The following is a 114,291-nucleotide window of genomic DNA, read 5'->3' as shown; positions in this document are numbered from 1 at the left end:
CGGAGGTGGACCGGCAGGACGATGTGGCGCTGCTGCTCCTGGCCGCGGAGCGGACCGACCCCGACTGATACGGGGAGAGCCGCGGCGAGGACGGATCAGGCCGCCGCGTCCGGCCCGGACGCGGCGGTGCCGCGCGCGGCACGGTCGTGGTGGATCGGTGTGCCCGAGCCGGTCAGCGGAAGGCCCGTACCACCCTGCCGGGCCGCGACGATCTCCGCCGCGATGGACAGGGCGGTCTCCTCGGGCGTACGGGCGCCGAGGTCGAGGCCGATCGGCGAGCGGAGCCGGGCCAGTTCGCGTTCGGTGACGCCGGTCTCGCGGAGTCTGCGGTTGCGATCCGCGTGCGTGCGGCGTGAGCCCATGGCCCCGATGAACGCGACCGGCAGCCGCAGGGCCGCCTCCAGCAGAGGGATGTCGAACTTGGCGTCGTGGGTGAGCACGCACAGGACCGTGCGGCCGTCGGTCGCGGTCTGCTGGAGGTAGCGGTGCGGCCAGTCGACCACGATGTCGTCGGCGTCGGGAAAGCGGGCCCGCGTGGCGAAGACGGGGCGGGCGTCGCACACGGTCACGTGGTAGCCGAGGAACTTCCCCGTACGCGCCAGCGCCGCCGTGAAGTCGATCGCACCAAAAATGATCATGCGCGGCGGCGGCACGCTCGACTCGACGAACAGCGTCAGCTCGGCGGCGCAGCGCGAGCCGTCCGCGGAGATGCCGAACGTGCCCGTGCGCCCCGCGTCCAGCATGGCGCGGGACTCGCCCACCGCCGTACGGTCCAGCTCCCGATGCCCGCCGAGGGTGCCTTCGGACGAGCCGTCGGGGTGTACGAGCAGCGCCCTGCCGAGGAGTTCGGCCGGGCCCCGGGCCACCCGGACGAGGGCGGCCGCCGCGCCGCCGGCGGCGGCCGCCAGCGCCGCGGCGAACGCCGCCCGGCCCGGTGCGTCCGCGCGCAGCGGCGTGACCAGGACCTCGATGACTCCGCCGCAGGTCAGTCCCACCGCGAAGGCGTCCTCGGTGCTGTAGCCGAAGCGTTCGTACGCCGTTGTGCCGTCCTGAAGCGCCTGGACGCACAACTCGTAGACCGCCCCTTCCACGCAGCCGCCGGAGACCGAGCCGATGGCCGTGCCCTCGCTGTCGACGGCGAGGGCGGCGCCGGGGCTGCGCGGGGCGCTGCCGCCGACGGCCACGACGGTGGCGACGGCGAAGTCCCGGCCCTGCTCGACCCATCGGTGCAGTTCATCGGCGATGTCCAGCATCTCGGTCTCCTCCTGGTTCGTGGGCCGGCGGGGTCGCGGCGGTGGGGCGGACGGGCGGGCTCAGCCGGCCCCGCCACCCGCCTGGAGGACACGGTCGGGCCGGATCGGCAGCTGCCGGTGACGCACACCGGTCGCGTGCCAGACCGCGTTGGCGATCGCCGCCGCGGCGCCCACGATCCCGATCTCGCCGATCCCCTTGATGCCGACCGGGTCGTCCTCGTCGACGTCGTCCACCCAGTCCGCCTCGATGAGCGGTACATCGGCGTTCGCGGCGACGTGATAGCCCGCGAGGTCCGCGCCGACATGGCCGCCCGAGGCCTGGTCCCGGATCGCCTCCTCGTGCAGCGCCATGGAGAGGCCCCAGATCATGCCGCCGATGAACTGGCTCCGGGCGGTGAGCGGGTTGATGATCCGGCCGGTGGCGAAGATGCCGAGCATCCGCCGCACGCGCACCTCACCGGTGGTGACGTCCACGGCGACCTCGGCGAACTGCGCCCCGTAGGAGTGCCGTTCCTTCTTCGTCAGCGTGCCGAGGGCCTGGCTGGTGTCCGAGCGAGCGGTGATGCCCTGCGGCGGAATGTCACCGCCGAGGGCCAGCTGCTCCCGCAGATCGCGCACCGCGGCCGTGACCGCCCAGCCCCAGGAGCGAGTGCCCATCGAGCCGCCGGCGATCATCGCCGGGCCGAAGTCGCTGTCGGCGATGCGCACATGGACGCGCTCCGGTGCCACCTCCAGGGCGTCCGCGGCGATCAGGGTGAGCGCGGTCCGCGCCCCCGTCCCGACGTCCGCCGCGGTGATCCGCACCGTGAACGTCCCGTCGGCCTCCGCCGTCACGGCCGCCGTGGCCGGGCCGGCCAGCACCGGGAAGGTGGCCGTGGCGGTGCCGGTGCCGAGCAGCCAGCGCCCTTCGCGGCGCAGGCCCGGACGCGGGTCCCGGTCCGCCCAGCCGAACCTGCGGGCGCCCTCTTCGAAGCAGGCCGGCAGATTGCGGCTGCTGAACGGCAGCCCGGAGACGGGCCCCACCTCCGGTTCGTTGCGGGCCCGCAGCGCGATCGGGTCCAGGCCGCACTTCTCGGCGAGTTCGTCGAGCGCGGACTCCAGGGCGAACGAGCCGGGCGCCTCCCCGGGCGCGCGGACGAAGGTCGGCGTGGGCACGTCGAGGCGGACGACGCGGTTGACGGTGTGGTGCGCGTCGGCGTCGTACAGGGGGCGCCCGAACCCGGCGCTCTGCTCCACGAACTCATGGACAGTCGACGAGAGGTTCTGCGCCTGGTGGTCGAGGGCGCGCAGCCGCCCGTCGGCGTCGGCCCCGAGCCGGACGCGCTGCGTGGTGGGGCTGCGGTAGCCGACCAGCGAGAACGTCTGACGTCGCGTCAGTACGACCCGGACGGGGCGGTGCAGGACGGTCGCCGCCATCACGGCGAGGATCTGGTGCACCCGCAGGCCCTTGGATCCGAAGGCGCCGCCGACGTGCTCGGAGCGCACCCGTACCGAGGTCGGGTCGAGGGAGAACAGCTTCGCCAGCTCGTCCGCGACCCAGGTGCTGCCCTGGTTGGAGTCGACGACTTCGAGGCGCCCGCTGTCCCAGCGCGCCATCGCCGCATGCGGTTCCATCGCGCAGTGATGCTCTTCGGGCGTGGTGTACTCGGCGTCCACGACATGTGCGGACGCGGCGAGTTCGGCCTCCAGGGCGCCCTTCTCCGTCCGCATGCCGTCGGCGTCCGGCGTGTACGTACCGGGGCGTCCGGCGGCGAACGCGACGTCGTGCGGCTCCGTGTCGTAGTGGACCACCAGCGCCTCGGCGGCCTCTCTGGCCTGCTCGGACGTCTCGGCGACGACCAGCGCCACCGGCCAGCCGACGAACGGCACCCGGTCGTGCTGGAAGACCTCGACGATCGGGTCGGGGCGCCCCAGCAGGCCCAGGTAGTCGCCGTCGACGCGCGGTGCGTTCCCGTGGTGCAGGACGGCGAGGACGCCGGGCATCTCCTGGACGGGGGCGGACTCCACGGACCGGATCCGGCCGCGGGCGATGGTGGACAACACCAGCCAGCCGTGGGCGAGTTCGGCGAAGGGGATCTCGCCGGCGTAGCGGGCCGCGCCGGTGACCTTGGCCAGGCCCTCGATCCGGGTGTGTGCCGTGCCGACGACCCCCGCTGCGGGGGTGGTTGCCGTTGTCGCCGTGGTCATCGGGCGGCCTCCTCGGTGAGCTCGGTCAGCAGGGCAACGACGAGGTTGCGCATCAGCGTCACCTTGTATCCGTTGTGGGGCAGCGCCTCGGCGGCTGCCAGTTCGGCGTCCGCGGCGGCGGCGAACGCTTCGGCGCTCGCCGGTCCACCGGTCAGCAGCCGTTCGGCTTCCCGGGCCCGCCACGGCCGGGAGGCGACCGCCCCGAAGGCGAGGCGCACCTCGCGCACGACGTCGTCCCGGACGTCGAGTGCGGCGGCGATCGAGCCGATGGCGAAGGCGTACGAGGCGCGCTCGCGCACCTTGCGGTAGCGGGAGGTGGCGGCGACCGGAGCCGGCGGCAGGGTGATGCCGGTGATCAGCGCGCCGGGCGGCAGCGCGGTCTCCAGATGCGGGGTTTCGCCCACCGGCAGATAGAACTCCGCAAGCGGCAACTCGCCCGCCCCGTCCGCCGTTTCGTACGAGACGACGGCGTCGAAGGCGGCCAGCGCCACCCCCATGTCCGAGGGGTGGATGGCCACGCAGTGCCCGGAGGCACCGAGGATCGCGTGGTTGTGGTGCTCGCCCTCGATGGCGGGGCAGCCGCTGCCGGGGACCCGCTTGTTGCACGGCTTGGCCAGGTCGGTGAAGTAGCCGCAGCGCGTGCGCTGGAGCAGATTTCCGCCGACCGTGGCCATGTTGCGCAGCTGCCCGGACGCACCGGCCAGGACGGCCTGCGCCAACGCCGGGTAGCGGCGGCGTACTTCGGGATGGGCGGCGAGATCGCTGTTGCTGACCGTGGCGCCGATGCGGAGCCCGCCGTCGCTCGTGACCTCGATCCGGTCCAGGGGAAGTTCGCGTACGTCGATGAGCAGCGCGGGCCGCTCCACCCCGGCCTTCATCAGGTCGACGAGATTGGTGCCGCCGCCGAGAAAACGCGCCTCGGGGTCGGCGCCGAGCAGGGCGACCGCACCGGGGACGTCGAACACGCGCTGATAGCCGAATTCCCTCATGCCGCCGTCTCCTCAGCCTTCTCGTCCGCGTTCTCGTCCGCCTTCTCCGCGGATTTCTTCCCGGCGTTCCCGGCCTCGGCCTCCGCCGCCCGCGCGACCGCCTGCACGATCGACACATACGCGCCGCAACGGCACAGGTTGCCGCTCATCCGTTCCCGGATCTCGTCGGCGGTCAGCGGCGGCACCTCCGCATCGGGGCGCACATCGGCGGTGGCGGCGCTCGGCCAGCCCGCCGCATGCTCCTCGATCACCGCAATGGCCGAACAGATCTGCCCCGGTGTGCAGTAGCCGCACTGGTAGCCGTCGAGGTCGAGGAAGGCCTGCTGCACCGGGTGCAGCCGCTCGCCGTCCGCCACGCCCTCGATGGTGGTGACCTCACGCCCCTCGGCGGCCACCGCGAGCTGGAGGCAGGCGACCGCCCGGCGCCCGTCGAGCAGCACCGTACAGGCGCCGCACTGGCCTTGGTCACAGCCCTTTTTGGTGCCGGTCAGGTCGAGACGCTCGCGGAGCGCGTCGAGCAGGGTGGTGCGATGGTCGACGGGCAGCGTGTGCTTCTCGCCGTTGATGTGCAAGGTGATGGCGCTGGACGTCGATAGGGCCATGATCAGCCTTCTTTCGCGTATCTGGTGCGCGGCGGGCGGCGAGGCGCACGCCTGATGCCGGTCCGGTCAACCGGGGAGTCGAGCGATGCCTGTCACGCGGGAGCGAGGGGTCGGTCGGGACGATCCCGGCAGGGGGATCGGAAGGAGGTGGCGCTGTGCATGGGGGCGTCAGCTCGGGCGCCGACGGCGGGTGCGGTGGGCGAGATGCCGGTTGCGGTGGTCACCGGAGGTCCCCACCGGCCGCATCTGCCGCTATGGTGAGCCCAAGCGGACAACTGTCCGTTAGTGTGAACCTACCGGACAGTTGTCCGGTTAGCAAGACCGGTCCGGCCAGGACCTCCGGAAGGCGGACGCGCTCCCCGGAAAACGGCCGCGATGCCCGGAAGGAGGACGAGTGCAGCAGAGGAAAGACGCGCCACTGCGCTCGGACGCGCAACGGAATCGCGAGCGCATCCTGGAAGTGGCGCTGGCGGAGCTGACCGTCTCGGCCGACGCCCCGCTGAGCGCGATCGCCAAGAAGGCGGGCGTCGGGCAGGGGACGTTCTACCGCCACTTCCCCAACCGCGAATCACTGGTTCTGGAGGTCTACTGCCACGAGGTCCGGCAGGTCTCCGACGCCGCGGCCCAGCTGCTGGAGACCCGCGCACCCGACCAGGCCCTGCGGGAGTGGATGGACCGCCTCGCCCGGTACGCCATGGCCAAGGCCGGCCTCGCCGACGCGATGCGCAAGGCCACCAGCACCCACGGCAGCCTGGCCAAATGGGGCCGCGCCCCGCTGACCTCCGCCGTCACCCTGCTCCTGACGGCGAACGAGGAGGCCGGCACCATCCGCCCGGGGGTGACCCCCGACGACTTCCTGCTCGCCATCGCCGGTCTCTGGCAGATCGACCCGCACGGGGAGTGGCAGACCCGCGCCGGGCGCCTGCTGGACCTCGTCATGGACGGCCTGCGGGCCGGCGCCCCCCGCCCCTGAGCGAGGCGCACCGCCTCAGCGCTGCCCGTTTCCACCCTTGAGCCAGCCCGGCGTGCGGAACGTGCCGCCGTACATCGGGAGCGCTATCTCCTCCCCGTAGCGGGCGAGTTGGTCCCACGGGCGGTTGATGCCCGCGGAGCCGTAGCGGCGGACGCGGGCCACGGCGTCCAGGTCCAGCACGTCGACGAGGATCTCCTCGCCGGTGCCGGCCTGCTGGCGGACGATGCCCTCGGGGTCGACGATGACGCTCACGCCGACGCCGGCCGGGTCGGCGGCGTTGACGTTGACGACGTAGAGCTGGTTGGTCCAGGCGTTGGCGCGGGCGCAGACCAGCTCCATCTCGCGGTCGCGGGTCGTGGTCAGGGTGGGCTGGATGACGATCTCGGCGCCGAGCCAGGCGAGCTGGCGCACCGTTTCCGGGAAGGAACCGTCGTAGCAGATGGCCAGCCCGACACGGCCGGTGCCGGGTATGTCGAAGACCACGAACTCATCGCCGGGGGTGGCCTTTTCGTAGGGCTGCCAGGGGAAGATCTTGCGGTAGCGCGCGACGATCTCGCCCGCCGGGGAGATGGCGAGGGCGGTGTTGTAGACATTGCCGCTCTCGGCCCGCTCGAAGAGGGTGCCCGGGACCATCCAAAGGCCGGTCTCCGTGGCGAGGGCACAGATCCGGTCGGTGAGCGGGCCGGGGATCGGGACGGCGGCCCGTTCCATCCAGTCGGCGGTCGACTGGAGCAGCGGGCTCTCGGCGGCGAGCAGCAGCTCGGGGACGAGGAGGAGCTGGACGTGGGGGAACAGCGCGTGGGTGGCCCAGACCTGGTCCGCGAAGCGCTTCCAGCTCGCATCCGGATCGTGCGCCACGGGTGCGGTCTGGAGGGCGGCGATGGCGAGAGTGTGCATAGGCGGCGTCCGTCCTCGGTAACGGTGACCGGGGCCGCGGGCCGCGGGCCCCGGTAGGCGACCGCCGCATCAGCGGCCGACAGGAGCACCGCAGCAATCGTCACAGAAGTGCACCTGGCCCGCGAGCGCATACCCGTCCGACGCCGGATCGCAAGGGCGTCATACACACTCCTGTGACATCCGCCATAGGAGGACCCGGCGACAACTATGTCGGATAGTAGCCAATACCCCCAGCAGCAAAAGGGATTTTTCCGCCTTGATGGAGAAATAGCCTGCGGGTGAGGCGTCGGCATTCGATCGCCCCGGCTCCGCTCCCCGCGCATTGACCGCATAAGGATTTCTGACGGAGCACCAGCAATGCACGGAAGATCCATCTTTCCGGCAGCACGCCCGCACACCCATGGCAAGAGCCGTTCGCATCTACTATGCAACCTAGTATTCACGCATTCTTGCCCCGCGCGGAAGCGGTCCCAAGAATGACGACCCCACGGCATCCCCGCAGCTCAGTGAGGTCACGCATGACGAAGCACCGCAGAAAGCGGCACTACCGGAAGATAACCGTCGCCACCCTCGCCATCGGCGCCGTCGCCGTGCCCTCCGCCGCCATGGCGTGCTGGAACGGGCAGGGGAACGAGGCCGGTCAGGGCCACGGCCGGTGGGAGAACGCGGCCTTCCGGCACCATCACCGGTCCGGGAAGCACACCTGGAATCCGGAGCCGGCCGCCGCGGCGAAGCACCAGTCGAAGGCCCCCGCCAAGAGTTCCTCCCCCGCTCCCGCGCCCTCTTCCTCTTCCTCGAAATCCGCCGCACCGGCCTCCAAGACCGCGGCCCGCATTCTGGAACTCGTCAACAGCGAGCGCAGCAAGGCGGGATGCTCACCGCTGACCCTGAATGCAGAACTGACCAAGGCCGCGCAGGATCACAGCAAGGACATGGCCGACCACCGGAACATGTCCCACACCGGCTCCGACGGTTCGTCGCCGGGTGACCGGATCACGCGGGCCGGCTACAAGTGGAGCTCCTACGGCGAGAATGTCGCCTACGGCTATTCCACCCCCGAGAGCGTGATGAAGGGCTGGATGGACAGCCCCGGCCACAAGCGCAACATCCTCGACTGTTCCTTCAAGGAAATCGGTGTGGGTCTCGCGCAGCCCAATGATTACTGGACGCAGGACTTCGGCACGGCGCGATAACCGGCCGGCACCGGCCGCGCGCCCGGTCCACCCCCGGGGCGGCGGCCAGGTCACCGCTCCCGGACACCGCTACGCCGGGTCGACCTCGACGACCAGATGACGCGGACCGCGCAGGACCGGGCTGCGCCGGTACGGAGGGGGATCCTCGGTCAGGCGGGGATCGCCGAGGTGCCGGAGCAGCCCGGTCAGCGCGATCTGGGTCTCCAGACGGGCGAGCGGTGCGCCGAAGCAGCTGTGGATGCCGCTGCCGAATCCCAGGTGCTGATTGTCCTCGCGGGTCGGGTCGAAGCGGTCGGGGTCGCGGAAGCGCAAGGGGTCGCGGTTGCCGGAGGCGAGCATCAGGATGAGGGGCGCGCCCTTGGGGACGGTGACGCCCAAGACCTCGATATCGGCCAGCGGGGTGCGTTGCGGCAGCAGCTGGACCGGGGGCTCGAAGCGCAGCAGCTCCTCCACCGCCATGGGCATCAGCGCGGGGTCCTTGCGCAGCCGGTCCAGCTGGTCGGGGTGGCGCAGCAGGGTGAGGACGCCGTTGGTGATGAGGTTGACGGTGGTCTCGTGCCCGGCGATCAGCAGCAGGACCGAGGTGGTCATGAGCTCCATCGGGGTGAACTGCCCGTCCGTGCCGTCGCCGCCGACGAACGCGGAGAGCATGTCGTCGGCCGGCTCGGCGCGCCGCTTCTCGGCGAGCCCGCCCAGATACAGCCCCATCGCCTTGCGTGCCTCCGCAGCCACGCGTTGCCGCTCCGCGGGGTCCTCCCCGGGGGTGGGGTCGAATCCCGCGACGATCGCGTCCGACCATGCGCGGAACTCGGGTTCGTCCTCGGTCGGTACGCCCAGCAGCCGGCAGATCACGGTGACCGGGAGCGGGTAGGCGAAGTCGTCGACGATGTCGATGCGGTCCCTGCCCCGCAGCCCGGCGAGGAGTTCCGTGACGATCCCGGCGATTTCGCCCTGGAGTGCGTCGATGCGGCCCGGGGTGTGCGGCGGTCCGAAGGAGCGCATCGCGATGCTGCGCAGCCGGTGGTGCTCGGGGTCGTCGAGCCCGATGAAGGACGGCATCAGGCCCTCCTCGCCGCCGGCCGTCGGGTCGGGGACGGTGCGGTTACGGCGGTCCGAACTGATCCGCGGGTCGTGGAGCAGCTCCTCGATCTCGTGGTACGTCCCGACCAGGTAGCTGCCGTCCTCCTGTCGTGCCACCCCTTCCTCTCTCAGCTCGGCATAGAGCGGATAGGGGTCGGCGCGGTGCGCGTAGTCGGTGATCCGATGGAACAGGGTGTCCGCAGCCATGGCCGGGGGCTCCTCTTCGCTCTGCGGTGACGGTGGTCTCAGCGGGCCGGTCGCACCAGGGTCAGGCGCCGGTCCGGCAGATGACCGGTGAGCGCAACGGTCGGACCGTGCGAGAGCACCCGCGGTTCCGGTACGTCGGAGGGGACGGGGACCGCGGACTCGGCCTGGTCGGCGGCTCCCGGCGCGGGCGGGAAGGGCGCCGCCGTCTCGATCAGCCGCTGGTAGTACTCCAGCGACTTGGCCTGATTGACGCTCACCGCCGCGGTGACCCGCCCCTTGTAGCCGTAGACGGCGACGAGCCTGGCCTCCCGGAGCGAGCCCTGAGCGATGACCACCTCGTCGGAGAAGGTGGGCACGCCCACGGATTTGATGTTGAGGCCGAACTGGCTGGACCAGAAGGACGGTACGGACAGATGCGGTCGCCGGCGCGGGCCGGGGCTGACCATGTTGTGCGCGGCCACCTCGGCCTGGGCGACGGCGTTGCCCCAGTGCTCCAGGGACAGCAGCTGGTACTCGAAGAGCGGATGCGGGAAGCGGGCCACGTCACCGGCGGCGAAGACATCGTCGGTGACGATCCCGTACATGTCGAAGGCGCGGCACCCCGCGTCGCAGGTCACCCCGCGCGGCCCCGCGGCGAGCCCCGATTCGGCCAGCCACTCGGTGTTGCGGACCGCGCCCAGGGCGATCACGGCAACGTCGGCGTCGATGCGCGTACCGTCGGAGAACCGCGCGCCGGTCAGCCGCCCGTTGCCCTCCAGGGCGGTGACCGTCACTCCGCAGCGCAGGTCGACGCCGTGCGCCCGCTGCAGCCTCGCGGCGAGCACGCCGAGCGTCCCGCCGAGGGCGCCGACGAGCGGCGCCGGGCCACGTTCCACGACGGTCACGTCGAGGCCACGCTCGATGCAGGCCGAGGCGATCTCGGAACCGGTGAAACCGGCCCCGACGATCAGCACCCGCCGCGGCCCGGCGTCGAGACACTCCGCGAGACGGCTCGCATCCCCGCTCGTGCGCAGCGTGAACACCCCGTCCAGGGCGGCCTCGTCGGGGTTCGGCCAGGGCCGGGCACGCGTACCGGTGGCGATCAGCAGCCGGTCGAAGGGCACCTGCGACCCGTCGGCGAGAAGGACCCGCTTCTCGTACGGATCGAGCCCTGTCGCCCGCACACCGAGTCGCCATTCGGCCGCCACATCGAGACGCTGCGGCAGCCCGGTGCGGTCCGCGGGCACCTTGCCGAGCAGCACCTGCTTGGACAGCGGCGGCCGGTCGTACGGGGCCTGGGTCTCCTCCCCGATCAGGGTCAGCGAGCCGGCGAAGCCCTTCGCGCGCAACGTCTCCGCGGCCCGCAGCCCGGCGAGCGACGCGCCGACGATGACGATCCGGCCGTCGCGCGGCTCACCGCTCACCGGGACCCGCCTCCTCGCCGACGACGATGGCCTGCACGGGGCATGCCGCCGCGGCCCGGCGTACCCGTTCCTGCTGCTCCTCCGGGACGACCGGGCTGTACAACAGGGCCTCCTCGCCGTGCAGCATGAACACCTTCGGGGCGAGGAACGCGCACTGCGCATAGCCCTGGCATCGATTGAGGTCGACGACAACATTCATCCCGGCCGCTCCTCCCGTCTCCCGCGCCGCGCCTCGTCGCCTCCTTCCTATTACCGATCAAGGTGCGGTGCAGGCGGTGCTGGTCCGTCGGAGTGTGCAGGCCGTCGCGGCGGCTGCACGCGAAAGGGGCGGGCCGTCGGATGACGGGCCCGCCCCTCGCTGCCGGCGGTCGGTCAGACGCGGTCGGCGGCAATCAGGACGTACTGGAAGGAGCCGTCCTTGTACGAGTTGATGAACGCCTCCTCGATGCCGGTGACCAGGGAGGACGTGGCCCTCAGCTCCCAGTAGGGCAGGGTCGCGGGAGTCAGGTCGATGACCGTCTGCGGTACGAGACGGTTGTCGGCCATGGCGCGCAGGTACTCGCGGCGTGAGTGGATGTTGCACTCGAAGTGCGCGTTGATCTGGGAGACCCACTTCGAGGGCTGGCCGTAACGCGGATTCCAGCAGCCGGTGATGGTCACATAGCGCCCGCCGACCGCGAGGACACGGGAGTGCTCGGCGAAGAGGTCGTGCAGGTCGACGTACATGCTCGACTCGTTGTTCCACGAGGCCGCGGCCTGCCCCGTGTCGAAGGGCGTGTCGAGCATGTTGCACACCCGGGCGCGGACGTGGTCGTCGATGCCGAGTTCACGGGCGCGCTGGTTGGCGAAGTCGGCCTGCTTGGCCGACAGGGTGACGCCCTGGACCTTGCAGCCGAACCGCTGGTGCGCCATGACCATCGAGCCGCCGCGGCCGCAGCCGGCGTCCATGAGGGTGTCGTCACGCCCGATGGCGCCGAGGTGGTCCAAGAGGACTTCGGCCTGTGCCGACTCCAGGCGGTGGAGCTCGGAGATCAGCCTTTTCTCGTACGCGCTGTCGCCAGGGTCCCCGAGGGCGGCGTGGTCGACGTCGCCGATGCCGTAGTGGTGGTGGTAAAGCCCGTCGACGTCACCGAGACGCAGGTTCACGGGCCGGGCTTCCTGGTCCCAGTAACGGGCGATGTCACCTTGGTAGGGCGACGCCGGGGCGGGGACGAAAGCGGAAATGCCGTTGAGGGTGGTGACTTCGGTGCTGGTCACAGATAACTCCATCCTTACCAGAAATCGGGCAGGCTGTATCGATAGGTGTTGGTCTGGTGCCAGTAGTGGTTGCCGTCGAGCCATACGGCCACCCCGCGCAGGAAGCGCAGCACGCTCGGGACGGGGCAGTCGGCGGCCAGGGCGGCGGCTTCGGCTTCGAAGCCGTGCATGAGGTCGTTGTGGACCTCGACCGCCTTGAGGTAGGCCTCCTGGTCGGAGAGGCCCTCACGTTCGGCGATCACCACGGGCAGATTCAGGTGCCGGCCGGGGCTCTTGAGTTCCTTGGTGTACGAGTACAGGTCGTTGACGATGGTGGTGGCGTTGCCCGCGAGCGCGATGACCCGCTGCATGTCGGGCCGGGCGTGCAGGTCCGCCGGCAGTTCGTAGCCGCCGACGGAGTCGGTGATGGTGGGGCAGGGACGGAAGTTGTTGAACTGGCGCATCGCCAGGTACTCCCACACCTCGGGCACATGGTCCGTCTCGGCCCAGGCGGCCTCCGAGAGATACCCCAGGTGCAGACGGGCCATGTCATGCCGGAACCGGTCCGCCTGGGAGGGGGTGGCCAGCTTCAGGAAGTACTCCATGGCGGAGCGGTAGGCACGCCGAGGGGCGTCCGACTGGAGCGACTCCACCCACCCCGGCTCGTACTCCTTCGTCGTGTGCAGCGGGTCGAGAGCCGTGTGCGCCAGCAGGAGGCGGCTGCCGAGACCGACGGGTGAGCCGCCGTGGTCCTCGCAGTAGCAGTCGTCGACCGCGTTCTCGGCGACCATCAGCCGGGCGGCGCTCATCAGGTGGTCGACGGTGGGAGCGTCCGGATGGCAGGCGACCATGTAGCGGCCGACGGAGAAGCCGTCGAACTGGTCCTCCCACTCCGGCGGGTACGCCTGGACCTCGTGCACCGCCCATTCCTTGATCCTGCGGCTGACCTCCTCCACCCGCACCGGGTCGGGCTCCGGCACCGGGTGGTGGTAGAGGCCCGGGATCGGATTGCCCTCCGCCGGCGCCTCGGGCTCCGAGGACACCGGAGGCTCCGCGCGCCGGACCAGATGCAGGCCCGCCGTGCCCAGACCGCTGGGGCCGCGCAGGATCCGTTCCAGAACGGCGTGGGACGGCGTCGCCGCGGCGGCTCCCTCCTCCCCGTGCCGGACGATCAGGTCCTCACCCGGGCCGTCGTCGGGTGCGGACGCGTCCACGGGAACGGCCCCGGTGACCGGTTTGGGGACGGAGGGCGGACCGGGCAGTACGGGCCGCGCGGCGTGGGTCCCGGAGCGGGCCGCGGCGGCAGGCAGGCTCGACGTCAGAGAGGAATTCCCAGGATCGGGCATCCGTGGCTCCTTGGTGAGGTGGGTGGGCTGTCCCGGATCCCGGGCGTCTCGCCCGGTCGGGAAGGTCCGGGCCGTCGTGGCCCTCGGCCGGGGCCTCCCGTCACGCCTGCGGGAGATCTGCACGTTCTGCGCCACGTCGAGCGCATCGGGCTCCGTGACGGCGGCGGAGGAGTAGGTGGTGACCAGGTACGACGCCCGTGGACGCGGCACTCACTCCTGATTGCCGTGATCTTCCTGGGGTGGGCGAGGAAGAGCGTGGTGCCGCAACGGCAGAGCAGCTCGTCGGGATCGTCGGGAGCGGGCGGACCGATTGCACAGCGGCACCCGCGACCGCCGGCGGGAACTGGTCTCCTGCTTCGGTGCTGCAGGCCCGGTCGTGGTGGCGAGGTTGCGGCCGGCCGCGGTGCTCAGACTGGGCTGCCGAGGCGTCTCCAGCTGCGCTTCCAGGCTGGTCTCAACGGTCATCGGGCGAGCTCTCCTTCGCGGGGTGGTGGTCGGCGTACGCGGGACCAACCGATGAAAGAGGAAGGGGCGGATCTCGGGGAATTCATGCGGATACCGGGAACAGTAACGGCGGATACGCCCAGCTCGGCCCGTAGGACCATTGGAGTTACTTCGATGCAGTGATCTAGGTCCGCGCCGGGTTTATCTGACCGGCCAACGGCATTCGGACTATCCGATCGAGAGGGTGTTTGAGACGCGGGAGAGCCACATCCACGGCCCCATCTTCGGTACGCACAGCGCGATATGACGTGACATCAGGCACCGGCACCGTGCGGCCGACGCGATCGGCCGCACGCGATCAGTCCCCCTCGCCACGCGTTCGCCTTCCGCGGAGAACGGCGCACCCGCGGGACGGCTGACCACGGCGAACGGTGGCACGACCCGGCGAAACGGCGCCCACGGCCCACCGGTACCCACCGCTCGGCCGGAGCCCGTCATGCAGCGCTCAACGAGCGGCCACCGCCACAGGAGATGACATCTCCATGCGTGTCAGCTCCTTCACCACTCGTGAGCGAACGGTCCGAATAGTGGGCGTTCACCTCATACACGTCACGAATCCCCGCAGACTCGTGCGGCTTACGAACGTCTCAAAATGAACAGGCACGACCATGAGTCCGACAACCACCAGGTCACCCCAGGGCTCCCCGGAGGCCGTGCAGAACAACGAGCCCGTGTTGTCGCACGGCCTCAAGCAGCGCCATCTTTCGATGATCGCGCTCGGCGGCGTCATCGGCGCGGGGCTCTTCGTAGGATCCGGGGTCGGCATCGCCGCGGCCGGGCCGGCCATCGTCCTCCTCTTCATGGGTACCGGCGCGCTGGTCATGCTGATCATGCGGATGCTCGGCGAGATGTCCGCGGCCCGGCCCTCCACCGGCTCGTTCTCCGTGCATGCCGAGGAGGAAATCGGCTCATGGGCGGGTAGCACCTCGGGCTGGATGTACTGGCTGATGCTCTGCGCCGGCGTGGCCGCCGAGGCCACCGCGGCGGGGACGATCATGCACACCTGGGTCCCGTTCATCCCCGCCTACGGCTGGGTGGCGATCTTCATGGTGTTCTTCTGCGCCAGCAATCTGACCGCGGTCAAGAACTTCGGCGAGTTCGAGTTCTGGTTCGCGGCGATCAAGGTCACCACGATCATCGCGTTTCTGGTGCTGGGTGTGCTCGGCATTCTCGGGGTGTTCGGCAGCGCACCTGGCGCGAGCCATCTCACCGGCCACGGCGGCTTCTTCCCGACCGGCGCCGCCGGGCTCGCCGCGGGGCTGCTGACCACCATTTCCGGGTTCGCCGGGCTGGAGACCGTCACCATCGCGGCGGCCGAGTCCGACCAGCCGAGCCGGAACGTGGCCCGTGCCGTCCGTACCGCCGTCTGGCGTATCGCGGTCTTCTACATCGGTTCCATGGCCGTGGTCGTCACGCTGGTGCCGTGGAACGACCCGAAGATCGCCACGGACGGCCCGTACGTCACCGTGCTCGACCGGCTCGGCATCCCGGCAGCCGGCACGATCATGCAGATCGTGGTGCTGGTTGCGCTGCTCTCCGCGATGAACGCCAACATCTACGGCTCGTCGCGCATGGCGTATTCCCTCGTCAGCCGGGGCCAGGGCCCGCGTTTCCTGGGCAGGGTCACCAGGGGCGTGCCGGCGGCAGCGGTGGTGGCGTCCTGTGTGTTCGGCTTCGCGGCCGTCATCGCCGGGATCGTCTGGCCGACGACCGTGTTCGCCTGGTTGCTGAACATCGCCGGCTGCTCGGTGCTGGTCGTCTGGGCCATCGTCTGCCTCACCCAGCTGAAGATGCGCCGCCGCCTGGAGCGCGAGGCACCCGAGCTGCTCTCGGTGCGGATGTGGGGCTTCCCCTACCTGACCTGGCTGGCGCTCGCCGCCATTCTCGGTGTCTTCGCCGTCATGGCCGCCAACCCGGACGGCCGTCATCAGCTCGCCGGCACCGCCGTCGTGGTGGCGGCGCTGGCAGGCGCGGGCCATTTCAAGCACCGCCGCGACCGGCGGGCCACCGGCACCGCCTGACGAACCAACGCTTCACCTGGTAGCGCCGTCGCGCAGCGAGGGCCCCGGCCGTGTCATGGCACGGCCGGGGCCCTCGCTGCGTGACGGCTACCTCAGGCAGGGCGGCCCTGCCGTGCCGGCCACCTGGTCAGCGACCCGGATCCGGAGCCTCACGCGGGACGGGCGCAGCCTGATCTCCGGTCCGAGAAACCCAGCCGGCGGTGGCGGCCAGGGTACGCAGGACGGTCCCACCGGCGAACACGACCGAGGAGACCGGCCATCCCATCCATCGCGTCAGATCGCTTCGCAGGTCGGGATCGACCTCGACGGTCACCCGGATGTATCTGCTCTGCAGTGTGGTGACCTTGGTGGACCGGGGTGCCGCATCGCCCTGCCCGCGCTGCAGTGCGGCGCGGTAGCTCTCCTTGCGCTGGCTCATGCCTCATCCTGACGCTTGATCAGTTCTTCCGCGAAGTCCATGTACGCCGACCCCTTGGCCTGGACCGGGTTCCCGAAAGACTGGGCGTACAGGTCGAGCCGCGCGATCTGGGTGCCCAGCACCTCGAAACCCCGCTCGGTGAGTGCCTCGCGGGCGTCCGCATCGGGCCCGGTGCGCGTGGCATCGGGACGGTTGGTGCGATTGAGCAGGACCGCCGTGCGGGCCGGCTCGGCACGCAGGGACTGCACGTCCGCCATCTCGCCGTGGATGGGCGCCATCCGGTCCAGTTCGATGGGGGCGGGGGTCACGGGCACGATCCACTCACCGGCGTACCTCATGATGCTGCGTGCGATACGGGGATGGTCCTCCAGCTGGGGCGCATCGAGCACGACGGCCTGCCGGTTGCCGAGGAAGTCGTTCACGCGACGGTGGACGTCCCCCACCGGCAGGGCGATCACCGGAAACGGAAAGCCATTGGCCAACTCGCTCCAGCGCAGCGCGGAAGCGGCCGGGTCACCGTCGACCAGCAGCGGCGACAGACCCGCCTCATGAAGCGCATGGGCCAGCCACACAGCACTCGTCGTCTTCCCGACGCCGGGCTTGAGGTTCACAAACGCACAGCTCAACGGCACGAGAAGAGACAATAACGGCCGCAATCGTCCATTTTCGGTCGGCACGAGGGTGTGGCTTCGTGATTCACCCGCAAGCAGTGAGAGACGTCGGACACCCGGTCCCAGGAGACGGCGCCCCGCAAGCGGGAAGGGCGATCCGCTCTAGCCCAGGAAGCTCAGCCGCACCTGGCGGTGGGGATTGTCGACGTTCGTGTCCACCAGGCAGACCGACTGCCAGGTGCCCAGTTCCATCCGTCCCGCGACGACCGGGAGCGTCGCGTGCGGCGGGACGAGGGCGGGGAGTACGTGGTCGCGGCCGTGGCCGGGGGTGCCGTGGCGGTGGCGCCAGCGGTTGTCGGGAGGGAGGAGGTCCTGGAGGGCGGACAGGAGGTCCTCATCGCTGCCGGCGCCGGTTTCCAGGATGGCGATGCCGGCCGTGGCGTGCGGGACGAAGACGTTCAGCAGGCCGTCGCGGCCGGCCGCGGCTTCCCTGAGGAAGGCGGCGCAGTCGGCGGTGAGGTCGGTGACGGTCTCCGTGGAGCCGGTGGTGAGGGTGAGGGTGCGGGTGGTGAATGCGGTGCTCATGGCTCCATCTTCGTACGGGACCGTGGGCGGGTCGGCAGGCCTGTCCGGGCCGGTCGTCATGCCCGTGCAACAAAGGTCCACCTGCCGAGATGACGTTTGACCCCTCTCCGAGCCCACCGCTACTTTCAGCGACATGCCTTTGTCAGCAACCCTGCTCACCACGCGCGGTCATATCGACCTGCTGCGGGTGGCCTCCGCCGCGTGTTGTCGCGGCCGCTGACGCTTGCGCTGACGCCGTTTCAGCTGCGGTGAGGCCCTGATCGCGCGGCCGGGCGGATGCCCTGAGGCGCTGATGCGCCGATCGCGCGGCCGGGCGGATGCGCCGATGCGCTGACATCTGTGGGGCCCGGGTTGGTCCGCAGGTGCGTTTCCTGGCCGGTTTCTGCCGGAATTCCTCGTTCTTCGCCGCTCGTGTGCGCGGTCGCCTGCCGACCGCCTGGGCGTGCCCCTCCCCCATCCGTGGAGCTCGTATGACGCTCGACCAGGCCGTGCCCGGCCACGCCCCGCCCGATATGTCGTTGAAGGTAGGGAAGGGCCGTGCCGCGCCGTCCTCGCCCGCGCTGGTGCGCGTCCGGCCCGTCGCCGGTCGTCGCCGGACGGTGCCCCGCTGGCTGCGCCGCGCGGCCGGGCCCGTGGGGCTGCTGGTGGTGTGGCAGGTGCTCAGCGCCAGCGGGGCGCTGCCGGCGGACATGCTGGCCTCGCCCGGGACCATTGCCGCCACCGCCGGCGATCTCGTCTCGGACGGGACGCTGCCCTCGGCGATGCTGGTGTCCGTTCAACGGGTCGCCTTCGGACTGCTGTTGGGCGGGGCGGCGGGCATCGTGCTGGCGCTCGTCTCGGGGCTTTCGCGGCTCGGCGAGGATCTGGTCGATGCGACCGTGCAGATGCTGCGGTCCATCCCCTGGGTGGGCGTGATTCCGCTGTTCATCATCTGGCTGGGGATCGGCGAGGCACCGAAGATCGCGCTCATCGCGCTCGGGGTGGCGTTCCATCTGTATCTGAATGTGTACGCCGGGATCCGGGGGGTGGATGCCCAGCTGGTGGAGGCGGGGACCTCGCTCGGGCTCGGCCGGTGGGGGCTGATCCGGCATGTGGTACTGCCCGGTGCGCTGCCGGGAGCCATGACCGGACTGCGCTATGCGCTGGCCACCGCGTGGCTGGCCCTGGTCTTCGGCGAGCAGGTGAACGCCGACGACGGCCTGGGCTTTCTGATGAATCAGGCCCGGGAGTTCTTCCGTACCGACGTGATCATGGTGTGCCTGGTCGTCTACGCGGCTCTCGGGCTCATCGCCGACTTCGTCGTCCGCACGCTGGAAAGGGTGTTGCTGCAATGGCGACCGACGTTCACGGGGCGGTGAGCGCGGCGCGCGCCGACGCCGCCGTCGAGGTTGACTCGCTGGTGCGGGCCTTTGACGGGAAGGCCGTGGTCGACGGCCTCCATCTCAGCATCCGGCCAGGCGAGTTCGTGGCGTTGCTCGGGCGCAGCGGCTGCGGCAAGTCGACGCTGTTGCGGGTGCTGGCGGGGCTCGACCGGGAGATCGAGGGCGAGGTCCTGGTGCCGCGCCGCAAGGCGGTGGCGTTCCAGGCGCCGCGGCTGATGCCCTGGAAGCGGGTGTGGCGCAATGTGCTGCTGGGGCTCCCCGGACGGCCCGAACGGGGCGTTGCCGTAAGGGCGTTGGAGGAGGTCGGGCTCGGCCATCGGGCGGATGCCTGGCCCAAGACGCTCTCCGGCGGGGAGGCCCAGCGCGCATCGCTCGCCCGTGCGCTGGTGCGGGAGCCCGATCTGCTGCTGCTCGACGAACCGTTCGGCGCCCTGGACGCGCTGACCCGGATCAAGGCGCAGCGGCTGGTGGCCGAGCTGTGGCAGGAGCGCGGCTGCGCGGTGCTGCTGGTCACCCATGACGTGGAGGAGGCGCTGTTGCTCGCCGACCGCGCGCTGGTCATGGAGGGCGGCCGGATCGCGTACGAGACCGAGGTGGAGCTGCCCCGGCCGCGCGATGTCACCGATCCCCGCTTCGCCGCGCTGCGCGCCCGTCTGCTCGACCGGTTGGGCGTCGAGGGGGCGACGCAGGCCGCCGGCGGTGGGGCCGGGCCCCGTACGGACGCCGCCGCTCCCCCGACTCGTACCGGCGCCGGGACCGCCCCCGCCGTTCCCTCCGCTTGACCACGAACCACCTCAGCACAGAACGGACACCCCATGAGACCACGACACCTCGCCCCCGCCCTCCTGCTCCCCCTCGCCCTGGCGCTCGCCGGGTGCGGCGGTGCGTCCCGGGCCGACGGCGCATCGGGCGGGACCGGCAGCGGGACCGACGGCAAGGGGTCGCAGACGCTCAACGTCGGCGACCAGAAGGGGGGTTCGGAGGCGATGCTGCGGGCGGCCGGTGAGCTGGACGATCTGCCGTACAAGATCAAGTGGTCGACGTTCACCTCGGGTCCGCCGCTGCTGGAGGCGGTCAACGCCGGGGCCGTCGACGTCGGAGCGGTCGGTAACACGCCGCCGGTGTTCGCCGCCGCCGCGCATTCGAAGATCAAAGTGATCGCGGGGACGCACAGCAGGTCCGACGGCGAGGCGGTCCTGGTGAAGAAGGACTCGCCGCTCAAGCGGCCGGCGGATCTGAAGGGCAGGTCCATCGCGGTGGCGCAGGGCAGCTCGGCCAACTATCAGCTGGTCGCCTCGCTCAAGCGGGCCGGGCTGTCGCCGAAGGACGTCAAGCTGAACTACCTCCAGCCGGCCGATGCCCTCGCCGCGTTCAGCCGGGGGAAGGTGGACGCCTGGGCGGTGTGGGACCCGTACACCTCGCAGGCGCTCGATCAGGCCGATGCCCGGGTGCTGACCACCGGTCAGGGAGTGGTCAACGGGCTGAGCTTCCAGGTGGCCGCGCCCGCCGCGCTGGCCGACAAGAAGAAGGCCGCGCTGCTCAAGGACTATGTGGCCCGGCTGCGGCGGGCGCAGAACTGGGTCTTCAAGCACCCCGGCGCCTGGGCGGAGTCCTGGGCGAAGGAGACCGGGCTGCCGGAGAAGGTGGCGCTGGCCGCGGTCAAGCAGACCCGGGGCACGGGGGTACCGGTCGCCGTGGACAAGGCCGCCATCGCCTCGGAGCAGCGGATCGTGGACGTCTTCGCCGGCCTCAAGCTGATCCCCCGCACCTTCGACTTCGGGTCGTTCGTCGACACCCGCTTCAACGGTGGCCTGCCGCCTTCCGGCACGGCCCCGCGCACCTACGGAAAGGCCAAGTGAGATGTCCGTACACCTGCATTGGTTTCTGCCGACCGGCGGCGACGGGCGGACCCTCGTCGACCGGCACGCCTATACGGACGGCGGGATCCGGCGCGAGCGCATCACGCCGGTGAGCGGGGTCCGGGCCCCGGACATCGAGTATCTGGCCCAGATAGCCAAGGCTGCCGAGCGGTTGGGGTTCGAGGCGGTGCTCACGCCGACGGGTACCTGGTGCGAGGACGCCTGGCTGACGACGGCGGCGCTCACCCAGGTCACGGAGCGGCTGAAGTTCCTGGTCGCGTTCCGGCCGGGGGTGATCTCGCCGGTGCTGGCCGCTCAGATGGCCGCGACGTATCAGCGGGTCTCGCGCGGGCGGCTGCTGCTGAATGTGGTGACGGGGGGTGACGCGACCGAGCAGAAGCGGTTCGGCGATCATCTCGACCACGACCGGCGGTATGCCCGTACGGATGAGTTCCTGCAGGTCGTACGGGGTGTGTGGGGCGGGAAGCCGTTCGACTTCCAAGGTGAGCACTACCAGGTCGAGGGCGGGCTGACGGCGCTGCCGCCGGACCCGTTGCCGGAGATCTTCTTCGGCGGCTCGTCGGCGGCCGCGGGGCCGGTCGCGGCGCGGAACGCGGATGTGTATCTGACGTGGGGCGAGCCGCCCGCGCAGGTGAAGGAGAAGATCGACTGGATCCGGGGGCTGGCGGAGCGGGAGGGCCGCACCGTCCGCTTCGGGATCCGCCTGCACACCATCTCGCGGGATTCGTCGAAGGAGGCCTGGGCGATCGCCGGCCGGCTGCTCGACGACCTCGACCCGGAGACCATCGCCTCCGCCCAGCAGGCCCTGGGCAAGAGCGAGTCGGTGGGCCAGCAGCGGATGCTGGCGCTGCACGGCGGTTCGCGCGACAAGCTGGAGATCTCGCCGAACCTGTGGGCCGGGGTGGGTCTCGTACGGGGCGGGGCGGGCACCGCGCTGGTCGGCAGCCATGCCGAGGTGGCCGACCGGATCGAGGAGTACCACGCCCTGGGCATCGAGCACTTCGTGCTGTCGGGCTATCCGCATCTGGAGGAGGCGTACTGGTTCGGGGAGGGCGTACGGCCGGAGCTGGCCGCGCGGGGGCTGCTGACTGCCGGGCCGGACCCGCTGGCGGGCGTACCGGCGGCGAACGGGCGGCCGGCGTCGGCACCGGGCGGGGCGCCGCTGCTGGTGGCGGGGGGACGCTGACGGCCCCCGGTCGCCGGAAAACCCTTTGATGGTGAGGTGAACTCCTGACATGCTGCTCTGCCGGCGCGCGCGCAAGGATGGCAGACGGCAGCAGGGATGGCAGTCGGTCACGGCATGGCAGGAGTTCACCATTCACCGGCAGTTGGGCGACTGATGGTCGTCGGTTTCCACAGCTTCCACTGGCAGGACTGCCGGCTGGGCGATCCGGAACTCGCCCGTGCACATGAGGAGTTGACGGACCCGCGGGATGCGTCGGCGTATCTGGACGCCTTTTGCACGCTGCTGCACAGCGGCCACCCCGCTGCCGCGGGCATCGCGCTCGACCACTTCCAGTACTCCGGTGCGCTGACCCGCTTCGGCGGGGAGCGCACGGTCGCGCAGTACAAGCAGCAAGTCCTCGTCGTGGCAAGGGAGTTGCTGCGGCAGCCGCCGACCCCCGAGGGCGACGGCGCGTTCGCGGGTGCCAACCACGCCAGTGCGCTGAACGCGCTGATGAACCTCGCCGAAGAGTCGGACGTGGGGCTGATCGCGGACGCCCTGGAGTGCGCGACGGATGTGAATGTGCGCGCGACCGGATGCACCGCGGCCCGCCGGGCGCTGGCCGAGGCCGCGGATCCGAGCCCGCGCCTGGTGGCGGTGCTCGGCGCCCTGGCGTTCGACGAGGGTCTCGACGTCGAGGAGCGGGCGGCGGCGCTGTCCGCGCTGGACGGGGCGGAGGGGCCGGAGGCCACCGCGCTGCTGGTCCGGGCCACCGACTCCGACGAGGTCGAACTGCAGGCGGCGGGGGCGGCCGGACTCCTGCGGCCGGATCGCTTCGCCGCGCACCGCGAGCGCGTCGAGCGTCTCGTGGCCGGCTGGCCCGAGGGCGTCGGCTCCCACCCACGGATGATGCTGAATGACCGGGGCTGGTTCCACAGCACCCACTGGGTCGGTGCCGAGCTGTCCGATCCCGGGCTCCGCGGCGCGCATGCGCAGCTGCGGCTTCCGGTCGGGAGGCGCGCCACGCGCCGGGCGTTCCGCACGCTGCTCCACAGCGGGCAGACCGTGGCCGTCGGGATCGCGCTCGACCATTTCGTGCGCACCAGGCGGCTGCGCGGATCCCAGGACGCGGGCACGATCGCCCGGGAGGTGCTGCGCCGGCCGCCGTCGCCGGCCGGACTCAGTCCGCGTACCGGCGCGGCCGCGAACCATCTGAGCGCGCTGGCGGCGCTCCGGCACGCCGGGGTGCGGGCGTCGGATGCGGATCTGCTTGCCGAGGTGCTGGAGCGGGCCACCGTGCGTACGGTCCGTTCGGAAGCGCTCTCGACCGCCGGGCAGGTGCTCCGGGCGACGGACGGACCGGACCCGCGCCTCATCGACGTCATCGGCCGCTTCGTGGACGCATCCGGGCCGCGCGAACTCCGCACGGCCGCGATGCACGTGCTGGGCCGGACCCTGGGCACGGAGGCGGACGCCCTGCTGCTCCGGGCCGTGCGCAGCGAGGACCTGGACGTCCAGGTGGACGCGGCCCGGGAGTTGTCGCGGCCGGAGCGCATCGACCGGCACCGCGAACTGCTCGAGGACCTGACGGAGAGCTGGCCGACGGGGATGCGGAGCGCGCGCCTGCGCTCCGGCTGGGTCGGCAAGACGGTGTTCGGCGGGATGCACAGCGTCCACTGGGCGGGCTGCCGGCTGAGCGACCCCGGGCTGCACCGCGCGCATCGGGAGCTGCGCGCGGCCGGTGGTGCCGAGTCCGTCCGCCGTGCCCTGCGGACGCTGCTGCGCAGTGGGCAGCCGGTCGCCGTGGGGATCGCGCTGGACCACTGGTGGAGCTCCGAGGGCATCGGGCGGCTGGGCAGGGCGAAGGCCCGCGCGGCGGTGGCGGCGGAGGCGCTCGCCGCCGCCCGCGAGACGCTGCGCCGGCCGCCGTCGCCGGCCGGGTCGAGCCCGCAGTACGGCGCCGACGCGGGCCACCTCAGCGCGCTGGAGGTGCTGCGGGTCGCGCGGTGCCCGGGGCCCGAGGACGCGGCCGCGCTCGCCGCCGTACTGGAGCGCCCCATGAGCGGCAAGGTGGGAAGGGCGGCCTTCGACACGGTGGCGTCGGTGCTGAGCGACACGGAGCCGGCGACTCCCGACACGGAGCCGGCGGATCCGCGCCTGGTCCGCGCGCTCGGTGCGCTCGCCCGCGACGAGAGCCGTTCGCCTCAGGACCGCGTCCACGCCCTGCACCTGCTGTGCGATGTCCCCGGTGACGCGGCGACCGAGGAGCTGGTGCGCGCCACCGCCTGCGAGGCGCGCGAGGTGCAGGTGGTGGCCGCTCAGGGCCTCACCGAGGAGCACCGGCTGCCCGGCCATCGCGAGCTGCTCGTACGGCTGGTCGCCCAATGGCCCGAGGAGGGCGCACCGGCCGGCGCCGACCTCGTCCGCGAAGCCCTGGAAGAGGAGTGGACAGCGAGATGAGCCCACGTCATCGGGGCCGGCGGTCCCGCCCCGCCCCCCTGCCCGACGCCGAGACGATCGTCATCGCCGCGTACGAGAACGTGTCGGGCGCCCCGCATCCCATGGCGGCGCTGCACGGTTGACTGCGCCGGCGCGGGATCGACTGGATGCCGCTGCGCGACGAGGACATCAAGATGGGCCTGGCCTGCGGTCCTGACGCGACCGGGCGGTGGCGCGGCTGGATCACGGTGCGGGTGCGTGCGGAGGCGCTGCGGCCGCTGGGGCTGCATCCGGACCAGCCGGCCTCGAAGATCGTCGGGCCGGAGCGGCCGCGGTGGTGGTACGCGGCGGCCGCGCGGGCCGAGCGGCAGGGCGGCCAGGGCCCATGACGGCGGACGACGATCCGGCCGGGCGGAGCGGGAAGATCCCGGCCGCTCGCCGAGTTGGCACAGGCATGAACTACAGCGGTGGGCCGGCGGACGGGCGCACGGACGGGACCGAGATCGAGGTCGTGGTGATCGGCGCCGGGCAGGCGGGCCTGGCCGCCGCCTTCCATCTGCGGCGCACGGGCTTCGTACCGGACCGGGACTTCGTCGTCCTCGATCACTCCCCGCGGCCCGGCGGCGCCTGGCAGTTCCGCTGGCCGACGCTGACGTACGACAAGGTGCACGGGATGCATGCGCTGCCGGGGATGGAGCTGACCGGCGCCGTGCCGGACCGTCCGTCGGCCGAGGTGATCGGTGCCTACTTCGACAGCTACGAGCGGACCTTCGGGCTGCGGGTGCACCGGCCGGTGAGTGTGCTGGCGGTGCGCGAAGGTCCTGACCACAGCGACGGCGACGGGCGGCTGCTGGTCGAGACCTCGCAGGGCACCTATGCACCGCGGGCGGTGATCAATGCGACGGGGACCTGGGACCGGCCGTTCTGGCCGCGGATTCCCGGGCAGGAGATATTCGGCGGCCGGCAGCTGCACAGTGCGCAGTACGACGGGCCGGAGGCGTTCCGGGATGCCCGGGTCGTGGTGGTCGGCGGCGGCACGTCGGCCGTCCAGCAGCTGCTGGAGATCGCGCCGGTGGCGGCGGACACGACCTGGGTGACCCGCCGGCCGCCCGTCTTCCGGGAGGGGCCGTTCGGCGAGGGGGAAGGCCGGGCCGCCGTCGCCCTCGTCGAGGAGCGGGTCCGACAGGGACTGCCGCCGCGCAGCGTGGTGAGCGTGACCGGGCTGCCGATGACGGAGGCGATCCGGCGGGCCCGTGAGAGCGGCGTACTGGAGCGGCTGCCGATGTTCGAGCGGATCACGCCCACCGGGGTGGTGTGGCCGGACGGCCGTTCCGGGGCGGCCGATGTGATCCTCTACGGGACCGGCTTCCGCGCCGCCATCGACCATCTCGCCCCGCTCCGCCTCCGCGAACCGGGCGGCGGCATCCGCATGGACCGCACCCGCGTCGTCCGCGACCCCCGCATCCACCTCGTCGGATACGGCCCCTCCGCCAGCACCATCGGCGCCAACCGCGCCGGCCGCACCGCCGTGCACGACATCCGCAAGCTGCTGGATTCCCGCGCCACGGAGGGCCATGCGCCCAGGCATCACGCCGCAGAGGACGATCGGCGCGCGGCTCTCGGCGAGCCTCAGCCGGCGTGATGAGGCTCGGACCCGCGCGCGGGCCGGGCCGCGGCACGCCGGCTCCGGCGGCCGCCCGCACGGAAGCCGGCGGCCGCGGCCCGCTGCTCAGGAGCCGGCCGGCGCCCCGCCCCGCAGCCGCGCCTCGTACGACGCCGCCGCGTGCTCGACGAGGCCGATCAGCACCTCCTTGCAGGACGCGCGCTCGCGGGCGTCGCACAGCAGCACGGGCGTGCCGGGGTCGAGGTCCAGGGCCCGGGCCACCTCGTCGGAGCGGTGCGGGCGGGCGCCGTCGAAGCAGTTGACGGCGACGACGAACGGGATGCCGCGGTGCTCGAAGTAGTCGATCGCCGAGAAGCTGTCGGCCAGACGGCGGGTGTCGGCGAGCACCACGGCGCCGAGAGCGCCCTGCGCCAGCTCGTCCCACAGGAACCAGAAGCGGTCCTGGCCCGGCGTGCCGAACAGGTACAGCGCCAAATCGTCGTGGATGGTGATCCGGCCGAAGTCCATCGCGACGGTCGTGGTGGTCTTGTCCTGGACCCCGTCGAGGCGGTCGACCGGACGCCCCGCCTCGGTCAGGCGCTCCTCGGTGCTGAGCGGCCGGATCTCGCTGACCGAGCCGACCAGGGTCGTCTTGCCGGCGCCGAAGCCTCCGGCCACCAGGATCTTGAGGGCCATGAAGGAGCCGGCGGCCGAGGGGGCGGGGCTCGGCGCATCAGAGCGCGCGAAGTCCATCGATCACTTCCTTGAGAATGTGCGCATCGGGCAACTGGGCGGGCGGCACAGGGCGGTTGACGTCAATCAGCTCCGCCGCCAGCAGATCGCTCAGCAGGACCCGGACCACGCCGAGCGGGAGCCCGGAATCGGAGGCGATATCGGCCACCGTGCGGGGCCGCTCGCCGCACAGCGCGAGGATCGTGTGCTGCTCGGGTGAGAGCACGGGGGTGTCGTCGGGGCGGGACCCGGGCGCTACGACGGCCATCAGCTCGAAGGCCTCGCTGCTGGGCCGGGCCCGCCCCGCGGTCATCGCGAAGAGCCGGACCACGGGCCCCGCTTCGTCGTCGTACCAGTGCGGGGTGGCGTCGGTCATGGGCGGCCGGTCACTCCGCTCCGGCCCGCTCGGGCGTGCCGAGGTGTGCGCCGACCCGCTTGACCAGCCGGGCCATCTCGTAGGCGACCAGGCCGATATCGGCCTCGGCGTCGCCGAACACCCCCAGGCAGGAGCCGTCCCCGGCGGCCACCACGAAGAGGAAGCCGCCCTCCAGCTCGACCATGGTCTGGACGACCTGGCCGGCCGCGAAGTGCCGGCCGGCGCCCTTGGCCAGGCTGTGGAAGCCGGAGGCGATGGCGGCGAACCGTTCGCTGTCGTCGCGGGACAGACCGGTGGACGTCCCGACGGCCAGACCGTCGCCGGAGAGGACCACGGCGCAGCGGATCTCCACTACGCGGGAGACCAGGTCGTCGAGGAGCCAGTTCAGTTCACCGGAGAGGTGGGTGTGGTTCCGGTCGGCAGTCATCGGGGGGCGTCTCCTTGGGGTTCGTCGCCACGGGGCGGCTGCTGGTCCGGATCGCCGGGCCGTTGCTGGGCCACGGCGTCGCGGCCGCGGTTCCAGCCGGCGCGCAGGGACGCCATCGTGGCGCGGGCCTGCTCCGGGGAACGGCTGGGTGTGGGGGTGTTGTCGGTACGGGGCACCCAGTCGGGGCGCTGCGGCGGTTCGCTGCGCAGCTGGGGGGCCAGGCTGGCGCTCCGGACGCGGCGGGGCAGGGGGCCGTCGAGCTCTGCCGGGACGGGCTCCGCGGGGGCGGCCGGCGGGGTGTCCGGGGCGGGATCGGGATCCGTTGCCCGGGGGCGCACCGGCGCCGGTGGCAGCGCGTGCCGCGCGCCGGGGGCGGCGCCGAGTGCCCGCGCCGCGGCGGGCCGGCGGCGGTGGTAGAGCGAGGTCATCGGCTCCGCCGTCGCGTCGTCGTCGGCCGCATCGGTGTCGGCCAGCAGGGCTTGGGGCAGCAGCACCACGGCCGTGATGCCGCCGTACACCGACGGCTGCAGCGTCACCTGGACGCTGTGGCGGTGGGCGAGGCGGTTGACCACGAAGAGGCCGAGCTGTTCGGTGTCCAGGAGGTCGATCTCGTCGGCGTCCGCGATCCGGCGGTTGGCCTCGGCGAGGGCCTCCTTGCCCATGCCGAGCCCCCGGTCGTGGACCTCCAGGACGATGCCCGTTCCCACCCGTTCTGCGCGTACCTGCACCTTGGTGTGCGGCGGCGAGAACATCACGGCGTTCTCGACCAGTTCGGCCAGCAGATGGGTGATGTCGGCGACGGCGCCGCCGGCCAGCCGGGCGTCGGCGACGTTGGTGACCTCGACCCGCGCGAAGTCCTCGGCCTCGGCGGCCGCGGCCCGCACCACGTCCAGCAGCGGTACGGGGCGGCGCCAGCCGCGGCCGGGTGCGGCGCCGGAGAGGATGATCAGGCTCTCGGCGTGCCGCCGCATGCGGGTGGTGAGGTGGTCGAGCCGGAAGAGGTCCTCGAGTTCCACGGGGTCCTCGGTGCGGCGTTCCATGGTGTCCAGCAGGGCGAGCTGGCGGTGCAGCAGCAGCTGGCTGCGGCGGGCGAGGCTGACGTACACACCGGAGACGCCGCTGAGCGCCTCGGCGCGGTCGGCCGCCGCCTGGAGCGCGGTGCGGTGGACCGCCACCAGCGCCTCGCCGACCTGTCCGATCTCGTCCCGGCCGGTGGCGCGGTCGCTGTCGAGCGGGGCGACGGCCTCGATGTCGACGGGCTTGCCCGCGTACAGCCGGCGCAGCGACCGGGGCAGATCGCGGCCCGCGACCCGCAGGGCGTCGTTGCGCAGTTCCTCCAGTTCGACGACGAGCCGGCGGCCGATCTTGACGGAGATGAGGAGGGAGAGCAGCACACCGGCCAGTCCCAGGACCACGGCGATGCCGGAGCCGCCGAGCTGTTCCAGGGACAGCGGGTCGGCGTCGCGGGCGGGCGCGGTGGCCGCCGACCGCTGCGCCGTGCGCAGTTCGCGCAGGACCGTGCCGTTGGTCTCGCTCCAGCTGGTGTCGGGGACGGCCTTGGCCGCGGGGGCGCCCGGCCCGGCGTTCCGTACGGCGTCCTCGGCGGACCGCAGGTCGCGGTAGGCCGTTCCGTTCAGGATGCGGTGGTAGGCCGCGGCGTCGGCGGGGCGCAGGTCGTCGACCGCGCCGGCGAACAGTTCGCGCTGGGTGTGCGTGGCGCCGGTGAAGGCGTCGAACTGCGCGGAGGTCATCCGCCGGGATGCCTGGGCGGCGCCGAGGACCGCGTCCTCGCGGGCGATGGCCTCGCGGGCGCGGGCGAGTTCCAGGACGATGCGCAGCTCCGAGGAGCCGTCCGGGTTCTGGAGGCCGGTCAGGGAGCCGATGGTGGCGTAGCCGTGGTCGACGACGGTGGTGTAGCGGCCGACCGCACCGTCCGCGGCGGTCGCGCCGGCGTCGTGCCGGGCGCGCAGCGCGGGCAGTTCGTCGGCGTCGCGCATCAGGCGGTCGATCCGGCCGGGCAGGTCGGGGTCGACGCCCTCCGCGTCGGCGCTGCCCGCGTTGACGCCGTCCCGCAGGGCCCGCGCGGCGGCGTCGGTGGCGCGCTGCCGGTCGCGCAGCGTCTGCTGCCGGTCGGCGTTCGGGGCGGCGACGGCGCGCGCCGCGGCGCTGCGCTCGTCCTGTACGGCGGCGACGAAATCGCCGACGGGCAGCAGCAGCGTGGTGTTGATTTCCTTGCGGCGGTCGAGGTCGGAGACATGGCGCGCGGTGGTGAGCGTGGCGAAGGCCCACAGGGCGATCAGGGAGACCACGGGGACCATCAGCAGCGCGACGATCTTCGAGCGTACGGACCGGGGCATGAGGCGGGGCAGCCTGGGGAGAAGCGCGCGGCCGGAGGTCCCGTGGGCGGGTCCGCGGGAGCGGTAATTCCCTCGCGGATTACCTGACTTGGGCGGCGGCGTACCCCCCTCGGGCCCGGATGGGACCGGGTTCTTTGGTGCGTGCATGAATTCCTCAAGAGGTCAGGAAGAAAGGGGGAGTTCGGCCTCGTGGAACGTTTGCGCGGAGGCTTCTGCGGCGGCCCGTTCCCGGGCGGTCGGTGACAATGCGACAAAGGCCACGGTGAGAAAGAGAAAAGAGCCGAGTACCACGGTCAGCGGAAAGATGAATTCCATGGGGGTGACACCGGGCAGGGGTGCGCGGGAGGGCGCGAGATCGATGCGTACGGCGGCCATTCCGGTGTAGTGCATGCTGGTGACGGCGAGGCCCATCACCAGGGATGCGATGGCGGCGCCGGCCGCGCCGCGCACATGGAGCGCGGCCCACAGGGCGGCCGTTGCCGCGACGGCGGCGATGACGACGGAGAGGACGACCAGGGCCGGGTCGTAGCGGACGTGCCCGTGCAGGCGCATCGCGGCCATGCCCAGGTAGTGCATGGTGGCGACCCCGACGCCGGTGCCCAGGCCGCCGAACAGCAGCGAGCGCAGCCGGGCGCGGCCATGGCCGACGGTGAAGACGCCGGCGCCGACGACCGCCATGGCGACCAGCAGGCTGAGCACGGTGAGCGGGACGTCGTACCGGATCGGGGTGCCGGTGACGCCGAACCCGAGCATCCCGATGAAGTGCATGGTCCAGATGCCGGAACCGATCGCGACGGAGGCGGTCAGCAGCCAGTTGCGGCGCGAGCGGCCGTCGGCGGCCAGCGCCCGGACGGTGCAGCGCAGACCGAGCGCGGATCCTACGCACGCCATCGCATAGGCGAGGACCGGAGATATCCAGCCCGCGCTGAAGTGGTGCATGTGGCCCACGGAGTTTCCTTTCGCGGATTTGGTTCGCGGCGACGGACGCTAACACGTGATCGTCTTGTGAAAGTCGTGCGCATCCGGAGATCCATTCGGGAAGGAATACGGGACTTCTCACGCAGCGTTGCGTTACCTGCGAGTTCCGTGCAGCACGGGCTGGGTAAATGTCCGTCATTGCCCGGCACCGGCACTCCTGATTGCACGTCAATTTCACGGCAATGGCGGTCGCCCGCCCATTCGGCAATGAAGATCGGCAATGAGAAAGGTCACGGGAGATCGCGCCCATGATGCGACGCGACCACATCATGTGCCCCGAAAGAGAAAGAGGGCGCCAATAGGACGCAATCCGGACGCGCTTCACCCGCACCCGCGCGATACCGACCCGAAGTATGGGAACAAGCGAACGCACGCGCGAATGTTCCCTGGAAAGCGTGATCGATCTTGAAAGGGCTTTCCCGGGCGCACCGCATCGGGTGATCCTTACGGGGCGCAAGCGACGGGCTGCAGACCGTTACGGCGCCTCCGGTCGACATCCCTTGCTGGGCCGGAGAGTTGGTCCCACATCGCAAGACTTTCAAGGAGCATCAGCCAGATGAACATCGTCACCAACCTGCTTGCCGGCGTCCTCCACTTCCTGGGTTGGCTCGTCTGACGCACCGCACAGCACCGCGCCGCCCCTCCCTGTCCCGGGAGGGGCGGCGCTTGTGTGGGACGGCGCTCCGCGGCGGGCGCCCGGGCCTGTCCGGTGGGCCGGTCCCTACTTCTCCAGCTCTTGCCGCGCCGTCTCCGGAAGCACCAGATAGACGACGAACGACACCAGGCACAGCACGGCCACGTACCAGGGGAACAGCCCGGCGTGCCCGGCCTCCGCGAACCAGGTCCCGACATACGGGGCGGTGCCGCCGAAGAGCGCCACGGTGAGGGAGTACGGGAAGCCGATCCCGGCCGCCCGCACCCGCGCGGGGAACACCTCGGCGTTCACGGCCGCGGCGATCGCCGTGTACCCGGTCAGCAGCACCATGCCCGCGCACTGCACCAGCAGCAGCGAGACCCACGCATCGGTGATCAGGTGGAGCAGCGGCACCGCCAGAACGGCGAAGCCCAGGGCGAAGCCGAGCAGCAGCGGCTTGCGGCCGATCCGGTCCGAGAGCAGGCCGCCGAGCGGCTGCAGCAGGGCGAAGAATGCCAGCGAGATGGTGCCGACGGTGAGCGAATCGCCCTTGTCGAAGCCCGCGTTGACCTGCGCATAGGTCGGCAGGTAGGTGGTCCAGGTGTAGTAGGCGATGGTGCCGCCCACGGTGATGCCGCAGATCAGCAGGGACTGCCGGGGGTAGCGGCGCAGCGCCTCGAAGAGACCGGGCCGCTCGGCCTCCTGCTGTGCCGCGCTCCTGGTCTCCTGCGCGCCCCGCCGGATCCACAGCCCCAGCAGGCTCAGCAGCGCGCCCACCAGGAACGCCACCCGCCAGCCCCACTCCCCCATCTGGCCCTCGGTGAGCTGCCCGGCGAGCAGCGCCGCGGTGCCCGACGCCAGCAACTGGCCGATGCTCGTCGAGACGTACTGGAAGCTGGAGAACAGCCCGCGCCTGCCGGGACCGGCCGATTCGACGAGGAAGGTCGTGGAGGCCGCGAACTCGCCGCCCACCGACAGGCCCTGTACCAGGCGGGCGATCACCAGGACGACGGGGGCCAGGACCCCGGCGCTCGCATAGGTGGGCGTGATCGCGACCAGCAGGCTGCCGGCGCCCATCAGCAGGATGGTGACGGTCAGCGCGGTCCGCCGGCCGCGGCGGTCGGCCACCGCGCCCATCAGCAGGCCGCCGACCGGCCGCATGAAGAAGCCGACCGCGAAGACCGCGAAGGAGGACAGCAGCGGCACCAGGGAGTTGCCGCTGCCCTTGGGGAAGACCTGCTCGGCGAAGTAGGCCGCCAGGAAGGAGTACGCGTACCAGTCGTACCACTCGACGGCGTTGCCCACCGAGGCCGCCGCCAACTGCCGCAGCCTCGACGGCGGGCGGCCGTCGCCGGCCGCCCGGCCCTCCGCTATGTCCTGTGTGCTCGGCATGGTCCTCCGCTCCGGTCCTTCTCCTGGGCCCGCCACTGGGGCAGGATGATCCAACAGGTGATCATGTACCGGTGAGGCGGATGGCCGCCAGAGCACGCGGCGGCCGAAAGGAGAACGCAACGTGCGGGTAGCACTGTTCATCACCTGTATCAACGACATGCTCCATCCGCGGACGGGACAGGCGGTCGTCACCCTCCTCGAACGCCTGGGCGTGGACGTCGCATTCCCCGCCGAACAGACCTGTTGCGGCCAGCCCCAGTTCAACACCGGCTACCGGCACGCCACGGAAGCGCTGGTGCGCCGCTTCGACCGGGCGTTCAAGGACTACGAGTACGTCGTCACCCCGTCCGGCTCGTGCGCGGCCATGGTGCGGGAGAACTATCCGCGGATCGGTGCGAAGGCGGCCGCCGAGGGCCGCGGCCGGGAGCTGACCGACGCGGCGGCGCTCGCGGTGCCCAAGACGTACGAGCTGACCGAATTCCTGGTGGATGTGCTGAAGGTGGAGGACGTCGGGGCCTATTACCCGCATACCGTCACCTATCACCCCACCTGTCATGGCCTGCGGATGCTGGGCCTGGGCGACCGCCCCCGCCGGCTCCTCTCCCACGTCAAGGGGCTGGAGCTGCGCGAGCTGCCGGGCGCCGAGGAGTGCTGCGGATTCGGCGGCACCTTCGCGGTGAAGAATCCGGCGGTCTCCGCGGCGATGGGCGCCGACAAGGTCCGCCACATCACCGGGACCGGCGCCGAGGCGGTCTGCACGGTCGACAACTCCTGTCTGCTGCACATCGGCGGCACCCTCGCCCGGCAGGGCTCCCCGGTCCGCCCGGTCCATATCGCCGAGATCCTGGCCGCTACCGAGGACGCCACGAAGTCCGTCACGGAAGGGAGCGGCCGGTGAGCGGCACCTACCTGGGCATGCCCGCCTTCCCGAAGGCCGCGGCCGCCTCCACCCGCGACCCCCAGCTGCGCGCCAATCTCCGCCACGCCACCCACACCATCCGCGACAAGCGGGCCAAGGCGGTCGCCGAACTGGACGACTGGGCACAGCTGCGGGCCGCGGGCTCGGCCGTCAAGGACCGTACGCTGCGCCATCTCGACCACTATCTGGAGCGGCTGGAGACGGCGGTCACCGAAGCCGGCGGGCAGGTCCACTGGGCGGTGGACGCCGACGAGGCCAACCGGATCGTCACCCGGCTGGTGCGGGAGACCGGCGAGAGCGAGGTCGTCAAGGTCAAGTCGATGGCCACGCAGGAGATCGGTCTCAACGAGGCGCTGGCCGAGGCCGGGATCCGTGCGTACGAGACGGATCTGGCGGAGCTGATCGTGCAGCTCGGCGACGATCTGCCGTCGCACATCCTGGTCCCGGCGATCCATCGCAACCGCTCGGAGATCCGGGACATCTTCGCGCGGGAGATGGGACGTTGGGGCCGGCCCGCGCCCGAGGGGCTGTCCGACTCCCCCGCCGAGCTGGCGGAGGCGGCGCGCCGCCATCTGCGGGAGAAGTTCCTGTCCGCGAAGGTCGGGATCTCCGGCGCCAACTTCATGGTGGCCGAGACCGGAACCCTGGTGGTCGTCGAGTCCGAGGGCAACGGCCGGATGTGCCTGACCCTGCCGGAGACGCTGATCTCCGTCGTCGGCATCGAGAAGGTGGTGCCCACCTGGCAGGATCTGGAGATCTTCCTCCAGCTGCTGCCCCGCTCGTCCACCGCCGAGCGGATGAATCCCTACACCTCCACCTGGACGGGGACCACCGACGGCGACGGCCCCCGGACCTTCCATCTCGTCCTGCTCGACAACGGGCGCACCGACACCCTCGCCGACACCGTCGGACGGCAGGCACTGCGCTGCATCCGCTGCTCGGCATGCCTGAACGTCTGCCCGGTGTACGAGCGGGCCGGCGGGCATGCGTACGGCTCGCCCTACCCGGGTCCGATCGGCGCCATCATCACTCCTCAACTGCGCGGCGTGACGGGCAAGTTGGAGGCGTCGCTGCCCTATGCGTCGTCGCTGTGCGGGGCCTGTTACGAGGTGTGCCCGGTGGCCATCGACATCCCCGAGGTGCTGGTGCATCTGCGGGAGCGGGTCGTGGAGGGCGGCCCGGTGACGCGGGACGGGGCGCGTACGGTCCTCAGGCCGGCCAGGGGGCACGCCGCGGAGCGGGCCGCGATGCGCGCGGCGGGCTGGGCGTTCGACCACCCGGGAGTGCTGCGGGCCGGGATGCGGCTCGCGGCGCGTACCCGGCGGCTTCATCCACGGCGGCTGCCGGGGCCGGGACGGGCCTGGTCGGACACCCGCGACCTGCCGGCCGTACCGGCGGAGTCCTTCCGCGACTGGTGGGAACGCACCCGCGGGGAAACCTCGACGAAGCGGCAAGGAGGCGTCACATGAGTGGCCGGGACGTGGTGTTGGCGCGGGTGCGCCGGGCGCTGGCGGATGTGCCGGACGGCGAGGGGCCCGGCGGTCCGCCGGTCACGCGCGATTATCTGCGGGTGCACGGGTCGCGGACCACCGCGCAGACGGTCGAACTCCTCGCCGAGAACCTCGCCGACTACCGGGCGATCGTGCACCGCAGCGCCGCCGAGGGGCTCGCGCCACTGATCGGCCGGTTGCTGGCGGAGCGCGGGGCGCGGTCGATGGTGGTGCCGCCGGGGCTGGATTCGTCATGGGTGGCCGCCTCCGGCGTGCGCCTCGTGCCGGACCGTGCCGCGAGTACGCCGCATGAACTCGACGGCGTGGACAGCGTGCTGACGGGCTGCGCCGTGGCCATCGCGGAGACCGGCACCATCGTCCTGGACGCGGGGCCCGACCAGGGCAGACGCCGGATCACGCTGGTGCCCGACCATCACGTCTGTGTGGTGCGCGTCCCGGATCAGGTCGTCGGCTCGGTGCCCGAGGCGTTGCCGCGGCTGTCGCCGGGCCGCCCGTTGACCTGGATCTCCGGCCCGTCGGCGACCAGCGATATCGAGCTCGACCGGGTGGAAGGGGTGCACGGTCCGCGGACGTTGGAGGTGATCCTGCTGGCGGACGAGGCGGCCGATTCCCCGGAGCGGGCGTAGCACGGGGCCTTGTCGCGGCCCGGCGGCCCGGCGCGAGGGTGACCCTCCCATTGGTAGGTATCCGCTACCTACCAAGCCCAGGGGTCTGGGTAGCCCTCGCGCCGCTCGGAAGACTCTCTGTCATCACCACCGAAGCAGCACGAAGCGGAACAGAGAGGCAGCAAACGCCATGAGTACCAGTAACTCCCTTTCTTGGAACGCCGGTTGGGCCGCAGCGATGCAGCGCCCCAGCATCGGGTTCCACAAGAACTGGGCCGAGGAGGGCTTCGCGGACCAGACCGTACGGCAGATCGTGCGGGTCACCGGAGCCGGCACCTCGGCACGGATCAGGCTCTCCAACCGGTACGGGGCCGCCCCGCTGGAGGTGGCCGGGGCCTCGATCGCGCGGACGGAGGAGGGGGCGGCCGTCGTGGCCGGGACGGTCCGCACGCTCACCTTCGACGGTGCGCCCTCCGTGGTGATCCCGCCGGGCGGCGAGGTCCACAGCGATGCCGTGGAGCTGAGTGTGGCGCCGTTCGCGTCGCTGACCGTATCGCTGTACTTCGCCCGGCCGACCGGGCCCGCCTCCTTCCACGCCCAGGGGTACGCCACCACCTACCGTGCCGCCGGCGAGCAGCTCGCGGACCCGGACCCGGCCGTGTTCGGCGAGACGACGGTGTCCTGGTACTACCTCTCCGCCGTCGAGCTGGCGGACGGCGGCCCGGCGCAGCGGGACACGGTGGTGCTGCTCGGCGACTCGCTCACCGACGGTTTCGGTTCGACCATCGACGCCAACCACCGCTACTCCGATGCGCTGGCCGAGCGGCTGGCCGCCGAGGGCGCGCCGCGGCCCGTGCTCAACCAGGGCATCGGCGGGAATCTGCTGCTCAACGACTCGGCGTGGTTCGGGGACCGGGCGGGCGACCGTTTCCGGCGCGATGTACTGGAGCAGCCGGGCGTCCGCTCCGTGGTGGTGCTGGTGGGCCTCAACGACATCGGGTTCAGCGAGGTCGACCTGCCGACGTACAAGCCCGCCCCGGACAACTCCGCCGACGATCTGATCGCGGGGTACCGCGACCTGATCGGACAGGCACGCGCGGCGGGGGTCCGGATCATCGGCGGGACGATCCTGCCGTTCAAGGGGGCCGAGTACCACTCACCGGCCGCCGAGGCGAAGCGTCGGCAGGTCAACGCCTGGATGCGCGACTCGGGTGAGTTCGACGCGGTGGCCGACTTCGCCGCGGCCCTCGCCGACCCGGCCGATGCGGATGCGCTCGCGCCCGCGTACGACAGCGGCGACCACAAGCACCCGAACGACGAGGGCTATCGGCTGATGGCCGCGGCCCTTACGGTCGGCGCGCTCTGAGCGTCAGGCCGGAGGCGGCGGCTACGGCTGTGCTGCCGGTGCGGCCGTGCGGGAGGCCGTGCGGGCGGTGTGCAGGGCCCGGCCGATGGCCTGCCACGGAGACCCCCGGGGTCGACGAGGGGGTGCGGCGGCCACCCCGACCAGTGAACTGGCCGCCGCGAGCATGACCTTACCCGGGGGTTACTTAGCGGTCATCACCTGATCGTCGACGGATGTGAGGCGTGCGTCACGCCCGTCGGCCAGGGGGTCGGGGCCGGCCGGTGTCCGGCGGGCGTCGCGGCGTACCAGGGCCGCGTAGCGTCCGTCGGCGGCGAGCAGTTCCTCGTGGGTGCCCCGTTCGGCGATCCGCCCGGCGTCCAGGACCACGATCTGGTCGGCGTCGCGGACGGTGGAGAGGCGGTGCGCGATGGTGAGGGTGGTGCGGCCCTTGGAGAGGGCGTCGATGGCCTGCTGGACGGCGTGCTCGGTGCGGGTGTCCAGGGCGCTGGTGGCCTCGTCCAGGACGAGTACCGGCGGGTCGCGCAGGATCGTCCGGGCGATGGCGAGGCGTTGTTTCTCGCCGCCGGAGAAGCGGTAGCCGCGTTCACCGACGAGGGTGTCGTAGCCGTCGGGGAGGGCGGCGATGTGGTCGTGGATCTGCGCGGCCTTGGCCGCGCGTGCTATCTCGTCGTCGGTGGCGTCCGGTTTGGCGAAGCGGAGGTTGTCGGCGACCGAGGCGTGGAAGAGGTAGGTCTCCTGGGAGACCACGCCGACCGCTTGCGCGAGGGTGTCGAAGGCGAGGTCGCGGACGTCCTCGCCGTCCAGGGTGACCCGGCCCTCGGTCACGTCGTAGAGGCGTGGCACCAGGTAGCTGAGCGTGCTCTTGCCGCTGCCCGTGGGGCCGACGACGGCGAGGCTGCCGCCCGCCGGGATGGTGAGGTCGATGCCGTCGAGGGTCGGGGTGGCCTCGGGGGCGTGGGCGTCGTAGGAGAAGGTGACGTTCTCGAAGCGGATCTCGCCGCGCGGGGCCGGGAGGCGTACCGGCTCGGCGGGCTCGGTGATGGCGACCGGCAGATCGAGGTATTCGAAGATGCGCTGGAAGAGGGCGAGGGAGGTCTGCATCTGCACGCCGGTGGACAGCAGGGAGACGGTGGGGCGCAGCAGGCCCTGCTGGAGCGTGACGAAGGCGACCAGGGTGCCCAGGGAGAAGCTCGGGCCGCCGAGCTGGAGGACCAGGCCGGCCGCCCAGTAGATCAGGGCGGGCATGGCGGCCATGACGATGCCGATGGTCGCCATCCGCCAGCGGCCGGCCATGCTGGCGCGGACCTCGAGGTCGACCAGGCGCTCGGACTCGTCGGCGAAGGTCCGGGTGAGGGAGTCGGCGCGGCCCATGGTGCGGCCGAGGAGGATGCCGCTGACGGACAGCGATTCGGTGACCATCGCGGACATCGACGCCATCTGCTTCTGCCGCTGGGCGGTGATCTTCTTGCGTTCGTTGCCGACCCGGCGGCTGATCCAGACGAACAGCGGGAGCAGGAGGAGCGAGACGACGGTCAGGCGCCAGTCGAGGGCGACCATGGCGACGATGGTGGCGACCACGGAGGTGAGGTTGGAGACCAGGGAGGTCGCGGTGGAGGTGACCGTCGCCTGCATGCCGCCGATGTCGTTGGCGATCCGGGACTGGACCTCGCCGGTGCGGGTGCGGGTGAAGAACTCCAGGGGCATCCGCTGGAGCTTGGCGTAGACGGCGGTGCGCAGATCGTGCATGACGCGCTGGCCGACGGTGGTGGACACCAGGGTCTGCAGGACGCCGAAGACGCTGGTGGTGATGGCCGTGGCGATCATGCCGAGGGCGAGGAGCGTGAGCAGTCCGGTGCGGCGGTCGGGGATCGCGACGTCCAGGATCGCGCGGAGCAGGAACGGCGAGGCGACCGAGACGAGGGAGGAGGCGCCGACGAGCAGGCCGACCAGGGCCAGCCGGGCGCGGTAGGGGCGGAAGAGCGTGAGGATCCGGCGGAGTTGGACCGGCGCGTTCGGGTCCTTGGGCGGCGGGGTCCAGTTCGGTTCGTCGCTGCGCATGGGCTCCTACGAGGGGTGCGGGAGTACGGAATTTCAAGGAGCTTAGCTCATTGTTACCTAAGCTCACAATGAACCATGTCCTGCTACCCTCGGGGCATGCCCATCCCTGAGCCGACGGTCGGCACCAACCTCCCCGAGCAGCTGGTACGGCTGACCCGCCGGATGCACCGCGCCCAGAAGCGCCATATGGCGCACCTGGACATCGCCTTCACCCCGGCGCAGTCGCGGCTGCTGCGCACCGTCGGCCACTACCGCGGCACCGCGCCCCGGATGGCCGATCTCGCCGAGCGGCTGGAGGTCGTACCGCGGGCGGTGACGACGCTGGTGGACGCCCTGGAGGCGCAGGGCGCGGTACGCCGGGTGCCCGATCCGGCCAATCGCCGGGTGGTACGGATCGAGCTGACCGACACCGGCCGGTCCACGCTGCGCGCGTTGCGCAGCGCGCGGCGGGCCGCGGCGGAAGAGATCCTGGCTCCACTCACCGCCGACCAGCGCGAGGTGCTCGGCGGACTGCTGTCCACTCTGGTCGACGGGCCGGGTGAACCGCACTGACCTGACGCACAGTCATCGGAGGAGTGCCCGCCATGCCCCTGCTGGAGCCCCGCCCCGAAGCCCTGCGGCCCACCGCCACCACAGCTCCCGCGCACGACCGGGTGGCCGACGGTCGCGCGAGTGGCACCCCCGAACCGCTGCGCGGCGACCTGATCGCGCTGCTCGGCCCGGACAAGGTGCTCCACACCGTCTCCGACCTGGTCCGCTATGCCTCGGACGCCAGCCCGTACCGCTTCGTGCCGCAGGTGGTGGTACTGGCCGAGGACATCGACGACATCTCCGCCGTCTTCTCGTACGCCCATGGCAAGGGCCGCAATGTCGTCCTCCGCGCCGCCGGGACCTCGCTGAACGGGCAGGCGCAGGGCGAGGACATCCTGGTGGACGTACGCCGCCACTGGACCGGGATCGAGGTGCTGGGCGGCGGCTCCCGCGCCCGGATCCGGCCGGGGACGACGGTCGCGCGGGCCAATGCCACCCTCGCCCGGCACGGCCGGCTGCTGGGCCCCGATCCGGCCAGCGCGATCGCCTGCACCCTGGGCGGTGTGGTCGCCAACAACTCCTCGGGGATGACGGCCGGCACCACCCGCAACTCCTACCGGACGCTGTCCTCCGTCACCCTCGTCCTCCCCTCGGGCACGATCGTGGACACCGCGGATCCGGACGCCGAGGCGGAGCTGGCGCATGCCGAGCCCGCCCTGTGCGCCGGGCTGCTGGCACTGAAGGCCGACATCGAGGCGGACCCGGCGCTGGTCGCCAGGATCCGCGCCAAGTACGAGATCAAGAACACCAACGGCTACCGGCTGGACGCCTTCCTGGACGGGTCGACGCCGGTGGAGATCCTGCGCGGGCTGATGGTCGGCTCCGAGGGCACCCTCGGCTTCATCGCCGAGACCGTCTTCGACACGCTGCCGCTGGACCGGCACACCACCAGCGCGCTGCTGTTCTTCCCCACGCTGCGCGCCGCGGCCGCGGCCGTACCGGCGTTCAACGCAGCGGGCGCGCGGGCCGTGGAGCTGATGGACGGCAATACGCTGCGCGCCTCGGTGCGGGTGGCCGGGGTGCCGGCCGACTGGGCGGAGCTGCCGAGGGAGACCACGGCGCTGCTGGTGGAGTTCCGGGCGCCGGACGAGGCCGCGCAGCGGGCGTACGAAGAGGCCGCGGAGCGCGTACTGGAGGGGCTGGAGCCGATCGCGCCGGTGGCGTCCGTCACCAACGCCTTCACCCGCGACCCGGGGACCATCGGCCGTTACTGGAAGGCCCGTCGGGCCTTCGTGACGGCGGTGGGCGGCTCCCGGCCGGCCGGGACGACGCTGATCACCGAGGATTTCGCGGTGCCGCCGTCCCGGCTCGCCGACGCCTGCGCCTGCCTTCTGGAGCTGCAGGCCCGGCACGGCTTCGACGCGGCGGTCGCCGGCCACGCCGCGCACGGCAATCTGCACTTCCTGCTCGCCTTCGACGCCGGGAAGCCCGGCGATGTGGCGCGCTACGCCTCCTTCATGGACGAGTTCTGCCGGCTGACCGTCCAGCGTTTCGACGGCTCGCTGAAGGCGGAGCATGGGACCGGCCGGAACATCGCACCGTTCCTGGAGCTCGAATGGGGGCCGCGGGCAACGGAGTTGATGTGGCGGATCAAGGAGACCGTCGATCCGCACGGCATCCTCGCGCCGCGCGTCCTGCTCGACCGCGACCCGAAAGGGCATCTGCGCGGGCTCAAGACCATCCCCGAGGTCGAGGCGGTCGCCGACCCCTGCATCGAATGCGGCTTCTGCGAACCGACCTGTCCCAGCGAGGACCTCACCACCACCCCCCGCCAGCGGATCGTGCTGCGCCGCGAGATGATGCGCCAGCCGCCCGGCTCCCCGGTCACCGAGGAGCTGCTGGCGGCGTACGGCTATGCCGCGGTGGACACCTGCGCCGGCGACTCGACCTGCAAACTGGCCTGCCCGGTGGGCATCGACACCGGCGCGATGATGCGGGACTTCCGGCACCGGCGGCACTCGCCGCGCGAGGAGTGGGCGGCCGCGCAGTGCGCCCGGTGGTTCGGGGCCGTGGAGCGGTCCGCGCGGCTCGCGGTGGCGGCCGCGCACCGGCTCGGCGACCGGCTGCCGGCGTCGGTGACCGGCGCCGCCCGCAAGGCCGTACGCCCGGATCTGATTCCCGAGTGGCTGCCGGGGACCCCGGGAGCCGCGGCCCGGACGCTGCCCGTCACCCGGAAGACCGGGGCGGCCGCCGTCTACTACCCCGCATGTGTGAACCGGATCTTCGGCGAACCGGCCGGATACCGCGGCCCCTCGCTCCCCCAGGCGGTGGTGGCGGTGTCCCGGCGGGCGGGCCGTCCGGTGTGGATCCCGTCGGACGTCACCGGTACGTGCTGCGCCACCATCTGGCACTCCAAGGGGTACGACGAGGGCAACCGGGTGATGGCCAACCGCATCGTGGAAGCGGCGTGGGGCTGGACGGCGGGCGGGCGGCTGCCGCTGGTCGTGGACGCCTCCTCCTGCACGCTCGGCCTGGCCCACGAGGTCGTGCCGTATCTGACGCCGGACAATCGCGCGCTGCACGCCGGGCTGAACGTCGTCGACTCCGTGGTCTGGGCCGCCGAGGAGCTGCTGCCACGCCTGGAGATCGTGCGCACCGTCGGCTCCGCCGTGCTCCATCCCACCTGTTCCATGCGGCACTTGGGGGACGAGGCGCAGCTGCGGGAGGTCGCCGAGGCGTGTGCCCGGGAGGTCGTGGTGCCGGACGACGTGGGCTGCTGTGCGTTCGCCGGCGACCGCGGGATGCTGCACCGGGAGCTGACGGAGTCGGCGACGGCGAAGGAGGCGGCCGAGGTCACGGCGCGAGGGCCCTTCGACGCGCATCTGTCGGCGAACAGGATGTGTGAGGTGGGGATGGACCATGCGACCGGTGGGCGGGGGTACCACTCGGTGCTGATGGAGCTGGAGCGGGCCACTCGGCCGGACTGAGGCGGCGCGAGGGGCCCGCTCGCAGGGCGGGTGCGGCCGGGTCAGCTCCTGGCGCCCACGTGCAGGGCGACGGCGCTCCTGGCCGGGACGGTCAGCTGCGCGGTGCCGTCGTCGCCGACGCCGACGGTGTTGCCGGAGCAGCTGTCCGGCGCGGCCTTGGCGACATTGCAGTAGGTGCCGGCGGGCAGTGAGGTGGCGAAGGTCCGCTGGACTTCGCCGTCACCGTTGTTGATCGCGACGAAGCCCTTGCCTGCCCGGCCGAAGGCGATGGCGCTGCCGCCGTTGTCCCACCAGTCGGTCAGTTCGGCCGAGCCCACCGCGTTACGGAAGCCGACCAGGCCGGTGATCTCCCGCTTGGCGTGTTCGTCGGTCCAGCCGTCGGTGCCGCTGGGCGGGCCCGCGTCCTTGTCGGACCACTCGTAGCCGGAGTAGACGTTCGGGGATCCGTAGGGCGAGGCGAGCATGAAGACGTTGGCGAGGGTGTAGGCGGCGCCGTCCTTGTAGGTGAGCGTCGAGCCGTTGCGTTCGGTGTCCCAGTTGTCGACGAAGGTACGGGCCTTGTCGGCGCCGAGTTTGCCGTCCGCGACGGTCTTGAGCTGGGCGAGGTTGCCGCCCTGGAAGGCGCTCTTGAGGTGCGCGCCGTAGCGGAATTCGTCGACGTCGCCGATGCCGGTGTACTCGTCGGGCCGGACCGCCTCCCCGGCACCGTAGATGACTTCCTGCACCCAGTAACCGGGGTCGCTCATCTTGCCCTTGATGGCGGCGAGGTCGGTGGCGGAGATGTGCTTGGCGGCGTCCACCCGGAAGCCGTCGACGCCCAACGACCGCAGGTCGTCGAGGTACTTGGCGATGGTGGTGCGGACGTAGTCGCTGCCGGTGTCGAGGTCGGCGAGGCCGACCAGTTCGCAGGTCTGGACGTCGTTGCGGTCGCCGTAGTCGGAGATGTTCTTACGGCAGCCGTGGAAGTCCTGGTCCTGGTAGTAGCCGGGGTAGGTGTACTTGCTGTACTGCGTGCCGCCGGTGCCCGTACCGGATCCGGCCGCCATGTGGTTGATGACGGCATCCGCAATAACTTTCACGCCCGCGCCGTGACAGGTTTTCACCATCGAGGCGAAGGCGTCCCGGTCGCCGAGCCGACCGGCGATCTTGTAGCTGACGGGCTGGTACGAGGTCCACCACTGGCCGCCCTGGATGTGCTCGGAGGCGGGCGAGATCTCGACATAGCCGTAGCCGGCCGGGCCCAGCTGGTCGGTGCAGGCTCGGGCCACATCGGCGAACTTCCGCTCGAACATGGTGGCCGTGACGGTCTTTTCGCCAGGTGGGGTGGCCTGCGAGGGCCATGGCGCGAGGGTGGCCAGGCCGGCCGCGGCCAGTACGCCGGCCAGCGCCCCGCCCAGCACACGGGAACGATGCTGCATTGTGCGGCTCCTTCATCAGCGGACGCGGCAGGGCACACCACGCCCTGGTGAGCAGCCACGCGCCAGGCCGCCATGGGGGGTTGTGGATCCCGTCGGATCCCGTATCGGAGCCTGCCGTTTCGCTCGTGGACACGTCAAGGTTCGAGCGCCAGAAAGTGCAAGGCTTTTCAGCGTCTTGCGAAAGATGCAGTTGTGCGGCTCTTACTGCAAGGCAACGAAAGAGTCCAAGCGCGCCGCCCCAAGAGTCCAACTTGCCCTCTTGTGCCTCAGGTGGCTCAACCGCCAAGGTCCTGACCGAGGTTCCGTATGCCCGCGCACCATCCGCGCCGCTCTCAGGAGGACCGGTGAACGAGTCGGTACAGCAGAACCACGAACCCCTTCGCGACCACGACGAGGCGGGACCGAGCCGGCGCTCGGTCCTGTGGACCGCCGGTGCGGCGGGTGCCGGGCTGGGGATCGGCGGGCTCACGGCGGGCAGCGCCGCGGCGGCCACGCCGGCCGCCGCGGAGACCGCAACGGCTGCCGCGGCGACCCCCGAGGCCACGGGCAAGACCATGATCGGGGTGCCCTTCGAGCGGCGCAGCACCGTACGCGTCGGCCTCATCGGCCTCGGCAACCGCGGCGGCAGCATGATCGACCTGTTTCTCGCGGTGCCCGGCGTACGCGTCGTCGCCCTGTGCGACCCGGTGAAGGAAAAGATCGCCAAGGCCGCCAAGAAGGTCACCGACGCCGGACAGCCCGCCCCCGCGGTGTACGCAAACGGCGACCACGATTTCGAAAACCTCTGCAAGCGCGGCGACATCGATTTCGTCTACGCGGCCACGCCCTGGGACTGGCACTTCGAGATGGCGAGGACCGCCCTGCTCAACGGCAAGCATGTCGGGGTGGAATGCCCGCTCTCGCTGCGGCTGGACCAGCTGTGGGAACTGGTGGATCTTTCCGAAAGAACCCGCAGGCACTGCATGCAGCTGGAGAACTGCTGTTACGGCAGAAACGAGATGCGGGTGCTGCGCATGGCGCATGCCGGGCTGTTCGGCGAGCTGCTGCACGGTGCGGGCGCCTACAACCACGATCTGCGCGGCCTGATGTTCGACCCCAAGTACTACGAGGGCCCGTGGCGCCGGCTCTGGCACACCCGGCTGCGCGGCGACCTCTACCCCAACCACGGCTTCGGTCCGGTGGCCAACTACATGGACATCAATCGCGGCGACCGGGCCGTACGGATCTCCAGCTTCGGCACCCCCGCACTGGGCCTGGCGGCGTACCGCAAGGAGCACATGCCGCCGAACGACCCGAGCTGGAAGGAGTCGTACATCGAGAGCGACCGGACGATCAGCCTCGTCCAGACCGCCAAGGGCCGGGTGATCCGGCTGGAGCACGATGTCTCCACCCCGCATCCCTACAGCCGCATCAACAGCCTCGGCGGCACCAAGGGCGTCTTCGAGGACTACCCCGAGCGGATCTATATCGAGCCCGACCAGAGCAACGACGAGTGGGGCGACTTCGCGCAGTACGCGGAATGGGACCACTGGCTCTGGAAGGAGCACGCCAATCCGCCCGGCGGCCACGGCGGAATGGACTACATGCTCGTCTTCCGGCTGATGCAGTGCATGCGGCTGGGCCTGGTGCCCGACTTCGACGTCTACGACGCGGCGACCTGGACGGCACCGGTGCCGCTGAGCGATCTCTCCATCAAGGCGAAGGGCGCGCCGCAGGAGATCCCCGACTTCACCCGGGGGCTGTGGAAGAAGGCCCGGCCGGGGATGGATTCGCAGAAGCCGGAGGAATAGGGAGGAGTAGGGAGAAGTAGGGAGGAGTAGGAGCGTCGGGGGACGGGGCCCGGCGGACGGTGCCGCCCGCCGGGCCCCGGGGTCATTTCTCGCCGGTGACGACGGCGATACCGTCCGGCTCGGCCGCGTTCTCCGTCTGCCCCGCCGTCTCCGCGTGCGGTGCCTTCTCCGCCTGCCCGGCCTTCTCCCCGTGCTGCGCCGGCACATCCGCCGCCGTCTCCGCGGGCAGCTCGCCGTTCAGGACCTTCTTCGCCGTCACCCGGTCCAGCGCCCCCTCCCAGCGGGACACCGCGAACACCGCGACGCAGTTGCCGAGCAGATTGGTCGCCACCCGCATCGAGTCCATGATCCGGTCGACACCGAGCAACAGGGCCACCGCGGCGGCCGGGATGACGCCCAGCGCGGAAGCGGTCGCGGACAGTGCGAGGAACGCCGAACCCGGCACCCCGGCCATGCCCTTGCTGGTGAGCATCAGCACCAGGACGACGGTGATCTGCTGGCCGAGCGAGAGATCGACGCCGATGGCCTGCGCGATGAAGAGCGTGCCGATGGAGAGGTAGATCGAGGCGCCGTCGAGGTTGAAGGAGTAGCCGGTCGGCAGCACCAGGCCCACCGCATCGTCCCGGCAGCCCGCGGCCCGCAGCTTCTGCATCATCCGCGGCATCACGGTTTCGCTGGATCCGGTGCCGAGCGCGAGGAGCATTTCCTCGCGGGTGTAGCGGACGAACTTCCACAGGCTCAGCCCGGTGACCGCCTTGAGGGCGAGCCCGAGCAGGACGAGGAAGGCCAGCGCGACGCCGTAGCAGACCGCGATCAGCTTGCCGTAGGTCGACATCGCGCCCAGCCCGTATTCCCCGACGAGGTGGGCGGTGGCACCGAAGACCGCGAGCGGGGCGAGCCTCATGATGTAGCCGACAATGGTGAACACGACGTCCTGGGCCTGCTCGATCAGCGGCAGGATCGCCGGGACCTTCCGCTGCCCGAGGTGCAGCAGCGCGGCGCCCACCAGGCAGGCCAGCACCAGGACCTGGAGCAGGGAGTTCTCGGCGAAGGCGCCGACCGCACTGTTCGGCAGCGACTCCAGGACGAACTGGGCGGCGGAGGGCAGCTGTCCACCGTCCGTCTTGGCGTCGACCGCGCCCTTGTCGAGGGACGCGGGATCGACATGCATTCCGGCGCCGGGCGCGAAGACATTGCCGGCGAGCAGGCCGACGACCAGCGCGATGCTGGTGGCGACCTCGAACCAGATCAGGGCCTTGACCCCGATCCGGCCGAAGGCCTTGAGGTCGCCCGCCTTGGTGATGCCGGCGACGACGACACAGAAGACCAGCGGGGCGATCATCGCCTTGATCAGCCGGACGAAGCCGTCGCCGAGCGGCTGGAGCGACGACCCCGCCCCCGGCCAGAGGCGTCCGACGAGGACGCCGAGGACCAGGGCGATGAGCACCTGCGCAAACAGACTGGTGCGCAGCAGACGGCCGGCGCGGCGTATGAGGGTTCCATTGGCGTGCGGCACGGGCACTCCTCCATGGACGGTTCTGGCATACGGAATTGGACTTCCGCGGTCCGTCACTATTGCCGTCTGGCGTTCCGCACGAAAGAGGCCGGTGTCAATTCCCGGGAAATCTTGGAGCTTGATCCAGGCCGCGGCCGCCCGACTGGCCCGCTAGGCGCGCTTTGCCCCGCCTCCCGCTCTGCCGCCGCACCCACCTCTGCACGCCAGGCCGCGCCCTCATGCAAGGAGATGCGCCTTGTCCCCCATCACCACAACGGGATGCCGCGCCGGGTCGAGCGCACGCAGCAGGGCCGCCATCGCCTCCTTGGGGATGCTGACGCAGCCGGAGGTCCCGCTTCCGTGATCCAGATGCATCCAGATCCCGCCACCCTTGGACTGCCCCTGGGGACGCGTCGGGTCCAGCGGCGAGGTGCCCTTGACGCGGTTGTAGTTGATGGCGACGACATAGTCGAAATCGTGCCGGGTGCCCTTGTCCCAGTACGAGGGCGGCGTGAACTGCGGCGAGTGCGTGTACGGCAGCCGGGCACCCGGGTCCGCGAGGACGCCACCCGCGTCGGTCAGCGAGAACACCCCCACGGGGCTGCGCTTGTCGCCCTCATGGTGGTTCAGCGTCCAGCCGTGACGGCCGTTGTGCGCGGCCCACTTCGCCGTGCGGTCCCAGCCCCGGGCACCCTTTTCGAAGAGCACGACGGTGGACTCGGCGGAGTCCGGACCCTGCCCGTAAACAGCGACAACCTGCCGGGAATCGGCCGGGATCCGCGACCGCAGGGCGCTGCCGACCTCGGGGATGTCCTTGAGGTGTGTGGTCGTCGACGTACCACGCGCCGGGCCGCCGGGCCGCTCCTTCTTCCCCGCGCCGTCATCCTTGCCGTCCCCGCCGCTCGCGCCGCCCCCACAGCCCGCCAGAAGCACCAGCCCCGCGGCCATCGCCGCCACCCTCATCGCACTGCCCGCAATTCGCATGGCCACATCGTCGCACCGGAAGTGCGACGAACCTTCAGCACCCGCCCGTCACCTACGCGTCCCACACGATTGGCCCGATACCCACGCCGGCGACGGAAAACCGTTTGAAATCGGCACGCCCGGCGCGCCAACCTTCCATCTTCCGCTCCGGATACTCCTCCCCACCCACTCCCCCACGCGTTCCCGCCCGCCGCACCGCTCCGCCTCCGGCCGGAACATCCGCCCACGACACGTCTTGGACATCATGCACATTCGCGACCTTCCGCACCCCGACCCCGGCGTCCCGGACGTCCGTACGGGCGGCAGTTTTCTCCTGTGGCTCTACAAACAGCAGCTCGGCGGGCAGGCCAAGGCCCTGTTATGGGGGCTGGTGCACACCGGCGCGGTGGCCACGTTCCCCCTGCCGGTGGGCATCGCCGTACAGGCCGTGGTGGACCGCGACACCGGCCAACTCATGCTGTCCGGCGGCCTCATGGTGCTCCTGGGGGTTCTGCTCTCCCTCGGCGACGCCATGCTGCACCGCTCGGCGGTCACCAACTGGATCACCTCCGTCGCCCGGGTGCAGCAACTGCTCGCCCGCAAGACCACCGAACTCGGATCGACCATGACCCAGCGGGTGGCGGCCGGTGAGGTCGTCGCCGTCAGCACCGGTGACCTGGAGAAGATCGGCTGGTTCGTCGAGGCGATCTCCCGGTTCGGCGCCGCGGCACTGACCTCGGTCGGCGTCTGCGTCGCCCTGATGGTCTATCAGCCCGCCCTCGGCGTCGTGGTGGCCCTCGGCGTGCCCGTACTGGCACTGGCCGTACTGCCCCTGCTGCCGCCCGCCACCCGGCGCGCCGACGCCCAGCGCGAGAAGGCAGGCAAGGCGACCGAACTGGCGTCCGACACCGTCGCCGGGCTGCGGGTACTGCGCGGCATCGGCGGCGAGGAACTCTTCCTCGGCCGCTACCGCAGCGCCTCTCAGGAAGTGCGCAAGGCCGCCGTGCGCAGCGCCCGTATGTGGTCCCTGATCTCGGCCGTACAGGTCGCGCTCCCGGGCCTGCTGCTGATCGCGGTGGTCTGGTACGGCGTCCGGCTCGCCCTCGACGGCCGGATCGCCATCGGCGAGCTGGTCACCATCTACAGCGCGGTCGCCTTCCTGCTTTATCCGCTGCGCCACTTCGAAGAGATCGCGATGGCCTACTCCTTCTCCAGGCCCTCGGCGAAGCGCGCGGCGCGGGTGCTCGCGCTGACCAGGCCCGCCGACGGCCGGACCACCGGCCCCACCACCCCCGACGGCGATCTGCACGACCCCGTCAGCGGCCTGACCGTCGCGGCAGGCCGGCTGACCGCGGTGGTCTGCGGCGACCCCGACGCCGCGGGCCGGCTCGCCGAACGCCTCGGCGGGCACGCGCCCGCTCCGGACGAGGATGCCGCACCCCTGCCGTCCGTCCTCCTCGGCGGCACCCCGCTGGACGATCTCCCACGCGACGCCGCCCGGACGGCCGTCCTCGTCCAGGACAAGGACCCGGTCCTGCTCTCCGGCACCCTCGGCGAACTCCTCGACGTACCGGCGTCCGGGCGGGTGGGCACGGCTCAGGCGCTGGCCGCGGCGCAGTGCGGCGACGTCCTGACCGCGCTGGCGCAGGCGTCCGTCGACGACTCCGGGGACCCGATGCGTACCCGGATCACCGAACGCGGCCGGTCACTGTCCGGCGGCCAGCGCCAGCGCCTCGCCCTGGCCCGCTCCCTCGTCACCGACCCCACGGTCCTGGTGCTGGACGAGCCGACCAGCGCCGTCGACTCCCATACCGAGGCGCGGATCGCCGACGGCATCCGCGAGATCCGGACCGGCCGTACGACGGTGGTGCTCACCTCCAGCCCCCTCCTGCTGGACCGCGCCGACGAGGTGGTCTTCCTCCCGGCGGGCAAGGTCGCCGCCACCGCCACCCACCGCGAACTGCTGCGCACCGACCCCGGCTACCGCGCCGTCGTCACCCGCGAGACCGACGACGCACCGGCCCGCCCGGCACCCGCACCGTCCGCACACCAAACCCCCGCGCAGCTCGAGGAGACCGCATGATCGGCCTGGCGCCACCGGAGCACGATCCGGACGCCCCGCAGACCACCACGACCCTGCCCGTCGGCTCCCCGGCGACCGTCCGCGGCTACGTCACCGGCCTGATCCGCCGTCACCGTCGGGCCTTCGCCCTCCTGATCGGGGTGAACGCCGCTGCGGTGATCGCCTCGATGGTCGGTCCGTACCTCCTCGGCGAGCTGGTCGAGGACCTCTCCGCGGGCGACCGCGACATCCCCCTCGCCCGCACCCTCGCGCTGTTCGCCCTCGCGCTGACCGCCCAGACCGTGTTCGTAGGGACCGTACGGCTGCGCGGGGCGATGCTCGGCGAGCAGATGCTGGCCGATCTGCGCGAGGACTTTCTCGTACGGTCCGTGGCGCTGCCGCCGAGCGTTCTGGAACGCGCCGGCACCGGCGATCTGCTGTCCCGTATCACCACGGACATCGACCGGCTGGCGGAGGCGATGCGCGAGGCCGTACCGCAGCTGTCCATCGGCGTGGTGTGGATCGCGCTGCTGATCGGCGGGCTCACCGTGACCGCGCCGCCGCTGGCGCTGTCCGTCCTCATCGCGCTGCCCGTGCTGATCGTCGGCTGCCGCTGGTACTTCAGGCGTGCACCGAGCGCCTACCGTTCCGAGGCCGCCGGATACGCCGCCGTCTCCGCCGCGCTCACCGAGACCGTGGACGCGGGACGCACCATCGAGGCACACCGGCTGGGCCCCCGCCGGATCGCCCAATCGGAGCGCAGGATCCGGGAATGGACGCAGTGGGAGCGGTACACCCTGTACCTGCGATCGGTGCTCTTTCCCGTGGTCAATGTGACGCATGTGCTGCTGCTCGGCTCGGTGCTGCTGCTCGGCGGCGCCTTCGTCATGAAGGGCTGGCTGACGCCCGGTCAGCTGACCACGGGGGCGCTCCTGGCGCAGATGATGATCGAGCCGATCGGCATGGTCCTGCGGTGGTACGACGAGCTGCAGGTGGCGCAGGTGTCGATCGCGCGGCTGGTGGGCGTGCGGGAGATCGAACCGGAGGCCGCGGACGAGCGGGTGACGCCCGACGGCCGGGACGTCCGCGCGGACGAGGTGCGGTTCGGCTACCGCGCCGGGGTCGATGTGCTGCACGACGTCTCGCTCCAGGTCCGCCCCGGCAGCCGGCTGGCGCTGGTCGGCCCGTCCGGCGCGGGCAAATCGACGCTGGGCCGGCTGCTGGCGGGCATCTACGGACCGCGTACGGGCACCGTCACCCTGGGCGGCGCCGAGCTGTCGGAGATGCCCGCCGAACGGGTCCGCGCCCATGTGGCGCTGGTCAACCAGGAACACCACGTCTTCGTGGGCTCGCTCCGCGACAATCTGCTGCTCGCCTGCACGAGCGCGGCCGATGCCGAACTGTGGGCGGCGCTGCGCGCGGTGGACGCCGACGACTGGGCGGGCGCGTTGGACGAGGGCCTGGACACCGAGGTCGGCTCCGGCGGCCATCCGCTCACCCCCGCGCAGGCCCAGCAGATAGCGCTGGCCCGGCTGGTACTCGCCGACCCGCACACGCTGGTGCTGGACGAGGCCACATCGCTGCTGGATCCGCGGGCGGCCCGTCATCTCGAACGCTCGCTGGGCAAGGTGCTGGACGGCCGCACGGTGGTGGCCATCGCGCACCGGCTGCACACCGCGCATGACGCGGATCTGATCGCGGTCGTCGAGGAGGGCCGGATCAGCGAACTGGGCAGTCACGACGAGCTGGTCGCCGCGGAGGGGGCGTATGCGGCGCTGTGGCGGTCCTGGCACGGGTGACCGGTCGCCGCCGTGGTGGTCGTCAGGCCTGCCGGCCTTCGTCTCCACGGGGGCGGCAGTCCTCGCGGGTGCGCGCCGCGACCCCCGGGCCGCGGCGCGCGCCGGTCAGATGTAGCCGAGGGCGCCGAGGGCGCCGACGCCGCCGAGCACCATGAAGACCGGCATCAGGACCTTGATCTCCACCCAGCTGCCCGCCTTGAAGCGCATGCCCTTGGGCGGGCCGATCGGGTACCAGCGCTTGCGGCCTATCGGGATGGGCCACAGCACGGGGCAGCCGGAGACGGTCAGCGCGTCACCGATGTCATGGACCAGCGCGCCGAGCACGACGGGCAGGCCCAGCCAGAGGTACTCCTCGCCCGGTCCCGTGAACAGCCAGTGCGCGCCGTTGCCCGGCTGGTCGAGAATGCCGCCCAGGATCCAGGCCGAGGCCGCGCCCAGCAGCCAGACCAGCACATCGCTGGAGACCCGCGCCGCCCGCCACAGCAGGCCCTCGATGGCGAGGACCATATGGACGAAGAGGATGGCCAGGACCGCCCACCGGCCGCCCTTCATCGCCAGCAGGGACATGCCGCCGCCGACCAGCACGGCCCACACCCAGGTGTGGGTGAGGGTGCGGTGCCCGCCGTTGCGGTTGGAGTCGCCGCGCATCCTGGTGGCCTTGTAGACCGCGTGCGAAATGTTGTCGACCACCTCGCAGACCATCCGCGAGAGGGGGCCGAAGGAGCGGGAGATGGTGGCGGACTTGTGGTCGAGGTCGGGGGCGAGCGCCGCGCCGGCACAGATCAGCGCTCCGCACAACAGCACCGGCCAGGGCATCGGGTGCCCGGCGGCATCGGCCGCCGCGCCCACCCCCAGCCAGGCCGCGGCCCCGGACAGCGAATGCGCCGGTCCCATCATGGTCGTTCCCCCACCCTTGTTGTGTCGGCTGTTGTGTCGGCCCGCGCGCTGCCAAGGCGCTTCCGACCCCGCTCCGCCGCCATGCTTTTGACGCCCGGTCGGCTCGGCGACTCAGCGTAGCGTCAGATGATCTCCGCAGGTCGCGCGGGTGCGGCCTCACACACCCAGTACTTCGTCCAGCCAGTCGAACACCCGCTGGTCGAACCGGGAGCGATTGTGGCTCTCGCAGTGTCCGGCCGATCCCTCGTCAGCCGTGAAGCGGACCAGCTTCCTGGGGCACTTCAGCGCCTCGTACAGCTGCTCCGCCTGCGCCGACGTCGGGTCGTTCTCGGCGGCCGCGACGAGCGTGGGGCAGGCGATGGAACCCACCACATCCGCCAGCCGGTAGCGCCGCATCTCCACGACGTACTCGCCGAGCGAACGCAGACCGTGCACCCACAGCGCGCGCTGGACCAGCTTCCATTTCAGGATCGGATCGTCCGCGATCCCGGCGAGGTACGGATCCAGTTCCGCCGGGTCCACATCGGGCAGCCGCTCCTTGAGGTCCTGCGGCAACGGCAGCTGCTTGGCGAAGGCCGACGGATCCCAGTGCCCGGGGTCGGCGATCAGCGCCGCGATCCTCGGCTCGCCGCTGACCCCGCGCGGTGCCAGACAGCCGCCGAAGCTCCAGCCCATGACGGCGATCCGCTCGGCGTCGACCTCCGGCAGCGTCAGAGCATGATCGACGACGGGACGCAGCACGGTCTCCCAGTCCGGGCGCAGCGTCAGGCCGTCCTTGACGAGGGACCGTCCCTGGCCCGGTCCGTCGACGAGCAGGCAGGCATAGCCGCGGCGCAGCGCGGGAACGGCGTGCGACCAGTACATCTCGTGGATGTTGGAGTCGTAGCCGTTGACGCCGATGAGCGTCGGCCGGGCCGTGCCCCCGTTCCGCGGCGCGCACAGGTAGCCGGGCAAGGTGCCGCGCTCGAAGGGGATCTCCACGGGCCGCATGGGGTGCTCCGCGAGCTCCGCGAAGCGGGCGAAGCAGCGGCTCTCGTGGTCGAACGCTTCGACCAGCCGGGGCTCGACCGGGGCGCCGAAGAGCGGGAAGTAGGAGACGCGGTAATAGGTGCTCGCCCGCTGGTACGCCTCGCGGGCGCTCACCCGATGGCCGCGGTCGTCGCTCTCGCGCGCCCAGGACTCCACCGTCGCGGCGGTCGCCGACCATTCCCGGTGCCATCCGGCGACGTCCCCCGGGACGATCCGCCCCACGGTCTTCTCGCACTCGCCGTACTCCGCGCCCCCGCGGGTGCTCAGGGCAAGCGCCCGCTCGGTGAACGACTGGAACAGCGGGTCGCTGGAGAGGGGAGGCACGGGCGCGGCTCCTTGGCGAGGGCGGCACGGGTCGCCTCACCCTTACCCTCGGCGGGTACCTCCGGCCGCACGCCGATTCCGTATCCCCTCCGAACGGTCCAGCGCCGCCGCCCGCTACGCGGCCGCGGTCCCCGTCGCCTCCGGCGTCCGGGCCGCACGTGTCCCGGCCAGGCGCCGCAGCGGCGCATAGACGGCCACGGCGACCGCGAAGGCGACGTAGTACGCAAGATCGGCGCCATGCAGCGCGGCCGCCACCGGGCCGACGAAGAGGGTGGTGTCCATGAAGGGCACGGCGGCGGCGAACGCGGCCACGAAGGCGACGGCCGCGGGCCACCACGGCTGGGGACGCGCGAACTCGGCCGCGACATCGATCGGCGCGCCCTTGCGGGCCTTGGCCCGCTGCCGGGCGTCAACGATCACCACGCCGATGAAGCCGGGTATCCAATAGCCCACGAACAGCAGGACGTTTTGGAAGCGGGCCGTGGTGTCCGCGGAGTGCATCCACAGGACCAGCAGAAAGCCGAGCACGGCGGCCACGCCGGCGGCGAGGGGCCGGGGAATCCGTACGCCGGCCGCCTGCAGGGCCAGGGAGCCGCTGTAGTCGTTCATGGCGTTGCTGCACACCGCCGCGGCCGCGATGGCCAGCAGCCCGAAGGCGGCGAGGGCGCCGCCGCCCAGGAGGCCGTGGACGCCTGCGGCGGTCTGGTCGGTGAACAGCTTGGCGCCCCACAGCCCCAGCGTCTGGACCCAGACGTAGGAGAGCACCATGCCGAGCAGGGAAAACCAGAACATCCGGGGCTGCGAGGTCGTGCGGGGCAGGTAGCGGCTGAAGTCGGAGGCGTAGGGCGCCCACGAGATCGCCAGGCTCAGCGCGATGGTGCTGGTCAGGACGAAGGCCCCGACGCGGTCGGCGCCGTGCACGGAGCCCGCTGCGGGGAGCGGCACGCCGGACAGCAGCTTGACGCTGAGCACCAGGAAGGCGGCGCCCAGCACAAAGGTCATCCAGGTCTGGAGCTGATGCAGGGCCTCATAGCCGAAGACGCCGACGGCGCCCTGCAGCAGCAGGACCACCAGTGCACCCAGCCAGAACGGCCACCCGAGCAGCTGGGCCAGCGCCTCGCCGCCGAACAGACCGATGAGCGCGTCCCAGGCGATGGAGGAGAGCCACTGCATGATGCCGGGCAGCACCACACCGCCGCCGAAGGCCAGTCGCGACAGCGGCAGCTGGCCGGTGCCGGTCTGGCTGCCCCAGGTGCACAGATAGGCGGCCGGCAGCGCGCCGATGACCGTGCCGAGCACCATCGCGATGAGTGCGGTCCAGAAGTCCAGCCCCAGCGAAATGCCCACGGTGCCGGTGAAAACGCCGCTCATGGTGAGATTGGGCGCAAACCACACGGTGAAGAGCCGTCCGGGCCTTCCGTAGCGGTTACTTTCCGGCACGGGCTGGATACCGTGCCGTTCGACCGCCAGGTCGCCGGCTCTCGCGGGCATCCGCCCGCCGAAGGTGGACTGCTCGATGGTCATGGCTCTCCCGGGCTTCGTTTGCGGCGCTTACGGTAAGCCGAGCAGCGGAAGGACCGGGAAGGGGGCCCCTCGACCGGCCGGCCGATACGGCCGCCACCCTCCCGACCAGCGGTTTCCTTGACTGTGGTGACGAGGGAAGGGGACGCCTCGCCGACGCAATCCATCGTAGAAGGCGTTCCGCCGACCGCCTGCGTCCCCGCCTCGGGCCCGCCCCCGCCCCGCCCCGGCTGTCCCGGCCCTCCGCGGGCCGTATCGCCGCAGCTCAGATGCCGCGGGCCGGGCGTCGTCACCGTGCGGGAGGCCGACGCGACGGCCATCCGATCTTCGGATGTGCGGCCGGTTCCCTGATCCGGGCCCCGGACAGGCAGTATGGGGGCGTGACCCTCATCGATCATTTGCCGAACGACGCCGACCCCGATGCCCTCTTCGAAGCCTTTTCGGGCTGGGCCGAGCAGCAGGGCATCGCGCTCTACCCTGCCCAGGAGGAGGCGCTGATCGAGGTGGTCTCGGGTGCGAACGTCATCCTGTCCACCCCCACCGGCTCCGGGAAGAGCCTCGTGGCGGCCGGCGCGCACTTCACCGCCCTCGCCAATGACCAGGTCACCTTCTACACCGCGCCCATCAAGGCCCTGGTGTCGGAGAAGTTCTTCGATCTGTGCAAGCTGTTCGGCACCGAGAACGTCGGAATGCTGACCGGCGACGCTTCGGTCAATTCCGATGCGCCGGTCATCTGCTGCACCGCCGAGGTGCTCGCCTCCATCGCCCTGCGCGACGGCAAGCATGCCGACATCGGCCAGGTCGTCATGGACGAGTTCCACTTCTATGCCGAGGCGGACCGCGGCTGGGCCTGGCAGATTCCGCTGCTGGAACTGCCGCAGGCGCAGTTCATCCTGATGTCGGCGACGCTCGGCGACATGTCGCGGTTCGAGGAGGACCTGACCCGGCGCACCGGCAAGCCGACGTCGGTGGTGCGCTCCGCGACCCGGCCCGTGCCGCTGTCGTACGAATACCGCAGCACGCCGATGACGGAGACGCTCACCGAGCTGCTGGAGACCCGCCAGTCGCCTGTGTACATCGTGCACTTCACCCAGGCCGCCGCCGTGGAACGGGCGCAGGCGCTGATGAGCATCAATATGTGCACGCGTGCCGAGAAGGACGAGATCGCACAGCTCATCGGGAACTTCCGGTTCACCACCAAGTTCGGACAGAACCTGTCGCGCTATGTGCGGCACGGCATCGGTGTGCATCACGCCGGCATGCTGCCGAAGTACCGCCGGCTCGTGGAGAAGCTGGCCCAGGCGGGCCTGCTGAAGGTGATCTGCGGTACGGACACGCTGGGCGTCGGGGTCAATGTGCCGATTCGGACGGTGCTGTTCACCGCGCTGACGAAGTACGACGGGACCCGGGTGCGGACGCTGCGGGCCCGGGAGTTCCACCAGATCGCCGGCCGGGCGGGCCGGGCGGGGTTCGATACCGCCGGGTTCGTGGTCGCGCAGGCGCCCGAGCACGTCGTGGAGAACGAGAAGGCGCTGGCGAAGGCGGGCGACGACCCGAAGAAGCGCCGCAAGGTCGTGCGCAAGAAGGCGCCGGAGGGCTTCGTCAACTGGGGCGAGAACACCTTCGAGAAGCTCATCGCCTCCGATCCCGAGCCGCTGACCAGCCGTTTCCGGGTCACTCACGCGATGCTGCTGTCGGTGATCGCACGGCCGGGCAATGCCTTCGAGGCGATGCGCCAGCTGCTGGAGGACAATCACGAGCCGCGCCGGAACCAGCTGCGGCACATCCGTCGGGCCATCGCGATCTACCGGTCGCTGGTGGACGGCGGGATCGTCGAGCAGCTCGAGGAGCCGGATGCGGAGGGCCGGATCGTCCGGCTGACCGTCGACCTTCAGCAGGACTTCGCGCTCAACCAGCCGCTGTCCACCTTCGCGCTTGCCGCGTTCGATCTCCTCGACCCGGAGTCGCCGTCCTACGCGCTGGACATGGTCTCGGTCGTGGAGTCCACGCTGGACGACCCCCGGCAGATCCTGGCCGCGCAGCAGAACAAGGCCCGGGGCGAGGCGGTCGCCCAGATGAAGGCCGATGGCGTCGAGTACGAGGACCGCATGGAGCGGCTCATGGACGTCGAGTACCCCAAGCCGCTGGACGAGCTGCTCTCCCACGCCTACGGCCTCTACCGCCGGAGTCATCCGTGGGTGGGCGACCATCCGCTGTCGCCGAAGTCCGTCATCCGCGACATGTACGAACGCGCCATGACCTTCACGGAGTTCACGTCGTTCTACGAGCTGGCGCGCACCGAGGGGATCGTGCTGCGCTACCTGGCGAGTGCGTTCAAGGCCCTGGATCACACCGTGCCGGACGATCTGAAGTCCGAGGACTTCCAGGACATCATCGCCTGGCTGGGCGAGATGGTGCGGCAGGTGGACTCCAGCCTGCTGGACGAATGGGAGCAGCTCGCCAATCCCGAGGAAGAGACCGCGGAGCAGGCGCAGGAGCGGGCGGATCAGGTCCGGCCCGTCACGGCCAATGCCCGTGCCTTCCGGGTGCTGGTGCGCAATGCGATGTTCCGCCGGGTGGAGCTGGCGGCGCTGGACAAGGTCGAGGAGCTCGGCGAGATGGATGCCGACTCCGGCTGGGACGCGGATGCCTGGGGCGAGGCGATGGACGCCTACTGGGACGAATACGACGACCTGGGCACCGGCCCGGACGCGCGCGGCCCGAAGCTGCTGAGTATTGAGGAGGATGCCGCACACGGACTGTGGAAGGTGCGGCAGACTTTCGCCGACCCGAACGGTGACCACGACTGGGGCATCTCCGCGGAGGTGGATCTGGCCGCCTCCGACGAGGAGGGGCGTGCGGTGGTACGCGTCACCGATGTGGGGCAGCTGTGAGGAGACGGCTTCGCCCGAGGCCGTCGTGGGATGCGATGGAGGGCCGCCGGTCATGACCAATCCCGCCGAGAGGCTGGTGGATCTGCTGGATCTGGAGCAGATCGAGGTGAACATCTTCCGGGGCCGCAGTCCGCAGGAAAGCCTCCAGCGCGTCTTCGGCGGGCAGGTCGCGGGCCAGGCGCTGGTGGCGGCCGGGCGGACGACGGAAGGCGACCGCCCGGTCCACTCGCTGCACGCGTACTTCCTCCGGCCGGGCCGGCCCGGGGTGCCGATCGTGTACCAGGTCGAGCGGGTCCGCGACGGGCGGTCCTTCACCACCCGTCGCGTTGTCGCGGTCCAGCAGGGACGCACGATCTTCAATCTGACCGCCTCCTTCCATCCGCCGGAAGCCGGCTTCGATCATCAGTTGCCGATGCGCCGGGCGGTGCCCGACCCGGAGGAGCTGCCCACGGTCGCGGACGAGGTCCGCGAGCACCTGGGCGATCTGCCCGAGGCCCTGGAGCGGTTCGCCCGCAGGCAGCCGTTCGACATCCGGTATGTCGACCGGCTGCGCTGGACGCCGGACGAGATCGAGAATGCGGAGCCGCGCAGCGCGGTATGGATGCGCGCGGTGGGGCCGTTGGGTGACGATCCGCTGGTGCACACCTGCGCGCTGACCTACGCCAGCGATATGACGCTGCTGGACGCCGTCCGCATCCCGATCGAGCCGCTGTGGGGGCCCCGGGGCTTCGACATGGCCTCGCTCGACCATGCGATGTGGTTCCACCGTCCGTTCCGCGCGGACGAGTGGTTCCTCTACGACCAGGAGTCCCCGATCGCCACCGGCGGCCGGGGCCTGGCCCGCGGACGGATCTACGACCGCGACGGCAGGATGCTGGTCTCGGTCGTCCAGGAGGGACTGTTCCGAAAGCTCGGCGGCTGATTCCGCTCGGCCGCGGACTGCCGTACCACCGGGCTCCGATGCCGCCCCGGGTCTTCCTTGCGGGCGGCTTCGAGGGCCCGGGTGAGATTGACGCGGTACCACATCACCTCGTCGAACTCCTCCGCCGTCAGCACCCGTTCGAACGATTCCCGGGCGGCGACGGTCGCCGTGATCACGGAGGCGAAGACGGGCCTGAGCCGGCGGAGCAGTAGGCGCTCCTTCGGGTCTTCGACGACCGAGGCCAGTTCCTCGGGCGGCAGCACGGCGGCGATCACCGCCGCCGATTCCCAGGGATCGTCCGTCTGCCCCATGAGCTGCGCCACCCGCCGGGCACGCCACTGCCGTGGCCGCCAGTCCTGTCCGCCGTCGAGGATCACCCGCATCGCGGCCGGGGTGTTGCCCTGCAGCAACTCCGGTTCCCGGTCGGCGAATTCGGCGATCTCGGCGGCGAGATAGAGCCAGACCACCGCACCGAAGCGGTTCACATAGAACCTGACCGGACCGAAGCAGCCGGCCCGGGTCAGGCGTTGGAAGCGTCCGGGGCCGATCCGCATCAGCTCGGCCGCCTCGTTCGTGCCGACCGTGCGGATGCGCTCGCGGAGCGTGTCGGGGAAGCCTGGCTCGGCCTGGAGCCGGGCGATCTCCTGCGCCAGGACCCGGCGCCGCCCGAGCGGTCCGGCGGTGCCCGGCCGTTCCTCCGCCCCGGCCGGGACCGTCCGTACTTCACCGAGCTGGGTGGCGAGCTCGAACTCGCCGCTCCTCAGCTCCAGTTCCTGGGCGGCACGCCCCACGGCGAATGTCTGCTGCCCATCGCACATCACTGTCATGTCACTTCCCCCGCACCACAGTCGATTACTGACAGTCACGACTGTAACGGCGGGGTGCGACAGCGGGTCAACCTCCGCCTCAGGCCTGTGGATAACTTTCCGGCCGACGGACCGCGACGCCCAGATGCTCGCCCACGCGATTGACCAACAGCGTCATTTCGTAAGCGATCTGCCCCATGTCGGCGTCGGCTCCGGCCAGCACGCACAGACAGCTGCCGTCGCCCGCCGCCGTTACGAACAGCATCCCCTCGTCGAACTCGACCATGGTCTGGCGTACCCGCCCGGCCCGGAAGTGCAGCCCGGAGCCTTTCGCGAGGCTGTGCAGTCCCGAGGCGACCGCCGCCAGATGTTCGGCGTCCGCCTTTTCCAGCGCTTGGCTCGCTCCGGTCACCAGCCCGTCGTTGGAGAGCACCATTGCGTGCCGTACCTTCTCCACCCGCTTGGTCAGGTCGTCCAGCAGCCAGTCGAGTCCGCTGCTCAGTGCCATGCCGCTTCCTCCCCGTATCCCCGTCCGGTTCCTTGACCGCACGGCAGTGCGCAGTCAGTGCGCGACTGCCGTGCCAGCCTGTCCCACCTCCGGCGTCTGGGCAAGCGGGTCCCCGCACCGGCGTGCCACTTCGTGCCGGATCGCGGCGGACGGGAGGATGTCGGCATGGCACACAAGATGACCAAGGACGAGTGGCGGAATTTTCTTTCCGAGGGCACCCGCACCGGCAAGCTGTCGACCGTACGGGCCGACGGCAGCCCGCACATCGCCCCGGTGTGGTTCCTCATGGACGACGATGAGCTGGTGTTCAACACCGGGAAGGAGACGGTCAAGGGCCGCAATCTCGCCCGCGACAACAGAGTTTCGCTGTGCGTGGACGACGAGCGGCCGCCGTTCTCCTTCGTGGTCGTCCAGGGGACGGCGGAGCTCAGCGAGGATCTCACCGCTGTGCGGCACTGGGCGACCCGGATCGCGGCCCGCTACATGGGAGAGGACCGAGCGGAGGAATACGGCGCCCGCAACGGCGTACCCGGCGAACTCGTCGTGCGCGTAAAAATCGCCAAGGCCGTAGCCATCGCCGGCCTCGCCGACTGACCACGGCGACCGGGGCGACCCGGGCGACCGGGGCGACCCGGGCGACCGGGGCGACCGGGGCGACCGGGGCGACCGGGGCGACCGGCCGGCCCGCTACCCGACCGAGTGCAGCTGCCGCGCGGTGTGCCGCCGGCCGGCGTGTTCGACCAGCCGTATCAGCACTTCCTTGCCGGAGTCGCGGTCCCGCGCGTCGCACAGCACCACGGGGGTCCCACGGTCCAGGTCAAGGGCGCGGGCCACCTCGTCGGCGCCGTAGGACCGCGACTGCGCAAAGCAGTTGACGGCGACCAGGAACGGAATGGCGCGGCGCTCGAAGTAGTCCACCGCCGGGAAGCAGTCCGCCAGGCGCCGGGTGTCGGCCAGCACCACGGCGCCCAGCGCGCCGTCCGACAGGTCGTCCCACAGGAACCAGAAGCGGCCCTGGCCCGGGGTGCCGAAGAGATAGAGGGACAGGCCCTGCCTGATGGTGATGCGGCCGAAGTCCATGGCCACCGTGGTGGTGCTCTTGCCCTCCACTCCCCCGGTGTCGTCCACCGACGTGCCCGCTTCGGTGAGCCGCTCCTCGGTGCGCAGCGGACGGATCTCGCTGACCGATCCCACCAGGGTTGTCTTGCCCACTCCGAAGCCGCCCGCGACCAGGATCTTCAGGCCCAGCTCGGAGTCGGGGCCCGGGTTTGCGCCCTCCTGGGCCCCTCGTGCAACGTTCATCGGACGTCTCCTCCTGAATGCAGGTCAGGCATGTCACGGGGGTGTTCGGATGCAGGGCTCGACGGCGGAAGCCCCCGGCGGCAGAGTGCCGTCCGGAAATCCATGGCGAGGACCGTACCGCCGACTGATCGCGTTTATCTTCGATTTCAACGAAACCGTATGGAGTTCGGGCCGTTGCGTCCGGAGCGGTGCGTTCCGTCGTAGCATCCGGCCCGCCGGGGACCGGCCGTTGCGCTCTCGTGAACGGTTCCGATCCCGGAACGTCCGGCGCCCGCTGCCGGTTCCCCGCCGTGGGGGATCATCAGCTCATGACGCAGCAACAGGCGCAGGAGCAGGCCCGGGAGCAGGACGGCGGCGGTACCGATGCGCACACCCCGGCCGGCACCGTCGAGCGCAACGGCATCAATCCGGTGCCGGAGTCCGAGCGGCACGGCACGCCGCGGTCCCTGTTCTGGCCCTGGGCCGCGTCCGGGCTGTCCCTGCTGTGCATCGCGTACGGCAGCTACCTCGTGGGCCTCGGGCTCAACCCGTGGCAGGCGATCGTCTCCGGGGCCATCGGCTATGTGCTGTCGTTCATCCTGGTCGGCCTGATCTCCGTCGCCGGGACCCGCACGGGCGCGCCCACCATGGCCATCGGCCGGATCTCCTTCGGACGGCAGGGCAACAAGCTGCCCACGCTGTTCAGTTACGTCTCCAACGTCGGCTGGGAGACCGTGCTGGTCGCGCTCTCCTCACTGGGCGGGGCCGTCGTCCTGGCGCGTATCTCGCCCGGCACCTTCGCACGGGCCGACGGGACGACGCCGACCACGGCCGGGCAGGCGCTGTGCTTCGGTGTGACGGCGGTGTCGGTGGTGGTCGTCGGGATCTTCGGGCATGCGCTGATCATGCGGGTGCAGAAGTATCTGACCGCGGCGATCACCCTGATGACCGTGGTGTACCTGGTGCTGATGGCCGACCGCATCGATCCCTCCGCGCTGGGCGGCGGCACACCGGGCGATCTCGGTACGTTCATCGGAGGCGTCGTGTTCGCGATGACGCTGCTGGGGCTCGGCTGGGTCAACTGCGGCGCCGACTACAGCCGTTACCTGCCGCGGAACAGCAGCGGACGGGGCATCGCCGCCTGGACGACCCTCGGCGGGGTGCTGGCCCCCGTGGTGCTGCTGGTCTTCGGGGTGCTGCTGAACTCCGGTGACCCCAAGCTCGCACGGGCCGCGGCCGCCGACCCGGTGGGCGCGCTCGCCGCCGAGCTGCCGACCTGGTTCCTCGTGCCGTATCTGCTCACCGCCATCGGGGGCTTCGCCTCCGGGGCGATCATGGACATCTACAGCTCGGGCATGTCGATGCTGGCCCTGGGCATCCCGGTCCGGCGTCACCTCGCGGTCCTGGTGGACGGTGTACTGATGGCCGGCGGCGGCTGGTACGTCCTGTTCGTCTCGCCCAGCTTCTTCGCCACGTTCCAGGCGTTCCTGTCCATCATCGGGGTGGCGATGGCCGCCTGGACGGCGGTCTTCCTGGTGGAGCAGTGGCGCCGCCGCCGGTCGGGGTTCGATCTTGCGTCCGTACGGACCCTGGGATGGCCCGCGGTGCTCTCGCTCGCCCTGGCCACCGCCGTCGGCCTCGGCCTGATCACCTCCGCCGATCCGCACCTCGCCAAGGCCGTGGGCTTCCTGCTCAGCGACGGCGCCGCGCATGGCACCCTGGGCGCCATGAACCTCGGCGTCGTGGTGGCGTTGTTCGTCGCGGGCGCCTTGTACGCCGTCACCGCCCCTCTGGCCGACCGTGCCGCCCCCGAAGGAGACCGATGACCGACCACCATGCCGACCGGCCGCACGAGGTCCGTGCCTTCTTCGGGCCGCGCGCCGCGGACTGGGACACGAAGTTCCCCGACGACGGGCCCGCCTATGCCGCGGGCGTCGCCGAGCTGGGCCTCCAGGAGGGCGACCGGGTCCTGGACGCCGGCTGCGGTACGGGGCGCGCCCTGCCCGCGCTACGGGCGGCCGTGGGACCGCGCGGGACGGTGCTGGGAGCGGATCTCACCCCGGAGATGCTGCGGCAGGCCGTACGGGCCGGACGGGACCGTTTCGCGGGACTGCTGCTCGCCGATGTCACCCGGCTTCCGCTGCCCGACGGGGCGCTGGACGCCGTCTTCGCCGCCGGTCTCGTCTCGCATCTGCCGGACTCTGCGGGCGGCCTCGCCGAACTGGCCAGGACCGTACGCCCCGGTGGCCGACTGGCCCTCTTCCATCCCCTCGGCCGGGCGGCGCTCGCCGCGCGCAAGGGCCGCCCGATCACCCCCGGCGACCTGAGGGCGGAGCCGAATCTGCGGCCCCTCCTGGCAGGCAGCGGCTGGGACCTCGTCCAGTACCTGGATGAGGACGCCCGCTATCTGGCGCTCGCGGTGCGCCAGGGGTGACGCGCGACGCCCCTCACCGGGGCGCCGGGTCCTCGGTATGCGGGACGGGGCAGCCGCCCGCTCCTCGCGCGGCGGGGAAGGTGCCGAGTTCGGCGATCCGGAACCCGTTGGGATAGCCCTTGATCTCGGGGTTCTGTCGGGCGTAGTGCGGCTTGCGGCGGGGTGGGAGCAGCCGTACGGCCCCGGCGCGCAGCTTGAGCGCACCGCGGACCGCCTTCTGGACGGCCGGTCGGGGCCGCGGGTAGCGGAAGGCGGTCAGCAGGGCGTCGTCCAGGAGGGCCATGCTCGCGCCGCGCACCACCGGGGCGAGCGGGCCGTACCAGCCCGCCATCAGGTCCAATGTGGCGTCCGATACCCGCCGGGCCCCTTCGTCCCAGCCGAAGTGCGCGTCCTCGTAGGCATCCAGACAGCGCTCGAAATCCTCGAAGGTCTCCGGGATTCCGGTGATCCCCATATGGCGGCCGAGGGTGCGGTAATAGGCCGCTATGGCGCGCGTCTCGTGCCGGCTCAGCCGGCGCCAGCCGTACTGGTCGATCCAGCGTTTGGGCACCACCACGAAGGTGCACAGGACATACCGCATATCGTCGTTGCCGATGTCGTAGCTGCGGTGCATCTGGTTCATCCGGCGGATCGCCGTCCGGCCGTCCGTCGCGTCGAAGCCGTGCTCCAGGACGGCGTCCAGAAGGAGGGCGGTGTCGTCGTAGCGTTTTTGCGTACGGTCCGTCAGTTCCGCGGTCTCGGCCAGCAGTCGGCCGATGCTGGGCACGGCATAGGTGCGGTAGAGCGCCAATTCCAGGGCCCTGGTCATGTCCCAGGGGAATTCATGGGTCGCGGTGATGCGGTAGATCTGCAGGAAATCCCGTTCCGGGTCGAGCCGCCGGATCTCCTTCAGCCAGTCGTAACGGCGCACCTGATGTCCGTCCCTTCGTCCGCCGAAGTTCCCTCGTCCGCAGAAGTTCCCATTTTATGCGCCTCGGGCATACTTCAACGACGGTGCAGGGCGGCGGATCGGGAGTGGCAATGGCCGGATTCATACGCGACATCCCCCGGAGATTCCGCGGCGTCAGACCCGCGCACCCGGAGCGGGCGCACAACCTCTTCGAGGCGGCGGCGGAGCATGTGGCGGCGGGCGCCGAGAACGACGAGGAGCGGGGCGCGCAGGCCGCCGCCTGGGTGTCGCCGGAGGCTCTGGCCTTCGGGGTCAACGAGCTGGCCTGCCGGGCGGTGATCGCGCTGGCGCGGGAGCGTCAGCAGCCGCCGCTGAGGGTCGCCCGCGAGCTGCTCGGCCTGCCGGTGGCGCCGTAACGGTCCGTCAACGCCGGGTCCGGCACGGACAGTGCCTGCTCGACCGGCATTCCGGTGCGCTCGGCGAGGGCCAGCCGCTCCCGGACCTCGCGCGGGGTACGCGGGCGGTAGCCGGGTCCCGTACCGCAGCAGCCGCCGTGGAAGGTCAGCCCGGCGCGCAGTACGGCCGCCAGCGCGCGCCAGCCGGCGGTGTCGCGCTTTCTGGGGACCGCCAGGTCGGCACCGGCATTGATCAGCTCGGCGCGGCACTGCGGGCAGGGGCCCGGCGGCTGCGAGGTGGCCGGCCTCTTGTAGGCGACCCGGCAGCCCAGGCACACGACGTGCGTCCCACTGCTGTAGATACACATGTGTGCAGCGTACGGCGGGTGACAAGCCCCAGCTCATCCAATTAAGGTGCGCCGATGGATTCCGGATCGGTTCCGGATCGAGTCCGGATGGATCGGAAAGGGAGGCCCCGCGTGCCCACGACCGAGAGCACTGACAGCGCCGGCGACCAGCTGTTCGTGCTGACGGCGGTGCTGTTGACTCCTGCGCAGTTCCCGAGCGTGCTCGGCGACGACTACCCCGAGGTGTGTGCCGGCCTCGGGCTCGAACCCTATGCCGAGGGCTACGGGCTGGTCCTCGGGCAGGACGGCAACGGCGCGCGCTGGACCGTGGCGACGGAGGACGTGTCGTTGGTGGCCTGCGCGATCGCGGCCTGGGACTGCGGCATGGAGTACGACCTCTCGCCCGGCGAGAGCAGCATCGTCGGGGCGCTGCCCGGCTGGCCCCTCGCCCTTGCCGTGTCGGCTCCCGAGGTGTCCGCGCCGCACGACCCCACGCCGCAGGAGGGAGATCCGGCGCCGCTCTCCCCGCCGGACGCCGAGGGCTGGGGCCCCGCCCAGCGGCGGCTCGGCGCGGACGAGATCGCGCTGCAGTGGGCGTCGTGGCGCGAGCAGGTGGACGACGAGGAGGCCTTCGCGGAGCCGGGCGAAGGGCGGCACGAGGGCGTACGCCGGGTGCTGGAGGAGGCGCGCGGGTATCTGACGCAGCCACCGCCGCCCGGCCGCGTGCGGTCGTCGTTCGCGGCGGGCGAGGCGCGCACGCTGCGGGTGGACGGGCCGGGCTGGAGCATGGTGGCCCGCACCGACGACATCGCGTTCGTGCTCCTGGACGAGGAGCCCGGCGAGGTACATCCGGTGGGCCGGGGGCCCGAACTTCCGGGGCTGCTGTCGTCGTTGGACGCGCTGGCGGTGCGGCCTTCCTGAGGCCCGGTGGCCGAGGGGCCCGGGGCGGTCCGGCACCGGCGCGAGACCTCACCGGCCCCGTCCGGGCCACCGCGCCCCGGCCCCGCCCCTCAGCGCCCCATTTCCTTACGCCTCAGCGCCCGATTTCCTTACGGGTGACCCGGCGCAGCCGACGCCGCTGCGAGGAATCGAGCGTCAGATAGGCGACGGCCGGCACCCCGATCATCACCAAGAGGGCCGCCCAGAAGGGCAGCAGCCACAGCAGGATCACTCCCACCGCGATGCCGCCGACCGCGACCTTCGCCTGTGTGGACATCCTTCACGTCCCTTCCGCGGCCCGCGCCGCGCTCTGTGTATTCCATTGAACGCCGGATCCGCTTCACAGGTTCCATCGAATGCCGTTCGGTCCTGTACCCTCGGGCGCTGCAGTCGCCAGTAGTCAAACTTGAGGAGTTCTCGACCCAGTGGCATTCCTCCCCGCGGTCCCGGCCGCGCATCTCACCGAGCTCACCCGCTGCGCGGCGGTCTTTCTGCCCGGCGATCCGCCCCGTGCCGGACGGGTCGCGTTCTGGCGGCCCGACGGCGAGCCCATCGCGGCCGCCGCCGTCGCCGACGGCGGCAACAACGGCAGCGGCAGCAGCGGCTACGGAGCCACGGTGGAAGAGCTCGACGTCGCTCTGCCGGACGACGACGGCGGGGTGTACGTGTCCGCCGTCCCCGCCGTGCTCCTGCCCGTGGCCGCGGCGCTGCCCGTCCTGACCCGTGCCCGTGCCACCCGCGGCGCCGATCCGGCCGCCGCCTTCTGGGGTGCCGCCTGCGTACTGGCGCTGCAGCTGGCCGCCCGCGGCCGGTTGCTGCCCGGAGTGAGCCCCGCCGAACACGACGCCTGGCGGCTGGGCCCGCTGGATCCGGCCGACATCGCACGGCTGCGTGACCTCGCCGCCGCCATGCCGCCGTACGCGCACGCCTCGCCCCTCCCGGACACCGACCCGCTCGAACTGCCCGAGCCGGAGCGTCATCTGCGGGCCTTCCTCGACGCGGTCGCCGACGGCCTCCCGCGGTCCCCCGCCGCGGTATCGGCCGCCGGCGGGCCGGCCTTCGCGGCGCCCGCACCGCAGCGCATCCCCGAGCAGCGCCCCTGGGCCGCGGACGTCGCAGCGGGCCATGACGCAGGCGTACGGATCTCGCTGCGGGTCGAGGTACACGGGAGGGACACGGCGGACCGGCCGTCCTTCACCGCCGTGCTCCAGCTGCACGGCCTGACCGATCCGACACTGGTCGCGGAGGCCGCCGAGGTGTGGGCCGGGGCGTCCTCGGCGGGGCGGGCGTTCGGGCCGCGGGCCCGGATGGACACCCTGCTCGCGCTGCGGCGGGCGGCCGGTGCCTGGCCGGCGCTCACCCCGCTGCTGTCCGCCGCGGTGCCGGACGCGCTGCCGCTGGCCGACGAGGAGATCGCCGAGCTGCTCGGCCCGGCCGGGCGCGCGCTGGCCGCCGCCGGCGTGCGGGTCCACTGGCCGAAGGAGCTGGCGCGGGAGTTGACCGGCCGGGTGGTGGTGGGATCGCCCGACCCCGTGGACGGGACCGCGTCCGGCCTGCCCTCGTTGCTGTCCGCCGATGCGCTGCTCTCGTTCAGCTGGCGTTTCGCGGTGGGCGACCAAGAGATCGACAAGGCGGAGCTGGAGCGGCTCGCGGAGGCCGGCCGGCCGCTGGTGCGGCTGCGCGACCAGTGGGTGCTCATCGACCCTGAGGAGCTGCGGGCCGCCCGCGACCACCAGGACCGCAAGGTCACACCGCTGGACGCGCTCGGCGCCGCGCTCACCGGCACCACGGAGGACAACACCGGCCGCCGGGTGAGCGTCACGGCGTCCGGCCCGCTGGCCGAGCTGCGCGACCGGCTCGCCGATCCGGAGCGCACGGATGCCGCGCCGCTCCGGCAGCCCGCCGCGCTCGCCGCGACGCTGCGCGACTACCAGCTGCGCGGCCTCGGCTGGCTGGACCGGATGACCTCGCTGGGGCTGGGCTGCACCCTCGCCGACGATATGGGGCTGGGCAAGACCATCACCCTCATCTCGCTCCATCTGCACCGGCAGACCCACCCCTCCTCGGCGGGTCCCACACTCGTCGTCTGCCCCACCTCCCTCATGGGCAACTGGCAGCGGGAGATCGAGAAGTTCGCGCCGGGCACGCCCGTGCGCCGCTTCCATGCCGCGCGGCGCAGCCTGTCGGACCTGGCCGACGGCGAGTTCGTGCTCACCACCTACGGCACGATGCGGCTCGATGCCGGGAAGCTGGCGGAGGTGGACTGGGGGCTGGTCGTGGCCGATGAGGCGCAGCACATCAAGAATCCGTTCTCCGCGACCGCAAAGGCGCTGCGCACCCTCCCCGCCAAGGCCCGGGTCGCGCTGACCGGCACCCCGGTGGAGAACGATCTGTCGGAGCTGTGGGCGATCCTGGACTGGACGACCCCCGGGCTGCTGGGGCCCCTGGGCCGGTTCCGTACGCGCTATGCGCAGGTCATCGAGGGCGGCTCCGCGGCGTCCGCGGAGGCGGGCCGGGCGGCCGAGCGGCTGTCCCGGCTGGTGCGGCCGTTCCTGCTGCGCCGCCGCAAGTCCGATCCGGGGATCGCTCCGGAGCTGCCGCCCAAGACCGAGACGGACCGGGCGGTGGCGCTGACCAGGGAGCAGGCCGGGCTGTACGAGGCCGTGGTGCGCGAGGGGCTCAGCGATATCGCCGGGACGGACGGGTTCGCGCGGCGGGGGCTGGTGGTCAAGCTGCTCACCTCGCTCAAGCAGATCTGCAATCACCCCGCGCAGTATCTGAAGGAAGCCGAGGCGGACGGCGGCCGGGCGGGGAACTCGCCGCGGATCGCCGGACGTTCAGGCAAGGTGGAGCTGCTGGACGAGCTGCTGGACAGCATCCTCGCGGAGGGCGCGAGCGTGCTGGTGTTCACGCAGTATGTCCAGATGGCCCGGCTGCTGGAGCGGCATCTGGCGACGCGTGGGCTGCCCACCCAGTTCCTGCACGGCGGGACGCCGGTCGCGCGGCGCGAGGAGATGGTGCGGCGGTTCCAGGAGGGTGCGGCGCCGGTGTTCCTGCTGTCGCTGAAGGCGGCCGGTACGGGCCTGAACCTCACCCGGGCCGCGCATGTGGTGCACTTCGACCGCTGGTGGAACCCAGCCGTCGAGGCGCAGGCCACGGACCGCGCTTACCGCATCGGGCAGACCCAGCCGGTGCAGGTCCACCGGATGATCACGGAGGGCACGATCGAGGACCGGATCGCCGAAATGCTCTCCCGTAAGCAGCAGTTGGCGGATGCGGTGCTGGGGTCGGGCGAGGCGGCGCTGACCGAGCTCAGCGACGCCGAGCTGGCGGACCTGGTCACCTTGCGAGGGAGCGAGCGATGAGCACACCGGACGAGAGGGACGCACCCGGCGGGATGGACACACCGGACGAGGGGAACGCCCCCGGACGGACGGACGAGCCCGAGCGGACCTTCGCGGCGCTGCCGGCGGCGCGCGGCGGGGCGTTCGCGCGGAGCTGGTGGGGGCAGGCGTGGCTCAAGGCGCTGGAGGACACCGCGCTGGACAACGGGCAGCTGAAGCTGGGCCGGCGGCATGCGCGGGCCGGCGCGGTCGGCGCGGTCTCGGTGCGGCCGGGCCGGATCACCGCCGTCGTACAGGACCGCGACCACACCCCGCACCGCGCCGATGTGCTGTGGCAGCAGCTGAGCCCGGCGGACTGGGACCCCTTCCTGGACATGGTCGCGGACCGGGCCGGGCACATCGCGGCGCTGCTGGACCGTGACATGCCGCCGGTCCTGGTCGAGGACGCGGCCGCCGCGGGCATCGAACTCCTGCCGGGCATCGGCGACCTGGAGCCGGAATGCAGCTGCGGGGCCTGGGATCACTGCGCGCATTCGGCGGCGCTGTGCTATCAGGTGGCGCGGTTGCTGGACGAGGACCCGTTCGTCCTGCTGCTGTTGCGCGGCCGGGGCGAGCGGGAGCTGCTGGCGGAGCTGACGGCGCGCAGTGCGTCGCGGGGCGAGGCGCCGGCGGCCGGGGAGACCGGGCCCGCCATGGGCGTATCGGCCGCCGAGGCGTATGCGGCGCGCGACATCCTGCCGCCGCTGCCCGCGCCGCCACCCGCTGTCGAGGCCCCGGGCCGCGCGCCGGTGCTCGGTGGCGGCACCCCGCCCGCGCCCGGAGTGGAGGTGGCCGCCCTGGAGTTCCTGATAGCCGACGCCGCGGCCCGTGCCCAGCTGCTGCTGGCGGAGGCGCTCGCCACCTGGCACGCGGACAGCCCGCCGGCGCCCGCGCCGACGCCCGCCCAGGATGCGGTGCGGCTGGCGGCGGCCGGTCCCGGGGAGCGGATATCCGCGCGCCTGGCGGCCGGTTCCGGACGCAGCGTGCGGGGGCTGGCGCTGGCCGTACGGGCCTGGCAGCTGGGCGGTACGGCCGCGCTCGCGGTCCTGGAGGAGGAGTGGTCGCCGGGGCCGGAGGCGCTGGCACGGGCGACCGACCGGCTCGCGGCCGCCTGGGAGGACGACGAGGCCCGGCCCCGGCTGCGGGCCACCGGCAATCGCTGGACGGTGGTCGGCGGCGACGCCCAGCTGCGCTACGGGCGGGACGGCCGCTGGTGGCCGTACCGCAAGGAAGACGGGCAGTGGGTACCCGCGGGTCCGGCCACGGACGATCCGGCGGGCGCGCTGGCGGGGTTGTCGACGGACGGGTGAGGGCGGGGCGGGCCGCCGGACCGGCGGCCCGTCACCGGACCGGCCTGGCCCAATCCGCCCCATCCTGCTGCGCCGTGCCTCCGGTCGTGATTCGCTGAACCGATCCCCCACCGCCAGGCAAGTCGCCCGCAGCAGGAGGACCAGTGACCGGTACTTCGCAGCACGCGCCGCAGCAGACGCCGTACGGACAGCCGCCAGGGACCGCCGACACGACGGACCGCGCACCGCACCCCACCGGACGCGAGGACCGCCTCCCCCCGTATTACGAAGACCGCTCGCCGGGCAGCGGGGCGCTGCCGCCGCGCGCCTGGTACGCGAGATCGGATGCCGCCCGGATCTCGTTGCACGGCACCTGGCGGTTCCGGCTGTCGGCGAGCGCCGGCGCCGAGGACGACGCGTTCGCCCGGCCGGACTTCGACGATGCCCAGTGGCAGGATCTGCGGGTGCCCGGCACCTGGGCGCTCAAGGGGTTCGGCGCGCCCGCCTACACCAACACCGCCTACCCCTTTCCGGTCGATCCGCCGCGGGTGCCGGACGAGAATCCGACCGGCGACCACCGCCATGTCTTCGATCTGCCGGAGGGCTGGGGCGAGGGGCCCGCGGTACTGCACTTCGCCGGCGTGGAGTCCTGCGCCCGGGTCTGGCTCAACGGTCAGGAGCTGGGGCATTTCAAGGGCAGCCGGCTGCCGCACGAGTTCGAGATCGGGCATCTGCTGCGGCCGCACCGCAACGTCCTGGCGGTGCGCGTCCACCAGTGGTCGTCGGGCAGCTATCTGGAGGACCAGGACCAGTGGTGGCTGCCCGGCATCTTCCGCAACGTCTCGGTGCATCGCCGCCCCCGGGGCTCGGTCGCCGACCACTTCGTACACGCCGATTTCGATCACGAAACGGGCAACGGCACGCTCCGCGTGGAGTGCGCGCCCGCCGGCCGGGTGACCGTCCCGCAGCTCGGGCTCGACCTGGCGACCGGGGAGAGCGCGACGGTGCCGGTGCGCCCCTGGACGGCCGAGCGGCCGCACCTCTACGACGGCGAGCTGGTCACCCCGGGCGAGCGGATCCCGCTGCGGATCGGCTTCCGTACCGTCCGCGTCGAGAACGGCCTGCTGAAGGTCAACGGCCGCCGCATCCTGCTGCGGGGCGTCAACCGCCATGAGTTCCATCCGCGCTACGGGCGGACCATGGGCCCGGAGGCGATGCGCCGCGACCTGGTGCTGATGAAGCGTCACAACGTCAACGCGGTCCGCACCAGCCACTATCCGCCGCACCCCGCCTTCCTCGACCTCTGCGACGAGCTGGGCCTGTGGGTCATCGACGAATGCGATCTGGAGACGCACGGTTTCGGCCAGCAGGGCTGGCGGGACAATCCGGTCGACGACGAGCGCTGGCAGCCGGCGCTGCTGGACCGGGCCCGGCGGATGGTCGAGCGGGACAAGAACCACCCCGCCATCGTGCTGTGGTCGCTGGGCAACGAGTGCGGCACGGGCCGCGGGCTGTCCGCGATGGCCGCCTGGATGCGCGAGCGCGATCCGTCCCGGCCGCTGCACTACGAGGGCGACCGCAGCTGCGCCGACACCGATGTGTACTCCCGGATGTACGCCGATCATGCCGAGGTGGAGCGCATCGGCCGGCGTACCGAGGAGCCGCTGCCCGACCCCGAGCTGGACGCCCGCCGCCGCCGACTGCCCTTCATCCTCTGCGAGTACGCGCATGCGATGGGCAACGGTCCGGGCGGACTGAGCGAGTACCAGCGGCTGTTCGAGCGGTATGAGCGCTGTCAGGGCGGGTTCGTCTGGGAGTGGATCGACCACGGGCTGCGGCAGCTGACGCCCGACGGCGAGGTGTTCCACGCCTACGGCGGCGACTTCGGCGAGGAGCTGCACGACGGCAACTTCGTCTGCGACGGGCTGGTCTTTCCCGACCGGACGCCCTCGCCCGGCCTGGTGGAGTTCAAGAAGGTCATCGAGCCGGTACGGATCGAGGGCGTACCGGGTGGCCGCGGCGGAGCGGGCCGGGTCCGGATCACCAATCTCCATGACTTCGCCGGTCTCGGACACCTCGCATTCCGCTGGCGGTACGAGGTGGCGGGCGAAGCGCGCGGCCACGGCCGGCTCGAGGTGCCGCCGCTGGAGCCCGGCGAGTCGGCCGAGGTGGAGCTGACGGCGCCGCCGGTGGCGGACGACGACACCGGGGAGGCCTGGTGGACGGTCCAGGCGGTCCTCGCCGAGGACACCCCCTGGGCGGACACCGGCCACGAGGTCGCCTGGGGCCAGCTGCCCGCCCCCGTACTCCCGCGGGCCGCCTGCCCGCCGGCCGACCGGGTCCGCGCGGCCCCGCGCCGCGGCGAGGGCAATGTGATCGTCTTCGGTCCGGGCACCTTCGACGCCACCACCGGGACGCTCCGCTATCTGGACGGCGTGGAGCTCATCGGCCCGCGCCTGGACGTGTGGCGGGCACCGACCGACAACGACGAGGGCGCGGCCTGGCATCCGGGACCGCATCCGGCCACCGAGTGGCGGCGGATCGGCCTGCACCGGATGCGGCATCGCACCGACGCCGTCGAGGCCGGGCCCGACGCCCTGGTGGTGCACAGCCGCGTCGCCCCGGCCGCCACGGCTCTGGCGCTGCGCACCGTCTACCGCTGGACGGCCGCACACGATCTGCTGCGCCTGGAGGTGGCCGTCGAACCGGAGGGCGACTGGCCCGGCCCGCTGCCGCGGCTCGGGGTGCGGATGGCGGTGTGCGGGAGCCTGCGGCGGGCGGAGTGGTTCGGCGGCGGGCCCGGCGAGGGCTACCCCGACACCCGGGCCGCGGCGCGGGTGGGCCGCTGGTCGATGCCGGTGGACGCGCTGCAGACGCCGTACGTCCGGCCGCAGGAGAACGGCGCGCGGCCCGATGTGCGCTGGGCGCAGCTGACCGGCAGCAACGGCTCGGGCCTGCGGATCGAGGGCGACCCGCATTTCTACTTCACCGCCCGCCGCTGGCCGGTGGAGGAGCTGACCGCGGCCCGGCACACCACCGATCTCACGCCCGGCGACCGGCTGTGGCTGCATCTCGACCATGCGCAGCACGGCATCGGCAGCAAGTCATGCGGGCCGGGCGTGCTGCCGCAGTACCGGCTGGAGGTGGCGCCGGCGCGGTTCTCCTTCGTCTTCTCGTCGCTGGCCTGAGGCCGCCCGCACGCCCGGCGTTACGATCCGGGGAGAGGCCGCGTGGCGGCACAACCGGCAGCACCGAAAGGCTCCGCACCATGGTCGGCACGTCCCCGTCGTTCACCGAAGCCCTCGCCGCGGGGCCACTCGTCTTGGACGGCGGGCTGTCCAATCAACTGGAGTCCGCCGGGCACGACCTCAGCGATGCGCTGTGGTCGGCCCGGCTGCTCGCCGAGGACCCGGAGGCGCTCGTACGGGCCCATCTGGCGTACTACGAGGCGGGGGCGCAGGTCGCGATCACCGCCGGCTATCAGGCGACGTTCGAGGGTTTTGCGCGGCGCGGCATCGGGGCCGGGCGGGCCGCCGAGCTGATCGGGCGGAGCGTGGAGCTGGCCCGCGAGGCGGCGGGGCGGGCGCGGGCGGGCGGGATCGCCGGGCCGCTGTATGTCGCCGCGTCGGCGGGTCCGTACGGGGCGATGCTGGCGGACGGCTCGGAATACCGCGGCCGCTACGGCCTGTCGGTGGCGGAGCTGGAGCGTTTCCACCGGCCGCGGCTGGAGGTGCTGGCCGCGGCGCGGCCGGATGTGCTGGCGCTGGAGACGGTGCCGGACGCCGAGGAGGCCCGTGCGCTGCTGCGGGCGGTGCGCGGGCTGGGCGTTCCGGCGTATCTGTCGTACAGCGTGGCGGGCGACCGCACCCGGGCCGGACAGCCGCTGGCGGAGGCGTTCGCACCGGCCGCGGAGGCGGACGAGGTGGTCGCGGTGGGGGTGAACTGCTGCGCGCCGGAGGATGCGGACCGGGCGGTGGAGCTCGCGGCGCGCGTCACCGGCAAGCCGGTGGTGGTCTATCCCAACAGCGGGGAGAGCTGGGACGCCAAGGCTCGGGCGTGGTGCGGCAGCCCGGCCTTCGATGCCGACCGGGTCGCCGGATGGGCCGCGGCGGGCGCCCGGCTCATCGGCGGCTGCTGCCGGGTCGGCCCGGACGTCATCGCCGAGGTGGCGGCCTGCCTCGGCCGCTGAGCGGACGACCGGAAGGAGGACCTCCGGCCGGTTCGGCGTGTACGCGGGTTGAAGGCGTTACACAGACGCAACCGACGCGGCGGTGTCAGCACCCCTGACCAGTGGCAGGATGCGGGCCAACTTGCAGCACGCACGGCTTGGTTGATCTTCATCCCGCCTTGGAGGACCGGTGTCCGCTCGCTCCGCGTTGCCTGTCATAGCCGCCGCCGCGGCCATCGCCGTCCTGGCGGGGTGCACCAGCACCGCATCCGACGGGAAGAAGGGTTCCGGCGGCCTGGAGCTGGTCTCCTCCGGAACGCTCAAGACCTGCACCCACCTTCCGTACGCACCGTTCCAGGTGAAGAAGGACGGCAAGGTCGTCGGGTTCGATGTGGATCTGGTGGACCTGGTCGCCAAGGCCCTGGGCGTCAAGCAGGAGATCGTCAATACGCCGTTCGAAGGCATCGAGACCGGCGAGGACTTCACCGTCCGCAAATGCGATCTGGCCGCGGCCGGCATGACGATCACGCCCGAGCGCGACAAGGTGATGGATTTCTCCGACCCCTATTTCAATGCCACCCAGGCGCTGTTGACGAAGCAGGGCAAGCCCTACAAGAAGGTCGAGGACCTGAAGGGCAAGAAGCTCGGATACCAGAAGGCGACCACCGGCGGGATCTACGCGAAGAAGCACGGCAAGGGCGTGGAGTTGGTGGAGTTCGAGGACCTGGGGCTGCTCCTGACCGCCGTGAAGTCCGGGCAGGTCGATGCCGGCATCAATGACAACGGTGTGCTCTTCGACTATGTGAAGCAGAACGCGGACACCAAGGTCACCGCGGAGTTCAACACCGGTGAGCACTACGGCATCGGCGTGCGCACCGGAAATGACGCACTGCGCAAGAAGATCAACGAAGTGCTGAAAGAGGCGAAATCCGACGGGAGTTACGACCGCATCTACAAGAAGTGGTTCGGCGCCACTCCGCAGAGCTGAGGCCGGTCCCCATGCCGCTCTCCAAACGACGGCGCGCGCGGATCGTCCGCGGCGTGCAGTACGGCGTGCTGGTCGCCGCCGTGGTGGCGCTCGCGCTGGTCGCCGACTGGCACCAGCTGCGGATGGCGTTCTTCGACGTCGAGATCGCCAAGGCGCTGTTCCCCGACGTCATCACCACGGCACTGGCCAATACCGTCCGCTACACCCTGCTCGGCTTCGGCTTCGGCCTTGCACTCGGTCTGATACTGGCACTGATGCGGCTGTCGTCGGTGCCGCCATATCGCTGGATCGCCATCTCCTACATCGAGTTCTTCCGCGGCATTCCGGCGCTGCTGGTGTTCATCGCGCTGGGCTTCGGTGTGCCGCTGGCATTCCAGGTCGCGCTCGATATGAACGTCACGGTGATGCTCTCGCTCGGCCTGGTGGGCGCCGCGTACATGGCGGAGACCATCCGGGCCGGAATTCAGGCCGTGCCCAAGGGCCAGATGGAGGCGGCACGTTCACTGGGAATGTCGCACGGCCGGGCCATGGTCTCGATCGTCATTCCGCAGGCGTTCCGCATCGTCCTGCCGCCGCTGACCAATGAATTGATCCTGCTGACCAAGGATTCCTCGCTGGTCTATCTGCTGGGACTCTCGTTGGGCCAGTTCGAGCTGGCCAACTTCGGCCGGGACGCCCTCAACGAGCACAAGAGTCTGACCCCGATCCTGATCGCCGGGCTGCTCTACCTCGTGATCACCCTCCCGCTCGGCCAGCTGGTCCGGCGGCTGGAAGCGCGTACGGCAAAGGCCAGGTGACCTGCATGGAGACGGACGGGACCGCGGCGGCCCCCGAGGACGCGAAGGCCATCGAGGACGCGAAGGCCATCGACGTACAGGGCCTGCACAAGTCGTTCGGCGAACTGGAAGTGCTGCGCGGCATCGACTTCTCGGTGGCGCGCGGCGAAGTGGTGTGCGTCATCGGGCCCTCCGGGTCCGGCAAATCGACCCTGCTGCGCTGCGTGAATCTGCTGGAGGAGCCCAGTGCGGGCCGGATCACGGTGGCCGGTGCCGAGGTCACCGATCCGGATGTGGACATCGATCTGGTCCGGCGCCGGATCGGCATGGTCTTCCAGGCCTTTCATCTCTTTCCGCATCTGACCGCGCTGGAGAATCTGACGATCGCGCAGCGACGGGTGCTGCGCCGCGACCGGACCGAGGCGGAGCGGATCGCCCGCGCCAACCTCGAACGGGTCGGGCTGAGCGAGAAGGCGGCGGCCCATCCGGCGCAGCTGTCGGGCGGCCAGCAGCAGCGAGTGGCGATCGCCCGTGCGCTGTCGATGGACCCGGAGCTGATGCTCTTCGACGAGCCGACCTCGGCGCTGGATCCGGAGCTGGTCGGCGATGTGCTGGCGGTGATGCGCTCGCTGGCCCGGGACGGTATGACGATGCTGGTCGTCACCCATGAGATGAGCTTTGCGCGGGAGGTGGCCGACCGGGTGGTCTTCATGGACGGCGGGGTGATCGTCGAGGAGGGCACTCCGGAACAGGTGGTGGGCGCACCGCGGCACGAGCGGACCAGAACGTTTCTGGCGCGGGTGCTGGATCCGGCAGCGGTGACGGAGGTGGGCGAGGCGGCGGACGGCGGGGACGCGGACAAGCGCATCGCCCGCTGAGGGGCGGCGGTCCGGTCGCCGGCGGCATGACGACGGCCCTGACGCGTGCGACGGTCAGGGCCGTGTCGTGGACGGCGAGGGCCGTGGTGACCGGGCGCCGGTGCTCGTTCCCGTTCCGGCCGCCCGGCTCAGGAAAGCGGTTTGGTGAGCTTCTTGGTGTTGGTGCGGTTCCCCGTCAGGCTGCAGCTGACGGTCTTGATGCCGAGCTTGTAGCCGTTCGTGTTGGGGAACTGCACGAGGGTGCCCTCGGCGGTACCGGCCGACTGCCGGCGCGCCTTGCTCTCCAGGTCGCTCTTGCAGAGCTCGGACGCCTTCGTCTGGATCTCCTCGTCGGTCTTGTAGCCGGAGCCGGGAAGACGGTGGAGGGTGACGACCTCGGCGTCGTGCGGGCCGTTGCAGGAGGCCGGCGTGTTGTTGCCACCGCCCGCCTTCGATGCGTTGAAGCAGTCGCCCACCTTCATCTGGAAGAAGGGGAGCAAGCTGCTGGAGGGCGTCGGCGTCGCGCTCTCCGATTCCTCCTCGGTCGGCGTCGACGAGGGTTCGTCGGACGGCGTGGCGGAGGGGGACGCGGAGGGTGCGGCGCTGGAGTTGGTGGGCTCGGCGCGGTTCTTGTTGTTGTCGTCGCCGCTGTTCATCACGACGAAGGTGATGACGGCGGCCACCACCAGAGCGCCGCCGCCGATGATCGCCGCGATCAGCTTGCCGTTGCCGCCCCCGCTCGGCGGCGGGCCGGGCGGCTGCTGCCAGCCACCGGGACCGGCCGGGCCGCCGGGACCGTAGCCACCGCCCGCGGGCGGCCCGTAGCCACCAGGAGGCTGGTTGCCGGCGGGCGGCCCGTAACCGCCCTGGCCGTAACCGCCCTGACCGTAGCCACCACCGGCGGGTGGCCCGAAGCCACCCGGGTTGTCGTTCGGTGGCTGATTCGACGGAGGCGGAGGAAAACTCATGGAAGAAATGATCGCTTCTTTACGGGGCTTTGGGCGACACGGTGACCAACCTGGAACATTCCGCGGCTGAAACATCCGGTCGATGGGCACATCTGCCGACATCCGGCACATCACCCTACGGCCCGGAGGCGACCCCGTGTTCACCGACCTGCCCTTGGACGAGCTGCGCACCTATCGCCCACCACTGCCCGAACCCCCCGGTTTCGACGAATTCTGGCGGCGCACGCTCAAGGAGGCGCGCCGCCACGACCTGGACGCCCGCTTCACCGAGGTGGACGCGGGGCTCGCCCTGCTGCGCACCTACGACGTGGAGTTCTCCGGCTTCGGCGGGCACCGCATCCGCGGCTGGTTCCTGCTCCCCCGGGACGCCGCGGGTCCGCTGCCGTGCGTCGTGGCGTATCTCGGCTACGGCGGCGGCCGGCTGATGCCGCACGACTGGCTGCTGTGGCCGTCCGCCGGATACGCGACGCTGGTCATGGACGCCCGCGGGCAGAGCGGCCCCAACCGCCCCGGCAGTACGCCCGATCCGGTCGCCGCCACCCACCCCGGCGTACCCGGCAAACTGACCCAGGGGCTGCTGGACCCCGACGACTACTACTACCGGCGGCTGTTCACCGATGCGGTACGGGCCGTGGAGGCGGCGCGCGGGCACGAAGCGGTGGACGCCGACCGGATCGTGGTCTCCGGGGGCAGCCAGGGCGGCGGCACCGCCCTCGCGGTGGCGGGGCTGGTGCCCGGCCTGGCGGGCGCGCTGATCGACGTGCCGTTCCTGGCGCACATCCGGCGCGCGCTCGACATCACGGACGCCGGCCCCTACGGCGAGCTCGCCCGCTACTTCGCGGGGGAGCGCGGGCACATCGAAACCGCCCTGCGCACCCTGGACCACTTCGACGGCCTGAACTTCGCGGTCCGGGCCGGCGCCCCGGCGCTCTTCGGCACGGCGCTGCGCGATGAGGTCGTGCCGCCGTCCACGGGCTTCGCCGCCTACCACCACTACGCGGGCGAGAAGGAGCTCAAGGTGTGGCGGTTCAACGGACATGAGGGCGGCGGCGGGGAGCAGCGCGTCGCGGAGGTGGCGTTCGTCCGCGAGCTGTTCGGCTGAGCCGCCCGCTTCCGCGCGCTCAGGCGGCGCCGAGCAGATGGTCGAGGGCCAGCTGGTCCAAATGCTCGAAGGCCATGCCCCGCTCGGCCGCCGCCGCGGCGTCGAAGGTCTCGTAGGCGCTGCGGTCCGCCAGCAGCCCGGCCAGGCCGTCCTCGGCGGTGGGCCGGGACAGCTGGTCGAGGCGGGCCGCGCGCAGCGCGTCCTGTACGGCGGGGTCGGCGCGGAAGGCCGCCGCACGCTCCTTGAGGATCAGGTAATTGCGCATACAGCCGGCCGCCGAGGACCAGACGCCGTCCAGGTCCTCGGTGCGCGGCGGCTTGAAGTCGAAGTGCCGCGGCCCGTCGTAGCCGCCCGTCTCGAGGAGATCGACGAGCCAGAAGGCGGAGCGCAGATCTCCCGCGCCGAAGCGCAGGTCCTGGTCGTACTTGATCCCGCTCTGGCCGTTGAGGTCGATGTGGAAGAGCTTGCCCGCCCACAGCGCCTGGGCGATGCCGTGCGGGAAGTTGAGCCCGGCCATCTGCTCGTGGCCCACCTCCGGGTTGACGCCGTAGAGCTCGGGGCGCGCCAGGCGCTCGATGAAGGCCAGGGCGTGGCCGACGGTGGGCAGCAGGATGTCGCCGCGCGGCTCGTTGGGCTTGGGCTCGATGGCGAACCGCAGGTCGTAGCCCTGCTCCAGGACGTACTGGCCGAGCAGGTCGAACGCCTCCTTCATCCGGTCCAGCGCGGCCCGCACATCCTTGGCGGCGCCCGACTCCGCGCCCTCGCGCCCGCCCCACGCCACATAGGTGCGCGCGCCCAGCTCGGCCGCGAGGTCGATATTGCGGAGCGCCTTGCGCAGGGCGTAGCGGCGGATGTCGCGGTCGTTGGCGGTGAAGGCGCCGTCCTTGAAGACGGGGTGGGTGAAGAGGTTGGTGGTGGCCATCGGAACGACCAGGCCGGTGGCGTCCAGGGCCTTGGTGAAGCGCTTCACCGCTGCCTCGCGCTCGGTGTCGTCGCAGCCGAAGGGGATCAGATCGTCGTCGTGGAAGGTGACGCCGTACGCGCCCAGCTCGGCGAGCCGGTGCACCGATTCGACGGGGTCCAGGGCGCGGCGGGTGGCGTCCCCGAAGGGGTCGCGGCCCTGCCAGCCGACGGTCCACAGGCCGAAACTGAACTTGTCCTCGGGCACGGGGCGGTAGCTCATCGCGACTCCCTCGGTCATTTCGTCAGGGGGCTTTACAAATTCCGCCGCGGCCAAACTAATATGCGGCAGCACACCGGGGAAGCCCCTGGGGCCGGGGGGCCTGGAACCAAGCCGCTGAGGGAGAGTGCACGATGGGCGCACAGTCGGCCGGACCGCTCGTCGTCGGAGTGGACAGCTCCACCCAGTCCACCAAGACGCTGGTCGTGGACGCGGAGACCGGGGTGGTCGTCGCCCGTGGCCATGCCCCGCACACCGTCAGCGGCGGCGCCGGGAAGGAGACCGACCCGGGCCAGTGGTGGCGGGCACTGGGCGAGGCGCTGCGGCAGTGCGGCGACGCGGCGCGGCAGGCCTCCGCGCTGTCCGTCGGCGGCCAGCAGCACGGCCTGGTGGCGCTGGACGCGGCCGGGGAACCGGTGCGTCCGGCGATCCTGTGGAACGACGTACGGCCCGCGCCGCAAAGCGAGCGGCTGATCGAGGAGTTGGGCGGCGCGAAGGCCTGGGCGGACCGGGTCGGCAGCGTGCCGGGGCCGGCCTTCACCGTCGCCAAATGGGCCTGGCTACGGGCGAACGAGCCCGCGGCGGCGGCCGCCACGGCCGCGGTACGGCTGCCGCACGACTACCTCACCCAGCGGCTGACCGGGCAAGGCGTCACCGACCGCGGGGACGCCTCCGGGACCGGCTGGTGGGCCTCGGCCACCGAGTCGTACGACGCGCAGATCCTGGAACACATCGGCCTGTCCTCCGATGCGCTGCCCCGGGTGGCCTCGCCCGGCGAGGCGGCCGGGACGGTCCGCGCCGACGACCTGCCGCTGCCGCACGGCGCGCTGGTGGCGGCCGGTACCGGCGACAACATGGCGGCGGCACTGGGCCTGGGCCTGCGCCCCGGACAGCCGGTGCTGAGCCTGGGCACCTCCGGGACGGTCTACGCGGTCTCCACGCACCGGCCCACCGACCCGACCGGCACCGTCGCGGGCTTCGCCGACGCGCGCGGCGACTGGCTGCCGCTCGCCTGCACCCTGAACTGCACACTGGCCGTGGACCGGATCGCCGCGCTGCTCGGCCGCGACCGGGAGGCCGTCGAGGCCGGTGGCGGCGCCACGCTGCTGCCCTTCCTGGACGGCGAACGCACGCCCAACCTGCCGGCCGCCTCGGGCCTGCTGCACGGGCTGCGGCACGACACCACGGCGGGCCAGGTGCTCCAAGCCGCGTACGACGGCGCCGTGTTCACCCTGCTGCGGGCCCTGGACCGGGTGCTGGACGCGGACGCCGCGCCGGACGCGCCGCTGCTGCTCATCGGCGGCGGCGCGAAGGGCCAGGCATGGCGGGAGACCGTACGGCGGCTGTCCGGCCGGCCCGTGGTGGTACCGGAGGCGCAGGAGCTGGTGGCCCTCGGCGCTGCGGCCCAGGCGGCCGGGCTCCTGCTGGGCGAGGACCCGGCGGCGGTGGCCCGGCGCTGGGGCACGGCCCGCGGCGCGACGTACGAGGCCCGGGAGCGGGACGAGGCGGCGCTGGAGCGGCTGACGAACACGCTGGCGGGCGGGGAGGGCCTGCTCCGGGGCTGAGGACCGAACCCGCGCCCCGCCCTCCCCCGGCCCCTTCCCCCGATCCCCCCTGATTCACCCCCGATTCATCCCCGATCCGACCTCGACCCGCCCCTGATCCGACCCTGATCCGTCCCCGAGGAGCCCTTTCGTGCCCACCCCCGACACCCAGCGCGCCCTGCGCCGCCGCAACCTCTCCCGGGTGCTGCGGGCCGTGGCCGAGGCGGGGACGATGTCCCGGGCAGGGGTCGCGGCGCGGATCGGGCTGACGCGGGCGGGGGTCGCACCGCTGGTGGACGAGCTGTTGCGGCTGGGACTGCTGGTCGAGGCGGGGCGGGCGGCACCCAGCGGGCGGGGCAGGCCGGGGAGTGAACTGGCGGTCAGCGACGGCGGTCCGGCGGGGATCGGGGCCGAGATAGGCGTCGACCATCTGGCCGTGTGCGCGGTGGATCTGCGCGGCACGGTCCGGGCCCGGGTGGCCACCGACTCGGCCAACCGGCACAGCGAACCCGGGCCCGTGCTCCGGCGGCTGTCCGCGCTGCTGGCGGAGGTGACGGCGGAGATCGCCGCCGAGGGACTACGGCCGGCCGGGCTGACGGTCGCGGTACCCGGCCTGGTGGCCCGCGGTTCGGCGACCGTCGTGCACGCACCCAACCTCGGCTGGCGGGCGGCGGATCTCGCCCCGGGGCTGGCCGCCGCGCTCGCCCCCGCACCCGCCGCGACAGCGGCGTACGAGGCCCCCGTGCCGCTCACCGTCGACAACGAGGCCAACCTCGGCGCGCTGGCCGAACTCCGGCTCGGCGGCGCCGGCGGACCCGCGGCGCCGGCGGACTTCGTGCATGTCTCGGCGGAGGCCGGGATCGGCGCCGCGATCGTCATGGACGGGCAACTCCTGCGCGGTGTCCGGGGTTTCGCGGGTGAGCTGGGGCATGTGCCGGTGTATCCGGACGGCCGTCCGTGCGGCTGCGGGGGCCGGGGCTGCCTTGAGCAGTACGCCGGGGAGGCGGCCGTACTGCGCGCGGGCGGGCTCACGCCGGAGCAGGCGGCGGCCCGGCAACCGGGGCCCGGGGCCCGTATGGCGCTGCTCGCGCGCCGGGCCGCCGACGGGGACACGGCCACCATAGGGGCGCTGCACGAGGCGGGGGCCGCGCTGGGCATCGCGCTCGCCGGGGCGGTGAATCTGCTCGACCCCCGGGCGGTGATCCTCGGCGGCGCGCTGGCGGGGCTCGCACCTTGGGTCCTGCCGTCCCTGGAGCGAGAGTTGGCGCTGCGGACGGCCATCGCCCCGGCCTCCGCGCGACCCGACGAATGCCTGGTGGCGGTGTCCCGGCTGGGCGCGGACGGGCCGCTGCTCGGTGCGGCGTATGCGGCATTGCGGACCGTTCTGGAGGATCCGGTCAGTGCCGGTGCCCCGACACACTCTCCCCAGTACTGAATCGGCTAAACCTTTCCATGGAAAGAGATTTCCATGCCACCCATTCGAGCGATTGTGCTGATTAAAACAGGGCGACTATCGTCGGTTGCGTGAGCGGCCGAAGAGACGAACTCCCATGAATAGGGGCTCCGTTCCGGCTGCACCGCGTCCTTCCAGAGATAGGCGGACTTGTGACGATTGCCGACGAGACCTCAATCGGAAGCGCCGAGGATTCCCCGCATTCAAGCCTGAGTACCACCGCTGCGCGGAATTTGGCCACCACCACCAAAACCACTCCGCAGATGCAGGGAATCAGTTCCCGCTGGCTGCTGCGGCTGTTGCCGTGGGTGCAGGTCTCCGGTGGTACGTATAGGGTCAACCGCCGGCTGTCGCACACCGTCGGCGACGGGCGTATCGACTTCGATGTTTCCGGTACGGACGTCGCAATCATCCCGGACGAGTTGCGTGAGCTGCCCGCCCTCCGGGATTTCGGTGATACCGAGGTGCTGGCCGCGCTGGGGGAACGCTTCACGCAGCGGGAATACGCCCCTGGCGAGGTGATTGCCGAGGCCGGCGAGCCCGGGGACCGGCTGGTATTGATCGTGCACGGCCGGGTGGACCGCATCGGCACCGGCAAGTACGGCCACGCCACCGTGCTGGCCGCGCTGGCCGGCGGCGACCACCTCGGCGACGCGTCGCTCCTCAGCGACGATGTGACCTGGGAGGTCAGCTATCGCGCGGTGACCCGGGTGACGGTCCTGACGTTGACCCGCCAGGCCGCGCTGGAGATCGCCGAACGCTCCCCCGCCCTGCGGGAACATCTCGCGACGGCCGGCCAGGGCCCGGTACTGCCCACGAACGCCAGCGGGGAATCGGCGGTCTCCATCGCCTCCGGGCATCACGGTGAACCGACCCTGCCGGACACCTTCGTCGACTACGACCTGGCGCCGCGGGAATACGAACTCAGCGTCGCGCAGACGGTGCTGCGCACCCACACCCGGGTCGGCGACCTCTACAACGACCCGATGAACCAGGTCGAGAAGCAGCTCAAGCTGACCGTCCAGGCACTGCGCGAGCGCCAGGAACACGAGATGGTCAACAACCGCGAGTTCGGGCTGCTGCACAACGCCGATCTCCGACAGCGCATCCACACCCGCAGCGGCCCGCCCACCCCCGACGACATGGATGAACTCCTCACGACGGTCTGGAAGGACCCGACCTTTCTCCTCGCGCACCCCAAAGCGATCGCCGCGTTCGCCCGCGAGTGCACCGCCAAGGGGCTGTATCCGACGGCGGTGGATTTCATGGGGCATTCGCTGCCGTCCTGGCGCGGCGTACCGATCTTCCCGTGCAACAAGATTCCGGTGACAAAAGAAGGCACGAGTTCCATTCTGCTGATGCGCACCGGCGAGGAGAAGCAGGGCGTCGTCGGCCTGCACCGCACCGGAATTCCCGATGAATACGAGCCGAGCCTCTCGGTCCGCTTTATGGGAATCGACGACCGGGCCGTCATCAACTACCTGGTCAGCGCTTACTACTCCACGGCCGTTCTCGTGCCGGATGCGCTGGGTGTCCTCGACGACGTGGAAATCGGTCACTGAATCCCGCCACCGCGGCGCGCACCGCCGTACTCCGCCAGCCAGGCGCTCCCCGTATTCAGCAGCACTCGGCAGTACTCACAGCACCGACCAGAACAGGTGAGCTTTCTCCATGACCACATCCGTGGATCCGACCTCCGGCTCGCAGGCGTCCGACATCGAACAGAACCGTTCCAGCCTGGACACCTCCGCCGCGCGCAAGCTGGCGACCACGACCAAGACCGTGCCGCAGATGCAGGGGATCTCCTCCCGCTGGCTGCTGCGCATCCTGCCCTGGACCCAGGTCTCCGGCGGTACGTACCGCGTCAACCGTCGTCTCACCCACACGCTCGGCGACGGCCGGGTCGAGTTCGTCACGACCGGCGCCGAGGTCCGGGTCATCCCCGCCGAGCTCCGGGAGATGGCGCCGCTGCGCGGCTACACGGACACCTCGACGCTCGAGGCGCTGGCCGGCCGTTTCACCCAGCACGAGTTCGCGCCCGGCGATGTGCTCGCCCAGCAGGACCAGCCGGCGGACCGCATCATCCTGATCGCCCACGGCAAGCTCGACAAGCTCGGCACCGGCAAGTACGGCGATGAAACGGTCCTGGGGACGCTGGCCGACGGTGACCACCTCGGTGCGGCGGCGCTGCTGTCGGCGGAAGCGGAGTGGGAGCACACCGTGCGGGCGGTCACGCGGGTGACCGCTCTGACGCTGTCCCGCGCCGAGTACGAAGAGGTGCTGGGCCGGTCGGAGTCGCTGCGCGAGCATGTCGAGGACTTCCGGGCCGCGCTGGTGCCGGCGCAGAACAAGCACGGTGAGGCGGCCATCGAGGTGGCCGCGGGCCATGTCGGCGAGCCCTCCCTGCCCGGCACGTTCGCCGACTACGACCGGGCGCCGCGGGAGTACGAGCTCAGCGTCGCGCAGACCGTACTCAAGATCCACTCGCGGGTCGCGGACCTCTACAACGACCCGATGAACCAGCTGGACCAGCAGCTGCGGCTGACCGTGGAGGCGCTGCGGGAGCGCCAGGAACACGAGATGATCAACAACCGCGAGTTCGGGCTGCTGCACAACGCCGATCTCAAGCAGCGCATCCACACCCGCAATGGCGCGCCCACCCCGGACGACCTGGACGAGCTGATCTCGCGGCGCCGCAAGACCCAGGTGCTGCTGGCTCACCCGCGCACCATCGCGGCGATCGGGCGGGAATGGAACGCCCGGGGCATCTATCCGACGGGGGCGGAGATCGAGGGCACCGCGGTCCGGGCCTGGCGGGGGATTCCGCTGCTGCCGTGCAACAAGATCCCGGTGAACCCGGACCAGACCAGCTCGATCCTCGCGATGCGGCTCGGCGAGGAGAATCAGGGTGTGGTGGGCCTGCACCAGACCGGCATTCCGGACGAGTACCAGCCGGGACTGTCGGTGCGCTTCATGGGCATCAATGAGCAGGCCGTCATCAAATACCTGGTCAGCACCTACTACTCGGCGGCGGTGCTGGTGCCGGATGCGCTCGGCATCCTGGAGAACGTAGAGATCGGTCACTGACCGGCGACCGACCGGCGGCCGATGTCACCCGGGTGCCGCGCCCCCGTCCCTGCGTCAGGGCCGGGGGCGCGGCACCCGGGTGACGTCCGATCAGGTGTCTGCCATTTTCTGACCTGCGGGGTTCCGTCTTTGGTCGAGCCCATTGGCGAAATGGCCATTCCCTTGGCAGGGCGAGCGCTGTTGCGCATGATGAACGCATCGCATGTGCGTGACATGTACGCGACCACCTCTCGGTCCCTTGTCAGGAGTTCACATGGAGCCCGACCGCCATCACCCGGCCCGCAGACGTCTGCTCACCGGCGCCGCCGCGATCGCCGCGGCCACCGCCCTCGGCCCGCTCACCGCGGCCACCGCACGCGCGACCCCGCCCCCCGACGGCCCGACCGGTGACATCGACACCGACGAAATCCCCGAGATGGCCGACGCCACGGATGTCGGTGACGTCGGAGATGTCGGCGACGTGGGCGACATCGCCGCTACCGCCGACTACCCCTCCGTCCACTGGACTCCGGCCGCCCCCTCCAACTACACCGCCGCCGACCGTCCTCGTCAGTACTCGATCGAAAGGGTCGTGGTGCATGTGACGCAGGAGACGTTCGACGACACCATCAGGCTCTTCCAGGACCCGGCCCACAAGGCGGCCGCGCACTTCGTCGTACGGTCCCGCGACGGCTATATCGCCCAGTGCGTCCGCGAGAAGGACGTCGCCTGGCATGCCGGGAACTGGGACTACAACACCCACACCATCGGCATCGAACACGAGGGGTGGATCGACGACCCCAAGTGGTTCACCGACGTGCTCTACGCGCGGTCGGCCCTGCTGACCGCCGCGGTGTGCGACCGCTTCGGGATCCCCAAGGACCGCGAGCACATCATCGGCCATGTCGAGGTCCCCGGAACCGACCACACCGACCCGGGGCAGTACTGGGACTGGGCACGCTATATGGAGCTGGTCGCCTCGGCGAACCGCTGACCGGCGGCGTCGGACCGCGCGGGCCGGTCCGCGCGGTCGGACGACACGACGGACATACCACCGGTGTGCAGATTATCGACACCTGCGAGTCATAGTGAGCGTCGTCGGCACCTGAGACATTTGGCATGACGTCAGGGGGGCTCGTGACACAGCGATTCGGTCGTGTTCGCATAGTACTCACGGCGCTGGTGGCCTGCGCCGCGCTGGCCGGAGGCGGAGTGGCCGGCGGGGCGCAGGCCGCCGCGGCGGGCGACTCCCTCCGCCAGGTGGCCGAGGTGCCGGTGGCGCCCGGTGTGGCGTACGGGGAATTCCGGACGACGGTGCCGCGCGGCACCGCCCACGGACATCTGCTGACAGTCGATCTGGACGATCCCCGGGTGACGGTGGATCTGCTGTATCCGGGCGCGGTGGGCGCGCGCTCGCCGGTCTCCGAACTGGCCGACGCGCGGGCCGCGGTGGGGGCCGTCAACGGCGACTTCTTCAATATCACCGAGAGCCAGCACCCGGGGGTGGAACCGACGGGCGCCTCGGTCGGGCCGGCCATCTCGTCCGGGCGGCGGCTGAAGGGCGCGGTGCCCGACGGGCAGCGGTTCGGGCCGGCCATGCCGCCCGGGGCGACCACCGAGGACGTCCTCGGCATCGGGTACGACCACCGCGCACGGCTGGACCGGCTTTCGCTGCGCGGCACGGTGTGGACCCCCGACGGTCCCCTGCCGCTGCGCGGGCTCAACCAGTACGCACTGCCGGTGGACGGCATCGGCGCCTACACCGAGCTGTGGGGCCCGGCCTCCCGGCTGCGTGCCACCTGCGGTACGGACACGGACCGGGCGGCGCCGTGCAGCGCGGAGACCGCGGAGGTGACGGTCCGGGGCGGCCGGGTGGCGGAGCTGGCCGACCGGCCGGGCGCGGGCGGGGTCGCCCCGGGGAGCGTGGTTCTGGTGGGGCGGGAGGAAGGGGCGCGGCAGCTGCGCAACCTGCAGCTGGGCGATCCGGTGCGCATCAGCCACCGCCTGATCGGGCGGGGGCCGGTGCCGCTGCGGTTCGCGGTCGGCGGTTTCCCGATCGTGCGCGATGCGCAGCCGGTCGACGGGCTGGACGCGAGCGCCCCGGCGGTGCGTACCGCGGCGGGCATCGGCGACGGCGGCCGGGTGCTGTATCTGATGTCGCTGGACGGGACGCCCGGGGAGGCCGGGATGACGGTGCGTGAGCTGGGTGAGCTGATGAGCCGGCTGGGGGCGCGGGATGCGGTCGATCTGGACGGCGGCGGGTCCTCGACGCTGGTCACCCGCGACCCCTTCAGCCGGGATGTGACCGTACGCAATCATCCTTCGGGCGGAGCGGAGCGGCCGGTGCCGAACGCGGTCGGGGTGTTCAGTTTCGGATGATGCGCACCGTGCAGATCATGCGCATCGTGCCGATCATGCGGATGGTTCGGAGCATCCGGACGAGGGCGTAGCCCTTGCCGCGGTGGACGGCGCCCATGATCAGTGGGCACCCATGATCAGTGGGGCACGACGGCGGCTGGGCCGTCCACCGCGCCGACGATGCCGGTGACGCTGCCGAGCCGGACCCGGGGATGACCCGGGAGAGCGGGGCGGCGGCCGAGCCGCCGGCCGGCCCCGGAGCGGCGAGGATCGGGTTCCGGTGGGCGGCGGCCGCCGTCAGGGACGTACGCTGCTCACCACGTCGGCCGCGCCGGCGAGTCCCTGGTGGATGTCGGGGGCGAGGCTGCTGCTCGCCAGGTAGAAGCCGAGCAGGGCGCACACCAGGGCATGCGAGAACTTGAGCTTTCCGCTGCGCAGAAAGATGACGGTCAAGATCACCAGCAGTAGGACGACCGAAATGGAAATTGCCATGGTGCACCTCCTCGACCGCCGCCCGAACGGACGGCAATGAGTGGCCAGTTTGGCGTATTTCGGGGTATGTCCGGTTCGCGGCCCGGTGCGCCAATCGAGTGATCACTGCATGTCACCGGCGCGCGGCGGGCGCCCCTCGGCGGCCCGTCCCCCACACGCACCCCTTGCGGCGTGATGCGCATCACGTCACTCCGGGCAACGGTGCGGCCCCCCTGACCGTCTTAGCGGCAGACATCCCCGCCGCGCCCGCGCCCTCCACGAAAGCCCCGCCCATGTGCCAGCCCCCTCCTTCTCGCCGTGCCCGGTCGCGCCGGTCACCCCGGGGTGCGCTCGTACCGGTGTCGCCGATCGGTATCGGTGCGCTCGGCGGGCGTGGGTCGCGCAGCGGACCGGCGGGCGCGGGGCAGGCGGCGAAGGCGGGGCCGGAGGGGCGCGCGGGACCGGGACGGCGGGGCCGGGGGCCTCGGTGTGGCGGCGAGTCCGGGACGGGCGGCCGACCGGCCACGGATGGGCCACCGGATCGTTCGTACGGGGGAGAGCCGGCACGGCCGGCGGACCGGAGACAGGATGGCCGAGCAACCGCACAGCAGCTGAACCTTTTCCCAGCCCAAAAAGCCTAATCTGACGGAATGAGCACCGTGCAGGACCAGGATCAACTTTCGGCGTGGCAGCGCTTCCGGCGCCGTGTGCCCAACGGCTTCGCCATCACCTTCAGCGTGCTGGGGCTCTTCTGCGCCCTGACAGCACTGATCGGGCCCTTGCGGCGCGGACTCGAGCCGGTCATCTACTGGCTGGACACGCTCACCATCCCGGTGGCGCCGAACTTCGCATACGCCGCGTTCCTCTTCCTGCTCGGCGCGGCGCTGGCCGCCCGCAAACGCGTGGCGCTGTGGTTCCTGGTCGCGTATCTGGTGCTGGTCACCCTGACCTATGCGCTGTTCCTGGCCGCGGGCTACTGGGAGTTCGCGGTCTCCGTGGTGCTGTGCACGGGCGCGCTGGTGTTGCTGATCCTCGCGCACCGCGAGTTCTACGCGATCACCCGCCGCGGGGCGTTCCTGCGGGCCATCGGGGTGCTGGCCGGCGGGCTGGTGGCGGCGATCCTGATCGGCTGGGGGCTGGTCTCGCTGTTCCCCGGCACCCTGCCGGCCGGCGGCGGCAACCGCCTGCTGTGGACCGCCAACCGCGTCTGCGGCGGGCTGGTCACCGGCTACCACTTCGACGGGCATCCGCCGCACTGGCTCATCTCGGTGCTGGGCCTGCTGGGTGCGCTCGCGCTGCTGAACGCCGCCGCCGCACTCTTCCGTTCGCAGCGGATGGAGGCCGCGCTGCACGGCGACGAGGAGGCCCGTATCCGGGCGCTGCTCGCCCGCTACGGCAGCCAGGACTCACTGGGGTACTTCGCCACCCGGCGGGACAAGGCCGTGGTCTTCTCCCCCAGCGGCAAGGCCGCCGTCACCTACCGCGTGGAGACCGGCGTCTGCCTGGCCAGCGGCGACCCGGTCGGCGACCGGGAGGCCTGGGGTCCGGCCATCGAGGCCTGGCTGGACGTCGCCGTGCGCTACGGCTGGCAGCCCGCCGTGATGGGCGCGAGCGAGGACGGCGCCAAGGCCTTCGCGCGCGCCGGGCTGGGTGCGCTGCAGCTGGGCGACGAGGCGATCCTGCACGTCAAGGACTTCGATCTGGACGGCCGCGAGATGCGGGTGACGCGGCAGGCTGTCAACCGCGTGGAGCGCACCGGCGCCACCTTCCGGCTGCGTCGGCACTCGGCGCTCTCCGACGAGGAGATGCAGGAGGTCATCCACCGGGCGGACGCCTGGCGCGACACCGAGACCGAGCGCGGCTTCTCGATGGCGCTGGACCGGCTCGGCGACGAGGCCGACGGGGACTGCCTGCTGGCGGAGGCGTTCGACGGCGACGGCAAGATGATGGCGCTGCTGTCCTTCGTCCCCTGGGGCACGGACGGCATCTCGCTGGATGTCATGCGCCGCGACCGCTCCGCGCCGAACGGCGTCATGGAGTACATGGTCGCCCAGCTGTGCGCCCAGTCCGGGCAGCTCGGGGTGCGCCGGATCTCGCTGAACTTCGCGGTCTTCCGGTCGGCCTTCGAGGAGGGCGGCCGGATCGGTGCGGGCCCGGTGCTGAAGTTCTGGCGCAAGCTGCTGCTGTTCTTCTCCAAGTGGTGGCAGCTGGAGGCCCTCTACCGTTCCAACGCCAAGTACAACCCCGAGTGGTACCCGCGGTTCCTGTGCTACGCGGACGCCGGCGCGCTGGCCAGGATCGGGCTCGCGTCCGGTATCGCCGAGGGCTTCGTGGCCGTACCGAGCCTGGGCAAGCTGTGGGGCAAGGGGCAGAAGAAGCGGCTGCTGGCGCCGGCGAGCACCGCGGGGCTGCCGTCGCTGCACGAGCTCGGCCTGGTGCACACCCCGGCCACCGAAGAGGAGCAGCGCGCGCAGGAGCTGGCCGCGCTGCCCGAGCAGGTGCGGGTACGCCATCACAAGCTGGAGCGGCTGCGCGAGGCCGGCACCGATCCGTATCCGGTGGGCGTGGAGCGGACCCACACGCTCCGCGAGGTACGGGACGAGTATCCGGACCTGGAGGCCGGGACGCGTACCGGCAAGGTGGTCAGCGTCGCGGGGCGGGTGCTGCTCACCCGTGACCACGGCGGGGTGCTGTTCGCGGTGCTGCGGGACTGGTCGGGCGATCTGCAGATCGCGCTGACCCGGGACGGCAGCGGCAAGGAGCTGCTGGAGCGCTTCGGCTCGGACATCGACCTGGGTGACCATGTCGAGGCCGAGGGCGAGGTCGGCGCGAGCGACCGCGGTGAGCTGACGGTGTTCGTGACGCAGTGGCGGCTGACCGCCAAGTGCCTGAGGCCGCTGCCGGACAAGCGCCGCGGGCTGTCCGACCCGGAGGCCAAGGTCCGCCAGCGGTATGTGGATCTGGTCGTGTCGACGGATGCACGGGACAATCTGCGGGCGCGCAGCACGGCCGTGCAGGCGCTGCGTCAGGGGCTGATCGACCGCGGCTACCTCGAGGTCGAGACGCCGATGCTGCAGCAGATCCACGGCGGCGCCAATGCCCGCCCGTTCCACACCCACATCAACGCCTACGACCTCGATCTGTATCTGCGGATCGCGCCGGAGCTGTATCTCAAGCGGCTGTGCGTGGGCGGTATGGAGAAGGTCTTCGAGATGGGGCGGACGTTCCGTAACGAGGGCATCTCCTACAAGCACAACCCCGAGTTCACGATGCTGGAGGCGTACCAGGCGTTCGCCGACTACGACGTGATGCTGGATCTCACCCGGGAGCTGATCCAGGGGGCGGCGATCGCCGCGTTCGGCAGCGCCACGGCCCGTAAGGCGGATGCGAACGGCCGGCTGGTCGAGCACGACATCTCGGGGCTCTGGCCGGTCAAGACCGTCTACGGCGCGATCTCGGAGGCGCTCGGCGAGGAGGTCGACGCGGACACCGGACCGGATGTGCTGCGGCGGCTGTGTCTGCGCGCGGCGGTGCCGGTGAAGCCGGAGATGGGGCGCGGCGACATCGTGCTGGAGATGTACGAGCGGCTGGTGGAGGAGAAGACCCAGCTCCCCACGTTCTACAAGGACTTCCCCACCGATGTCTCCCCGCTGACCCGACAGCACCGGCGCGACCCGCGGCTCGCCGAGCGCTGGGACCTGGTCGCGTTCGGCACCGAACTGGGCACCGCCTACTCGGAGCTGACCGACCCGGTGGAGCAGCGGCGGCGGCTCACCGCGCAGTCGCTGCTGGCGGCGGGCGGCAACCCCGAGGCGATGGAGCTGGACGAGGACTTCCTGCAGGCTCTGGAGTATGCGATGCCGCCGACGGGTGGTCTGGGCATCGGCGTGGACCGGCTGGTGATGTTCCTGACCGGGCTGTCGATCCGCGAGACGCTGCCGTTCCCGCTGGTGCGGCGCCGCTGAGGGCCTGGGGGGCGGTCCCTAGGGGGCGGTCGAACACATCCCGTAGGGGATGCGAGCGCCCCCTGCGGGCCCACAACGTGGCGGGCTCGGGTGGTATTCCCGTGGCTCGCCGCGTGATCGGCAGGATAGCGGCTCGTGAGCGGCGGGACGACGGCTCGTGATCGGCAGGACGACGGCTCGTGATCGGCAAGACGACAGCTAGCTAGATCACGGGGATGTTCGCCGCCCGGGCCCCGTCGATCGCCCTGCGCAGGCGTGGCAGGTATGCGGAGTCGGCGTCGGCGATGTCCACGATGGCTCGTTGGAGGTCCATCACGAGGAGGGCGCTGCTCATGTCGTCTCCAAGAGCGAAGTCGGTTCGGCGTCGATACCGGCCGGCCGGATTCTGATCTTCGGATCCTATGCAACCTCGGTCACAGTCGTGTTCCGCCCGTCGGGCTGGACGGGACGGGCACAGGCACTCAGCCGGCAGCTCGTGCGATACGTGGTGGACGGCGCCGCCCGGCACGGCCTGGTGGAGAGCCTCGCCAACCGGCACATCACCGAACGCAGCTCAGCTTGCTCCGGCCAAGGATCCACGTGACCGGCCAGGGCACGCCCGTGCGCCACGCTCAGGCCGCCGTGGCGAGTCCCCGGGCCGGCTGTGTCTGCTCGTAGGCGTAGCCGACCCGCAGGAGGGTGGGCTCGTCGAGGGGACGGCCGAGCAGCTGCATGCCGATCGGCATGCCGACCGAGTCGTGGCCGACCGGAACGGTCAGGGCCGGCACCCCGGTGATGTTGGCAGGGGCGGAGAGGCGCACGTAGGCGTCGGAGACGCCCTCGACCGTGCCGTCGGGCCAGGTGACCGTCTCCTCGTCGGCGCCGACAGCGGTCATCGGGACGCTCGGGGCGGCGATCACGTCGACCTCCTCCAGCATGCGGGCCCACTCGGCGCGCATGAGCGTGCGGGCGCGTTGCGCGCGTACGTAGTCCCCGGCGCTCATCAACTCGCTTGCCTCCAGGAGGATGCGGACGTCCTCCTGGTACAGCTCGGGGACCGCGCGCAGGCTGCTCTCGTGGTAGGCCCCCGCCTCCGGCACCATCAGGCCCCACTGGGTGGCCTGGATGTAGCGGGTCATCGGGATGTCCACCTCGACGAGCCGTGCGCCCAGGGTTTCCAGCTGCCCGATGGCGTGCCGGACCGCGGTCTCCACACGAGGGTCGACGTTGTCGAAGTAGTAGGTGCGCGGCAGGCCGATGCGCAGCCCCGTCAGGTCCGTGCCGGCACCGGGCCGGTAGTCCGTGGCGGGCACGGGCAGCGAGGCGGGGTCTCGCGGGTCGTGTCCGGCCAGCGCGGTCAGGATCAGGGCGGCGTCCTCGACGGTGCGGGTGATCGGACCGACGTGGTCCAGCGACCAGGACAGGGAGATGACGCCGTGGCGGGGGACGAGACCGTAGGTCGGTTTGAGGCCGACCACCCCGTTGAGAGCGGCGGGCACCCGGATCGACCCGCCGGTGTCGGTGCCCAGGGCGAAGGTCGCGGTGCCCGACGCGACGGCGACCGCGGAGCCGCCGCTGGAACCGCCGGCGACCCGGCCGTGGTCCCAGGCGTTGCGGGTCTGCGGAGTGGTCAGGCCGAAGGCGAATTCGTGGGTGTGGGTCTTGCCGAGCAGGACCGCGCCGGCCGCGCTCAGACGCGCGGCGACCGTGCTGTCCGCCGTCGCGCGGTGGCCGGCGCGTACCCGGGAGCTGGCCGTGGTGGCCATCCCGCCGACGTCGATCAGGTCCTTGAGTCCCATCGGGATGCCGTGCAGGGGTCCCCGGTATCGGCCGTGCGCCGCTTCGTGTTCGGCCTCGCTCGCCGCCCGGCGTGCCTGCTCCGCGGTGACCGTGACGTAGGCGCCGAGGTGCGGTTCCACTTTCTCGATGCGACCGAGGACGGAGTCGACCAGTTCGACGGGGGAGAGTTGCCGGGCACGGATCGCGTCCGCGGCGGCCGCGAGGGACAGCTCATACGGCTGCATCGTGCGGCTCCTGTCCGGCGCGGTAGGCAGCGGCGGGTGGGACGTCCGCGAAGTCCAGCTCGCGCAGGACCGCGACGACGCCGTGGATGTGGGTGGCGACGGCGGCCACCGCGGCGTGGCGTTCGGCGGGCAGCACAAGCCCGGCGCGGGCGGCCCAGCGGGCGGCCTCCGGCGGTGTGAGTTCGACGGTGGTCATGGACCTTCTCTTCCTCGGTCGGGAGTGGAGCGGCGGAGTACCCGAAGGCGCTAAAGGCCAAGGATTGGCGTCAGGCGACCTGCAGGTGCCATGACTGCTCGGTGGTGCGGCTGTTCTGTGGCGCGGCTGTTCAGTGGCGCGCGCGTGGGCCACCGAACACCGCCGGGCGCGGGACACCGGCCGCGTGGTCAGGCAGCGGTGGCCGGGATCTCGCCGCCGTGCTCGGCGAGCAGCCGGTAGCGGCCTTGCTCCCGGCGGACGCTGCCGGCCGTGGGCCGCGGGAAGTGCGTGCCCAGGAGCAGCGCGTCGGTGTCCGCCACGCCGTCGAGCAGCCGGGCGCGGGTGCGGATCGCCTGGGAGGGGTCAATGTCGACGCAGCTGTGCACGTGGGGGTGGGACAGCTGCACGGGGTGGTGGATGCTGTCGCCGGTGATCAGCGCCCGCCGGTCGCTGCCGCGCAGTTCGACGGCGACCTGCCCGGGGGTGTGGCCCGGGGCGGGGATCAGGAGGACACCCGGCGCCACCTCGTGCCCCTGCTCGGGCACGTCCACGAGGTCGTACTGTCCGGCGTCGCGGACGGGACGGACGGAGTCGCGGAACATCTGGGTGCGGGCCTCATCCAGGTCGGTGGCGGCCCAGTGGTCCCATTCGGTGCGGCTGGTGACGTAGCGGGCGTTGGGGAAGGCGGGGACCCAGTCCTCGCCGACGAGGCGGGTGTTCCAGCCGACGTGGTCGGTGTGCAGGTGCGTGGTGATCACCAGGTCCACGGACTCGGGCGGGAAGCCGGCCGCCGCCAGCCGCTCCAGGAAGTCGGTGTCGAGACCGTTCCAGGCCGGGTTGGCACGGGTCTTGCCGTTGCCGATGCCGGTGTCCACGACGATCCGCAGTCCGCCGGCCTCCACCGCGAAGCTGTGGCTCGCCAGCCGCGGGACCTCGGCGTCGGCGAAATCGGGGCGCAGCCACGACGCCTCGTCCAGCACCTCCCTGGTGGCGTCCGGCAGCAGCCACGGTCCGGTCTGTCGAGGCAGTTCGATCTCGTCGACGCGGCGCACGACGATATCGCCGAGGCGCCATCCCGTGCTGGTGGCGGGGGTGGCCTGACGGGGGGTGGCGGGGTTCATCGGCAGGGCCCTTTCGGCGGCGCTGGGCGGTGCGGGCGGGATGACGTGCTGTGGAAAGGACAGGCCCGGTCAGGTCGTGTGCGGCTGTGGCGTGGCGCGGACCCTTAAGGCGATTGCTTTGCTTTAAGCACTCTAGATCGACAGAACCCTAAACGCAAACCCTTAGCTTTTATGTGCCTGAAGGGGACCCGGCGCGACCGAGCGCCGCCGCCACCAAGCGGCCGACGTACGCCTGGGACAGCTCCGAGGGGCGGAACAGGATCCGATACATCAGCGGGGCGACCACGACGTCCAGCAGCGTCTCCAAGTCCGGCACGGCCTCCCCGCGCCCGGCTGCGCGTACGCCGATGGCCTTCAACTGCTCGGCGGCGTAGTCGGAGCAGCGCACCGCGCCGCCCTGCCCTGGGTCGCCCAGCAGGGCGTCGCGGAGGTACGTGCGACCCGGCGTCGAGGACATTTCTTCGGCGAATTGCACGGTCCACGCCTCCAGGTCGGCTCGCAGGCCGCCGTGGTCGGCCGGCGGGGCATCCGGGCGCAGCCGCTCGACGGCCACGTCGGACAACAATTCCCGCAGGTCCCCCCAGCGGCGGTAGACGGTGGACGGCGTGACCCCCGCACGGGCCGCGATCAGCGGCACGGTCAGCGCTCCCCGCCCCACCTCCGCCTCAAGATCACGGACCGCCTGGTGTACGGACTGCTGGACGCGGGCGCTGCGCCCGCCGGGGCGTGTGGTCGCTCGGGCACTCATGGGGACAGCCTAATGCGAAGAAATTGCGTCTGCCGAAACGGTCGGCCGGAAGCGAAGTGGCCCTCGCACACCGTCGGCCGTGGCACGCGGTCCAATCCCTCGGTGGGTCGCCTGTTCCGCCCGATGCCCTGCCGCACTTGGGGAACGACACATCGTCGATTACCCACACCTGCGGACTGATCGCCTTGCACAGCCTGTCGGCAATCCGTCGCCTGACCGGCAGCGGATCCCAGGGCGACTGATTCACGAACTGCTGCAGGGCTTGCATATTCCCGTCCGGCAGCCGATCGGCCATCGGCTGGATCGACTTACGCCGCCCGTCCAGCATCAGGCCCCGCAGATAGCACCCGCCCCAGCCGCGCTGATCCCGGCGCGGCAACGAAGCGAACACGTCGGCAACGAACTCCGGCAACTCACCCCGGAGCCGTTCCACCTCCCCAAGCCTCATACCGACACCATCCCGCTGACCAGCCAAGATCGGAAGACCTAACGAAGCACTACTAGGGCCCGGTGACGGCGGGCGAGACGGCGGAGGCCACCACCTTGCGGGGGTGGCCTTTTCCGTTGGCGGGGACCTCCCACAGGTCGGCGCCGTAGTCCCCGGGCAGGGCGTAGAGGAGGGTGCTGCGGTCCAGCCACAGCGCCTGGTCGTCCACGCTCGCCCGCTCGGCGAGCGGCGTCTCGCGGCCGCTGCGCAGATCCAGGACGTACAGCCGCCAGGGCGCGTCCGCCCCCTTGGGCCGTACCCGCTTCTTGAAGGCGATCCGGGTGCCGTCCGGGGAGAGGGAGGGGCATTCGACGTTTTCGCGGACGGCGGTCAGGGTGCGGCGGGGCAGGTTGCCGCGGACGAGATAGGTGCGGCCCTGGGTGCCGAGGGTGGCGTAGAAGGTGGTGTCGTCGGCGGCGAAGGTCACGCCCCAGAAGTTGTGGTCGACGGCCTGGTGGCGGCGGCCGTCGATCAGGACGGTGAAGTCCTCCAGGCTGTCGTGGAGGGTGCGGGTACGGGTGTCGTAGATGGCGGTACGGGTGGAGAAGGCGCCGCCCGCGTAGGAGTCGCCGCTGACGAACACCGTCCAGGCGACGAGCCGGCCGCTGGGTGAGACGCGGGCGCGGGTGGGGATGCCGGGTACCGGGAAGCGGCGTAGGGGCTTCATCCGGGAGTCCAGGACCACGGCCTCGTGGCCCGGGACCACTCCCCCGGTGGAGCGCAGGCAGATGCCGGTGCCGGCGGCGGCGTGGAAGCGCAGGCAGTCCCTGGGGGCGGCGGCGCGGGCGGCGCCGGGGGTGCGCAGCGGGACGGTGGCGAGGTGGTCGCGCTGCGGTCCCCACGCCAGGTTCCGGAAGACCAGGCGCCCCGGTCGGCGCAGGTCCCACGTCCCCTTCTTCACGGTGGGCTGACTCGTCTGTCCGGCCCGCTCCCGCTCGGCGGCCCGGTCGGCGGCCCGGCTGACGGCGACGACGGCGCCGGTCAGGAGCAGGGCCGTGGCCGCGAGGAGCACGAGGAGGCGGTGGCGGGCGGGTACCGGCGTCATGCGGAGGCCTTTCGGCGGAAGAGGACCGGGATGCAGAGGGCGAGGGCGGCGGCCAGGCAGCCGGCCGCGGCGGCCAGGGCGGTGGCGGGTCCCAGGGCGGTCCAGGCCGCGCCGAAGAGGACCGCGGCGGCGAAGCGGCCCACGGCCTGGCCGGTCTGCACCAGCGCGAGTCCGCTCGCCCGCACGGCCGGTGGCAGCAGCGGTGCGGCGGCGGCCATCAGCACGCCGTCGGTGGCCGCGTAGAAGACGCCCAGGAGGATGAACAGGGCTGCCATGGCGGGGAGTTGGGCGTCGAGCGGGACGAGCAGCAGCAGGTACCCGGCGAGCAGCGCGCCATGGCCGGCGAGGAAGACGCGCAGGCGCCCGGCGCGGTCCGCGAGGCGCCCGACCGGGAGCGCCAGCAGCAGGAACGCCGCCGCGGTGCCGACCGGCAGCAGCGGGAACCACCGGGCGTCGAGGTGGTGGCGCTGCTGGAGGACGAGGTAGAGGAACGCATCGCTGATGGTGGCGGCGCCCAGGAGGACGGCGGCCAGGCTCATCCGGGGCACGCCGGGGGTTCGGACCAGGGTGCGCAGCGTTCGGACGGCACCCGGGCGGCGCCTCCTGGTGCGGCGGGCGGCGGCGTCCGGGCGCGGCTCGCGGACGTAGAGGGCGAGCAGCAGGACGCCGAACGCGGCGCAGCAGAAGCTGACCTGGAAGACGGCGTCATAGCCGTCCCGGGCGGCCCACAGGACGCCGAAGGCGGCGAGCGGGCCGAGCAGGGCGCCGGCGGTGTCCAGGGTGCGGTGCACGCCGAAGGCGCGGCCCTGGTCCTCGGGGGTGGTGGACAGTGAGATCAGCGCGTCGCGCGGGGCGCTGCGCAGGCCCTTGCCGGTGCGGTCGGCGGCCAGGACCGCGCCGATCGCCCAGGGGGTGGTGACGGCGAGCAGGAGGGGTTTGCAGACCGCGGAGAGGGCGTAGCCGGTGCCCGCGACGAGTTTGCGGCGGCGGGTGCGGTCGGCGGCGTAGGAGCCCACGAGCCTGACCAGCGCGGTGACGCCCTGGTAGACGCCGTCGAGCAGGCCGTAGGCGAGCGGGGTCATGCCGAGGCCGGCGACCAGATAGAGCGGCAGGATGGCGCTGACCATCTCCGAGGAGACGTCCGTGACCATGCTGACCAGGCCGAGGGCGACGACATTGCCGGCGACGGCGCGGCGGGCGAAGGGCCGGTCGCGGGCGACACCGGCCGAGGCGTCGGCGGCGCGGCTGGACGAGAGATACACGGAGGTCTCCTCGGAGTTCCTGCGGGTCAGGGCCTGGTGGGGTCAGGACCCGGCGGGGTCAGGACCTGGCGGTGTCGAACACGCCGGTGATCGGTGTCGCGGTGGCGGCGTTGCCCGCGTGTCCGGTGCCGTACATGTCCTCGAAGGTCCGCAGCAGGCTGTAGTGGTTGTACGCGCCGGCCACGCTGCCCTGTTTGACGTGGGCGCCGGAGAACACGGACGCGATCTGGTTGGAGCCGAGGTAGTTGTCCTCGTCCCAGGTCAGCACCAGCAGGCTGTTGTTGGCCTTGGCCCACTGGGCGTACGAGTCGAGGTTGTTCTTGATCCAGGTGTCCCCGCTGCCGACGGCGCAGTCGTGCATGTCGTTGCACAGGTCCGGGATGACGAAGGACAGCGTCGGCAGCTTGCCGAAGTCGTCCTTGGGGAACTGCGCGAAGGTCTTGCCGGTGTTCAGCGGCACGTTGTTGAAGGCGAACCACGGGTTGTGCTTCTGCGCGTACTTGCCGTTGGAGCAGGCGGTGGAACCCTCGCTGGGCAGACCCTCGTTGTAGCTGCCGAAGGTCTTGCCGGCGGCGATCAGCTCCTGGCCGAGGTTGGGCGCCTTCATCGACTGGGCGGTGTAGCAGCCGTCGCCGGTGATGCCCTGGGTGGCGCCGGAGAAGAGGTTGAAGTAGTTCGGCTGGCTGGGGTGGGTCAGCGCCTTCATGCCGGTCAGGCTGGCGCCGCCCTGGGCGAGTTGGTTGATGTAGGGCGCCTTGGAGCTGCCGATGATCTCCTTGTACTGCTTGTTCTCGAAGACGACGATGACGACGTGGTCGTAGGCGGGCGGTGCGGCCTGGGTGCCGTGGGACCTGCCGTGGGTCGTGGTGCCGTCGGCGAGGGTGCCGTGGGCCTGGGCGGTGGTGGCCGTGACGATCAGGCCGAGCGCGCCGAGGGTCGCGGCGATCGCCCTGTGCAGGCGTTTCGCTCCGGGTTTCATGGGGTGTCACTCCTTGTCGGTCGGGCGGGACGGGTGGTGCGGGGGTGTGGGGGTCAAGGGCCTTCGGGGGCGGCGGGAGGCGGGGGTCCGTCCGCGCGGTGGGCCGGGTCCGCGGTGGTGATCCGCAGCAGCCGGGGTACGGGCAGGTCGCGACGGGCGAAGGCGGTGGCCACCGCGGTCCGGATCGCCGCGCGCCGGTCACCGGGGGCGAACAGCAGGACGCTGCGCCCGGGGTGCCGTGCGGGCCACCAGGCGGACCGGGCTCCGGCGCGCCGGGCCTCGCGCACGGCGAGGGCGATACCGGTGGCCGGGGCCGAGGTGCCGGTGGTCGTCGGCCCGTTCCCGTCGCCGCCGGCCGGGGCGGTACGGGCCGTCAGGAGCAGCAGGCACGGCTCCGCCGCGCCGTCGGGGGCGCGCAGCGGATGGTGGTGCCTGCCGCCGTGCGCCGCGAGCAGCTGCCCGGCGCGGGCGAAGAGCACGGCCCGGCGCAGGGCGTCGTCGCCGGGTACGGCGCCGGCGAGGAGGTCCGCCAGCCGCTCGCGGGACAGCGGGGGCGCGCCCCGCTCCGTGTGAGCCTCGGCGACGGCCAGCGCGGCCGCGCACTCCAGGGGTTCGGCGACGGGCAGCCCCACGGCGTCGGGCAGTGCGGCGTCGAGCTGGAGATCGGCGCCGCCCCGGCCGTATCCCGCGGCGGCCAGGGCACGCAGGGCGGCGTACGGGCGGGCCGCCCAGGCGGGGGCGCGGGCGGCCGGGCCGGTGAGGGGGAGTTCGGCGGCGTCGGCCGGGTGGTTGAGGGAGCCGCAGCGCAGCATGCCGTCGGCGCGCGGGGCGACCGCCACGCCGACGTACCAGTTGGCGGCCGCCACCCGGTCGGTGCGGGGCGCGACGCCCGGCGGGACGGCGTGTGCGGCGAGGTGGAAGGCGTACGGGGCCCGCCACACCGTGCCGGGCCGGTGGCCGTACGCCGTTTCGAAGCCGTGTGCCAGCAGCCGCAGCAGCGGGTCCGCCGTGGGGCGCCGGGCCAGGTCCAGGGCGCTCATCCCGGCTCCTTGCGGGCCAGCAGCCGGTAGGCGTTGCCGCCGTCGCTCGCGCGCGCGACCGCGGTGCGCAGCGTGTCGAGGGCGATCGCCGCGCCGTAACAGGGCATCGCCAGGGCCTGTACGGTGCGGCGCGCGGCGCGGCGGGCCGGGGTGGCGGGGACGGTGGCCCAGGGGGCGTCCGGGTCGGGGGCGAGGCGGTTCGCGGTGAGGGCGACGGCGCCGATGAAGTCGGCGTTGGTCTGGTGGGCCGCGCCGTGCTGCTCGGCGAGGACGGTGAACCCCCGTGCTTCCAGGGCCCGTTTGAGGTTGCCGACGGGCATCAGGTGCTGGTGCTGGGGCTGGAACCAGGGCAGCCAGTGCGGGCCGAGGAGCCGGGCGATGCGGGCCTGGGGGTCGGGGAGTTCGATGAGCAGATGGCCGCCGGGGGCCAGGACCTTGACGGCGGCGTCGAGCTCGGCGAACGGGTCCCGGGTGTGTTCGAGGTAGTGGTGCATGCTCACCGTGTCGTAGCGCCCGGCGAGGCGGTCGGCGAGGTCGGGGAACTGGCCCCGGTAGCCGGTGGTGATCCACCCCCGGCGTTCGGCGCCCAGGACCGCCTCGCCCATGTCCAGCCCGTCGAAGCGGGTGTCGGGCCATACGGTGCGCGCGGCGTTGCAGAAGTGTCCGCCGGCCGTGCCGACGTCGAGCCAGGCTTGGGGCGTGGTGAAGGGTTTGAGGAGTGCGGCGCGATCCCGGTAGGTGCCGTTCATCCGGCCCAGGACCAGGGCGGCGCCCTCGCCGCCGAGGCCGTCGTAGAAGTCGCGGTAGTAGAAGTCGAGTCCGTCCTGGGTGAGCCGGGGGTTCTGGAAGATGTGGCCGCAGCGGCGGCACTCCTCCAGGGTGAAGCGGCCGGGCTTGCCCTGGAGCAGATCGGGCATGCGGACCCGTACGACGGGGTCCGGCGCCCCGCACCAGGGGCAGTCCGGGCGGCGGGGTTCGAAGAACCGGTCGGTGCCGTGGGCGAGTTCGGCGGCGTATGCGGCCCGGCGGGCCGGTGCGTCGGCGGCCCGGGTCGGCTCGGCGGGTGGTGCCGCCGTCGCGAGGGTCCGCAGCGCGGTGGACAGGGAGCGCAGCGGGCGGGTGGCCGTGGCGCGGGCCAGGTCGGCGGGGTGCAGCCGGCCGGCGGCGAGTGCGGCGGCGGGCTGGAGCCAGTAGAGGGCGAGCGCCGCCGATCCCCAACGCGGCGCCGACGCCAGGCATTTGATCAGCAGGGCCAGACCGGCGAGCTGGGCCGCGGACAGCACGCGCGGCGGGAGGCCGCGGGCGCTCAGCTCCTCGGCGCGCCCCGCGGGGTCGGCGGGCGGGAGTGTCAGGCCGGGGGCGACGGCCCAGCCGGTGGCGTCGGGGGCGTACTCCTTGAGGGTGGCGAGGAGGCGGTGGAGGTCGGCCACGGAGCGCGGTGGCGGCCCGGCCTCGGGGCCGCGGAGCCCGGCGCGCCGGTGGACGTCCTCAGCCACCAGGACGGCATGGCCCGCGCCGTGGCCCGGTGCGCAGCGGTCCCTGCCGTGCGCCGCGGGGTCGAGCAGCCGGAGCAGCCCCAGGGCGCGGTCGGCGTCCAGCTGCGCCGGGACGAGGTCCAGGACGCGCAGCCCTTCGCGGGTGGCGTGGGCCACCGCGGCGCGCAGCGTCGCCGGGTCGGCCGTGACGCCCGGCGCGGCGAGCAACTCCCAGCCCGGCAGGGGTGGTTGGCCGGTGCCGGACGGTCCGGTGGGGTCGAGTACGGGCAGCGCGGCGAGCCTGCGGCGGGCGCGCAGGGTCCCTGCGCCGAGGGCCGTCGCCGCGGCGGCCGCGATCCATCGCGTGGGTGTTCCCGAGCGGTGCGCTCGCGTCATCTCCGTCACGGTCCCTTCTCGGTGCGGGGCTGGGCGGTGCCGGGCAGCTTCTCCAGGCGGTCGGCCGCGGTGGCGGCGCCGCCGGCCGCGGCGAAGGACGCCTGGATGCGGCGGGCCGCGCTGCGGTGGGCGGGGTTGTCGAGGACGGCGGTCAGGGCGCGGTGCAGCTCGTCCGTGCGGGCCCGGCCGAAGCGCACCCGCACTCCCGCACCGGCCTCGGTCACCTGGCGGGCCACGATCGGCTGATCGTCCCGGACCGGCGCCACGACCAGCGGAAGCCCGTGGGCGAGCGCCTCGCAGACGGTGTTGTGGCCGCCGTGGCACAGCACCGCGTCCAGGTGCGGGAGCAGCTGGAGCTGGGGGACGTACTCCTGGTGGAGCACGTTCGGCGGGACGGCTCCGGCGAGGTCGCCGGGGGCGGCGAGGATCAGCTGCAGCCGGTCGGCGAGGGCCGCGGCGGCGTCCAGTACGGCGGGGTAGAAGCGGGCGCCCGCCTCGCGGTTGAGGGTGCCCAGGGAGACGAGGACGCGGGCGCGGGCGGGGTCGAGGCGGCGCCAGGGGAAGTCGCCGGCGGGTGGGCGGGCGCCGAAGGCGGGGCCGACGAAGGTGGGGCCGGCGTCGCCCGGTTCCTGGGTACCGGCGAGCTCGGGGGTCCCGATGAGCTCCGGTGTGGAGAAGACCAGGACGAGATGGGGTGAGAAGCGCGGGTCCCAGCCGCCGGGCGCGCCGCAGTCGGCGAGCAGCGCCGCGATGCGTTCGGTCACCCACTCCCCCACCTTGGGGAATCCCTGGTAGGGCCGGGTGAACTCCGCCGAGGTGGTGGCCGAGGTCGCCCACGGCAGGCCGAGCCGCCGCGCCACCACGGGCCCGGCGAGGGCCTGTTGGTCGGTGACCAGGACATCGGGCCGGAAGGCCGCGACGGCGGCGTGCACGCCGGGCAGCATCGCGTGGGCGAGCGGGATCAGGGCCTCCGCCCAGAGGAAACGCAGCGCCGCGATGCCGCGCAGATCGCGCCAGCGCCGGTGCAGGACGTCATAGCCGTCGGCCGCGTCTCCGGCCGGGTGGAGCGGGGCGCCCGGCGGCAGCAGCGGCGCGAGGGCCGCGGCGGGGCCGGTCCAGGCGACCTGGTGTCCGCGGGCGGTGAGTTCGGCGGCGACCGCGATCGTGGGGTTGACGTGTCCGGCCAGCGGTGGGACGACGAACAGGACCCTCATCCGGCCACCGCCCCCGCCATGGCACCGAGCCGCCCCAACACCGCGGCGCGCAGCCCTTCGGTGGCTTCCTTGAGCACGGTGTGGCCCACGTCGGGCAGCACACACAGCTCGCAGTCGGGTGCGTGGCGCGCCAACTCGCGGGCGCCGGGGAGGAGTTCGGAGTGCCGGCCGTAGACGGCGAGGACCGGGCGGCGCAGCCGGGCGAAGTCGCGGGCGGTGAAGGCGGTGCCCGCGGCGATGTCCTCGATCAGGGTGGTGCGGTTGAGCAGCGCGTCGGCACCGGCCGTCAGCTTGGCTTCCTTGCGGCGTCCGAGGGCGGCGAGCTGCTCCGGTATCCCGCTGTGTTCGAGGCCGAGGGCGGCGACGGAGAGGGTGTCGGTCATGCTCTCGACCCAGTCGCCGGTCAGATGGGCGTCGATCAGGACGAGCGAGGCGACCAGGTCGGGCCGGACGAGCGCGGTGTGCAGGGCGAGGGCGCCGCCGTAGCTGTTGCCGATGAGATGGACCGGGCCGAGGCCGAGGGCGGCGAGCAGCGCGGTGAGGTCGGCGACGGCGGTGCCCATGTCGTAGCCGGTGGGCGGGCGGTCGCTGCGGCCGTGCCCGCGCTGGTCGTAGAGCAGCACATCGTGTCCGGCCCGTGCGACGGGGCCCGCGAGGGTGCAGTAGAAGCTGGAGAGGTTGTCCATCACGAGGCCGTGGAGGAAGACGACGGCGGGGCCGGGGGGCCGGGGGCCGTCGGACCGTCCCGGCAGCCACTGGGTGTGGAGGCGCAGCCGTCCTGCGCGGGTGAGGGCCATGGCGTCCTCAGCCCGCGTAGGCCGGGTCGGTGGCGGTGGCCGGGCCGGCGGCGGTGGCGGTGATCTCGGCGATGTGGGTGGCGAGTTCGCCGACCGTCATGGCGAGGATCTGGTCGATGTCCTTCTCGGCGAGGAAGCCGAGGAGGTCCACGGAGGTGCCGTAGCGGCGCTGGAGCAGTTCGGCCAGCGCGACGAACTCGATGCTCTCCAGGGCCAGATCGTCGTTGAAGGTGGTCGCCGGGGTGATCTCGCCGACGACGAGGAGTTCGTCGCCGCAGACGGTCACCAGCATGTCGGTGATCTCGTCCAGGATCCGCCGGGTGCGCTCGGATCGGTGGTCAGCTGCCATGGGTGGCCTCCGTGGGGGTGAGGGTGTCGGTGCCCGTACGGTCCTGGGGCCGCGGGCCGGTCCAGGCGATGACATGGCGCGCGGACCGGTCGTCGACGGAGTCGAGGTGGACGAGGCGGGCGGGGCCGTGCGGGGAGCTGGCGCGCAGCGCGCCGCCCGGTGCGGGCGTCACGGTCCACTCGGCGGGGTCGCGGCCGGCCGCCTTCGCCGCGGCCTCCTTGGCGCACGACAGGGCGGCGAGCCAGTGGGCGCGGCCGGTGCCGGTGTGCCGGTCGCCGAGGTCGTCCGCCAGGCGGCGTTCGGCCGGGGTGAGGGCGAGCCGTTCCAGGGCGCGGGGTTCGTCGGGGACGGCCGCGAGGGCGATGCCGACGGGGCCCGCCCGGTGGGCGAGGGCCACGGCGATCCGGTCGTTGTGGGCGAGGGAGAGGTGGATGCCGTCGGCGCGCGGGCCCGCGGGCCGGGGGCGGCCGTCCCGGTCGTCGCCGAGGGGGACCTCGGCCGGGAAGACGGGCCCGGCGCCGGACTCCCACAGCAGCTCGCGCACCGCGTCCTTGGCCGCGATCCGGCCCAGCAGCCAGGAGGCGCGGGCGTGCGGCGCGCACCGTTCGTAGCGTGCGCGTTCGCCGGCGTCCAGGTAGCGGCGCATCACCAGCTCCTGCGACGCCGGGTCCGACCAGCGGCGGCGGGCCAGGCACCAGCCGCCCGGCCGGGGTTCGCCGATGCCGCACACCTCGGGGGTGAATTTCATCGGCCAGACCCGCTCGTCGGCCCCGAACCGCCGGTAGGTCCAGCCCTCCAGCCGCGCCCGGACGCCGCCGTCGGCTCCTTGCAGCTCCACGTCGCCGCGCACCGAGCCGGGCCGTACCTCGCGGATCCGGGCGGTGGCGGTCAGCAGCGCGCCCGCGGGCGGCGGGGGCCCGTAGAGCCGGATCCGCTCCAGGGTCGCGGGGAAGACCAGCCGGTCGCCGGTCAGGTTCAGCTGCATCCAGTGGCCGAGGAGCTGACCCGCGGCGTCCAGGAGGGCGCCGGGGGCGGGCAGCGCGCGCAGCACGCCGCGGATGCCGTCGGCGGCCACCGTGGTGACCTCGTGGACGCCGGCGAACCGCGGGCCGTGGAACATCCACCGGTCCCGGTAGAGGGCCTCGGCGCTGACGGGCGCGGGGCGGCCGGAGGTCAGGGGCGCGGGGTCGGGGGGCGGCGGGGCGGGGTGCCGGGCGGCGAGGTGGACGGTGACGACGGCGTAGTCGCCGAGGGTCACCCGGATCCGGCCGGGCCCGGCGGGGGTGGCGGTGACGGCCAGGTCCACGGGCGGGGCGACGGGCAGCCAGCGCAGGGCCCGTACGTCGGAGTGGCCGGTGACGGTGTGGCCGGGCCAGGCTTCGCAGGCGGCCTCGGCGGCCAGTTCCAGCAGGGTGGTCATGGGGACGACCGGGAAGCGGTCGGCGGGTTCGGGCCAGTGGTCGGGCTGGAGGTAGATGCAGTGGTCGCGGACGGAGGGGAGGGTGTCGAGGGAGAGGCGGCGGGTGGTGCGGCGGGGCGTTGGCCGCGCGGGCGGCGGGGCGGTGGCGGCGGTGGCCACGGCGCGGGTCGCGGCCGTGGTTTCGGCGAGGACGGCGTCCAGGGCCTGCTGGAGGGGGTCCGCGGCGGGATGTCGGGGGTGCGGGAGCGGTGGGTCGGCGGCCCGGGTCAGCGGGAGGGGCGGCGTCGTGTCGTCGAGGCGGACCAGGGGCGATCCCAGATCGAGCCGGACCGTCGGCCCGCCGGCGCGGGCGGTCAGCAGCCGGTCCCAGCGGGGGTTCAGTCCCTCGGTCCACAACGCGGCGGCCACATGGTGCAGTTGGGCGACTCCGTCGCGGCGGGGGTCGGCGGCGGCGACGGCGAGATGGTCCCGGCCGTGCAGGGTGTCGCCCACGAACCCGGCCGGACTCCCGGCGCCGGCCTGGACGAAGGCGCGCACCCCGCTCTCGTACAGCCGCGCGGTCAGGTCCTGGAAGCGGACCGGTTCCAGGAGGTGGCGCAGCACCAGCCGGCGTACCGCCGAGGGCTCTTCGGGGAAGGGCGCGGCGGTCGTCGCCGACCATACGGGGACGTCCGGGGCCCGGAGCGGGAGGGCGTCGAAGGCGGCGCCGGTCTGGTCGAGGTAGGGCGCCCACATCGGCGTGTGGAAGCCGGAGCGGAAGGGCATCTCCTGGGCCCGTACGCCCTGTGCGGCGAGCCGGCGTACCGCCTCGGCCAGCTGCCGGGGGTCGCCGCAGATGACGGACTGGTGCGGGCAGTTGTCATGGCTGACGGTGACCCGTTCCAGGCCGTCGAGCGCCGCGGCCGCCTGTGCGGCGCCGCAGCCCAGGGCCGCGTAGACGAGGTCGGGTACGGCGAGGGAGCCGGGCCGCAGCGAGTCGAGGAAGGTGTCCACGGCGCCCGGCGGGTACATTCCGGCGACCACCATGGCGGTCCATTCGCCGAGGCTGTGGCCGGTCAGCAGGTCGGGTTCCAGGCCGAGTTCGCGCAGGGCCCGGGCGAGGAGCCGGCCTACGGCGAGGGCGTCCACGGCCCGCTCGATCAGGCCGTCGCCGCCGGACATCCGTGGGCGCGGCAGGGCCAGGCGGTCGGCGATGTCGTCCACGCGGGGCGGTGTCTCCGCCTCCAGCCCCGGGAAGACGAAGGCCAGCCGCGCGCCCGGCTCCTCGGCGTACGGGCCGAAGAGGGGGCTCGGGGTGAACCACACCTCGCCGCGGCCGCGCCAGGGCAGTCCCCGGGCGAGGATCTTGGCGGCCAGGGCGCGGCGCTGCGGGGTGGGGTCGATGAGGGCGAGACGGCAGGGGCCGTCATCGGGGGCGGGCGGGCGCTCGCTCATGTCGTCCAGGGCCGCGGCCAGTTCGCCGGGGGTGTGCGCGGCGAGGAGGACGGTGCGCGGCGCCCGGGTCACCCGTGGCGGGGGTGGCGGCGGGGGCGGGCCCTGCCGTCCCGGGGCCTCCTCCAGGACGGCGTGCGCGTTGATCCCGCCGAAGCCGAAGGCGTTGACGCCCGCCCGCAGGGGCGCGTCTGCGGCCTCCCAGGGTTCGGCGGCGGTGACCGGGCGCATCCGGGTGTGTGCCAGGCCCTGGTGCGGCTCGTCCAGGTGCAGGGTCGGCGGCAGGGTGCGGTGGTGCAGGGCCAGGGCGGCCTTGATCAGCCCGGCGATGCCGGCGGCCTGCATGGTGTGGCCGAGCATCGACTTCACCGAGCCCAGGCCGATCGGCCTGCGGTCACCGTCGGGCGGTCCGAACACCCGGGCCAGTGTGGCCAGTTCGGCTTCGTCGCCGACGGGGGTGCCGGTGCCGTGCGCCTCCAGCAGGCCGAGCGCCGTGGGGTGCGCGGGGTCGAGGCCGGCGCGGGCCCAGGCCTGTTCCAGCGCCCGCACCTGCCCGTCCACCTGGGGGCTCATCAGGCTCGATGCGCGCCCGTCGCCCGCCACCCCCACTCCGCGTACCACCGCATAGATCCGGTCGCCGTCCCGCTCGGCGTCCGCCAGTCGTTTGAGGAGGACGACGCCGGTGCCCTCGGAGAGCAGGGTGCCGTCGGCGCGGCGGTCGAAGGGGCGGATGTGCTGGGTGGGGCTGAGCGCGCGCAGCTGGGTGAAGACGCTCCACAGGGTGGCGATGTGGCAGTGGTGGACGGCGCCGGCGACGACGAGGTCGCAGCGGCCGGCGGCCAGCAGATCGACGGCCGCTTCCACGGCCAGCAGCGAGGAGGCGCAGGCCGCGTCGAGGGTGTAGGCGGGGCCGCGGAGGTCCAGCCGGTTGGCGGTGCGGGCGGCGGTGAAGCTGGGCACCAGGCCGATGGAGGCGTCCGGCCGTTCGGGGCCGAGGCTTTCCTGGAAGGCCTCGCGGACCGCGGCGATTCTCGACTCGTCCAGTTCCGGGGCGAGTTGGCGCAGGGTGCGGGCAAGCTGGTGGGCGGTGCGGACCCGCTGGTCGAGCCGGGCGGTGGCCACGCCCATGAAGCCGCCGCGGCCGAGGACGACGCCGATGCGGGAGCGGTCGGCGGGCAGCCGCCGGTCTCCGCCGGCGTCGGCGATGGCGTCCGAGACGGCGCGCAGGGCGAGCAGCTGATCGGGCTCGGCGCCCGGGACGGCGGCGGGCATGATGCCGAAGCGGGCCGGGTCGAAGGTGGCCAGATCGTCCAGGAAGCCACCCCGCCGGCAGTAGAAACGGTCGCTGCGGGCGGGGCCTTCGGCGCCCTGCGGGTCGTAGTAGACCTCCGGGTCCCAGCGGGCGGGCGGCACCTCGGTGATGCAGTCCGTACCGGCCGCCAGGTTGCGCCAGTACGCGGTGAGATCGGCGGCGCCGGGGAAGAGCGCCCCCATGCCGACGATGGCGGCGTCGGTGGGCCGCGGGCCGGCGCTAGGCATCGTCCGCCTCCTTCGCGGCCAGGACGACCTGGTGCGCGGTGCCCCGGGCCAGCTCGTCGAGGAGGGCAGCCACCGCGGCATCGGGGTCGAGCAGCGGGATGCCGCGGCGGGCGTAGGCGCGTTCCAGTTCGGGGGTGACCATGCCGCCGCCGGTGGCCGCCCACGGTCCCCAGTCGACGGCGAGGACCCGGCCGGGGGTCCGGGCGGCGGCCGCGAGGGTGTCGAGGGCGTCGTTGGCGGCGGCGTAGTCGGCCTGGCCGCGGTTGCCGAAGACGCCGGCGACGCTGCCGTAGAGGACGACGAAGCCGGTGGTGTCGTCGGCGGCGGCGAGCAGATGGCGGGCGCCGTCGACCTTGGTGGCGAAGACCCGGGCGAAGGACGCCGGGTCCTTGTCGCGCAGCAGCTTGTCCTCCAGGGTGCCCGCGCCGTGCACGATCCCGTCGAGGCGGCCGTGCCGGGACCTGATGTCCGCCACCACGGCACGCACCGCGGCCTCGTCGGTCACATCGGCGGCGTGGTAGCGGACGGAGGCGGCGTGCGGTTCGAGGGCGGCCAGGGTGGCGGTGATCTCGCGGCGGGCCAGGACCGCGGTGGCGGCCGCCTCGATCTCGGCCGGGTGGCGCACGCCCTGGGAGATGAGTGCGGCGCGCAGGGCGATGCGGTCGTGGGCGTGCGCCAGGGCCGGGTCCTCGGGCGCCGTTGCCAGGGCCGTACGGCCGAGGAGTTCGATATGGCAGCCGTGGGCGCGGGCCAGGGCGAGGGCCGTGCGGGCGGTGATGCCGCGGGCGCCGCCGGTCAGCAGCACCACGGAGCCGGGGCCGAGCGGCGGCCGGCCGGGCGCGCCGCCGGGCAGCGGCGCGGGAACGGTGCGCAGGGTGGTGCGGGTGCCGTGGGCGTGGCCGACGACGACCGGTTCGCCGGGGGCGCACAGTTCGGCCAGGAGGTGGGCGGCGATGCGTTCGGGGCGGTCCTTGGGGTCGATGTCGACGGCGCGGATGAGGGCTTCGGGGTATTCGAGGGCGGCCGTGCGGGCGAAGCCGCGCAGTCCGGCGTCCGGACAGGGGTCTCCCCCGCTCGAACGGAGTTGAGAGCTTGGGGAAGGGTCCGGGGCGTCCTCGGCGGGGTGCAGGCCAAAGGCGCCGCCGGCCGCGGTGGCCAGCAGCAGCCACCGGACGCCGCCGGTCAGGGCGGTGCGCAGCCCCGCGTACTGGCCGGGCAGTACGGCACCGCGGCCCGCGCGCAGCGCGCTGAGGTCCACCACACCCTCCGCGGTGATCTCGGTCAGTCGCTCGGCGGGGACGGTGCGCACCCGCGCGCCGTGGCTCTCCAGGAGGGCGGTGAGCGCGAGGGCCACGCCCTGGCCGTCCTCCACGACGGCGAAGTCGTGGCCGGCCACGACCTCGGCGGGCGGGCGGCTCGCGGGCGGGCCGAGGGGGGTGACCTCGACGACGTGGCGGGTGGGGGGCAGCGCGGCGGGGGCGTCGGGTGCGCCGGTGGGGGCGGGCCGTACCGGCGCGGGTTCGGGGGCGCCGGTCTCGTGGGTGACCGGTTCCGGCTCGGGCCGGGCGGCGGCGATCCAGTCCACGATGCCGCTGATGGTCTTGACCCTGGCCAGCTGTTCGACCGCCGACTCCATGGCGCCGTCGGCGTCCTGCGGCAGT

The 114,291-nt window shown here is 72.1% G+C and carries 94 protein-coding genes and 2 pseudogenes (2 of these 96 cut by a window edge); 44 read left to right on the top strand and 52 right to left on the bottom strand.

Going from position 1 to position 114,291, the window contains the following annotated elements:
• Positions 1–68, top strand: the 3' portion of a protein-coding gene (locus tag AC5677_RS34195) for a SpoIIE family protein phosphatase (RefSeq protein WP_497191759.1). Its footprint begins 2,050 nt before the window's first position; the window shows 68 of its 2,118 coding nt (coding positions 2,051–2,118); its start codon lies off the left edge, out of view; its stop codon occupies positions 66–68.
• A gap of 27 nt (positions 69–95) precedes the next feature.
• Here AC5677_RS34195 and AC5677_RS34190 read toward each other — a convergent pair whose 3' ends face one another.
• From AC5677_RS34190 to AC5677_RS34175, 4 genes are read right to left on the bottom strand one after another with little or no spacing between them, the layout of a single operon-like run.
• Positions 96–1,253, bottom strand: a complete 1,158-nt coding sequence (locus AC5677_RS34190; protein ID WP_497191758.1) for an XdhC family protein — start codon at positions 1,251–1,253, stop codon at positions 96–98.
• A gap of 60 nt (positions 1,254–1,313) precedes the next feature.
• Positions 1,314–3,440 carry a xanthine dehydrogenase family protein molybdopterin-binding subunit gene (locus AC5677_RS34185; RefSeq protein WP_497191757.1) on the bottom strand — a complete coding sequence of 709 codons (2,127 nt, stop codon included), beginning with the start codon at positions 3,438–3,440 and terminating at the stop codon, positions 1,314–1,316.
• Positions 3,437–4,429, bottom strand: coding sequence for an FAD binding domain-containing protein (locus AC5677_RS34180; RefSeq protein WP_497191756.1), 993 nt, complete (start codon positions 4,427–4,429; stop codon positions 3,437–3,439). Before AC5677_RS34180 ends, AC5677_RS34185 begins: the two co-directional genes overlap by 4 nt.
• Positions 4,426–5,031, bottom strand: coding sequence for a (2Fe-2S)-binding protein (locus AC5677_RS34175; protein ID WP_497191755.1), 606 nt, complete (start codon positions 5,029–5,031; stop codon positions 4,426–4,428). Before AC5677_RS34175 ends, AC5677_RS34180 begins: the two co-directional genes overlap by 4 nt.
• 394 nt (positions 5,032–5,425) lie before the next feature.
• Between AC5677_RS34175 and AC5677_RS34170 the strand changes: the two genes are divergently transcribed.
• Positions 5,426–6,004, top strand: a complete 579-nt coding sequence (locus tag AC5677_RS34170) for a TetR/AcrR family transcriptional regulator (RefSeq protein ID WP_497191754.1) — start codon at positions 5,426–5,428, stop codon at positions 6,002–6,004.
• Positions 6,005–6,019: 15 nt separating this feature from the next.
• Here the strand turns inward: AC5677_RS34170 and AC5677_RS34165 are convergent, their stop codons facing one another.
• Positions 6,020–6,901 carry a carbon-nitrogen hydrolase family protein gene (locus tag AC5677_RS34165; protein WP_497191753.1) on the bottom strand — a complete coding sequence of 294 codons (882 nt, stop codon included), beginning with the start codon at positions 6,899–6,901 and terminating at the stop codon, positions 6,020–6,022.
• A 518-nt stretch (positions 6,902–7,419) separates the two neighbouring features.
• Between AC5677_RS34165 and AC5677_RS34160 the strand changes: the two genes are divergently transcribed.
• A complete protein-coding gene (locus tag AC5677_RS34160; RefSeq protein ID WP_497191752.1) occupies positions 7,420–8,094 on the top strand; it encodes a CAP domain-containing protein in 675 nt (224 codons plus the stop codon).
• A 69-nt stretch (positions 8,095–8,163) separates the two neighbouring features.
• On the opposite strand, the gene AC5677_RS34155 is transcribed toward AC5677_RS34160, so the two are convergent.
• From AC5677_RS34155 to AC5677_RS34130, 6 genes are all read right to left on the bottom strand, one after another.
• Positions 8,164–9,381: a cytochrome P450 gene (locus tag AC5677_RS34155; protein WP_497191751.1), complete on the bottom strand. Its 1,218-nt coding sequence runs from the start codon at positions 9,379–9,381 to the stop codon at positions 8,164–8,166.
• 38 nt (positions 9,382–9,419) lie between these two features.
• Positions 9,420–10,784, bottom strand: a complete 1,365-nt coding sequence (locus tag AC5677_RS34150) for an NAD(P)/FAD-dependent oxidoreductase (RefSeq protein WP_497191750.1) — start codon at positions 10,782–10,784, stop codon at positions 9,420–9,422.
• Positions 10,774–10,983, bottom strand: a complete 210-nt coding sequence (locus AC5677_RS34145) for a ferredoxin (protein WP_497191749.1) — start codon at positions 10,981–10,983, stop codon at positions 10,774–10,776. Before AC5677_RS34145 ends, AC5677_RS34150 begins: the two co-directional genes overlap by 11 nt.
• Positions 10,984–11,156: 173 nt before the next feature.
• Positions 11,157–12,053 carry a geranyl diphosphate 2-C-methyltransferase gene (locus AC5677_RS34140; protein WP_497191748.1) on the bottom strand — a complete coding sequence of 299 codons (897 nt, stop codon included), beginning with the start codon at positions 12,051–12,053 and terminating at the stop codon, positions 11,157–11,159.
• A 2-nt stretch (positions 12,054–12,055) separates the two neighbouring features.
• Complete coding sequence (locus AC5677_RS34135) at positions 12,056–13,366, bottom strand: family 2 encapsulin nanocompartment cargo protein terpene cyclase (protein WP_497191747.1); 1,311 nt, start codon at positions 13,364–13,366, stop codon at positions 12,056–12,058.
• Entirely contained in the window at positions 13,339–13,644 is a 306-nt protein-coding gene (locus AC5677_RS34130; protein WP_497196859.1) for a hypothetical protein, read from the bottom strand. The genes AC5677_RS34135 and AC5677_RS34130 overlap by 28 nt, the downstream gene beginning before the upstream one ends.
• A gap of 834 nt (positions 13,645–14,478) precedes the next feature.
• On the opposite strand from AC5677_RS34130, the gene AC5677_RS34125 reads away from it, so the two are divergent.
• Positions 14,479–15,891 carry an amino acid permease gene (locus AC5677_RS34125; protein WP_497191746.1) on the top strand — a complete coding sequence of 471 codons (1,413 nt, stop codon included), beginning with the start codon at positions 14,479–14,481 and terminating at the stop codon, positions 15,889–15,891.
• Between the two features lie 127 nt (positions 15,892–16,018).
• Here AC5677_RS34125 and AC5677_RS34120 read toward each other — a convergent pair whose 3' ends face one another.
• The 3 genes from AC5677_RS34120 to AC5677_RS34110 form a co-directional block, all read right to left on the bottom strand.
• A complete protein-coding gene (locus AC5677_RS34120; protein ID WP_497191745.1) occupies positions 16,019–16,309 on the bottom strand; it encodes a hypothetical protein in 291 nt (96 codons plus the stop codon).
• Positions 16,306–16,986 (bottom strand): nucleotide-binding protein, encoded by a 681-nt coding sequence (locus AC5677_RS34115; protein ID WP_497191744.1) that lies wholly within the window; start codon positions 16,984–16,986, stop codon positions 16,306–16,308. The genes AC5677_RS34120 and AC5677_RS34115 overlap by 4 nt, the downstream gene beginning before the upstream one ends.
• A 96-nt stretch (positions 16,987–17,082) precedes the next feature.
• Positions 17,083–17,505, bottom strand: a complete 423-nt coding sequence (locus AC5677_RS34110; RefSeq protein ID WP_497191743.1) for a secondary thiamine-phosphate synthase enzyme YjbQ — start codon at positions 17,503–17,505, stop codon at positions 17,083–17,085.
• Between the two features lie 133 nt (positions 17,506–17,638).
• Between AC5677_RS34110 and AC5677_RS34105 the strand changes: the two genes are divergently transcribed.
• From AC5677_RS34105 to AC5677_RS34065, 9 genes are all read left to right on the top strand, one after another.
• A complete protein-coding gene (locus tag AC5677_RS34105; protein ID WP_497196858.1) occupies positions 17,639–17,725 on the top strand; it encodes a putative leader peptide in 87 nt (28 codons plus the stop codon).
• Positions 17,726–17,975: 250 nt separating this feature from the next.
• Positions 17,976–18,863, top strand: a complete 888-nt coding sequence (locus tag AC5677_RS34100; RefSeq protein ID WP_497191742.1) for an ABC transporter permease — start codon at positions 17,976–17,978, stop codon at positions 18,861–18,863.
• The gene (locus tag AC5677_RS34095) at positions 18,836–19,669 is read left to right on the top strand and encodes an ABC transporter ATP-binding protein (RefSeq protein WP_497191741.1); all 834 of its coding nucleotides are present in this window, start codon (positions 18,836–18,838) and stop codon (positions 19,667–19,669) included. Before AC5677_RS34100 ends, AC5677_RS34095 begins: the two co-directional genes overlap by 28 nt.
• A gap of 33 nt (positions 19,670–19,702) precedes the next feature.
• Positions 19,703–20,746, top strand: coding sequence for an ABC transporter substrate-binding protein (locus AC5677_RS34090; protein WP_497191740.1), 1,044 nt, complete (start codon positions 19,703–19,705; stop codon positions 20,744–20,746).
• A gap of 1 nt (position 20,747) precedes the next feature.
• A complete protein-coding gene (locus AC5677_RS34085; protein ID WP_497191739.1) occupies positions 20,748–21,953 on the top strand; it encodes an LLM class flavin-dependent oxidoreductase in 1,206 nt (401 codons plus the stop codon).
• 114 nt (positions 21,954–22,067) lie between these two features.
• On the top strand, positions 22,068–24,392 hold the full coding sequence (locus AC5677_RS34080; protein WP_497191738.1) for a hypothetical protein: 2,325 nt from the start codon (positions 22,068–22,070) through the stop codon (positions 24,390–24,392).
• Positions 24,389–24,514 (top strand): hypothetical protein, encoded by a 126-nt coding sequence (locus tag AC5677_RS34075; RefSeq protein ID WP_497191737.1) that lies wholly within the window; start codon positions 24,389–24,391, stop codon positions 24,512–24,514. The genes AC5677_RS34080 and AC5677_RS34075 overlap by 4 nt, the downstream gene beginning before the upstream one ends.
• A gap of 24 nt (positions 24,515–24,538) precedes the next feature.
• Entirely contained in the window at positions 24,539–24,760 is a 222-nt protein-coding gene (locus tag AC5677_RS34070) for a hypothetical protein (protein ID WP_497191736.1), read from the top strand.
• A gap of 65 nt (positions 24,761–24,825) precedes the next feature.
• A complete protein-coding gene (locus AC5677_RS34065) occupies positions 24,826–26,013 on the top strand; it encodes an NAD(P)-binding domain-containing protein (protein ID WP_497191735.1) in 1,188 nt (395 codons plus the stop codon).
• Positions 26,014–26,100: 87 nt separating this feature from the next.
• Here AC5677_RS34065 and AC5677_RS34060 read toward each other — a convergent pair whose 3' ends face one another.
• The 6 genes from AC5677_RS34060 to AC5677_RS34035 form a co-directional block, all read right to left on the bottom strand.
• Positions 26,101–26,727: a GTP-binding protein gene (locus AC5677_RS34060; protein WP_497191734.1), complete on the bottom strand. Its 627-nt coding sequence runs from the start codon at positions 26,725–26,727 to the stop codon at positions 26,101–26,103.
• Positions 26,708–27,082: a DUF742 domain-containing protein gene (locus AC5677_RS34055; protein WP_497191733.1), complete on the bottom strand. Its 375-nt coding sequence runs from the start codon at positions 27,080–27,082 to the stop codon at positions 26,708–26,710. The genes AC5677_RS34060 and AC5677_RS34055 overlap by 20 nt, the downstream gene beginning before the upstream one ends.
• A 10-nt stretch (positions 27,083–27,092) precedes the next feature.
• The gene (locus AC5677_RS34050; protein ID WP_497191732.1) at positions 27,093–27,509 is read right to left on the bottom strand and encodes a roadblock/LC7 domain-containing protein; all 417 of its coding nucleotides are present in this window, start codon (positions 27,507–27,509) and stop codon (positions 27,093–27,095) included.
• Positions 27,506–29,866: a sensor histidine kinase gene (locus tag AC5677_RS34045; protein WP_497191731.1), complete on the bottom strand. Its 2,361-nt coding sequence runs from the start codon at positions 29,864–29,866 to the stop codon at positions 27,506–27,508. Before AC5677_RS34045 ends, AC5677_RS34050 begins: the two co-directional genes overlap by 4 nt.
• Positions 29,867–30,028: 162 nt before the next feature.
• On the bottom strand, positions 30,029–30,814 hold the full coding sequence (locus tag AC5677_RS34040; RefSeq protein WP_497191730.1) for an MHYT domain-containing protein: 786 nt from the start codon (positions 30,812–30,814) through the stop codon (positions 30,029–30,031).
• A gap of 751 nt (positions 30,815–31,565) precedes the next feature.
• Complete coding sequence (locus AC5677_RS34035) at positions 31,566–32,870, bottom strand: MFS transporter (protein WP_497191729.1); 1,305 nt, start codon at positions 32,868–32,870, stop codon at positions 31,566–31,568.
• 121 nt (positions 32,871–32,991) lie between these two features.
• On the opposite strand from AC5677_RS34035, the gene AC5677_RS34030 reads away from it, so the two are divergent.
• From AC5677_RS34030 to AC5677_RS34015, 4 genes are all read left to right on the top strand, one after another.
• Positions 32,992–33,768 (top strand): (Fe-S)-binding protein, encoded by a 777-nt coding sequence (locus tag AC5677_RS34030; RefSeq protein ID WP_497191728.1) that lies wholly within the window; start codon positions 32,992–32,994, stop codon positions 33,766–33,768.
• Complete coding sequence (locus AC5677_RS34025) at positions 33,765–35,258, top strand: lactate utilization protein B (protein WP_497191727.1); 1,494 nt, start codon at positions 33,765–33,767, stop codon at positions 35,256–35,258. Before AC5677_RS34030 ends, AC5677_RS34025 begins: the two co-directional genes overlap by 4 nt.
• Positions 35,255–35,926, top strand: coding sequence for a LutC/YkgG family protein (locus tag AC5677_RS34020; protein WP_497191726.1), 672 nt, complete (start codon positions 35,255–35,257; stop codon positions 35,924–35,926). The genes AC5677_RS34025 and AC5677_RS34020 overlap by 4 nt, the downstream gene beginning before the upstream one ends.
• A 169-nt stretch (positions 35,927–36,095) precedes the next feature.
• Positions 36,096–37,271 carry a GDSL-type esterase/lipase family protein gene (locus AC5677_RS34015; protein WP_497191725.1) on the top strand — a complete coding sequence of 392 codons (1,176 nt, stop codon included), beginning with the start codon at positions 36,096–36,098 and terminating at the stop codon, positions 37,269–37,271.
• A 180-nt stretch (positions 37,272–37,451) separates the two neighbouring features.
• On the opposite strand, the gene AC5677_RS34010 is transcribed toward AC5677_RS34015, so the two are convergent.
• Positions 37,452–39,329: an ABC transporter ATP-binding protein gene (locus AC5677_RS34010; RefSeq protein WP_497191724.1), complete on the bottom strand. Its 1,878-nt coding sequence runs from the start codon at positions 39,327–39,329 to the stop codon at positions 37,452–37,454.
• Between the two features lie 96 nt (positions 39,330–39,425).
• Between AC5677_RS34010 and AC5677_RS34005 the strand changes: the two genes are divergently transcribed.
• Positions 39,426–39,881 carry a MarR family winged helix-turn-helix transcriptional regulator gene (locus tag AC5677_RS34005; protein WP_497191723.1) on the top strand — a complete coding sequence of 152 codons (456 nt, stop codon included), beginning with the start codon at positions 39,426–39,428 and terminating at the stop codon, positions 39,879–39,881.
• A gap of 32 nt (positions 39,882–39,913) precedes the next feature.
• Positions 39,914–42,847 carry an FAD-binding and (Fe-S)-binding domain-containing protein gene (locus AC5677_RS34000; protein WP_497191722.1) on the top strand — a complete coding sequence of 978 codons (2,934 nt, stop codon included), beginning with the start codon at positions 39,914–39,916 and terminating at the stop codon, positions 42,845–42,847.
• A gap of 41 nt (positions 42,848–42,888) precedes the next feature.
• Here AC5677_RS34000 and AC5677_RS33995 read toward each other — a convergent pair whose 3' ends face one another.
• Positions 42,889–44,265 carry an alpha-amylase gene (locus AC5677_RS33995; RefSeq protein ID WP_497191721.1) on the bottom strand — a complete coding sequence of 459 codons (1,377 nt, stop codon included), beginning with the start codon at positions 44,263–44,265 and terminating at the stop codon, positions 42,889–42,891.
• A 344-nt stretch (positions 44,266–44,609) separates the two neighbouring features.
• On the opposite strand from AC5677_RS33995, the gene AC5677_RS33990 reads away from it, so the two are divergent.
• A complete protein-coding gene (locus AC5677_RS33990) occupies positions 44,610–46,055 on the top strand; it encodes a Gfo/Idh/MocA family protein (protein ID WP_497191720.1) in 1,446 nt (481 codons plus the stop codon).
• Positions 46,056–46,137: 82 nt separating this feature from the next.
• Here AC5677_RS33990 and AC5677_RS33985 read toward each other — a convergent pair whose 3' ends face one another.
• Positions 46,138–47,571 carry a cation:dicarboxylate symporter family transporter gene (locus tag AC5677_RS33985; RefSeq protein ID WP_497191719.1) on the bottom strand — a complete coding sequence of 478 codons (1,434 nt, stop codon included), beginning with the start codon at positions 47,569–47,571 and terminating at the stop codon, positions 46,138–46,140.
• Between the two features lie 216 nt (positions 47,572–47,787).
• Positions 47,788–48,534, bottom strand: a complete 747-nt coding sequence (locus AC5677_RS33980; protein WP_497191718.1) for a L,D-transpeptidase family protein — start codon at positions 48,532–48,534, stop codon at positions 47,788–47,790.
• Positions 48,535–48,778: 244 nt separating this feature from the next.
• On the opposite strand from AC5677_RS33980, the gene AC5677_RS33975 reads away from it, so the two are divergent.
• Positions 48,779–50,596 carry an ABC transporter transmembrane domain-containing protein gene (locus AC5677_RS33975; RefSeq protein ID WP_497191717.1) on the top strand — a complete coding sequence of 606 codons (1,818 nt, stop codon included), beginning with the start codon at positions 48,779–48,781 and terminating at the stop codon, positions 50,594–50,596.
• Entirely contained in the window at positions 50,593–52,374 is a 1,782-nt protein-coding gene (locus tag AC5677_RS33970; protein WP_497191716.1) for an ABC transporter ATP-binding protein, read from the top strand. The genes AC5677_RS33975 and AC5677_RS33970 overlap by 4 nt, the downstream gene beginning before the upstream one ends.
• Before the next feature lie 105 nt (positions 52,375–52,479).
• On the opposite strand, the gene AC5677_RS33965 is transcribed toward AC5677_RS33970, so the two are convergent.
• The 3 genes from AC5677_RS33965 to AC5677_RS33955 all read right to left on the bottom strand — a co-directional run bounded on the left by AC5677_RS33965 (position 52,480) and on the right by AC5677_RS33955 (position 56,148).
• The gene (locus AC5677_RS33965; protein WP_497191715.1) at positions 52,480–53,271 is read right to left on the bottom strand and encodes a metal-dependent hydrolase; all 792 of its coding nucleotides are present in this window, start codon (positions 53,269–53,271) and stop codon (positions 52,480–52,482) included.
• A gap of 156 nt (positions 53,272–53,427) precedes the next feature.
• A complete protein-coding gene (locus AC5677_RS33960) occupies positions 53,428–54,624 on the bottom strand; it encodes an alpha/beta hydrolase family protein (RefSeq protein WP_497191714.1) in 1,197 nt (398 codons plus the stop codon).
• A 114-nt stretch (positions 54,625–54,738) separates the two neighbouring features.
• Entirely contained in the window at positions 54,739–56,148 is a 1,410-nt protein-coding gene (locus AC5677_RS33955; protein ID WP_497191713.1) for a purine-cytosine permease family protein, read from the bottom strand.
• A gap of 377 nt (positions 56,149–56,525) precedes the next feature.
• Between AC5677_RS33955 and AC5677_RS33950 the strand changes: the two genes are divergently transcribed.
• Positions 56,526–59,039, top strand: a complete 2,514-nt coding sequence (locus AC5677_RS33950; protein WP_497191712.1) for a DEAD/DEAH box helicase — start codon at positions 56,526–56,528, stop codon at positions 59,037–59,039.
• Between the two features lie 52 nt (positions 59,040–59,091).
• Positions 59,092–59,961 (top strand): acyl-CoA thioesterase, encoded by an 870-nt coding sequence (locus AC5677_RS33945; protein ID WP_497191711.1) that lies wholly within the window; start codon positions 59,092–59,094, stop codon positions 59,959–59,961.
• Here the strand turns inward: AC5677_RS33945 and AC5677_RS33940 are convergent.
• Both AC5677_RS33940 and AC5677_RS33935 read right to left on the bottom strand, forming a co-directional pair.
• Complete coding sequence (locus AC5677_RS33940) at positions 59,892–60,788, bottom strand: DUF6397 family protein (RefSeq protein WP_497191710.1); 897 nt, start codon at positions 60,786–60,788, stop codon at positions 59,892–59,894. The two genes, AC5677_RS33945 and AC5677_RS33940, sit on opposite strands and share 70 nt — an antisense overlap.
• 79 nt (positions 60,789–60,867) lie before the next feature.
• The gene (locus tag AC5677_RS33935; RefSeq protein WP_497191709.1) at positions 60,868–61,275 is read right to left on the bottom strand and encodes a roadblock/LC7 domain-containing protein; all 408 of its coding nucleotides are present in this window, start codon (positions 61,273–61,275) and stop codon (positions 60,868–60,870) included.
• Positions 61,276–61,440: 165 nt separating this feature from the next.
• Between AC5677_RS33935 and AC5677_RS33930 the strand changes: the two genes are divergently transcribed.
• Positions 61,441–61,869, top strand: a complete 429-nt coding sequence (locus tag AC5677_RS33930; protein WP_497191708.1) for a PPOX class F420-dependent oxidoreductase — start codon at positions 61,441–61,443, stop codon at positions 61,867–61,869.
• A 93-nt stretch (positions 61,870–61,962) separates the two neighbouring features.
• On the opposite strand, the gene AC5677_RS33925 is transcribed toward AC5677_RS33930, so the two are convergent.
• Positions 61,963–62,577, bottom strand: coding sequence for a GTP-binding protein (locus AC5677_RS33925; RefSeq protein WP_497191707.1), 615 nt, complete (start codon positions 62,575–62,577; stop codon positions 61,963–61,965).
• A gap of 308 nt (positions 62,578–62,885) precedes the next feature.
• Between AC5677_RS33925 and AC5677_RS33920 the strand changes: the two genes are divergently transcribed.
• On the top strand, positions 62,886–64,382 hold the full coding sequence (locus tag AC5677_RS33920) for a purine-cytosine permease family protein (RefSeq protein WP_497191706.1): 1,497 nt from the start codon (positions 62,886–62,888) through the stop codon (positions 64,380–64,382).
• Positions 64,379–64,990 (top strand): class I SAM-dependent methyltransferase, encoded by a 612-nt coding sequence (locus tag AC5677_RS33915; protein ID WP_497191705.1) that lies wholly within the window; start codon positions 64,379–64,381, stop codon positions 64,988–64,990. Before AC5677_RS33920 ends, AC5677_RS33915 begins: the two co-directional genes overlap by 4 nt.
• A 13-nt stretch (positions 64,991–65,003) precedes the next feature.
• Here AC5677_RS33915 and AC5677_RS33910 read toward each other — a convergent pair whose 3' ends face one another.
• On the bottom strand, positions 65,004–65,900 hold the full coding sequence (locus AC5677_RS33910) for an oxygenase MpaB family protein (protein ID WP_497191704.1): 897 nt from the start codon (positions 65,898–65,900) through the stop codon (positions 65,004–65,006).
• Between the two features lie 110 nt (positions 65,901–66,010).
• Between AC5677_RS33910 and AC5677_RS33905 the strand changes: the two genes are divergently transcribed.
• On the top strand, positions 66,011–66,295 hold the full coding sequence (locus tag AC5677_RS33905; protein WP_497191703.1) for a hypothetical protein: 285 nt from the start codon (positions 66,011–66,013) through the stop codon (positions 66,293–66,295).
• Here AC5677_RS33905 and AC5677_RS33900 read toward each other — a convergent pair.
• Positions 66,238–66,642, bottom strand: a complete 405-nt coding sequence (locus AC5677_RS33900) for a hypothetical protein (protein WP_497191702.1) — start codon at positions 66,640–66,642, stop codon at positions 66,238–66,240. The two genes, AC5677_RS33905 and AC5677_RS33900, sit on opposite strands and share 58 nt — an antisense overlap.
• A gap of 111 nt (positions 66,643–66,753) precedes the next feature.
• Here AC5677_RS33900 and AC5677_RS33895 point away from each other — a divergent pair, with 111 nt between their 5' ends.
• The gene (locus tag AC5677_RS33895; RefSeq protein ID WP_497191701.1) at positions 66,754–67,542 is read left to right on the top strand and encodes a hypothetical protein; all 789 of its coding nucleotides are present in this window, start codon (positions 66,754–66,756) and stop codon (positions 67,540–67,542) included.
• A 112-nt stretch (positions 67,543–67,654) separates the two neighbouring features.
• Here the strand turns inward: AC5677_RS33895 and AC5677_RS33890 are convergent, their stop codons facing one another.
• The gene (locus AC5677_RS33890) at positions 67,655–67,837 is read right to left on the bottom strand and encodes a tail-anchor membrane protein (RefSeq protein ID WP_403498165.1); all 183 of its coding nucleotides are present in this window, start codon (positions 67,835–67,837) and stop codon (positions 67,655–67,657) included.
• A 148-nt stretch (positions 67,838–67,985) separates the two neighbouring features.
• Here AC5677_RS33890 and AC5677_RS33885 point away from each other — a divergent pair, with 148 nt between their 5' ends.
• From AC5677_RS33885 to AC5677_RS33855, 7 genes are all read left to right on the top strand, one after another.
• Positions 67,986–70,925: an SCO1167/SCO6262 family helicase gene (locus AC5677_RS33885; RefSeq protein ID WP_497191700.1), complete on the top strand. Its 2,940-nt coding sequence runs from the start codon at positions 67,986–67,988 to the stop codon at positions 70,923–70,925.
• Positions 70,926–70,957: 32 nt separating this feature from the next.
• Positions 70,958–72,253: an SWIM zinc finger family protein gene (locus tag AC5677_RS33880; protein ID WP_497196857.1), complete on the top strand. Its 1,296-nt coding sequence runs from the start codon at positions 70,958–70,960 to the stop codon at positions 72,251–72,253.
• Positions 72,254–72,396: 143 nt separating this feature from the next.
• On the top strand, positions 72,397–75,420 hold the full coding sequence (locus AC5677_RS33875; protein WP_497191699.1) for a glycoside hydrolase family 2 TIM barrel-domain containing protein: 3,024 nt from the start codon (positions 72,397–72,399) through the stop codon (positions 75,418–75,420).
• 80 nt (positions 75,421–75,500) lie between these two features.
• On the top strand, positions 75,501–76,421 hold the full coding sequence (gene mmuM / locus AC5677_RS33870; protein ID WP_497191698.1) for a homocysteine S-methyltransferase: 921 nt from the start codon (positions 75,501–75,503) through the stop codon (positions 76,419–76,421).
• 169 nt (positions 76,422–76,590) lie between these two features.
• Positions 76,591–77,388, top strand: a complete 798-nt coding sequence (locus AC5677_RS33865) for an ABC transporter substrate-binding protein (protein ID WP_497191697.1) — start codon at positions 76,591–76,593, stop codon at positions 77,386–77,388.
• Positions 77,389–77,399: 11 nt separating this feature from the next.
• On the top strand, positions 77,400–78,185 hold the full coding sequence (locus AC5677_RS33860; protein ID WP_497191696.1) for an amino acid ABC transporter permease: 786 nt from the start codon (positions 77,400–77,402) through the stop codon (positions 78,183–78,185).
• A 5-nt stretch (positions 78,186–78,190) separates the two neighbouring features.
• A complete protein-coding gene (locus AC5677_RS33855; protein WP_497191695.1) occupies positions 78,191–79,042 on the top strand; it encodes an amino acid ABC transporter ATP-binding protein in 852 nt (283 codons plus the stop codon).
• Between the two features lie 128 nt (positions 79,043–79,170).
• On the opposite strand, the gene AC5677_RS33850 is transcribed toward AC5677_RS33855, so the two are convergent.
• Positions 79,171–79,989 carry a septum formation family protein gene (locus AC5677_RS33850; RefSeq protein ID WP_497191694.1) on the bottom strand — a complete coding sequence of 273 codons (819 nt, stop codon included), beginning with the start codon at positions 79,987–79,989 and terminating at the stop codon, positions 79,171–79,173.
• 136 nt (positions 79,990–80,125) lie between these two features.
• On the opposite strand from AC5677_RS33850, the gene AC5677_RS33845 reads away from it, so the two are divergent.
• Positions 80,126–81,091: an acetylxylan esterase gene (locus AC5677_RS33845; protein WP_497196856.1), complete on the top strand. Its 966-nt coding sequence runs from the start codon at positions 80,126–80,128 to the stop codon at positions 81,089–81,091.
• Positions 81,092–81,110: 19 nt separating this feature from the next.
• Here AC5677_RS33845 and xylA read toward each other — a convergent pair whose 3' ends face one another.
• A complete protein-coding gene (xylA, locus tag AC5677_RS33840) occupies positions 81,111–82,274 on the bottom strand; it encodes a xylose isomerase (protein WP_497191693.1) in 1,164 nt (387 codons plus the stop codon).
• A gap of 131 nt (positions 82,275–82,405) precedes the next feature.
• Here xylA and xylB point away from each other — a divergent pair, with 131 nt between their 5' ends.
• The 6 genes from xylB to AC5677_RS33810 all read left to right on the top strand — a co-directional run bounded on the left by xylB (position 82,406) and on the right by AC5677_RS33810 (position 90,713).
• The gene (gene xylB / locus AC5677_RS33835; RefSeq protein WP_497191692.1) at positions 82,406–83,836 is read left to right on the top strand and encodes a xylulokinase; all 1,431 of its coding nucleotides are present in this window, start codon (positions 82,406–82,408) and stop codon (positions 83,834–83,836) included.
• Positions 83,837–83,966: 130 nt separating this feature from the next.
• Complete coding sequence (locus tag AC5677_RS33830; RefSeq protein ID WP_497191691.1) at positions 83,967–85,250, top strand: ROK family protein; 1,284 nt, start codon at positions 83,967–83,969, stop codon at positions 85,248–85,250.
• Between the two features lie 170 nt (positions 85,251–85,420).
• Complete coding sequence (locus AC5677_RS33825; RefSeq protein ID WP_497191690.1) at positions 85,421–86,830, top strand: family 2B encapsulin nanocompartment shell protein; 1,410 nt, start codon at positions 85,421–85,423, stop codon at positions 86,828–86,830.
• Between the two features lie 109 nt (positions 86,831–86,939).
• Positions 86,940–88,355 carry a family 2B encapsulin nanocompartment shell protein gene (locus AC5677_RS33820; RefSeq protein ID WP_497191689.1) on the top strand — a complete coding sequence of 472 codons (1,416 nt, stop codon included), beginning with the start codon at positions 86,940–86,942 and terminating at the stop codon, positions 88,353–88,355.
• Positions 88,356–88,770: 415 nt separating this feature from the next.
• Positions 88,771–89,328, top strand: coding sequence for an N-acetylmuramoyl-L-alanine amidase (locus AC5677_RS33815; RefSeq protein ID WP_497196855.1), 558 nt, complete (start codon positions 88,771–88,773; stop codon positions 89,326–89,328).
• 143 nt (positions 89,329–89,471) lie between these two features.
• Positions 89,472–90,713, top strand: a complete 1,242-nt coding sequence (locus AC5677_RS33810; RefSeq protein ID WP_497191688.1) for a phosphodiester glycosidase family protein — start codon at positions 89,472–89,474, stop codon at positions 90,711–90,713.
• A gap of 276 nt (positions 90,714–90,989) precedes the next feature.
• Here AC5677_RS33810 and AC5677_RS33805 read toward each other — a convergent pair whose 3' ends face one another.
• Positions 90,990–91,184, bottom strand: a complete 195-nt coding sequence (locus AC5677_RS33805; RefSeq protein WP_361321389.1) for a hypothetical protein — start codon at positions 91,182–91,184, stop codon at positions 90,990–90,992.
• Positions 91,185–91,813: 629 nt separating this feature from the next.
• Here AC5677_RS33805 and lysX point away from each other — a divergent pair.
• Complete coding sequence (lysX, locus tag AC5677_RS33800; RefSeq protein ID WP_497191687.1) at positions 91,814–95,128, top strand: bifunctional lysylphosphatidylglycerol synthetase/lysine--tRNA ligase LysX; 3,315 nt, start codon at positions 91,814–91,816, stop codon at positions 95,126–95,128.
• 205 nt (positions 95,129–95,333) lie between these two features.
• On the opposite strand, the pseudogene AC5677_RS33795 reads toward lysX, so the two are convergent.
• From AC5677_RS33795 to AC5677_RS33720, 16 genes and pseudogenes are all read right to left on the bottom strand, one after another.
• Positions 95,334–95,462, bottom strand: a pseudogene (locus AC5677_RS33795) (cysteine hydrolase); the annotation flags it as partial.
• Positions 95,463–95,739: 277 nt separating this feature from the next.
• Positions 95,740–97,131, bottom strand: a complete 1,392-nt coding sequence (locus AC5677_RS33790) for an amidase (RefSeq protein ID WP_497191686.1) — start codon at positions 97,129–97,131, stop codon at positions 95,740–95,742.
• Entirely contained in the window at positions 97,118–97,327 is a 210-nt protein-coding gene (locus AC5677_RS33785; RefSeq protein ID WP_497191685.1) for a hypothetical protein, read from the bottom strand. Before AC5677_RS33785 ends, AC5677_RS33790 begins: the two co-directional genes overlap by 14 nt.
• A gap of 188 nt (positions 97,328–97,515) precedes the next feature.
• Positions 97,516–98,448, bottom strand: coding sequence for an MBL fold metallo-hydrolase (locus AC5677_RS33780; protein ID WP_497191684.1), 933 nt, complete (start codon positions 98,446–98,448; stop codon positions 97,516–97,518).
• A 169-nt stretch (positions 98,449–98,617) separates the two neighbouring features.
• Positions 98,618–99,196, bottom strand: coding sequence for a TetR/AcrR family transcriptional regulator (locus AC5677_RS33775; protein WP_497191683.1), 579 nt, complete (start codon positions 99,194–99,196; stop codon positions 98,618–98,620).
• 109 nt (positions 99,197–99,305) lie between these two features.
• Positions 99,306–99,644, bottom strand: a pseudogene (locus AC5677_RS33770) (transposase); the annotation flags it as partial.
• A 52-nt stretch (positions 99,645–99,696) separates the two neighbouring features.
• Entirely contained in the window at positions 99,697–100,728 is a 1,032-nt protein-coding gene (locus AC5677_RS33765; RefSeq protein ID WP_497191682.1) for a TolB-like translocation protein, read from the bottom strand.
• Positions 100,725–101,990 (bottom strand): MFS transporter, encoded by a 1,266-nt coding sequence (locus tag AC5677_RS33760; RefSeq protein ID WP_497191681.1) that lies wholly within the window; start codon positions 101,988–101,990, stop codon positions 100,725–100,727. The genes AC5677_RS33765 and AC5677_RS33760 overlap by 4 nt, the downstream gene beginning before the upstream one ends.
• 58 nt (positions 101,991–102,048) lie before the next feature.
• Entirely contained in the window at positions 102,049–102,969 is a 921-nt protein-coding gene (locus AC5677_RS33755; RefSeq protein ID WP_497191680.1) for an alkaline phosphatase family protein, read from the bottom strand.
• A gap of 53 nt (positions 102,970–103,022) precedes the next feature.
• On the bottom strand, positions 103,023–104,009 hold the full coding sequence (locus AC5677_RS33750; RefSeq protein ID WP_497191679.1) for a galactokinase: 987 nt from the start codon (positions 104,007–104,009) through the stop codon (positions 103,023–103,025).
• Positions 104,006–105,880, bottom strand: a complete 1,875-nt coding sequence (locus tag AC5677_RS33745; protein WP_497191678.1) for a class I SAM-dependent methyltransferase — start codon at positions 105,878–105,880, stop codon at positions 104,006–104,008. The genes AC5677_RS33750 and AC5677_RS33745 overlap by 4 nt, the downstream gene beginning before the upstream one ends.
• A 5-nt stretch (positions 105,881–105,885) precedes the next feature.
• The gene (locus AC5677_RS33740) at positions 105,886–107,094 is read right to left on the bottom strand and encodes a glycosyltransferase (RefSeq protein WP_497191677.1); all 1,209 of its coding nucleotides are present in this window, start codon (positions 107,092–107,094) and stop codon (positions 105,886–105,888) included.
• Complete coding sequence (locus AC5677_RS33735; protein WP_497191676.1) at positions 107,091–107,891, bottom strand: alpha/beta fold hydrolase; 801 nt, start codon at positions 107,889–107,891, stop codon at positions 107,091–107,093. The genes AC5677_RS33740 and AC5677_RS33735 overlap by 4 nt, the downstream gene beginning before the upstream one ends.
• Before the next feature lie 7 nt (positions 107,892–107,898).
• Positions 107,899–108,240 (bottom strand): phosphopantetheine-binding protein, encoded by a 342-nt coding sequence (locus AC5677_RS33730; RefSeq protein WP_497191675.1) that lies wholly within the window; start codon positions 108,238–108,240, stop codon positions 107,899–107,901.
• Positions 108,230–112,630 carry a beta-ketoacyl synthase N-terminal-like domain-containing protein gene (locus AC5677_RS33725; RefSeq protein WP_497191674.1) on the bottom strand — a complete coding sequence of 1,467 codons (4,401 nt, stop codon included), beginning with the start codon at positions 112,628–112,630 and terminating at the stop codon, positions 108,230–108,232. The genes AC5677_RS33730 and AC5677_RS33725 overlap by 11 nt, the downstream gene beginning before the upstream one ends.
• A protein-coding gene (locus AC5677_RS33720) for an SDR family NAD(P)-dependent oxidoreductase (protein WP_497191673.1) crosses the window boundary here: on the bottom strand, positions 112,623–114,291 show its 3' portion. The gene runs 5,114 nt beyond the window's last position; only the last 1,669 of its 6,783 coding nucleotides appear in the window; the start codon falls outside the window, past its right edge; its stop codon occupies positions 112,623–112,625. Before AC5677_RS33720 ends, AC5677_RS33725 begins: the two co-directional genes overlap by 8 nt.

The sequence above is a fragment of the Streptomyces sp. JLSY215 genome (assembly GCF_059682825.1).
This window is presented reverse-complemented; position numbering and strand designations above follow the sequence as displayed.

What these genes read in the sequence shown, in the direction of transcription:
- xylA (WP_497191693.1), bottom strand. Translation starts at nt 82,274, where the DNA reads ATGAGCTACCGCCCCGTGCCCGAGGACAAGTTCAGTTTCGGCCTGTGG.
- AC5677_RS34075 (WP_497191737.1), top strand. Translation starts at nt 24,389, where the DNA reads ATGAGCCCACGTCATCGGGGCCGGCGGTCCCGCCCCGCCCCCCTGCCC.
- AC5677_RS33805 (WP_361321389.1), bottom strand. Translation starts at nt 91,184, where the DNA reads ATGGCAATTTCCATTTCGGTCGTCCTACTGCTGGTGATCTTGACCGTC.
- AC5677_RS34100 (WP_497191742.1), top strand. Translation starts at nt 17,976, where the DNA reads ATGACGCTCGACCAGGCCGTGCCCGGCCACGCCCCGCCCGATATGTCG.
- AC5677_RS34095 (WP_497191741.1), top strand. Translation starts at nt 18,836, where the DNA reads ATGGCGACCGACGTTCACGGGGCGGTGAGCGCGGCGCGCGCCGACGCC.
- AC5677_RS33755 (WP_497191680.1), bottom strand. Translation starts at nt 102,969, where the DNA reads ATGAAACCCGGAGCGAAACGCCTGCACAGGGCGATCGCCGCGACCCTC.
- AC5677_RS34190 (WP_497191758.1), bottom strand. Translation starts at nt 1,253, where the DNA reads ATGCTGGACATCGCCGATGAACTGCACCGATGGGTCGAGCAGGGCCGG.
- AC5677_RS34080 (WP_497191738.1), top strand. Translation starts at nt 22,068, where the DNA reads ATGGCAGGAGTTCACCATTCACCGGCAGTTGGGCGACTGATGGTCGTC.
- AC5677_RS34165 (WP_497191753.1), bottom strand. Translation starts at nt 6,901, where the DNA reads ATGCACACTCTCGCCATCGCCGCCCTCCAGACCGCACCCGTGGCGCAC.
- AC5677_RS33920 (WP_497191706.1), top strand. Translation starts at nt 62,886, where the DNA reads ATGACGCAGCAACAGGCGCAGGAGCAGGCCCGGGAGCAGGACGGCGGC.
- AC5677_RS34050 (WP_497191732.1), bottom strand. Translation starts at nt 27,509, where the DNA reads ATGACTGCCGACCGGAACCACACCCACCTCTCCGGTGAACTGAACTGG.
- AC5677_RS33765 (WP_497191682.1), bottom strand. Translation starts at nt 100,728, where the DNA reads ATGACGCCGGTACCCGCCCGCCACCGCCTCCTCGTGCTCCTCGCGGCC.
- AC5677_RS34010 (WP_497191724.1), bottom strand. Translation starts at nt 39,329, where the DNA reads ATGCGCAGCGACGAACCGAACTGGACCCCGCCGCCCAAGGACCCGAAC.
- AC5677_RS33995 (WP_497191721.1), bottom strand. Translation starts at nt 44,265, where the DNA reads ATGCAGCATCGTTCCCGTGTGCTGGGCGGGGCGCTGGCCGGCGTACTG.
- AC5677_RS33940 (WP_497191710.1), bottom strand. Translation starts at nt 60,788, where the DNA reads ATGACAGTGATGTGCGATGGGCAGCAGACATTCGCCGTGGGGCGTGCC.
- AC5677_RS34090 (WP_497191740.1), top strand. Translation starts at nt 19,703, where the DNA reads ATGAGACCACGACACCTCGCCCCCGCCCTCCTGCTCCCCCTCGCCCTG.
- AC5677_RS33880 (WP_497196857.1), top strand. Translation starts at nt 70,958, where the DNA reads ATGGACACACCGGACGAGGGGAACGCCCCCGGACGGACGGACGAGCCC.
- AC5677_RS33730 (WP_497191675.1), bottom strand. Translation starts at nt 108,240, where the DNA reads ATGGCAGCTGACCACCGATCCGAGCGCACCCGGCGGATCCTGGACGAG.
- AC5677_RS33965 (WP_497191715.1), bottom strand. Translation starts at nt 53,271, where the DNA reads ATGATGGGACCGGCGCATTCGCTGTCCGGGGCCGCGGCCTGGCTGGGG.
- AC5677_RS34105 (WP_497196858.1), top strand. Translation starts at nt 17,639, where the DNA reads ATGCCTTTGTCAGCAACCCTGCTCACCACGCGCGGTCATATCGACCTG.
- AC5677_RS33740 (WP_497191677.1), bottom strand. Translation starts at nt 107,094, where the DNA reads ATGAGGGTCCTGTTCGTCGTCCCACCGCTGGCCGGACACGTCAACCCC.
- AC5677_RS34020 (WP_497191726.1), top strand. Translation starts at nt 35,255, where the DNA reads ATGAGTGGCCGGGACGTGGTGTTGGCGCGGGTGCGCCGGGCGCTGGCG.
- AC5677_RS34120 (WP_497191745.1), bottom strand. Translation starts at nt 16,309, where the DNA reads ATGAGCCAGCGCAAGGAGAGCTACCGCGCCGCACTGCAGCGCGGGCAG.
- AC5677_RS34070 (WP_497191736.1), top strand. Translation starts at nt 24,539, where the DNA reads ATGCCGCTGCGCGACGAGGACATCAAGATGGGCCTGGCCTGCGGTCCT.
- AC5677_RS34035 (WP_497191729.1), bottom strand. Translation starts at nt 32,870, where the DNA reads ATGCCGAGCACACAGGACATAGCGGAGGGCCGGGCGGCCGGCGACGGC.
- AC5677_RS33970 (WP_497191716.1), top strand. Translation starts at nt 50,593, where the DNA reads ATGATCGGCCTGGCGCCACCGGAGCACGATCCGGACGCCCCGCAGACC.
- AC5677_RS34005 (WP_497191723.1), top strand. Translation starts at nt 39,426, where the DNA reads ATGCCCATCCCTGAGCCGACGGTCGGCACCAACCTCCCCGAGCAGCTG.
- AC5677_RS34065 (WP_497191735.1), top strand. Translation starts at nt 24,826, where the DNA reads ATGAACTACAGCGGTGGGCCGGCGGACGGGCGCACGGACGGGACCGAG.
- lysX (WP_497191687.1), top strand. Translation starts at nt 91,814, where the DNA reads ATGAGCACCGTGCAGGACCAGGATCAACTTTCGGCGTGGCAGCGCTTC.
- AC5677_RS33905 (WP_497191703.1), top strand. Translation starts at nt 66,011, where the DNA reads ATGGCCGGATTCATACGCGACATCCCCCGGAGATTCCGCGGCGTCAGA.
- AC5677_RS33850 (WP_497191694.1), bottom strand. Translation starts at nt 79,989, where the DNA reads ATGAGTTTTCCTCCGCCTCCGTCGAATCAGCCACCGAACGACAACCCG.
- AC5677_RS33975 (WP_497191717.1), top strand. Translation starts at nt 48,779, where the DNA reads ATGCACATTCGCGACCTTCCGCACCCCGACCCCGGCGTCCCGGACGTC.
- AC5677_RS33735 (WP_497191676.1), bottom strand. Translation starts at nt 107,891, where the DNA reads ATGGCCCTCACCCGCGCAGGACGGCTGCGCCTCCACACCCAGTGGCTG.
- AC5677_RS33750 (WP_497191679.1), bottom strand. Translation starts at nt 104,009, where the DNA reads ATGAGCGCCCTGGACCTGGCCCGGCGCCCCACGGCGGACCCGCTGCTG.
- AC5677_RS34175 (WP_497191755.1), bottom strand. Translation starts at nt 5,031, where the DNA reads ATGGCCCTATCGACGTCCAGCGCCATCACCTTGCACATCAACGGCGAG.
- AC5677_RS33925 (WP_497191707.1), bottom strand. Translation starts at nt 62,577, where the DNA reads ATGAACGTTGCACGAGGGGCCCAGGAGGGCGCAAACCCGGGCCCCGAC.
- AC5677_RS33855 (WP_497191695.1), top strand. Translation starts at nt 78,191, where the DNA reads ATGGAGACGGACGGGACCGCGGCGGCCCCCGAGGACGCGAAGGCCATC.
- AC5677_RS34185 (WP_497191757.1), bottom strand. Translation starts at nt 3,440, where the DNA reads ATGACCACGGCGACAACGGCAACCACCCCCGCAGCGGGGGTCGTCGGC.
- AC5677_RS33820 (WP_497191689.1), top strand. Translation starts at nt 86,940, where the DNA reads ATGACCACATCCGTGGATCCGACCTCCGGCTCGCAGGCGTCCGACATC.
- AC5677_RS34125 (WP_497191746.1), top strand. Translation starts at nt 14,479, where the DNA reads ATGAGTCCGACAACCACCAGGTCACCCCAGGGCTCCCCGGAGGCCGTG.
- AC5677_RS34015 (WP_497191725.1), top strand. Translation starts at nt 36,096, where the DNA reads ATGAGTACCAGTAACTCCCTTTCTTGGAACGCCGGTTGGGCCGCAGCG.
- AC5677_RS34085 (WP_497191739.1), top strand. Translation starts at nt 20,748, where the DNA reads ATGTCCGTACACCTGCATTGGTTTCTGCCGACCGGCGGCGACGGGCGG.
- AC5677_RS33930 (WP_497191708.1), top strand. Translation starts at nt 61,441, where the DNA reads ATGGCACACAAGATGACCAAGGACGAGTGGCGGAATTTTCTTTCCGAG.
- AC5677_RS34155 (WP_497191751.1), bottom strand. Translation starts at nt 9,381, where the DNA reads ATGGCTGCGGACACCCTGTTCCATCGGATCACCGACTACGCGCACCGC.
- AC5677_RS33785 (WP_497191685.1), bottom strand. Translation starts at nt 97,327, where the DNA reads ATGACCACCGTCGAACTCACACCGCCGGAGGCCGCCCGCTGGGCCGCC.
- AC5677_RS33890 (WP_403498165.1), bottom strand. Translation starts at nt 67,837, where the DNA reads ATGTCCACACAGGCGAAGGTCGCGGTCGGCGGCATCGCGGTGGGAGTG.
- AC5677_RS34180 (WP_497191756.1), bottom strand. Translation starts at nt 4,429, where the DNA reads ATGAGGGAATTCGGCTATCAGCGCGTGTTCGACGTCCCCGGTGCGGTC.
- xylB (WP_497191692.1), top strand. Translation starts at nt 82,406, where the DNA reads ATGGGCGCACAGTCGGCCGGACCGCTCGTCGTCGGAGTGGACAGCTCC.
- AC5677_RS33955 (WP_497191713.1), bottom strand. Translation starts at nt 56,148, where the DNA reads ATGACCATCGAGCAGTCCACCTTCGGCGGGCGGATGCCCGCGAGAGCC.
- AC5677_RS33780 (WP_497191684.1), bottom strand. Translation starts at nt 98,448, where the DNA reads ATGAACCCCGCCACCCCCCGTCAGGCCACCCCCGCCACCAGCACGGGA.
- AC5677_RS33790 (WP_497191686.1), bottom strand. Translation starts at nt 97,131, where the DNA reads ATGCAGCCGTATGAGCTGTCCCTCGCGGCCGCCGCGGACGCGATCCGT.
- AC5677_RS34055 (WP_497191733.1), bottom strand. Translation starts at nt 27,082, where the DNA reads ATGACCGACGCCACCCCGCACTGGTACGACGACGAAGCGGGGCCCGTG.
- AC5677_RS34135 (WP_497191747.1), bottom strand. Translation starts at nt 13,366, where the DNA reads ATGCCCGATCCTGGGAATTCCTCTCTGACGTCGAGCCTGCCTGCCGCC.
- AC5677_RS34160 (WP_497191752.1), top strand. Translation starts at nt 7,420, where the DNA reads ATGACGAAGCACCGCAGAAAGCGGCACTACCGGAAGATAACCGTCGCC.
- AC5677_RS33935 (WP_497191709.1), bottom strand. Translation starts at nt 61,275, where the DNA reads ATGGCACTGAGCAGCGGACTCGACTGGCTGCTGGACGACCTGACCAAG.
- AC5677_RS33980 (WP_497191718.1), bottom strand. Translation starts at nt 48,534, where the DNA reads ATGCGAATTGCGGGCAGTGCGATGAGGGTGGCGGCGATGGCCGCGGGG.
- AC5677_RS34000 (WP_497191722.1), top strand. Translation starts at nt 39,914, where the DNA reads ATGCCCCTGCTGGAGCCCCGCCCCGAAGCCCTGCGGCCCACCGCCACC.
- AC5677_RS33745 (WP_497191678.1), bottom strand. Translation starts at nt 105,880, where the DNA reads ATGACGCGAGCGCACCGCTCGGGAACACCCACGCGATGGATCGCGGCC.
- AC5677_RS33900 (WP_497191702.1), bottom strand. Translation starts at nt 66,642, where the DNA reads ATGTGTATCTACAGCAGTGGGACGCACGTCGTGTGCCTGGGCTGCCGG.
- AC5677_RS34140 (WP_497191748.1), bottom strand. Translation starts at nt 12,053, where the DNA reads ATGGAGTTATCTGTGACCAGCACCGAAGTCACCACCCTCAACGGCATT.
- AC5677_RS33915 (WP_497191705.1), top strand. Translation starts at nt 64,379, where the DNA reads ATGACCGACCACCATGCCGACCGGCCGCACGAGGTCCGTGCCTTCTTC.
- AC5677_RS34045 (WP_497191731.1), bottom strand. Translation starts at nt 29,866, where the DNA reads ATGCCCCGGTCCGTACGCTCGAAGATCGTCGCGCTGCTGATGGTCCCC.
- AC5677_RS34110 (WP_497191743.1), bottom strand. Translation starts at nt 17,505, where the DNA reads ATGAGCACCGCATTCACCACCCGCACCCTCACCCTCACCACCGGCTCC.
- AC5677_RS33775 (WP_497191683.1), bottom strand. Translation starts at nt 99,196, where the DNA reads ATGAGTGCCCGAGCGACCACACGCCCCGGCGGGCGCAGCGCCCGCGTC.
- AC5677_RS33945 (WP_497191711.1), top strand. Translation starts at nt 59,092, where the DNA reads ATGACCAATCCCGCCGAGAGGCTGGTGGATCTGCTGGATCTGGAGCAG.
- AC5677_RS34145 (WP_497191749.1), bottom strand. Translation starts at nt 10,983, where the DNA reads ATGAATGTTGTCGTCGACCTCAATCGATGCCAGGGCTATGCGCAGTGC.
- mmuM (WP_497191698.1), top strand. Translation starts at nt 75,501, where the DNA reads ATGGTCGGCACGTCCCCGTCGTTCACCGAAGCCCTCGCCGCGGGGCCA.
- AC5677_RS34060 (WP_497191734.1), bottom strand. Translation starts at nt 26,727, where the DNA reads ATGGACTTCGCGCGCTCTGATGCGCCGAGCCCCGCCCCCTCGGCCGCC.
- AC5677_RS33815 (WP_497196855.1), top strand. Translation starts at nt 88,771, where the DNA reads ATGGCCGACGCCACGGATGTCGGTGACGTCGGAGATGTCGGCGACGTG.
- AC5677_RS33725 (WP_497191674.1), bottom strand. Translation starts at nt 112,630, where the DNA reads ATGCCTAGCGCCGGCCCGCGGCCCACCGACGCCGCCATCGTCGGCATG.
- AC5677_RS33860 (WP_497191696.1), top strand. Translation starts at nt 77,400, where the DNA reads ATGCCGCTCTCCAAACGACGGCGCGCGCGGATCGTCCGCGGCGTGCAG.